The sequence below is a fragment of the Polaribacter pectinis genome, assembly GCF_014352875.1.
Taxonomy (GTDB): domain Bacteria; phylum Bacteroidota; class Bacteroidia; order Flavobacteriales; family Flavobacteriaceae; genus Polaribacter; species Polaribacter pectinis.
In genome coordinates this window covers 115,343-212,500 of sequence record NZ_CP060695.1, presented here as the reverse complement: position 1 = coordinate 212,500, position 97,158 = coordinate 115,343, and the positions used below count along the sequence as shown (strand labels likewise).

General features: G+C 29.7%; 97 protein-coding genes, 2 tRNA genes, 1 rRNA gene and 1 pseudogene (2 of these 101 only partly in view). 47 read left to right on the top strand and 54 right to left on the bottom strand.

The window, feature by feature from the left end:
* Window positions 1-724, bottom strand: a 16S ribosomal RNA gene (locus H9W90_RS01060); it reaches 796 nt to the left of the window's first position.
* A gap of 1,249 nt (window positions 725-1,973) precedes the next feature.
* Here H9W90_RS01060 and thrS point away from each other — a divergent pair.
* From thrS to H9W90_RS01005, 11 genes are all read left to right on the top strand, one after another.
* Window positions 1,974-3,914, top strand: coding sequence for a threonine--tRNA ligase (gene thrS / locus H9W90_RS01055; RefSeq protein WP_187482645.1), 1,941 nt, complete (start codon window positions 1,974-1,976; stop codon window positions 3,912-3,914).
* Between the two features lie 103 nt (window positions 3,915-4,017).
* Window positions 4,018-4,545: a translation initiation factor IF-3 gene (gene infC, locus H9W90_RS01050; RefSeq protein WP_222934231.1), complete on the top strand. Its 528-nt coding sequence runs from the start codon at window positions 4,018-4,020 to the stop codon at window positions 4,543-4,545.
* Window positions 4,546-4,607: 62 nt separating this feature from the next.
* Window positions 4,608-4,805: a 50S ribosomal protein L35 gene (gene rpmI / locus H9W90_RS01045; RefSeq protein WP_187482644.1), complete on the top strand. Its 198-nt coding sequence runs from the start codon at window positions 4,608-4,610 to the stop codon at window positions 4,803-4,805.
* A 96-nt stretch (window positions 4,806-4,901) separates the two neighbouring features.
* Entirely contained in the window at window positions 4,902-5,246 is a 345-nt protein-coding gene (gene rplT, locus H9W90_RS01040) for a 50S ribosomal protein L20 (protein WP_187482643.1), read from the top strand.
* A gap of 97 nt (window positions 5,247-5,343) precedes the next feature.
* A complete protein-coding gene (locus tag H9W90_RS01035; RefSeq protein ID WP_187482642.1) occupies window positions 5,344-5,925 on the top strand; it encodes a hypothetical protein in 582 nt (193 codons plus the stop codon).
* Window positions 5,926-6,136: 211 nt separating this feature from the next.
* Window positions 6,137-7,342 (top strand): glycogen synthase, encoded by a 1,206-nt coding sequence (glgA, locus tag H9W90_RS01030; protein WP_187482641.1) that lies wholly within the window; start codon window positions 6,137-6,139, stop codon window positions 7,340-7,342.
* A 4-nt stretch (window positions 7,343-7,346) separates the two neighbouring features.
* Complete coding sequence (locus H9W90_RS01025; RefSeq protein ID WP_187482640.1) at window positions 7,347-8,612, top strand: glucose-1-phosphate adenylyltransferase; 1,266 nt, start codon at window positions 7,347-7,349, stop codon at window positions 8,610-8,612.
* A gap of 44 nt (window positions 8,613-8,656) precedes the next feature.
* Window positions 8,657-10,594, top strand: a complete 1,938-nt coding sequence (locus H9W90_RS01020) for an alpha-1,4-glucan--maltose-1-phosphate maltosyltransferase (protein ID WP_187482639.1) — start codon at window positions 8,657-8,659, stop codon at window positions 10,592-10,594.
* A 5-nt stretch (window positions 10,595-10,599) separates the two neighbouring features.
* Window positions 10,600-12,225: a trehalose synthase gene (locus H9W90_RS01015; protein ID WP_187482638.1), complete on the top strand. Its 1,626-nt coding sequence runs from the start codon at window positions 10,600-10,602 to the stop codon at window positions 12,223-12,225.
* Window positions 12,226-12,231: 6 nt separating this feature from the next.
* Window positions 12,232-14,139 (top strand): 1,4-alpha-glucan branching protein GlgB, encoded by a 1,908-nt coding sequence (gene glgB / locus H9W90_RS01010; protein WP_187482637.1) that lies wholly within the window; start codon window positions 12,232-12,234, stop codon window positions 14,137-14,139.
* A gap of 266 nt (window positions 14,140-14,405) precedes the next feature.
* Window positions 14,406-16,808 carry a glycoside hydrolase family 31 protein gene (locus H9W90_RS01005; protein ID WP_187482636.1) on the top strand — a complete coding sequence of 801 codons (2,403 nt, stop codon included), beginning with the start codon at window positions 14,406-14,408 and terminating at the stop codon, window positions 16,806-16,808.
* A gap of 268 nt (window positions 16,809-17,076) precedes the next feature.
* On the opposite strand, the gene H9W90_RS01000 is transcribed toward H9W90_RS01005, so the two are convergent.
* Window positions 17,077-17,247, bottom strand: coding sequence for a hypothetical protein (locus H9W90_RS01000; protein WP_187482635.1), 171 nt, complete (start codon window positions 17,245-17,247; stop codon window positions 17,077-17,079).
* A gap of 135 nt (window positions 17,248-17,382) precedes the next feature.
* Entirely contained in the window at window positions 17,383-18,459 is a 1,077-nt protein-coding gene (prfA, locus tag H9W90_RS00995) for a peptide chain release factor 1 (protein WP_187482634.1), read from the bottom strand.
* 95 nt (window positions 18,460-18,554) lie between these two features.
* Between prfA and H9W90_RS00990 the strand changes: the two genes are divergently transcribed.
* A complete protein-coding gene (locus H9W90_RS00990; RefSeq protein WP_187482633.1) occupies window positions 18,555-18,992 on the top strand; it encodes a DUF6265 family protein in 438 nt (145 codons plus the stop codon).
* Window positions 18,992-19,840, top strand: a complete 849-nt coding sequence (locus H9W90_RS00985) for an alpha/beta fold hydrolase (RefSeq protein ID WP_187482632.1) — start codon at window positions 18,992-18,994, stop codon at window positions 19,838-19,840. Before H9W90_RS00990 ends, H9W90_RS00985 begins: the two co-directional genes overlap by 1 nt.
* Before the next feature lie 12 nt (window positions 19,841-19,852).
* On the opposite strand, the gene H9W90_RS00980 is transcribed toward H9W90_RS00985, so the two are convergent.
* From H9W90_RS00980 to H9W90_RS00970, 3 genes are all read right to left on the bottom strand, one after another.
* Window positions 19,853-21,007 (bottom strand): FAD synthase family protein, encoded by a 1,155-nt coding sequence (locus H9W90_RS00980; protein ID WP_187482631.1) that lies wholly within the window; start codon window positions 21,005-21,007, stop codon window positions 19,853-19,855.
* 11 nt (window positions 21,008-21,018) lie between these two features.
* Window positions 21,019-22,197, bottom strand: a complete 1,179-nt coding sequence (locus H9W90_RS00975; protein WP_187482630.1) for an AIR synthase related protein — start codon at window positions 22,195-22,197, stop codon at window positions 21,019-21,021.
* A 316-nt stretch (window positions 22,198-22,513) separates the two neighbouring features.
* Window positions 22,514-24,697, bottom strand: a complete 2,184-nt coding sequence (locus tag H9W90_RS00970) for a glutamine synthetase III family protein (RefSeq protein WP_187482629.1) — start codon at window positions 24,695-24,697, stop codon at window positions 22,514-22,516.
* Window positions 24,698-24,861: 164 nt separating this feature from the next.
* Between H9W90_RS00970 and H9W90_RS00965 the strand changes: the two genes are divergently transcribed.
* Window positions 24,862-25,887: a glutamine synthetase beta-grasp domain-containing protein gene (locus H9W90_RS00965; protein WP_187482628.1), complete on the top strand. Its 1,026-nt coding sequence runs from the start codon at window positions 24,862-24,864 to the stop codon at window positions 25,885-25,887.
* A gap of 82 nt (window positions 25,888-25,969) precedes the next feature.
* On the opposite strand, the gene H9W90_RS00960 is transcribed toward H9W90_RS00965, so the two are convergent.
* A complete protein-coding gene (locus tag H9W90_RS00960; protein WP_187482627.1) occupies window positions 25,970-26,920 on the bottom strand; it encodes a calcium/sodium antiporter in 951 nt (316 codons plus the stop codon).
* 442 nt (window positions 26,921-27,362) lie between these two features.
* Between H9W90_RS00960 and H9W90_RS00955 the strand changes: the two genes are divergently transcribed.
* The 4 genes from H9W90_RS00955 (at window position 27,363) to H9W90_RS00940 (ending at window position 29,313) form a co-directional block, all read left to right on the top strand.
* A complete protein-coding gene (locus tag H9W90_RS00955) occupies window positions 27,363-28,703 on the top strand; it encodes an SPFH domain-containing protein (RefSeq protein ID WP_187482626.1) in 1,341 nt (446 codons plus the stop codon).
* A 79-nt stretch (window positions 28,704-28,782) separates the two neighbouring features.
* Complete coding sequence (locus tag H9W90_RS00950; protein ID WP_187482625.1) at window positions 28,783-28,932, top strand: SsrA-binding protein; 150 nt, start codon at window positions 28,783-28,785, stop codon at window positions 28,930-28,932.
* Between the two features lie 16 nt (window positions 28,933-28,948).
* A complete protein-coding gene (locus H9W90_RS00945) occupies window positions 28,949-29,179 on the top strand; it encodes a putative signal transducing protein (protein WP_187482624.1) in 231 nt (76 codons plus the stop codon).
* Between the two features lie 60 nt (window positions 29,180-29,239).
* Window positions 29,240-29,313, top strand: a tRNA-Arg gene (locus H9W90_RS00940).
* Window positions 29,314-29,346: 33 nt separating this feature from the next.
* Here the strand turns inward: H9W90_RS00940 and H9W90_RS00935 are convergent.
* The 7 genes from H9W90_RS00935 to H9W90_RS00905 all read right to left on the bottom strand — a co-directional run bounded on the left by H9W90_RS00935 (window position 29,347) and on the right by H9W90_RS00905 (window position 33,615).
* Window positions 29,347-30,225: a helix-turn-helix domain-containing protein gene (locus H9W90_RS00935; protein WP_187482623.1), complete on the bottom strand. Its 879-nt coding sequence runs from the start codon at window positions 30,223-30,225 to the stop codon at window positions 29,347-29,349.
* A 233-nt stretch (window positions 30,226-30,458) separates the two neighbouring features.
* Complete coding sequence (locus H9W90_RS00930) at window positions 30,459-30,611, bottom strand: hypothetical protein (RefSeq protein ID WP_254712512.1); 153 nt, start codon at window positions 30,609-30,611, stop codon at window positions 30,459-30,461.
* A gap of 129 nt (window positions 30,612-30,740) precedes the next feature.
* Entirely contained in the window at window positions 30,741-31,013 is a 273-nt protein-coding gene (locus H9W90_RS00925; RefSeq protein ID WP_187482621.1) for a hypothetical protein, read from the bottom strand.
* A gap of 2 nt (window positions 31,014-31,015) precedes the next feature.
* The gene (locus H9W90_RS00920) at window positions 31,016-31,291 is read right to left on the bottom strand and encodes an ATP-dependent Clp protease adaptor ClpS (RefSeq protein WP_187482620.1); all 276 of its coding nucleotides are present in this window, start codon (window positions 31,289-31,291) and stop codon (window positions 31,016-31,018) included.
* Between the two features lie 10 nt (window positions 31,292-31,301).
* Window positions 31,302-32,138 (bottom strand): 50S ribosomal protein L11 methyltransferase, encoded by an 837-nt coding sequence (gene prmA / locus H9W90_RS00915; RefSeq protein ID WP_187482619.1) that lies wholly within the window; start codon window positions 32,136-32,138, stop codon window positions 31,302-31,304.
* 108 nt (window positions 32,139-32,246) lie between these two features.
* A complete protein-coding gene (tpiA, locus tag H9W90_RS00910; protein WP_187482618.1) occupies window positions 32,247-33,005 on the bottom strand; it encodes a triose-phosphate isomerase in 759 nt (252 codons plus the stop codon).
* Window positions 33,006-33,117: 112 nt separating this feature from the next.
* Window positions 33,118-33,615, bottom strand: a complete 498-nt coding sequence (locus H9W90_RS00905; protein ID WP_187482617.1) for a TlpA family protein disulfide reductase — start codon at window positions 33,613-33,615, stop codon at window positions 33,118-33,120.
* Window positions 33,616-33,733: 118 nt separating this feature from the next.
* Here H9W90_RS00905 and pyrF point away from each other — a divergent pair, with 118 nt between their 5' ends.
* Together pyrF and H9W90_RS00895 are read left to right on the top strand one after the other, a co-directional pair.
* Window positions 33,734-34,546 (top strand): orotidine-5'-phosphate decarboxylase, encoded by an 813-nt coding sequence (pyrF, locus tag H9W90_RS00900; protein WP_187482616.1) that lies wholly within the window; start codon window positions 33,734-33,736, stop codon window positions 34,544-34,546.
* A 4-nt stretch (window positions 34,547-34,550) separates the two neighbouring features.
* On the top strand, window positions 34,551-35,333 hold the full coding sequence (locus H9W90_RS00895) for an ABC transporter substrate-binding protein (protein WP_187482615.1): 783 nt from the start codon (window positions 34,551-34,553) through the stop codon (window positions 35,331-35,333).
* On the opposite strand, the gene H9W90_RS00890 is transcribed toward H9W90_RS00895, so the two are convergent.
* From H9W90_RS00890 to hutU, 5 genes are all read right to left on the bottom strand, one after another.
* Window positions 35,316-35,513: a hypothetical protein gene (locus H9W90_RS00890; protein ID WP_187482614.1), complete on the bottom strand. Its 198-nt coding sequence runs from the start codon at window positions 35,511-35,513 to the stop codon at window positions 35,316-35,318. The two genes, H9W90_RS00895 and H9W90_RS00890, sit on opposite strands and share 18 nt — an antisense overlap.
* Before the next feature lie 61 nt (window positions 35,514-35,574).
* Entirely contained in the window at window positions 35,575-36,288 is a 714-nt protein-coding gene (locus tag H9W90_RS00885) for a DUF4197 domain-containing protein (RefSeq protein ID WP_187482613.1), read from the bottom strand.
* Between the two features lie 51 nt (window positions 36,289-36,339).
* Window positions 36,340-36,504: a C1orf53 family protein gene (locus H9W90_RS00880; RefSeq protein ID WP_187482612.1), complete on the bottom strand. Its 165-nt coding sequence runs from the start codon at window positions 36,502-36,504 to the stop codon at window positions 36,340-36,342.
* A 75-nt stretch (window positions 36,505-36,579) separates the two neighbouring features.
* Window positions 36,580-37,116, bottom strand: a complete 537-nt coding sequence (locus H9W90_RS00875; protein WP_187482611.1) for a DUF4136 domain-containing protein — start codon at window positions 37,114-37,116, stop codon at window positions 36,580-36,582.
* A 10-nt stretch (window positions 37,117-37,126) separates the two neighbouring features.
* On the bottom strand, window positions 37,127-39,115 hold the full coding sequence (gene hutU / locus H9W90_RS00870) for a urocanate hydratase (RefSeq protein WP_187482610.1): 1,989 nt from the start codon (window positions 39,113-39,115) through the stop codon (window positions 37,127-37,129).
* A 208-nt stretch (window positions 39,116-39,323) separates the two neighbouring features.
* Between hutU and H9W90_RS00865 the strand changes: the two genes are divergently transcribed.
* The 3 genes from H9W90_RS00865 (at window position 39,324) to H9W90_RS00855 (ending at window position 43,973) form a co-directional block, all read left to right on the top strand.
* On the top strand, window positions 39,324-39,647 hold the full coding sequence (locus H9W90_RS00865) for a hypothetical protein (RefSeq protein WP_187482609.1): 324 nt from the start codon (window positions 39,324-39,326) through the stop codon (window positions 39,645-39,647).
* Window positions 39,623-40,393: a M15 family metallopeptidase gene (locus H9W90_RS00860; RefSeq protein WP_187482608.1), complete on the top strand. Its 771-nt coding sequence runs from the start codon at window positions 39,623-39,625 to the stop codon at window positions 40,391-40,393. Before H9W90_RS00865 ends, H9W90_RS00860 begins: the two co-directional genes overlap by 25 nt.
* Window positions 40,394-40,466: 73 nt before the next feature.
* Window positions 40,467-43,973, top strand: coding sequence for a methylmalonyl-CoA mutase family protein (locus H9W90_RS00855; protein ID WP_187482607.1), 3,507 nt, complete (start codon window positions 40,467-40,469; stop codon window positions 43,971-43,973).
* Between the two features lie 175 nt (window positions 43,974-44,148).
* Here H9W90_RS00855 and H9W90_RS00850 read toward each other — a convergent pair whose 3' ends face one another.
* From H9W90_RS00850 to H9W90_RS00840, 3 genes are read right to left on the bottom strand one after another with little or no spacing between them, the layout of a single operon-like run.
* Window positions 44,149-44,784, bottom strand: coding sequence for a hypothetical protein (locus H9W90_RS00850; protein ID WP_187482606.1), 636 nt, complete (start codon window positions 44,782-44,784; stop codon window positions 44,149-44,151).
* Between the two features lie 44 nt (window positions 44,785-44,828).
* On the bottom strand, window positions 44,829-45,542 hold the full coding sequence (locus tag H9W90_RS00845) for a YqjF family protein (RefSeq protein WP_187482605.1): 714 nt from the start codon (window positions 45,540-45,542) through the stop codon (window positions 44,829-44,831).
* Window positions 45,543-45,548: 6 nt separating this feature from the next.
* Complete coding sequence (locus tag H9W90_RS00840) at window positions 45,549-46,040, bottom strand: pyridoxamine 5'-phosphate oxidase family protein (RefSeq protein WP_187482604.1); 492 nt, start codon at window positions 46,038-46,040, stop codon at window positions 45,549-45,551.
* 164 nt (window positions 46,041-46,204) lie between these two features.
* Between H9W90_RS00840 and H9W90_RS00835 the strand changes: the two genes are divergently transcribed.
* The 6 genes from H9W90_RS00835 to H9W90_RS00815 all read left to right on the top strand — a co-directional run bounded on the left by H9W90_RS00835 (window position 46,205) and on the right by H9W90_RS00815 (window position 50,881).
* On the top strand, window positions 46,205-46,732 hold the full coding sequence (locus tag H9W90_RS00835) for a DUF8685 domain-containing protein (RefSeq protein ID WP_187482603.1): 528 nt from the start codon (window positions 46,205-46,207) through the stop codon (window positions 46,730-46,732).
* An 81-nt stretch (window positions 46,733-46,813) separates the two neighbouring features.
* Window positions 46,814-46,948: a hypothetical protein gene (locus H9W90_RS15475; protein ID WP_302849810.1), complete on the top strand. Its 135-nt coding sequence runs from the start codon at window positions 46,814-46,816 to the stop codon at window positions 46,946-46,948.
* 46 nt (window positions 46,949-46,994) lie between these two features.
* Window positions 46,995-47,540 (top strand): sigma-70 family RNA polymerase sigma factor, encoded by a 546-nt coding sequence (locus H9W90_RS00830; RefSeq protein WP_187482602.1) that lies wholly within the window; start codon window positions 46,995-46,997, stop codon window positions 47,538-47,540.
* Between the two features lie 58 nt (window positions 47,541-47,598).
* Window positions 47,599-48,486 carry a dienelactone hydrolase family protein gene (locus H9W90_RS00825; RefSeq protein WP_187482601.1) on the top strand — a complete coding sequence of 296 codons (888 nt, stop codon included), beginning with the start codon at window positions 47,599-47,601 and terminating at the stop codon, window positions 48,484-48,486.
* An 83-nt stretch (window positions 48,487-48,569) separates the two neighbouring features.
* Window positions 48,570-49,391, top strand: coding sequence for a class I SAM-dependent methyltransferase (locus H9W90_RS00820; protein ID WP_187482600.1), 822 nt, complete (start codon window positions 48,570-48,572; stop codon window positions 49,389-49,391).
* Between the two features lie 35 nt (window positions 49,392-49,426).
* Window positions 49,427-50,881 (top strand): FAD-dependent oxidoreductase, encoded by a 1,455-nt coding sequence (locus H9W90_RS00815; protein WP_187483901.1) that lies wholly within the window; start codon window positions 49,427-49,429, stop codon window positions 50,879-50,881.
* Window positions 50,882-50,951: 70 nt separating this feature from the next.
* Here H9W90_RS00815 and H9W90_RS00810 read toward each other — a convergent pair whose 3' ends face one another.
* Together H9W90_RS00810 and H9W90_RS00805 are read right to left on the bottom strand one after the other, a co-directional pair.
* Window positions 50,952-52,916 carry a YgiQ family radical SAM protein gene (locus H9W90_RS00810; protein WP_187482599.1) on the bottom strand — a complete coding sequence of 655 codons (1,965 nt, stop codon included), beginning with the start codon at window positions 52,914-52,916 and terminating at the stop codon, window positions 50,952-50,954.
* A 215-nt stretch (window positions 52,917-53,131) separates the two neighbouring features.
* Window positions 53,132-53,863, bottom strand: coding sequence for a DJ-1/PfpI family protein (locus tag H9W90_RS00805; RefSeq protein WP_187482598.1), 732 nt, complete (start codon window positions 53,861-53,863; stop codon window positions 53,132-53,134).
* 293 nt (window positions 53,864-54,156) lie between these two features.
* Here H9W90_RS00805 and H9W90_RS00800 point away from each other — a divergent pair, with 293 nt between their 5' ends.
* The 4 genes from H9W90_RS00800 to H9W90_RS00785 are packed head-to-tail and all read left to right on the top strand — an operon-like array spanning window position 54,157 to window position 58,065.
* A complete protein-coding gene (locus tag H9W90_RS00800; protein ID WP_187482597.1) occupies window positions 54,157-56,082 on the top strand; it encodes a CocE/NonD family hydrolase in 1,926 nt (641 codons plus the stop codon).
* A gap of 21 nt (window positions 56,083-56,103) precedes the next feature.
* The gene (locus tag H9W90_RS00795; RefSeq protein ID WP_187482596.1) at window positions 56,104-56,523 is read left to right on the top strand and encodes a DUF4174 domain-containing protein; all 420 of its coding nucleotides are present in this window, start codon (window positions 56,104-56,106) and stop codon (window positions 56,521-56,523) included.
* 11 nt (window positions 56,524-56,534) lie between these two features.
* Window positions 56,535-57,602 carry a VOC family protein gene (locus H9W90_RS00790; protein ID WP_187482595.1) on the top strand — a complete coding sequence of 356 codons (1,068 nt, stop codon included), beginning with the start codon at window positions 56,535-56,537 and terminating at the stop codon, window positions 57,600-57,602.
* A gap of 1 nt (window position 57,603) precedes the next feature.
* Window positions 57,604-58,065, top strand: coding sequence for a DMP19 family protein (locus H9W90_RS00785; protein ID WP_187482594.1), 462 nt, complete (start codon window positions 57,604-57,606; stop codon window positions 58,063-58,065).
* On the opposite strand, the gene H9W90_RS00780 is transcribed toward H9W90_RS00785, so the two are convergent.
* Window positions 58,053-59,270, bottom strand: a complete 1,218-nt coding sequence (locus H9W90_RS00780; protein WP_187482593.1) for an MFS transporter — start codon at window positions 59,268-59,270, stop codon at window positions 58,053-58,055. The genes H9W90_RS00785 and H9W90_RS00780 overlap by 13 nt on opposite strands.
* A 259-nt stretch (window positions 59,271-59,529) precedes the next feature.
* Between H9W90_RS00780 and H9W90_RS00775 the strand changes: the two genes are divergently transcribed.
* Window positions 59,530-60,063, top strand: coding sequence for a DUF4252 domain-containing protein (locus H9W90_RS00775; RefSeq protein ID WP_187482592.1), 534 nt, complete (start codon window positions 59,530-59,532; stop codon window positions 60,061-60,063).
* Between the two features lie 3 nt (window positions 60,064-60,066).
* A complete protein-coding gene (locus H9W90_RS00770; RefSeq protein WP_187482591.1) occupies window positions 60,067-60,681 on the top strand; it encodes a DUF1684 domain-containing protein in 615 nt (204 codons plus the stop codon).
* A 273-nt stretch (window positions 60,682-60,954) separates the two neighbouring features.
* On the opposite strand, the gene H9W90_RS00765 is transcribed toward H9W90_RS00770, so the two are convergent.
* Window positions 60,955-61,656, bottom strand: coding sequence for a crotonase/enoyl-CoA hydratase family protein (locus H9W90_RS00765; protein ID WP_187482590.1), 702 nt, complete (start codon window positions 61,654-61,656; stop codon window positions 60,955-60,957).
* A gap of 105 nt (window positions 61,657-61,761) precedes the next feature.
* Between H9W90_RS00765 and H9W90_RS00760 the strand changes: the two genes are divergently transcribed.
* Window positions 61,762-63,063, top strand: a complete 1,302-nt coding sequence (locus tag H9W90_RS00760; protein WP_187482589.1) for a voltage-gated chloride channel family protein — start codon at window positions 61,762-61,764, stop codon at window positions 63,061-63,063.
* Between the two features lie 28 nt (window positions 63,064-63,091).
* Here H9W90_RS00760 and H9W90_RS00755 read toward each other — a convergent pair whose 3' ends face one another.
* Together H9W90_RS00755 and H9W90_RS00750 are read right to left on the bottom strand one after the other, a co-directional pair.
* A complete protein-coding gene (locus H9W90_RS00755) occupies window positions 63,092-64,054 on the bottom strand; it encodes a BT_3928 family protein (protein ID WP_187482588.1) in 963 nt (320 codons plus the stop codon).
* 29 nt (window positions 64,055-64,083) lie between these two features.
* Window positions 64,084-64,620, bottom strand: a complete 537-nt coding sequence (locus H9W90_RS00750) for a DUF1599 domain-containing protein (RefSeq protein ID WP_187482587.1) — start codon at window positions 64,618-64,620, stop codon at window positions 64,084-64,086.
* Window positions 64,621-64,708: 88 nt separating this feature from the next.
* Between H9W90_RS00750 and H9W90_RS00745 the strand changes: the two genes are divergently transcribed.
* From H9W90_RS00745 to cdaA, 4 genes are all read left to right on the top strand, one after another.
* A complete protein-coding gene (locus tag H9W90_RS00745; protein ID WP_187482586.1) occupies window positions 64,709-65,290 on the top strand; it encodes an LOG family protein in 582 nt (193 codons plus the stop codon).
* Entirely contained in the window at window positions 65,290-66,114 is an 825-nt protein-coding gene (folP, locus tag H9W90_RS00740) for a dihydropteroate synthase (protein ID WP_187482585.1), read from the top strand. The genes H9W90_RS00745 and folP overlap by 1 nt, the downstream gene beginning before the upstream one ends.
* A gap of 236 nt (window positions 66,115-66,350) precedes the next feature.
* Window positions 66,351-66,596 carry an ExbD/TolR family protein gene (locus H9W90_RS15385; RefSeq protein ID WP_254712511.1) on the top strand — a complete coding sequence of 82 codons (246 nt, stop codon included), beginning with the start codon at window positions 66,351-66,353 and terminating at the stop codon, window positions 66,594-66,596.
* A 412-nt stretch (window positions 66,597-67,008) separates the two neighbouring features.
* Complete coding sequence (gene cdaA / locus H9W90_RS00730; RefSeq protein ID WP_187482584.1) at window positions 67,009-67,788, top strand: diadenylate cyclase CdaA; 780 nt, start codon at window positions 67,009-67,011, stop codon at window positions 67,786-67,788.
* 49 nt (window positions 67,789-67,837) lie between these two features.
* Here cdaA and H9W90_RS00725 read toward each other — a convergent pair whose 3' ends face one another.
* The 3 genes from H9W90_RS00725 to truA all read right to left on the bottom strand — a co-directional run bounded on the left by H9W90_RS00725 (window position 67,838) and on the right by truA (window position 70,831).
* Window positions 67,838-68,263 (bottom strand): hypothetical protein, encoded by a 426-nt coding sequence (locus H9W90_RS00725; protein WP_187482583.1) that lies wholly within the window; start codon window positions 68,261-68,263, stop codon window positions 67,838-67,840.
* 72 nt (window positions 68,264-68,335) lie between these two features.
* Window positions 68,336-70,102: an ABC transporter ATP-binding protein gene (locus tag H9W90_RS00720; RefSeq protein WP_187482582.1), complete on the bottom strand. Its 1,767-nt coding sequence runs from the start codon at window positions 70,100-70,102 to the stop codon at window positions 68,336-68,338.
* A gap of 3 nt (window positions 70,103-70,105) precedes the next feature.
* Window positions 70,106-70,831: a tRNA pseudouridine(38-40) synthase TruA gene (gene truA, locus H9W90_RS00715; RefSeq protein ID WP_187482581.1), complete on the bottom strand. Its 726-nt coding sequence runs from the start codon at window positions 70,829-70,831 to the stop codon at window positions 70,106-70,108.
* A gap of 98 nt (window positions 70,832-70,929) precedes the next feature.
* Here truA and H9W90_RS00710 point away from each other — a divergent pair, with 98 nt between their 5' ends.
* Window positions 70,930-71,427: a metallophosphoesterase family protein gene (locus H9W90_RS00710; protein ID WP_187482580.1), complete on the top strand. Its 498-nt coding sequence runs from the start codon at window positions 70,930-70,932 to the stop codon at window positions 71,425-71,427.
* Here the strand turns inward: H9W90_RS00710 and H9W90_RS00705 are convergent.
* The 4 genes from H9W90_RS00705 to H9W90_RS00690 all read right to left on the bottom strand — a co-directional run bounded on the left by H9W90_RS00705 (window position 71,414) and on the right by H9W90_RS00690 (window position 75,455).
* The gene (locus tag H9W90_RS00705) at window positions 71,414-73,213 is read right to left on the bottom strand and encodes a tetratricopeptide repeat-containing sensor histidine kinase (RefSeq protein ID WP_254712510.1); all 1,800 of its coding nucleotides are present in this window, start codon (window positions 73,211-73,213) and stop codon (window positions 71,414-71,416) included. The genes H9W90_RS00710 and H9W90_RS00705 overlap by 14 nt on opposite strands.
* 13 nt (window positions 73,214-73,226) lie before the next feature.
* Entirely contained in the window at window positions 73,227-73,883 is a 657-nt protein-coding gene (locus tag H9W90_RS00700) for a hypothetical protein (RefSeq protein ID WP_187482578.1), read from the bottom strand.
* A 189-nt stretch (window positions 73,884-74,072) separates the two neighbouring features.
* Entirely contained in the window at window positions 74,073-74,738 is a 666-nt protein-coding gene (locus H9W90_RS00695; protein ID WP_187482577.1) for a response regulator, read from the bottom strand.
* Between the two features lie 285 nt (window positions 74,739-75,023).
* Window positions 75,024-75,455: a DUF4293 domain-containing protein gene (locus tag H9W90_RS00690; protein WP_187482576.1), complete on the bottom strand. Its 432-nt coding sequence runs from the start codon at window positions 75,453-75,455 to the stop codon at window positions 75,024-75,026.
* Between the two features lie 196 nt (window positions 75,456-75,651).
* Here H9W90_RS00690 and rho point away from each other — a divergent pair, with 196 nt between their 5' ends.
* Entirely contained in the window at window positions 75,652-77,340 is a 1,689-nt protein-coding gene (gene rho / locus H9W90_RS00685; RefSeq protein ID WP_187482575.1) for a transcription termination factor Rho, read from the top strand.
* A gap of 322 nt (window positions 77,341-77,662) precedes the next feature.
* On the opposite strand, the gene H9W90_RS00680 is transcribed toward rho, so the two are convergent.
* The 7 genes from H9W90_RS00680 to H9W90_RS00650 all read right to left on the bottom strand — a co-directional run bounded on the left by H9W90_RS00680 (window position 77,663) and on the right by H9W90_RS00650 (window position 85,278).
* Complete coding sequence (locus H9W90_RS00680) at window positions 77,663-79,753, bottom strand: peptidylprolyl isomerase (RefSeq protein WP_187482574.1); 2,091 nt, start codon at window positions 79,751-79,753, stop codon at window positions 77,663-77,665.
* A 121-nt stretch (window positions 79,754-79,874) separates the two neighbouring features.
* Window positions 79,875-81,140 carry a hemolysin family protein gene (locus H9W90_RS00675; protein ID WP_187482573.1) on the bottom strand — a complete coding sequence of 422 codons (1,266 nt, stop codon included), beginning with the start codon at window positions 81,138-81,140 and terminating at the stop codon, window positions 79,875-79,877.
* Window positions 81,141-81,155: 15 nt separating this feature from the next.
* Window positions 81,156-81,356 carry a hypothetical protein gene (locus H9W90_RS00670; RefSeq protein ID WP_187482572.1) on the bottom strand — a complete coding sequence of 67 codons (201 nt, stop codon included), beginning with the start codon at window positions 81,354-81,356 and terminating at the stop codon, window positions 81,156-81,158.
* 4 nt (window positions 81,357-81,360) lie between these two features.
* Entirely contained in the window at window positions 81,361-81,927 is a 567-nt protein-coding gene (gene lptC / locus H9W90_RS00665; RefSeq protein WP_187482571.1) for an LPS export ABC transporter periplasmic protein LptC, read from the bottom strand.
* A gap of 4 nt (window positions 81,928-81,931) precedes the next feature.
* Complete coding sequence (locus H9W90_RS00660; RefSeq protein WP_187482570.1) at window positions 81,932-83,251, bottom strand: tetratricopeptide repeat protein; 1,320 nt, start codon at window positions 83,249-83,251, stop codon at window positions 81,932-81,934.
* A 15-nt stretch (window positions 83,252-83,266) separates the two neighbouring features.
* Window positions 83,267-84,553, bottom strand: coding sequence for a BamG family beta-barrel-assembly machinery protein (gene bamG, locus H9W90_RS00655; protein ID WP_187482569.1), 1,287 nt, complete (start codon window positions 84,551-84,553; stop codon window positions 83,267-83,269).
* Complete coding sequence (locus tag H9W90_RS00650) at window positions 84,550-85,278, bottom strand: type III pantothenate kinase (RefSeq protein WP_187482568.1); 729 nt, start codon at window positions 85,276-85,278, stop codon at window positions 84,550-84,552. Before H9W90_RS00650 ends, bamG begins: the two co-directional genes overlap by 4 nt.
* 99 nt (window positions 85,279-85,377) lie before the next feature.
* Between H9W90_RS00650 and H9W90_RS00645 the strand changes: the two genes are divergently transcribed.
* Window positions 85,378-85,450 (top strand) — tRNA-Phe (locus H9W90_RS00645).
* A 48-nt stretch (window positions 85,451-85,498) separates the two neighbouring features.
* Here H9W90_RS00645 and H9W90_RS00640 read toward each other — a convergent pair.
* The 7 genes from H9W90_RS00640 to H9W90_RS00610 are packed head-to-tail and all read right to left on the bottom strand — an operon-like array spanning window position 85,499 to window position 91,699.
* Window positions 85,499-86,353, bottom strand: a complete 855-nt coding sequence (locus H9W90_RS00640) for a pseudouridine synthase (protein WP_187482567.1) — start codon at window positions 86,351-86,353, stop codon at window positions 85,499-85,501.
* Between the two features lie 40 nt (window positions 86,354-86,393).
* Entirely contained in the window at window positions 86,394-87,311 is a 918-nt protein-coding gene (locus tag H9W90_RS00635; protein ID WP_187482566.1) for a geranylgeranylglycerol-phosphate geranylgeranyltransferase, read from the bottom strand.
* Window positions 87,312-87,320: 9 nt separating this feature from the next.
* The gene (locus tag H9W90_RS00630) at window positions 87,321-88,247 is read right to left on the bottom strand and encodes a mevalonate kinase family protein (protein ID WP_187482565.1); all 927 of its coding nucleotides are present in this window, start codon (window positions 88,245-88,247) and stop codon (window positions 87,321-87,323) included.
* 53 nt (window positions 88,248-88,300) lie between these two features.
* Entirely contained in the window at window positions 88,301-88,792 is a 492-nt protein-coding gene (locus H9W90_RS00625) for a toxin-antitoxin system YwqK family antitoxin (RefSeq protein WP_187482564.1), read from the bottom strand.
* Window positions 88,793-88,820: 28 nt separating this feature from the next.
* On the bottom strand, window positions 88,821-89,900 hold the full coding sequence (locus H9W90_RS00620; RefSeq protein ID WP_187482563.1) for a diphosphomevalonate decarboxylase: 1,080 nt from the start codon (window positions 89,898-89,900) through the stop codon (window positions 88,821-88,823).
* A 36-nt stretch (window positions 89,901-89,936) separates the two neighbouring features.
* Window positions 89,937-90,650: a LytR/AlgR family response regulator transcription factor gene (locus tag H9W90_RS00615; protein WP_187482562.1), complete on the bottom strand. Its 714-nt coding sequence runs from the start codon at window positions 90,648-90,650 to the stop codon at window positions 89,937-89,939.
* Entirely contained in the window at window positions 90,647-91,699 is a 1,053-nt protein-coding gene (locus H9W90_RS00610) for a sensor histidine kinase (RefSeq protein WP_187482561.1), read from the bottom strand. The genes H9W90_RS00615 and H9W90_RS00610 overlap by 4 nt, the downstream gene beginning before the upstream one ends.
* Before the next feature lie 204 nt (window positions 91,700-91,903).
* On the opposite strand from H9W90_RS00610, the gene H9W90_RS00605 reads away from it, so the two are divergent.
* The 4 genes from H9W90_RS00605 to H9W90_RS00590 all read left to right on the top strand — a co-directional run bounded on the left by H9W90_RS00605 (window position 91,904) and on the right by H9W90_RS00590 (window position 93,572).
* The gene (locus H9W90_RS00605) at window positions 91,904-92,242 is read left to right on the top strand and encodes a MotA/TolQ/ExbB proton channel family protein (protein ID WP_187482560.1); all 339 of its coding nucleotides are present in this window, start codon (window positions 91,904-91,906) and stop codon (window positions 92,240-92,242) included.
* Between the two features lie 64 nt (window positions 92,243-92,306).
* Window positions 92,307-92,912 carry a thiamine diphosphokinase gene (locus H9W90_RS00600; protein WP_187482559.1) on the top strand — a complete coding sequence of 202 codons (606 nt, stop codon included), beginning with the start codon at window positions 92,307-92,309 and terminating at the stop codon, window positions 92,910-92,912.
* A 9-nt stretch (window positions 92,913-92,921) separates the two neighbouring features.
* Window positions 92,922-93,155 carry a hypothetical protein gene (locus tag H9W90_RS00595; RefSeq protein WP_187482558.1) on the top strand — a complete coding sequence of 78 codons (234 nt, stop codon included), beginning with the start codon at window positions 92,922-92,924 and terminating at the stop codon, window positions 93,153-93,155.
* Window positions 93,156-93,188: 33 nt separating this feature from the next.
* Complete coding sequence (locus tag H9W90_RS00590) at window positions 93,189-93,572, top strand: VOC family protein (RefSeq protein ID WP_187482557.1); 384 nt, start codon at window positions 93,189-93,191, stop codon at window positions 93,570-93,572.
* Window positions 93,573-93,593: 21 nt separating this feature from the next.
* On the opposite strand, the gene H9W90_RS00585 is transcribed toward H9W90_RS00590, so the two are convergent.
* The 5 genes and pseudogenes from H9W90_RS00585 to H9W90_RS00570 form a co-directional block, all read right to left on the bottom strand.
* Window positions 93,594-94,148 (bottom strand): thioredoxin family protein, encoded by a 555-nt coding sequence (locus H9W90_RS00585; protein ID WP_187482556.1) that lies wholly within the window; start codon window positions 94,146-94,148, stop codon window positions 93,594-93,596.
* A 7-nt stretch (window positions 94,149-94,155) separates the two neighbouring features.
* Entirely contained in the window at window positions 94,156-95,367 is a 1,212-nt protein-coding gene (locus H9W90_RS00580) for a BaiN/RdsA family NAD(P)/FAD-dependent oxidoreductase (protein WP_187482555.1), read from the bottom strand.
* Window positions 95,364-96,290, bottom strand: coding sequence for a GYDIA family GHMP kinase (locus tag H9W90_RS00575; protein WP_187482554.1), 927 nt, complete (start codon window positions 96,288-96,290; stop codon window positions 95,364-95,366). Before H9W90_RS00575 ends, H9W90_RS00580 begins: the two co-directional genes overlap by 4 nt.
* Window positions 96,290-96,742, bottom strand: coding sequence for a DUF1569 domain-containing protein (locus H9W90_RS15545; RefSeq protein ID WP_437440072.1), 453 nt, complete (start codon window positions 96,740-96,742; stop codon window positions 96,290-96,292). The genes H9W90_RS00575 and H9W90_RS15545 overlap by 1 nt, the downstream gene beginning before the upstream one ends.
* A gap of 6 nt (window positions 96,743-96,748) precedes the next feature.
* A pseudogene (locus H9W90_RS00570) lies at window positions 96,749-97,158 on the bottom strand (hydroxymethylglutaryl-CoA reductase, degradative); its annotated part runs 859 nt beyond the window's last position; the annotation flags it as partial.

Sequence of the window (97,158 nt, the reverse complement as noted above, 5' to 3'; positions counted from 1 at the left end):
CTTCGCAATCGGTATTCTGTGTAATATCTATGCATTTCACCGCTACACTACACATTCTATCTACTTCCATATGACTCAAGTCAACCAGTATCAAAGGCAGTTCCATAGTTAAGCTATGGGATTTCACCTCTGACTTAATTGACCGCCTGCGGACCCTTTAAACCCAATGATTCCGGATAACGCTCGGACCCTCCGTATTACCGCGGCTGCTGGCACGGAGTTAGCCGGTCCTTATTCTTACAGTACCGTCAAGCTCGTACACGTACGAGTGTTTCTTCCTGTATAAAAGCAGTTTACAACCCATAGGGCCGTCTTCCTGCACGCGGCATGGCTGGGTCAGAGTTGCCTCCATTGCCCAATATTCCTCACTGCTGCCTCCCGTAGGAGTCTGGTCCGTGTCTCAGTACCAGTGTGGGGGATCTCCCTCTCAGGACCCCTACCTATCGATGTCTTGGTAAGCCGTTACCTTACCAACTAACTAATAGGACGCATAGCCATCTTTTACCGATAAATCTTTAATTACATCTCGATGCCGAGTCGCAATACTATGAGGCATTAATCTTCATTTCTAAAGGCTATTCCTCTGTAAAAGGTAGGTTCTATACGCGTTACGCACCCGTGCGCCGGTCGTCAGCGAGTGCAAGCACTCCTGTTACCCCTCGACTTGCATGTGTTAAGCCTGCCGCTAGCGTTCATCCTGAGCCAGGATCAAACTCTTCATTGTATATTTTAAATATGTTAATGAATAAGTTTCAAAAGAATTTACATTATTTTACTAATGTGGTTATTCTACTCTTTGTTTACGCTGTCAATTTCAATATTTTCAATGAACTTTTAGGGTATCGCACTCTTGCTTTCACAATCGTTTTAAATCCTAATTTGTAGAAATGTTAGACTTGAACTAACTAATAATTATCGTAACTATTATTCCAAAATTTCTCTGATCGTATTTGCTGTTTCTGTTAGCGGGTGCAAATCTAAAACTTATTTTTGAATTGACAAGCAAAAAATAAATAAATTTTTTAATTTTTTTTAACCCCTAAAAAACTGAACTTTATTCCCCGATAAATCGGACGGCAAAGATACAATGTTTTTTATTTACCAACCTAATTAAAATTTGATTTTTTTTAATCTTTTTTTATCACTAAAAACGAAACTAAAAACATCCCTCCTAACCCAGTTAATAAAGCTAAAACAACATCTCAATGAACTAAACTAACATACTCATATTTCCGTTAGCGGGTGCAAATATACAACTCATTTCTAATCTCACAACTATTATTTTAAATTCTTTTTAAATTTATTTTTTGACCGAGATAATTCATTGAAAATATGCTGGTTATAATCGAAAGTTTTTTTAACCTTTTTTAATGCTTTTATCATATAGAACTCATAACCGCAAATTATAACCGAATCTAACACCTTTTAACCCTTAAATGAATTCAAAAAATTAAACTTTGTGGACGGATCTGAATCTGCTTATTGTGACGTTTATCAAAAATAAGCCTAGTAAACATTAATTTAGCTTTAAGAAATCTTAATTATTCTCAGAAATTTAAAAGATAAAACGCAAATTAACTGATCTTTCACCTTAACTATTTACTTATATTAGACCTATCTAAAACTTTGTTTTGTTAAAAAAATATCTTTTGAAATTTAAAAATGTGCATTTTAAATCTCATATTATATATAATGTCTATCAAAAATACACCAGGTTTATCTCTAAAATCTTTAATAATAAATAACTCCTCCTCTAACTAAAAGTCAACAAACAAGAACGTGTTAGGGATTGAAGCATTTGTTTGAGCTCTTTTATTTGTTTTTCGGCAAATAAAAAGCGAATGCGAAAAGCCCGACCACGCATTTTCGCGGGGAACACCCTAAAAAAACACTCCTATATAATAAGTACACATATATATTGTGTGAAAAATTGTTTTCTAATATCTTTGCAGTCTCAAAAAATTATAGATTAAATGATTAAAATTACTTTATCAGACGGAAGTATTAAGGAGTTTGCCGAAAATAGCACTCCAATGGATGTTGCAAAAAGCATTAGTGAAGGTTTCGCGAGAAACGTTATATCTGCAAGTTTTAACGGAACAACCGTTGAAACCACTACTCCATTAACCACAGATGGTTCTTTAGTTTTATATACATTTAATGATGATGGTGGTAAGAAAGCATTCTGGCATTCTTCTGCTCACGTTTTAGCGGAAGCTATTTTAAGCTTTCACCCAAAAGCGAAATTAACTATTGGACCTGCAATTGATAATGGATTTTATTATGATGTAGATTTTGGTGATGCTGTTATTTCTGATAAGGATTTTCCTGCTATTGAAAAGAAGTTTCTAGAGATTGCTCGTGGAAAACATGAGTTTTCTATACGATCTGTTTCTAAAGCGGACGCATTGTCATTATATAAAGAAGAAGATAATGAATATAAAGTTGAGTTGATTGAAAACTTAACGGATGGAGATATTACTTTTTGTGATCACAGCAACTTTACAGATTTATGTAGAGGAGGACACATTCCTAATACAGGAATTATAAAAGCGATTAAGATAATGAGTGTCGCTGGTGCTTATTGGCGTGGTGACGAAAAGAATAATCAGTTGACGCGTGTATACGGAATTAGTTTTCCCAAGCAAAAAATGCTAACTGAATATTTAGAGTTATTAGAGGAAGCTAAAAAAAGAGATCATAGAAAATTAGGAAAGGAATTAGAATTGTTTACTTTTTCTCAAAAAGTAGGTGCTGGTTTGCCTTTATGGTTACCTAAAGGCGCTGCTTTACGATCTCGTTTAGAAGATTTCTTAAAAGCTGCACAGAAAAAAGCAGGTTACGAAATGGTAATGACACCTCATATTGGTCAGAAAGAATTATATGTTACTTCTGGACATTATGAAAAATACGGTGAAGACAGTTTCCAGGCAATTAAAACTCCGAAAATGGATGAAGAGTTTTTATTGAAGCCAATGAATTGTCCACACCATTGTGAAGTGTACAATTTTAAACCTTATTCTTATAAAGATTTACCAAAACGTTTCGCAGAATTTGGAACAGTTTATAGATATGAACAGAGTGGAGAATTACACGGTTTAACTCGAGTAAGAGGTTTTACACAAGATGATGCGCATATTTTCTGTACACCAGAACAATTAGATCAAGAATTTAAAGATGTTATTGATTTAGTACTATATGTATTTGGTTCTTTAGGTTTTGAAGATTTTACTGCTCAAGTTTCTATTAGAGATAAAAGTAATCCTGATAAATATATAGGAGATACAGAAACTTGGGAAGTTGCAGAACAAGCAATCATTAATGCAGCAACTGACAAAGGTTTAAATTTTGTGATTGAAGAAGGTGAAGCAGCATTTTACGGGCCAAAATTAGACTTTATGGTGAAAGACGCTTTAGGCAGAAGTTGGCAACTTGGAACGATTCAAGTTGACTATAATTTGCCAAAACGTTTTGATTTAACATATACTGGTTCAGATAATCAATCTCACAGACCAGTTATGATTCATAGAGCGCCTTTTGGTTCTATGGAGCGTTTTATTGCGGTATTGCTGGAACATACAGGTGGAAATTTCCCACTTTGGCTAACTCCAGATCAAGTTATCTTGTTGCCAATCAGTGATAAATATCAAAAATATTCAGAAAAAGTTTTAGAATCGTTAGAAAATTCCGAAATTCGCGCCCTCGTAGATAACCGAAGTGAGAAAACTGGACGTAAAATACGAGATGCAGAAGTTAGTAAAGTTCCATTTATGGTGATTGTTGGTGAGAAGGAAGAACAAGATGGCACAGTTTCTGTAAGAAAACACGGTGAAGGTGATATTGGTACGTTTACCATTGAAGAATTTATTTCTTTAATTAAAGCCGAAGAAAGTAAAACATTGAAGAAATTTTAATTAATTTTGAATTTCAATAAAAATAAAAAAGTTGGTAAAACAACTAAATGTTAATTTAAATATATAAGTCATAGCAATACGTAGAAGTAGGTCGAGAAGACCGTTGAGAGTAATCAAAGAAGATCAGCATAGGATTAATGAAAAAATAAAATATGTTGACGAAGTTCGTCTTGTGGGCGACAATGTGGAAGTTGGTGTATATCCTTTAGATAAAGCTAAAGAATTAGCCAGAGAACAGGAATTGGATTTGGTAGAAATTTCTCCAAAAGCAAAACCACCTGTTTGTAAAATTATTGATTACAAGAAGTTCTTGTATGAGCAAAAGAAACGTGAGAAAGCTTTAAAGTCTAAAGCGACTAAAGTTACTATTAAAGAGATACGTTTTGGACCTCAAACAGATGAGCATGATTATGAATTTAAGAAGAAACATGCTGTTAAATTCTTGCAAGAAGGCGCTAAACTAAAAGCATTTGTATTCTTTAAAGGACGTTCGATTATCTTTAAAGAACAAGGACAAATACTTTTATTAAAGTTAGCCCAAGAATTAGAAGAATATGGTAAAGTTGAGCAATTACCAAAATTAGAAGGTAAACGTATGATTATGTTTATTGCTCCTAAAAAATTAAAATAAAAAAGTGCTGAATATAAATTTAGTATAAACAATCTTATAAGCAAGATAAAAACGAAGGAGAGATGCCTAAAATGAAAACCAAATCTAGCGCCAAAAAACGATTTAAAGTTACTGGTACTGGAAAAATCAAAAGAAAGCACGCGTTTAAAAGTCACATCTTAACAAAGAAGTCTAAAAAACGTAAGCTAGCCTTGACTCACTCTACATTAGTACATAAGTCTGATGAAGCGAATATCAAGCAACAATTAAACTTAAAGTAAGTTTAATTACAGGGAATTTTATTATTAACCATGGAGTTAGGCCAAATTTAAAAAGTATTCTTAATTGAATCGCCTACTACAAAACACATTGAAATTATGCCAAGATCAGTAAATTCAGTAGCCTCAAGAAAAAGAAGAAAAAAAATCTTGAAGGCAGCAAAAGGTTACTTTGGACGTAGAAAAAACGTTTATACAGTAGCAAAAAATGCGGTTGAAAAAGGAATGCTTTATGCATACCGTGACCGTAAAAACAATAAGAGAAACTTCCGTTCTTTATGGATTGTACGTATTAACGCTGCAGCTCGTTTAAATGGAATGTCTTACTCTCAGTTTATGGGAAAAGTGAAAGCTAACAATATCGAATTAAACCGTAAGGTTTTAGCAGATTTAGCTGTAAACAACCCAGACGCTTTTAAGGCAGTTGTAGAAAAAATTAAATAAATATAAATTACTTGCTTATAATAAAAACCCAAACGAATTCGTTTGGGTTTTTTTATTACTTTTATTCTTTTAAAAATCTTCAATTAAAACTAAAAAAATGAGATTACTTATTATAGTATTTACAACAATTTTACTTTCTACAATTTCTTACGCACAAGAAACAACAGAACTAGAAAATACTTTAGAAAATCAATTTGATAAAATATACAGAACATCTACTAGCTATCAAACCTATAAAGTAATCAGTAAAGAGCGTTTTCAACTTTTAAAAAAAAATGTTTTAGACTCTTTAAAAGAATCTAAATCACTTGTTATTGAAAAAGAAAAATCATTAAAAGCTGAGAAAGCGAGTATCCAAGAAACAAAAGAAACCTTAAACAAAACTAAACAAGAACTAGAGATTGCACTAAACAAAGAAAACTCAATTTCTTTATTTGGAATTCAATTAAGTAAAACAACATACAATCTAATTCTTTGGAGTTTAATAGCTGTATTACTTTTTAGCTTATTATATTTCATCTACAAGTTTTCTAAAGGCAATATTATTACACAAAAAGCTGAAAATGGCTTACAAGAAGTTGAACAAGAATTTGAGCAATACAGAAAGAAGTCATTAGAAAGAGAACAAAAATTACGCAGACAACTTCAAGACGAGATTAACAAGCAACGTAATCTGTAATAAATTAAAATTTCTATTAAAGTATTCTTTAACCTTTGTTAATACACATAAAATATCATCACCAAAAAACCCTTTTATTAATGTAATTTTATCAAAGTGATAATATTACTTGAATTTTTAAAAAAAAAGAATAATTATTTTGTAAGTTTAGTACTATTTTATACCTTAAATGACTGAAATAAACAACTAATAAACCTAATTTACAAAATTTATGAAAGCTCTTTTTTATACTAGAGAATTTCCACCATATGTTTATGGTGGTGCTGGCGTTCACGTAGAATATCTTGCTGCTGAATTAACCAAGTTAATGGAAGTAGATGTAAGATGCTTTGGAGATCAAGACGAAACTAGCAATAATTTAACGGTAAAAGGCTTTCCTTACGATAATCCTATTTTCGACAAAACAGATGATAAACTACAAGCTGTTTTAAAGACATTAAGTACAGGCCTACATATGAATGCAGATGCTATAGATGCAGATGTTGTTCATTGCCATACATGGTATGCACATTTTGCTGGTATTGTTGCAAAATTGTGTTACGGAATTCCTTTAGTTATCACTACACATTCTTTAGAACCTTTAAGACCTTGGAAAAGAGAGCAATTAGGACGTGGTTATGATGCTTCTTCTTGGATAGAGAAAACAGCTATTGAAATGGCAGATGCACTTATAGCAGTTTCTGAAGAGACAAAAGAAGATGTTTTAAAATATTTTGATGTTGATGAAAGTAAAATTAAAGTAATTTATAATGGTATTAATTTACAACAATACATTACAACCACAGATAGTTCTACATTAGATGAATATGGTGTTAATAAAAACAAACCTTACGTACTGTTTGTTGGAAGAATTACAAGACAAAAAGGTATTATTCATTTAGTAAATGCTATTAAATATATAGATCCAGATACCCAAATAGTTCTATGTGCTGGTGCACCAGATACTCCAGAAATTGGTCAAGAAATGAAAGATGCGGTTGACCAAGTAAAAAAGATTAGAGATAATGTTATTTGGATTGACAAAATGGTAACCAAAGAAGAAATTATTCAATTGTATTCTCATGCAGATGTTTTTTGTTGCCCATCTATATATGAACCTTTTGGAATTATTAATATTGAGGCAATGGCTTGTGATACTGCAGTTGTTGCAAGTGCAGTTGGTGGTATTAAAGAAGTAGTTGTACATAATGAAACAGGTATTTTAATTCCTGTAGAACAACAAGCTTCAGCACCTTTTGAGCCTATTGACCCAGATAAATTTGCAAGAGATTTAGCAGAAGGTGTTAATAAAGTTATTAGCAATCCAGAATTAAGAAAATCGATGGCAATGAAAGGTAGAAAAAGAGTTGAAGAACATTTCGATTGGATATCCATAGCCAAACAAGTAGAAGAATTATATAAATCACTAAAAAACTAACCAGATGATAAACGACAAAGTATTAGGAATTATTTTAGGTGGAGGACAAGGTTCAAGATTATATCCATTAACAAAAGATAGATCTAAACCAGCTGTACCAATTGCAGGTAAATATAGATTAGTAGATATTCCAATTTCTAATTGTATCAATTCAGATATTAAAAGAATGTACGTTTTAACTCAATTTAATTCTGCTTCGTTAAATAAACATATCAAAAATACATATCATTTTAGTTTTTTTAGTTCTGCTTTTGTTGATGTTTTAGCTGCTGAACAAACCATACACAGTGACAAATGGTTTCAAGGAACTGCAGATGCAGTAAGACAAAGTATGCATCATTTTTTAGCTAATGAGTTTGAATACGCTTTAATATTATCTGGTGATCAATTATATCAAATGGATTTTAATGATATGATTAATAAACACAAAGAAAGTGGTGCAGAAATTTCTATTGCAACATATCCAGTAAATGCGAAAGACGCTACTTCTTTTGGGTTATTAAAGACAAATGATGAGAATATTATTACTTCTTTTATAGAAAAACCAGGTGAAGAGTTATTACCAAATTGGACATCTGATGTTGGTGAAGAAATGAAATCTCAAGGTAGAGATTATTTAGCATCTATGGGTATTTATATTTTTAATAGAGATCTATTAATTAAGTTAATGAGTAATCCTGATACAAATGATTTTGGTAAAGAAATTATACCTCAAGCCATAGACAGTCATAAAACCTATAGCTATCAATATGAAGGATATTGGGAAGATATTGGTAATATAGACTCTTTCTTCGAAGCTAATTTAGGATTAACAGACGATGTTCCAGAGTTTAATTTATATGATAATAAAGGTATTTATACAAGACCTAGAATATTACCAACTTCAAAAATATCTGGAACAATTTTGAACAAAACAGTTATTGGTGATGGATGTATAATTCATGCAGAAAAAATTGATAGAGCTGTTATTGGAATTAGATCTAGAATTGGTAAAAATTCTTTAATATCTAATACCTACATGATGGGTAACGATTTTTACGAAACTTTAGAAGAAGTTGCCAATAATAATATCGAGATTATGATGGGAATTGGTGACAGATGTTACATTCACAATTGTATTGTAGATAAAAACTGTAGAATTGGAGATGACGTTAGAATTAATGGAGGGCCACATATAAAGGATGTTGAAACAGATACTTATATGGTAAAAGAAGGTATTGTAGTTATTAAAAAAGATGCTACAATTCCTAAAGGAACAATCATTGGATAAGACAATTATTTTACTTTTTTATTATCAAAAAAATAACCAAATTAATGCAAAACCAAAGTAGAATTGTAGTAGAAAATATAACTCCACAAGTAAATTCTGGAAAAGTATTTATAAAACGTGTCCTTAATGAAATTGTTAATGTAACAGCAGATGTTTTAGTAGATGGGCATGATGTGCTTCAGGCAAATTTATTATTTAAACATGAAGCTGATAAAAAATGGTCAGAAGTTAGAATGTTACCAACAGCTAATGACCAATATATTGCAAGTTTTCAAACACTAAAACAAGGTTTTTATTCTTATAAAGTTGAAGGTTGGGTAGATTATGCTCTAAACTGGCAACATGGTATAGGAAGAAAGATTGACGATTATCAACATGTAAATTCAGAACTTCTAGAAGGTGCAGAATTATTATTATCAATAACAGATAAGGTTACACCAAAAGAAAAAGAATATTTACTTCATTTAATTTCTATTTTTAAGAATGCAGAAAATTATTCTGAAGCTGTAAAAGAAGCTATATCAGAAAAACTGACATTAATCTTAAAAAAATATCCTGAGAAATTTTTAACAGAAACTTCTCAAGAATTTAAAGTATACGTAGACAGAAAAAAAGCAAGATTTAGTACATGGTACGAATTTTTTCCACGTTCTGCTTCAGAAGAAAAAGGAAAACATGGTACATTTAATGATTGTCATCGTTTGTTACCAAGAATTTCTCAAATGGGGTTTGACACCTTATACTTCCCTCCTGTTCATCCTATAGGAGAAGTAAATAGAAAAGGAAAAAACAACACAACTGTAGCCCAAGAAGGAGACGTTGGTTCTACTTGGGGAATAGGTTCTAAATACGGTGGACACAAAGACCTACATCCAGAATTAGGAAGTTTAGATGACTTTAAAAATCTAATTGCAAAAGCTAAAGAATTAGGTATTGAAATTGCTATGGATTATGCATTGCAAGCTGCACCTGATCATCCTTGGGTTAAAGATCATCCAGATTGGTTTAAATGGAGACCAGATGGAACTGTACAATATGCAGAAAACCCTCCAAAAAAATACCAAGATATTCTTCCTATTTATTGGGAAAGTGCAGATTTTAAAAACCTTTGGAAAGAATGTTTAGACACCTTACTATATTGGATAGATTGTGGAATTAATGTTTTCAGAGTAGATAATCCGCATACAAAACCTTATTATTTTTGGGGTTGGATAATTGCTGAAGTTAAAAAGCAACATCCAGATGTTTTATTTTTAGCAGAAGCATTTACAAGACCAAAAGTTATGCAACAACTTGCAAAACAAGGTTACACACAATCTTACACTTATTTTACCTGGAGAGATTCTAAACATGAATTGATTGAGTATATGAATGATTTGACTCAAACAAATCAAAAAGAATACATGAAACCTAATTTTTGGCCAAATACACCAGATATTAACCCATTTCATTTACAAGGAGCTCCAGAAAGCAAGTATTTACAACGCTACGCTTTAGCTGGTACTTTAAGTTCTAACATTGGTATTTATGGACCCGTTTTTGAACAAATGATAAGCGATCCAATTCCTGGCAAAGAAGAATATTATATGTCAGAGAAGTTTCAACTTTGCCATTACGACTGGTTTAAAGAAAATAAGGTAACCGTTTTAATTTCAAGAATTAACAATATTAGAAAAGAAAACGAATCTTTTCAACAAACAAATAATATTAAATTTTTAGAAACTGGAAATGATCAGTTAATTGCATTCTATAAATGGAATGAAGAAAAAACAAATGAAACAATTACGGTTATTAGTTTAGATGCCTATAATTCTCAATCTGGAAGTGTTCAATTACCACTTCATGATTTAAATATAAATCATGGTCAGAAAATAGAAGTTGAAGATTTAGTAACTAGAAATTGTTACAACTGGTATAATGAATGGAATTATGTTGAATTACACGCAACATTACCTTTCCATATCTTTAAAGTAAATAAATAATATATATGGTAAAAGAACCAAATACAATTTCTGTGCCTTCTATATTCTCATCAAAAAACAGATGGGAAGAAATTATAGAAGACAAAGATTTTGTTAGCGTTTTTTTATCAGATGTTTTAGAAGAATATATTCAAAAACAACGTTGGTTTGGTGGTAAATCTAGCCAACTAAAATACATAGAATTAAGCGAATATTTTAAAATTCAACAAGATGGAGAAATCTATTTTGGTTTGATTTTAGAAGTGAATTTTGTAGAAGCTTTTTACCATCATTATTTTTTGCCTATTGCATTTATTTCAGATAATTCTGCTAAAGAAAGTAGAATTTTACCTTTAAAACTAGAAAACAAAGAAGGTTTTATAGTAGATGCAATGCATGTTGAAGGTTTTAGAAAAGTAGTCTATGAAAGAATAAGCACTGCTTTACCAGTAGATAAAACTCCTGTACAATATCATAAATTAGAAGGATTCAATTTTCCACCCTATAAATCCTCTAAATTTATGGGAGTAGAACAAAGTAATACTTCTGTAGTTTATAATGATGCCTATATTTTAAAGTTTTTTAGAAGGATTTATGCTGATAAAAATCCAGATTATGAAATGAGTCGTTTTTTGTCTCATAAAAAAGATTTTAAAAACACACCTCCTTATTTAGGAAGTGTGAACATTATTGATTCAGAAAACACCAATATTACTATTGGCTTAATGCAAAAATTAGTTCCTAATAATGGTGATGCTTGGGAATATTTTTTAAAAGAAATTCATACAATTTACCAAACAATAGACAGTAAAAATATTCAGTTTCAAAATCTGCCAGATGTAGAAATGTTTGAACGTGTAAAAATAGAAGACATTCCTCCTATTATTATAGATTGGTTAGGTTTAAATATTCTTACTAAAATAAAATTGTTAGCAAAAAGAACTGCAGAAATGCATGTTGCATTAGGTTCAGAATTTGAAGACACTACTTTTACTCCCACTCGTTTTAATGGAGACTACACTGTTTGGTTAAAAAACAGGTTAACTTATCAATTTCAGAATAGATTAAATCTTACTGAAAATAATTTACATCAATTAGACTGCTATGCATTAAAACTAGCCAAAGAGTTTTTAGATAGTAAAAACGATATTAGAAAACAATTGGTAAATTTCGATTGGACAAAGTTAAAAGGAGAAAGAATTAGAATTCATGGAGATTATCATTTAGGGCAAATTTTAGTTCAAGATAATGATTTCTGTATATTAGATTTCGAAGGAGAACCAGAAAGCACAATTAGAGATCGAAAAGTAAAACAACCTCCATTAAAAGATGTTGCAGGTTTATTTAGGTCTTTTAATTATGCTATTTATTCTACAGTATTTAACCATCAAAAAGAATACAAAAAAAGTCAAGAAAAACTTTTTGAATTTGGCGAATTACTATACAAATACATGATTTCTGTTTTTATGGAAACTTATGTAGAAACAACTAAAAATGCAAACCTACATATAGGTTACAGAAACGAAAGAAGATTTTTATTAAAATACTGCTTACTAGAAAAAGCAATTTACGAGTTAGGTTACGAACTCAATTCAAGACCAAAATGGACAATAATTCCATTAAAAGGTATTGCAAACATTTTACACAAATAAAAAAACATGGCACAAACAAAAGTACACAGTCTTTTTACAGAATTTGACATAAATCTATTTAAAGCCGGTAAACACTATCGTTTATACGAGAAGTTTGGTTCTCATATTATTACAGTAGACAAAGAAGAAGGAACATATTTTGCAGTTTGGGCACCAAGTGCTAAAGCAGTTTCTGTTATTGGCGATTTTAACTTTTGGTTAGAAGGCGAACATCATTTAAATGTACGTTGGGACGGAAGTGGAATTTGGGAAGGATTTATTCCGAATGTAAAAAAAGGTGCAATATATAAGTATAAAATAAGAAGTGCCAACAATGATATTGTAACAGAAAAAGCAGATCCTTTTGCAAGAAGATGCGAGCATCCACCAAAAACAGCTTCTGTAGTTTGGGAAGATGATTACAAGTGGAAAGACAAAAAATGGATGAATAACAGAAAAAAGAACAATGCATTAGATGCTCCTTATTCTGTATATGAAGTTCATTTAGGTTCGTGGAAAAAACAAATTGAAGAAAATCGTTTTTTAAGCTATGTCGAATTAGCAGATGAGTTGGTGAAATACGTAAAAGAGATGAACTTTACACATGTAGAGTTTATGCCAATAATGGAATATCCTTATGACCCAAGTTGGGGTTATCAATTAACAGGATATTTTGCTCCAACATCTCGTTTTGGTTATCCAGATGAATTTAAGTTTTTAGTTGATAAATTTCACGAAAGCGGAATTGGTGTTTTATTAGATTGGGTTCCATCTCATTTTCCTTCAGACGATCATGGTTTAGGTTTCTTTGACGGTTCTCATTTATATGAACATCCAGATAGAAGAAAAGGATATCATCAAGATTGGAAAAGTTTAATTTTTAACTACGGTAGAAACGAAATAAAAGCATTTTTAATTAGCAACGCAATTTTTTGGTTAGACCAATATCACGCAGATGGCTTAAGAGTAGATGCTGTAGCTTCAATGTTATTTTTAGATTACTCTAGAGAAGATGGAGAATGGGAACCAAACATGTTTGGCGGAAATGAATATTTAGAAGCCGTAGATTTTATAAAAGAAATGAATGCTGCTGTTTATGAAGCATTCCCAGATGTACAAACCATAGCAGAAGAATCTACTTCTTTTCCTAAAGTTTCTAGACCAATTTACGATGGTGGTTTAGGCTTTGGAATGAAATGGATGATGGGTTGGATGCATGATACTTTAGGTTATTTCCAAAAAGAACCAGTATACAGAAAACATCATCAAAACGAATTAACTTTTGGGTTAAATTATGCATTTTCAGAAAACTTTATGTTGCCACTTTCACATGATGAAGTTGTTTATGGTAAAAAATCTATTGTAGACAAAATGCCTGGTGATGAATGGCAAAAATTTGCGAATTTACGTTTATTATATAGCTTTATGTACACACATCCAGGAACAAAATTATTGTTTCAAGGTGGAGAATTTGGGCAAACTTCTGAATGGAATTTTGAAGGAAGTTTAGACTGGCACTTATTAAATTTTGATGTACATAAAGGAGCCCAAACTTTAGTAAAAGATTTAAATAGTTTTTACAAAAAAGAAAAGGGATTACACCAAAAACAATTCTCACCAGATGGTTTTGAATGGATAGATCATGGAGATCATGAAAACTCTATTATGACATATATGAGAAAAGGAGAAAATGAAAAATACACCATTATTGTTGTCTTAAACTTAACTCCAATTCCAAGAGAAAAATATAGAATTGGTTTACCTCAAAAAGGTTCTTTAAAAGAAGTCTTTAATAGTGATGCCATAAAATACAATGGAACTGGAGATTATTCAAATAAAAAACTTCAGTCAGATGTTAAACATTGGAATGGTAGAGAAAATTCTATCGAACTAGATTTACCACCATTGGCGATGTTAGCATTCAAATATAAATAAAAACAAAAAGCTCTTTTACTGCTATACTTTTAGCAAAAAAAGAGCTTTATTTTTTATACTTCGTAAAAAAATAATCCTTTTTTAAAGTATTTCACATTCTTTACTTAAAAACTTAAAAAGAAACCATTTACACGTAATCTTTAAGCAAATAAGTAATATTTTTGTCCTTATAACGTTCTCAAACGTTATCGTAAAAAAAGCCAAATAAAACACGTTCTCTTACAAAGAATTACGATTTTTACACGTTTAATAAACTAACAAATTATATGATTGTTAATACAGAATTAGAACAGAAAGGGAATTTATTCCCATCAGAAATTATAAATTATAAAAAAGACGTAGACACACTTTCTTTTACAGCAAAAAACAACGTTGTTTTACAGGTTACTGTTGTTAGAGATAGTGTAATTAGATTTAGATATTCTACTACAGGAAAGTTCGAAAATGATTTTTCTTATGGTGTAACAATTCATGCAAGTAGAGGATACAGTTTTTTAGAAATAACTGAAGACGATACACATTATATTATTACAACATCTAAACTAATTTGTAAAGTAGAAAAGCAAAGCTTACAAGTTAGTTTATATGACGCATTAGACTTAAAATTAATTAATCAAGATGAGATAGGTTTTCATTGGGAAGAATGTTATGAACATGGTGGAGATATTGTAAAAATGAGTAAGACTTGCCAAAAAGCAGAAAGCTTTTATGGTTTAGGAGACAAGCCTGTAGATGTAAATCTAAAAGGTAAACGTTTCGAAAACTGGGCTACAGATTCTTATGCATTTGGTAAAGACACAGATCCTATTTATAAAGCTATACCTTTTTACACAGCTATACAAAACAATAAATCTTACGGTATTTTCTTTGATAATACTTTTAAAACTTCTTTCGATTTTGCACATGAAAGAAGAAATGTAACAAGCTTTTGGGCACAAGGTGGTGAAATGAATTATTACTTCATTTACGGACCACAAATGGAAGAAGTTGTTAAAAATTACACAGATTTAACAGGAAAACCTCACGCATTACCACCATTATGGGCTCTTGGGTTTCATCAATGTAAATGGAGTTATTACCCAGAAAGCAACGTAAAAGAAATAACAAAAACATTTAGAGATTTACAAATTCCTTGTGATGCTATCTATTTAGATATCGATTACATGGACGGTTTCCGTTGTTTTACTTGGGATAAAAATTACTTCCCAGACCCAAAAAGAATGGTAAAAGAACTAGAAAATGATGGTTTTAAAACCGTTGTTATTATAGATCCAGGAATTAAAATAGATTTAGAATACGATGTTTTTAAAGAAGCACTAGACAAAGATTATTTTTGTAAACGTGCAGATGGACCATACATGAAAGGTAAAGTTTGGCCAGGAGAATGTTATTTTCCAGACTATACAAAACCAGAAGTTAGAGAATGGTGGGCAGGTTTGTTTAAAGAATTAATTGAAGACATTGGTGTTAAAGGTGTGTGGAATGATATGAACGAGCCAGCTGTTATGGACGTTCCTAACAAATCTTTCCCAGATGATGTTCGTCATGATTATGATGGAAATCCTTGTTCACATAGAAAAGCACATAATATATATGGTACACAAATGGCTCGTGCAACTTATCACGGACTTAAGAAATATGCATATCCAAAAAGACCTTTTGTAATTACTAGATCTGCTTATTCTGGTGCGCAACGTTATACATCTACTTGGATGGGAGATAATGTTGCAACTTGGGAACATTTAGCTATTGCTAATAATCAAGCTCAAAGAATGGCAATGTCTGGTTTTTCTTTTGCAGGATCGGATATTGGTGGATTTGCAGAGCAACCACAAGGAGAATTATTTGCAAGATGGATTCAATTAGGTGTATTTCACGCTTTTTGTAGAGTACATTCTTCTGGAGATCATGGTGCGCAAGAACCTTGGGTTTTTGGTGATGAAATTACCGATATTGTAAGAAAATTTGTTGAATTAAGATATCAATTATTACCATATTTATATACCGCTTTTTGGAAATATATAAATGATGGAACTCCAATTTTAAAATCTTTAGTTTTATATGACCAAGATGATACATCTACTCATTACAGAAGCGATGAATTTATTTACGGAGAACAAATTTTAATTTGCCCAATATTAGAACCAAATGCTAAAGGAAGAAGAATGTATATTCCTAGAGGTTTATGGTATAATTTCTGGACTGATGAAGTTGTAGAAGGTGGAAAAGAAATGTGGGTAGATGCAGATATAGACAGTATGCCAATCTTTATTAAAGAAGGAGCTGTTATACCTAAATACCCAGTACAACAATATGTAGGTGAAAAGAAATTCGAAGAAATTACTTTAGATGTTTACTATAAAGAAGGTAAGGAAGCTTCTAAATTATATGACGATGCTCATGATGGGTATGATTATAAGAAAGGAAGATTTAGTTTACGTACTTTTAAAGTAACAGGTAAAAAGAAAGAATTTATTTTACAACAGCATAAAAGAGGAGACTTTAATGCAGGTTATTCTAAATTTAATATTGTTTTCCATAATTTACCGTTCGAAATTACTTCAGTACAGATAGATAATGTAGAAATAAATTTAAGTAGTGTTCATTTAGAATCTCAATCTATATCTGTAGATAAAGAATTTACTGAACTTCATTTATTCGGAAAGTAAAAAGGTTTCTCACGGTTTTCCGTGAGTTCTCTCACGGAAAACCGTGAGTTGAAAAAAACCCCATAAATGGGTATTGTGAGATTACCAAAACTACTTTAAATTTGTAGTGTTAGTAATTCTTTTCCCCCCATTGTATAATGAAGAATACTTTCATAATATTTGTTTAACACAAAAAGCGATTAACAGTTCCCCTAAAACTTTAATCGCTTTTTTTCTTTTTCTAGAATTTCTTTATTCTTTCTCTACAAACTTTTTCGCTTCTTTTTAGCTACCCTTCTAATTTATTAATATCTAATTCTGCAATACTATCTTTGTCTTTTTCTTTAGTTCTGTTTAGTGCATAAGCTAGTAAAGCTACTTCCACTAATAATATTCCAATTTTCACTTTTTTGCTTTTACTTAAAGCGGCAGTTAATCCTAAAATTTTAGTAGCTATCATAATTAATTCTTTTTCTTACATCAAAAATAATAGAAGAGAGTAAATACAATTATTCCAAATCATTTAAAAAGTAACTCAAATAAAAAACCTCAAGAAATTAATCTTGAGGTTTTGATATTTAAAAAAAGTAAAACTTTATATTCCGTCTCCTAATTCTTTTAATTTTTCTGTATTTTCTGCTAACATTAATTCATCTATAATTTTCTGAATATCTCCATTCATAATGTTCGGCAAATCATATAAAGACAAACCTATTCTGTGGTCTGTAACTCTACCTTGTGCATAATTATACGTTCTAATCTTTGCACTTCTATCTCCAGAAGAAACCATAGAACCACGTTTTAAAGCGTCTTCTGCGTTTTTCTTCGCTAGTTCCATATCATATAAACGAGAACGCAATACTTTAAACGCTTTCTCTTTATTCTTATGTTGCGATTTTTGATCTTGACATTGCGCCACCAAACCAGTTGGAATATGTGTTAAACGAACTGCAGAATACGTTGTATTTACAGACTGACCTCCTGGACCTGAAGAACAGAAGAAATCGATTCTTACTTCCTTTGGATTAATTTCCACATCAAACTCTTCTGCTTCTGGAAAAACCATACAAGTTGCTGCAGAAGTATGCACACGACCTTGAGTTTCTGTTTGTGGAACTCTTTGTACACGATGCACACCAGCTTCAAACTTTAAAATTCCATAAACATCATCTCCATTTACTTCAAACTGAATTTCTTTAAATCCACCATTTGTTCCTTCAGAATAATCTACAGTAGAAACTTTCCAACCTTTACTTTCGCAATATTTAGAATACATTCTAAATAAATCTCCAGCAAAAATACTTGCTTCATCTCCACCAGTTCCTGCACGTAATTCTACAACTGCATTTTTAGAATCTTCTGGGTCTTTTGGTATTAATAAAAACTTAATTTCATCTTCTAATTCAGGAATTCTAGTATTGGCTTCTTCTAATTGCATTTTGGCCATTTCTGTCATTTCTGCATCAGAACCATCGGCAATAATTTCTTTTGCCTCTTCTATATTGTCTGTTAATTCTTGGTACTCATCACCTTTTTTAACAACATCGCCTAAATCTTTATATTCTTTCATTAATTGTGCATAACGTTTTTGATCCGTGATCACATCAGGCTGAATAATTAAATCCGAAACCTCATCATAACGCTGCTTTACAATTCTTATTTTTTCTAACATCTTCTACTCTTTTCTTGGAATGCGAATTTACAATATTTATCGGAAAGTTAAATGTTTCGTTTTGAGTATATTTGAAGAATTCTAATCAATTTATTATGAAACATTTATTATTTGTCTCTTGCTTGTTACTTATATTTTCATGTAAATCTGATAAAGAAAATAATAAAAATCCTTCATTTTTAGTTGGAAACTGGATACGTTTAAATGATAAAGAAGGCAGTAAAACCTATGAAAATTGGAATACTAACTTTACTGGTTTAGGCTATACTTTAAAAGAAAAAGACACCACTTTTAAAGAAATATTGAGTATTGTTTCTATTAATGATACTTTAAATTTAAAGGTTGAAGGCGTAAATGAAACTCCTACACTATTCAAATTTACATCTCAAACTGATACTTCTTTTATTTGCAAAAATTTAAAAAATGAATTCCCAAAAAAGATAAAATACTATTTAGAAAACAAGCAATTAAAAGCTATAGTTTCAAATGACGATTTTAGTATTGATTTTGTTTTTAAGAAAATTAAAAATTAATGACTGAAAAACTCATAAAACTAAATTACGATTCCGATAAATATTTGGCGCTTTGGAAAGTAACCAATACCAAAAGTTCTAAAGACAAAAATATCTTACTAACACATGGAACATTTTCCAACAGAAAAGTTTTAAACGGAATCACCGAATATTTAGTCTCTAAAGGTTTTACTTGTTGGATTTTCGAATGGAGAAATCATGGAAACAGTTCTAAAATTAACCAAAATTTCGATTTTGAAACGATAGGGAAACAAGATTTTAAAATCGTTTCTGATTATTTATTCACTACTCAAAATATTAAAAAATTAGATTGTATTACACATAGTGGTGGTGGAATTTGCTTAACAATTTTCTTAATTACAAACCCTAATTATACATCTAAAATTAATAGTATTACCCTATTTGGTTGCCAAGCTTTTGGTGCTGTAACCTCAACTAAAAATTATCTTAAAATTTTTATTGCGAAATATATTAGTAAGCTTTTAGGTTATATTCCTGCAAACATAACTGGAAGTGAAGAAAATGAAAGCTATTTTATGATGAAACAGTGGTTTAATTGGAATCTAAACAAAAACTTTCTTGGCAAAAATAAGTTTGATTATCAACCCAAAATGAAAGAAATACAAATTCCTATTCTATCTATTACTGGTAAAGGTGATACTTTTATTGCTCCGCCCAAAGGTTGCAAAGAATTTTTAGATGCTTTTAAAAACCCGAAGAATAAATATATATTATGTTCTAAAGAACATGGTTTTTTAGAGGATTATAACCATAGTAGGATTTTACATTCTAAAAATGCGAGTAAGGAAATTTATGCTATTGTTTTAAATTGGATTGAGATTTTTTAAAAAAGTAAAAAATCAAATTAAAGTTTCTTTTCTGCGTACTTTAATATTCATTGTTCCTTTAATAGGTTTATCTGTTACCAAAATTAAATACCCTGCACCACCAGCTCCAGCAAGTTTCCAAGCTAATGCTTTGTCTTTATATTTACTAATTTCTTCTTCAATTTTAGAATTTAGCATTTTAGGAAACATAGTTGTTTGTGCATTAAAAGACTTTAAAAAACCGCTAGCAAAACTTTGTAAATCTTTATTTTTTATGGCCTCCCAAACTTCATCAGATGCTTGTGTTAGCTTTTTTACATTTGGTTTATTAATATGAGTTTCCGTTAATAAATTTAACCCTTTTTCTCTCGGCCATAAAAGCACCATGCACAAATGTTTTTCTAACCAAGAAATAATACTTTCCGAATGTATAGATTCAAATTTCTTTGGCCAATAATCATTATCATAATAATGTCTTACCAAACCTGGCATACAAATTCCGATTGCATCTTGTGCTCCTGAAATAACTTCAGAACCAGGAGTGTTTTCGAACTTAAATAAAATTTCAGCTAATTTTTCGGGTTTTTCAATAGGCAAATAATATGGCCATATCTTTTTCGCTGCATTTCTAGTAGAAGTAGACATTCCACAACGTTCATTATATTCAATAATTGGTTCTAAAGAAAGGGTAATTGCCCAACCTGGGTGATATTTAGAAACATAGGGCTGATCTATCCAAGTTCCAGCTAAATCTATTCTATAAGGTAAAGAACAATTGTCTCCAGAACGGATTTGAGTAGTAGATCTTGCTGGTAAATCTGCATCTGGTTGTCTGCTTAAAACATGTAGTTTAATACCTAGTTTTTTACATAATCTTTCTTTTTCAGGAGAGTAACCATCTTCATTTACAACAAAAAAGTCTGGCTTTAACCTTATTAAATCTTCTTTAAAATCTAAAATTCCAGAACCAGAATTCACAAAAGATTGCTTTACATATTTAATTGCATTAATCATATAAATTCTTTCTCTTTCAGAATTTATAGTTTTCCTTCCCTTTAGCTCATCAACAGTAGCATCTGAACCAATACCAACATATAAATCTCCAAAAGTAGCAGCTTCTTTAAAAAAGGCTAAGTGCCCACTATGTAGCATATCAAAACAGCCAGAAACAAATACTTTTTTCTTCATTTATATATCTATTAATAATTAAACGTACCAAACTCACTTTCTATAGTAAGTTTTTTTGCTGAAGAAGCTTCTACTCTACCCACAATTTGTGCATTTACATTATAAGATTTTGAAATAGCAATTATGTCTTCAGCAATTTCTGGAGAAACATAAATTTCCATTCTGTGTCCACAATTAAAAACTTGGTACATTTCTTTCCAATCGGTTTTCGATTGTTCTTGTATCAATTTAAACAAAGGCGGAATTGGAAACATATTGTCTTTTACAATGTGTAAATTGTCTACAAAATGTAAAATCTTCGTTTGTGCACCACCAGAACAGTGAATCATTCCATGAACTTTATCCGAATTAAATTTCGATAAAATTTCTTTAATAATTGGTGCATAAGTTCTTGTTGGAGACAAGACTAATTTACCAGCATCAATAGGAGAATTTTCTACTTTGTCTGTCAGTTTTGTGTTTCCAGAATAGACTAAATCTTCAGGAACTGCAGCATCGAAACTTTCTGGGTATTTGTCTGCTAAATATTTGTTAAAAACGTCGTGTCTTGCAGACGTTAATCCGTTAGAACCCATTCCTCCATTATATTCTGTTTCGTAAGTTGCTTGCCCAAAAGATTCTAAACCTACAATTACATCGCCAGCTTTTATGTTTGCGTTGTCTATAACATCTGTACGTTTCATTCTTGCAGTTACTGTAGAATCTACAATAATTGTACGAACTAAATCGCCAACATCTGCAGTTTCTCCTCCTGTGGAATGAATGGTTACTCCAAAACCTTTTAAATCTTCTATTAATTCTTCTGTTCCGTTTATAATTGCTGATAAAACTTCTCCAGGAATTTTACTTTTATTTCTTCCAATGGTAGAAGACAACATAATATTGTCTGTTGCTCCAACACATAAAAGATCATCAATATTCATGATTAACGCATCTTGCGCAATGCCTTTCCACACAGAAATATCGCCAGTTTCTTTCCAATACATATAAGCTAAAGAAGATTTTGTACCTGCACCATCTGCATGCATTATTAAACAATAATCGCTATCATTTGTTAAATAATCTGGTACAATTTTACAGAATGCTTTTGGAAATAAACCTTTGTCTATATTCTTAATTGCATTATGTACGTCTTCTTTTGATGCTGAAACACCTCTTTGTGCGTATCTTTTAGAAACTTCTTTACTCATGTTGTGTGTTGTTATGGATGCAAATTTAGTCTTTTGCTTAAAAAAAACAGTGGAAAATTAGTATGAATTTTGTTGTTTAAAATATTGATGATGCTGTGTTTGTTTTTTATTACATAGAATCTTTAGGTAATATAGCATTTTGTAAAAAAACCTCACAGGTTTTAAAATCTGTGAGGTTTGTATTAAGTGATTTTTTGTAACTTCCTTTTCCGGTTTTGCAATACGCGTTAGGGATTGAATGGCATGTTTGAGCTCTTTTTTGTTTTTTAGAAAAAAGCGAGTAATGAAAGCTCGTTAAAACGCCCAAAAAACTATTTTATTTAGTAAATAACAATTCTCTATACTTGGTTAGTGGCCATAAATTGTCATCTACCATAGTTTCTAACTTATCGCAATGAAATCTTATTTCTTCGAAAAAAGGTTTAACGTTTTTGCAATACATATCTGCAGATTTTAAGCCAGTATATTTATTTGCTTTTGCACGTTGTTCTTCCATTTTTATTACGAGAGCATTAATGCCTGTAATATGATTGGAGATTGTCATTATTAATTCTATTTGCTCTTTTGCGATATTTTTATATTCGCCTCCAAAAATTTCTTTTAAATTTTTAGTGTTTTCTAACAATGTATTTTGATAAATTACTGCTGTTGGAACTACGTGATTTTTGGCAATATCACATAAAACACGACCTTCAATTTGTAATCGTTTTGTGTATTCTTGTAGCGCAATTTCATAACGAGCTTCTATTTCTACTTTGCTCATTACGTCCATTTCATTATACAAGTCAATTACTTCTTTAGAAATCTGTATTTGTAATGCTTCTGGAGTTGTTTTATTGTTACTTAAACCTCTCTTTTTAGCTTCTTTTTCCCAAGCTTCTCCATAACCATCTCCATTAAATCTAATTTTTTTAGACTCTTTAATATATTCTCTTAAAACATTAAAAACAGCTTCATCTTTTTTAAGATTCTTTACATCTATTAATTTATCTACTTCTATCTTAAATTCTTTTAACTGTTTTGCAACAATAGTGTTTAAAACTGTCATTGGTGTTGCGCAATTAGATTTAGAACCCACTGCTCTAAACTCGAATTTATTACCTGTAAAAGCAAAGGCAGATGTTCTATTTCTGTCTGTATTATCTAATAAAATTTCTGGAATTTTACCAATAATATTCAGTTTTAAATCTGTTTTTTCTTGTGGAGATAATTTTCCTTTTGTTACATTTTCTAACTCGTCTAAAACTTCTGAAAGTTGGTCTCCAATAAAAACAGATATTATTGAAGAAGGAGCTTCATTTGCGCCTAACCTACAATCGTTACTTGCTGATGCAATTGAGGCTCTTAACAATTCTTCATTCTCATAAACAGCTTTTATTGTGTTTATGAAAAAGGTTAAGAATTGTAAGTTTTTCATAGGTGTTTTCCCAGGACTTAACAGGTTTATTCCATCTGAAGTAGACAAAGACCAATTGTTATGTTTACCAGAACCATTGATTCCTGAAAAAGGTTTTTCATGAAAAAGAACCTTAAATTTATGTCTTCGAGAAACTTTTTCCATCACATCCATTAATAATGAATTATGATCTACTGCTAAATTTGCTTCTTCGAAAATTGGCGCAACTTCAAATTGATTTGGAGCTACTTCATTATGTCTTGTTTTAACAGGGATACCTAATAACATACATTCTTGTTCCAGATCTTGCATAAAAGCCATCGCTCTTGCAGGAATGGTTCCAAAATAATGGTCGTCTAATTGCTGACCTTTTGCAGGTAAGTGACCTAATAATGTTCTACCTGTTAGTAAAATATCTGGTCTTGACAAAGCCAAAGCATCGTCTATTAAAAAGTACTCTTGCTCCCAACCTAAAGTTGCACTAACTTTTCTTGCATTTTTATCAAAATACTTACAAACTGCAGTAGCATGTGTATCTATTGCTTGTAAAGCTCTTAATAATGGCGTTTTATTATCTAAAGCTTCGCCTGTATAAGCAACAAAAATTGTTGGAATACACAGAGTTGTTTCATAAATAAAAGCTGGTGAAGTTGGGTCCCAAGCTGTATAACCTCTTGCTTCAAACGTATTTCTTATTCCTCCATTTGGAAAACTAGATGCATCTGGTTCTTGTTGCACCAATTGTTCTCCGTCAAATTTTTCCATTGCCAAACTACCATTGATAGATTCGAAAAATGCATCGTGTTTTTCTGCTGTTGCCCCAGTTAATGGCTGAAACCAATGTGTATAATGGGTTGCACCTTTAGAGATTGCCCAATCTTTCATACTTACAGCAACTTGGTCTGCTATTTTACGATCTATTTTTGTACCAAGCTCAATTGCATTCATAACACTTTCGTATGCAGCTCTTGTAAGATACTGCTGCATAGCATATTTATTAAATACGTTTTTACCAAATAAAGATGATCTTTTTTCATTTTGAACAACCTTTAAAGGGTTTCTATTCAAAGTTTCTTGTAAAGCATTGAATCTTATCCTTGACATATTATTAATTTTTTAAGCTTTTTTTTGTTTTTATATAAATACCCCCTACAAAAATTAGGGATAAAATTATTCTCGTGCAAAAATAAACATTTAAGCCCTTATTTTTTTGATATGTTTATAAATTATTTCATTTTTGCATGTATATTATCACTTATAAAATTATTATGGCAAAAATTAAATTAGAATACATTTGGTTAGATGGATATTTTCCAACTCAAAACATGAGAAGTAAAACCAAAGTTGAAGAACATGAAAATTTTCAAGGAACTATCGAAGAATTAGGTATGTGGTCTTTTGATGGATCGTCTACAAGACAAGCTTCAGGAGGCGCTTCTGACTGTTTACTAAAACCTGTTGCAATCTATCCAGATCCTGCAAGAATTAATGGTTATTTAGTAATGACAGAAGTTTTAAATGCAGATGGAACTCCACACGTTTCTAACGGTAGAGCAACAATTGAAGATGAAGATGATGATTTCTGGTTTGGTTTTGAGCAAGAGTATTTTATTATGGATAACAAAACACAATTACCTTTAGGTTTCCCTATTGGTGGTTATCCTGCACCACAAGGAATGTATTACTGTTCTGTTGGTGGTAAAAACACTCATGGTAGATTAATTGTTGAAAAACATGCTGATTTATGTATTGATGCTGGATTAAATTTTGAAGGAATTAACCAAGAAGTTGCTTCAGGACAATGGGAATTTCAATTATTTGCAAAAGGCGCTAAAAAAGCTGGTGATGAAATTTGGATTGCACGTTATTTATTAGATAGATTAACTGAACAACATGGTTACTATATAGATTATCACCCTAAACCATTAGGAAAAGATATGGACTGGAATGGTTCTGGTATGCATGCAAACTTCTCTAACACTGTTTTAAGAACTTGTGGTTCTAAAGAAACTTATGAGAAAATTTGTGAAGCTTTTAGACCTGTTGTAAAAGAACATATTGCTGTTTATGGTGAATTTAATGACCAACGTTTAACTGGAGATCACGAAACTGCATCTATCCACGATTTCTCTTATGGAGTTTCAGATAGAGGAGCTTCTATTAGAATTCCTATTATTACTGTAGAGAAAGGTTGGAAAGGTTGGTTAGAAGACAGAAGACCTGCTTCAAATGGAGATCCATATAAAATTGCTGGTAGAATTATTAAGACTGTAAAGTCTGCTAATATTAGCTAAAATATATTATAAAAATTATAAAGCTCGCAAATTAAATTTGCGAGCTTTTTTTATTCTTTTTTTTAAATAGAAAACGAAGTTTTTAAACTGTAGTTTTAAAAATTAGATAAATAAATAATCCATATCCTAAAAACAGAAAAACTCCTTTAAATCTACTTAAAATGAATTTCTTTGGCATAAAAACCAAAGGAAGTAATATTCCTGCAAAACCTAACATCCAAAAGATATCTCTAGATAATATCTGTGCTTCTGTTACTGGAATTTCTTTTATTAAAGCTGTTACCCCTAAAACAGATGCAATATTAAAAATATTAGATCCTATTAAATTCCCTAAAGAAATTGCCTTTTCACCTTTTATAGCTGCAATTACAGATGCAGCTAATTCTGGTACACTTGTACCAATGGCAATCATAGTAATTGAAATTACACCTTCACTAACTCCCATATTTTGCGCAATATCTTTTGCGCCAACCACTAACAAATCCGAACCAAAATACAATGCAGCACCACCAATTAATAACCAAATAAATATTTTCCCATAACCTATTTCAGCTAGAGCATCATCTACTTCATCTAAAGATACCTCTTCTTTTCTTGCTCTTCGAATTAAAACAATCAAAAAAACAGATAAAGCCGCCAAAAGAATAAGGCCTTCCATAAAAGTTAAAACATTATCATTATATAAAAAGTAATAGAGCATTAATGAAAACAACATCATTACAGGCCAATTAAACTTATAAAAGTCTTTATTAACTGCAATGGGACCAATAATCGCAGTAATTCCTAAAACCAATCCAATATTGGCAATATTTGAACCTATAACATTATTTATAGAAATTGCAGGAGAACCATCTAAAGCAGCTTGTAAACTCACCAATAATTCTGGAGCAGAAGTAGCAAAAGAAACCACAGTCATACCAATAACCATTTTAGAAATATTTAGCTTAAATGACAAACCTATTGAAGATCTCACCAAAAACTCACCACCAAGAACTAACAAAACAAGTCCTATAACAACATAAAAAATACTCATAAATTTTATTTTTTACGAAGATACATTTTTATCGACTTTCGAAAAAAGAAATAATGAAAACGTGTAAATATCCATTTTTGAGAATCAGATTTCCTTTGCTTTTCAATTTTAGAAAATAAAAAGCCTTTATTTACTTACAGTAATGAACTTAATTATAGCTTAAGTATACAAATTATAACTTTAGTGAAGCATAAAAGTTATAATTTAAAATAAAAACTATTTTTTTAGTTTTAAATAACAAATCAAATTGAATAATATGTTTTAAATCATTTGGTAGAGTTGTTTGAATCCTCATATATTGAAAAAACAATCCCGGAATTGACCTAAATTACTAACTCAAAAAACACTAACTACTATGATTACTATTGCCTTAAAATTTATTAAAACTATTATCGATTTTATTTTTTACATTTTATTTTAATCAACCTTAAAAACTAACGCTATGCTAATATTTATCGGAATTATATTAATAGTTGCAGGTATTGCAGCTTTCATTTTAAAAATCTTTTTTAAAGATAATAATACTCTTAATTGGTTTGATAAGAAGAGGAGTATTCAAATTATAAGTCTTGGTATTCTAATGACCATTTTAAACGGCATGTTTTTTTATGCAGATGCAGGTACTGCTTATGCAGTACAATATGTAACTGGTGGAGACAAAATGATAACTACACAAGGTTTAAAACTTAAATGGTGGGGAAGAATCATTCCGCTTTCTTATGAAACATCTATAAAAGACATTATTGTAAATGCAAATAATGAGCTTCCTAAAAACAGTCAGGGAACTTACAATAGAAAAGCACAAAAATGGGAATTTAGTGATGCAATTAAAGCTGAAATAAGCACTTCTGTTATTGTTGGTGTAAATATCAATGATGAAGACGTATTCTTAAACATGGCAGACAGAAATAAAAGTGAGTCTAAATTAATTTTTGGTAGAGTTTTACCAAATATAGATGCGGCTATAAAAAACACCTGTAAATTAATGGATGCACAAGATTATATTTCTGGACAAGCATCTGATTTCGATAGATATTTTAGAGATCAATTAGAAAATGGAATGTATCAAGTTGAACAATATTATGAAGCTGAAAATTCTAACGAAATTGTTGGAGACACTACTACTATTAGAAAAATTAATGTGGGAAAATCTAGTAAACAGAAAAAATTCAGAATTAAAAAAGATTCAAATGGAAACATTATTAGAGACAATACAAATTCATTAAAACAATATGGCTTAAAAATATATCAGGCACAAGTTACTGGAATCGATTGGGAGACTTCTTTTGATGAGCGTTTAGATCTTCAAAAAAATGAAGTTGCACAAACTCAACTAGAAAAACAACAAGCAGAAAGAGAATATTATAGAGCAAAAAAAGAAGTTGCAAAAGGAGAATCTGAAAAAGCAAAAGAAAGAGCTCGTTTAGAGAAAATTCAAATTCAACAAACAATTGAAGCAGAAACTGAAGCTAAAGTTGCAGGTTTTAACTTAATTAAAGAGAAAAAACAATATGAAGTTGAACAGTTTAAAGCTAAAAGTAAAAAAGTTGCGGCAGATGCTCAATATTATGAAAACGCAAAACTTGTAAGTGCTGGTTTAACTCCACAAGAAAAAGCTGAATGGGAATACAAAACAGCTGTTGGTGTGGCACAACAAATTAAAGACTTGCAGTTGCCATCTACTTATATAGAAGGCTCTAAAGGAAGTAATGATAACGGAAATTTGTTACAATCTTTAATTGGTGCCGATTTAGCTAAAAATATGATGGAAAAGGAGAAATAGCATCAACTAACCAAAAAACAACTTGCTTTCGAGTAAGTTGTTTATTTTTCATTAAATTTGGTAAACAATCTAACCAACAATGAAAAAACAGTTTTTTAAAATTCTCGCAAAAATTAATAAATTGATTTTGCCCTCTTTTACAAAAAAAGAGTTAGATATTTCTAAAGCTTCTAAATTTCAATTGGCAATAATTGGCTGGAGAGCTTATGTAACAATAAATTCACTTTAATTAAATTTTAAAAATTATGACAACAGAACACGTAAAAATATTTTCGGGATCTTCAATTATTGTAAAAGGCTTACAAAACCTTTTAGATGATGAGAAAATTCATTGTTTAGTTAAGGATAAATTTGAATCTGCAAGGTTAGCAGGTTTTGGAGAACAAATGAATTCTGTAGAGCTATTTGTGCTGAATGTAGATTTAGAAAAAGCAAATCTTATTGTAGATGCATATCAAAAAGAAATAAATTCGTAAAAAAACCATAAATAGGCTTTCTAATTAAGAAAATTGCTATTATATTTGCACCCGCTTAACGGCCATGTGGCGCAACTGAATAGCGCACTTGATTACGGCTCAAGAGGTTGCAGGTTTGAATCCTGCCATGGTCACAAAAAAAAGCTTCCAATAATTTGGAAGCTTTTTTATTTTTTAAGATTTAGTAGAAAATTATTAAAATTTCCTTCAAAAAAACGTGGAGGAAAATCTAGATTTAACTTTTTCTGTAACTCTTTATCTTCCCATACAACCTCTAATCCAATCTCTTTATTAAGGTTATAATTATCATCACGATCTGTATAACCACACATTAAATACTTCTTATTTAAATCTCTAAAGAATCTAAAGAATTTCCCCATAATGTAGAAAATTGTCTCGTTACAATCTCCAGTAATATCATATCTGTAAAAAATAGGTATTTCTTCGGTTTTATAATCTATTAAATCTACAGGTCTCAAATCTTTGTTAGAAATTTCTCTACTTTTAAGTTTAAGATATGTACTTTTTTTCAACGGAAGCACTATACAGTGTCCTGCATAAAATCCTGCTGAACCAGTATATAAATAATTTAACTCTGGCAATAACTTAATACTTTCTTTTATTAAATCGTCATTTACATAAAAATCATCTCTTTTTTGGGTATCTATAAAATTACGAATATGCTTTATATCATATTCAAAATCTATTGTTCTAATATTTTTTGATACTATGTCTATCTGATCTTTATACCAACTTAATTTTGGCAATTCATTATTTTGATAAAACAACGAGTACTTTCTTGTTTTAAAATTATAATAGGTAGGTATTGGAACTGCTGCATTTAAATTATGAATTAACTGATAAGGCATTAAAGTTGCCAGAACGATATCTTCTTCTTTTTCAGATTTTATTAAAGTTAAATTTTTCTCCCAACGTTGTATGGTTCTTAAATCGACATTTAATTGAGTTGCTAGATTAGATTGAGATAAGTTATTATATTCTCTATAATCTAAAATTAACTCTCCAATTGAAGTGTATTTTTTCATGTTTTATTTTGATAAACTAATATATAAAAATTTTAATATAAAGACATATAATGCCGTAAACTAAAGCGAATATATATCTTAATTTTGCACTATAGTATTCTATATTAAAATCCCCCTTCATTCCCTAAATTATGCTCACCTCTTTGAGGTGAGTTTTTTTTTATTTTGTAAAATATAAAAAGGCCTTAAACACATGTTTAAGACCTTTTTGTCTAACCAAACTTAGTATAAAACTAACTACTACTATCTTTAATGATCTTTATAGATCCATATACAATTGCTATTAAAAACAAGACGAGTGTATAACCATCAATTGGTAAACCAGGTGGTGGTGGTGGTGGCATTGGTGGTGGTACCACTTGTGCAGAAATTATCGGGGGAAACAATATAATTACTATTAATAATATGTTTCTGTTATTCATTTTTATTCTTGCTTCTGTTTATATGACACATACGTATTTAATAAGTCACATGGTTTTATAAAAAATAAAAAAAACTCAAGAAAATTCTTGAGTTTAATCTAAATATTGTTTGATTGCAATACGATGTTCTGGTATACTTTTATCGTAATTAACTATCAATAATTCGAGTATTTCTGGAACCTGATGCCCTATTTCATTTTTATTCTTAAATTTGGAAACATATAAATTATAGTTAGTATTATTTTCTTCAAAAATTAAAAAATGTGTATCATTTAATTCAGTATAGCTAATTTCATTTCCAGAAAAAGCACCAGATTCATCTTTAAAAAATGAAGAAAATTCGTAATATTTTAAAACGTTTTCCATAATTAAACCAATTCTGCAGATAAACCTAGTTGTAATAATTTAGAACATCTTGGTTCTAAATCTTTATATTCACCAGATTTTACAGTGCATTTACCCTTATAATGAACCAAAGTTGCACATTGTTCTGCTTGCTCAAAAGTATGCTCGCAAACATCAACTAAAGAGTCTATAACGTGGTCAAAAGTATTTACATCATCATTATGTAAAACTATTTCATGTTGAAATGTTTCTTGCTCTAAAACATCTACTTCTTCTTGGATTTTTTCTTTTGTACTCATAATCACAAAATTACAACTTATTGTATTTTAATGCAACCCAATTATTTCTTTCAATAAAAGTCTCTAATTTTAAATCGTATTTAGAAACTTCTGCGTCTATAATAGGGATGTCTTCTTGATAAAAACCACTTAATAACAAAACTCCGTTTTCATTTAAACAATTGGCATACACTTTCATGTCCATCAACAGAATATTTCTGTTAATATTAGCTATTATTACATCATATTTTTTATTGATTAATAATGATGAATCTCCTTCAAAAACGGAAATATTAGTACAGTTATTGCGAGCAACATTTTCTATAGAGTTTTCATAACACCAATTGTCAATATCTATTGCGTCTAAAGGTTTTGCTCCTTTCATTTCAGCAAAAATCGCTAAAATTCCAGTTCCACAACCCATATCTAAAGTTTTCTTATTTTCTAAATCTAACTGCAATAAATGTTGTACCATCATATGCGTAGTTTCATGATGACCTGTTCCAAAACTCATTTTTGGTTCAATAACAATATCATATTTTAAATTAGGATTCTCATGAAAAGGTGCGCGAATACTAACCAAATCATCAACTTGAATTGGAGAAAAATTCTTTTCCCATTCTGCATTCCAATTAGTTTGCGCTACTTCTTTTTGATTGTATTCAATAGTAAACTCATCAGAATTTAAAACAAAAATATTCTCTAAAATTTCTGAATTCCATTCGTTTTTCTGAATAAAAGCTGTTACTCCATTTTCATTTTCAACAAAGCTTTCAAAACCAACATTTCCTAATTCTGCAATTAAAATTTCTGTTGCAGGTTCTTTGGGTGAAACTGTAAAATTGTATTCAATATAAATATTATCCATAATTATTTTTTCTGAAGATGATGCTCTTAAACAAAAAAGCATCAAGATTTAAAAATCTTGATGCAAATTTATTGGTTTTCTTTTGAAGTATTACAAAATAACTTCTATTTATATTGCTACAATAATTGCTTTAAAATCATCTACGTGTAAGGCAGCACCTCCTATTAAACCTCCATCTACATCTGGTTTAGAAAAAATTTCTTCTGCATTTGCTGGTTTTACACTTCCACCATATAAGATAGAAACTCCATCTGCAACTTCTTTATTGTATTTTTTTTCGATAATACTTCTAATAAAAGCGTGCATTTCTTGAGCTTGTTCTGGGCTTGCAGTTTCTCCTGTACCAATTGCCCAAACTGGTTCGTATGCTAAAATAATACTTTTCCAATCTTTAGCTTCTAAATGAAACAAAGCATTAGATAATTGACTTTCTACCACTGCAAAATGATTATCAGATTTTCTATCTTCTAACAATTCTCCAAAACAAAAAATAGTTTCTAATTTATTTTCTAAAACTGCATCTACTTTTTCAGCTAAAGCTGCATCTGTTTCATTAAAATAAGTTCTTCTTTCAGAATGTCCTAAAATAACTGTTTTAATACCAATTGCTTTTAACATATCTGCAGAAATCTCACCTGTATAAGCTCCATTTTTGGCTTGATGCATGTTTTGTGCAACAACTTCTATCTTCGATTTTTTTGCTTTTTTTACAGCAGAAGATAAGTTTACAAACGTTGGTGCAACAATAACACGTGTATTTTTTAAAGATAAATCTTTAATAGATTTATCTAAACTTTTAATTAATTTTTTAGTTGCATCCTTATCATTATTCATTTTCCAGTTTCCTGCTACTATTTTTGTTCTCATATTTATTATTTTAAAACCTTTTTAAGGCTGTTTATAGACTTATTATTAAGCAGTAAATTTAAGAAATGAAAAATAAAAAACTTTTATTCTGATAAATAGTTACTAAAACGATTTATATAGCTTTATTTAATGCTTCATAAATATCATTATCTGAAGCACTTGTTGCTTTAAAAAGGGTAATTCGTCCGTTTTCATCAACAACCAAATATCTAGGAATCCAACCTAAATTTAAAAAATCGACAAATTCTCCTTTCTTCATTCCTTTAGGTAGATTGTAATGTTCGCCTTTTAAATTGTATTTATTAACAGCATATTTCCAAGAAGTTTGTTTAGTATCTACAGATAAAAATAAAAAAACAACTTCAGGAAATTCTTTCTGTAAATTCTTTACTGCTGGTATTCCTTTAAGACAATCTCTACACCAAGAAGCCCAAACATCTATTAAAATCTTTTTTCCTTTATGTTTATTTAGAACATCTTCTATAGTACTAGAATTATTGTCTAATGCTATAACTTTTTCATTTAATGCTTCTTTAGAAAAAGCAGTTGGTTTCTCTAAATTACAACTAACAAAAACGAGAGAAAGTAAGAGTACTATTTTTTTTATCATAATATTTATTTTGACTAGAATATACCATATTCATGTCTTTTATTAAAGTGAAAACTTACAATTTCAATTATAAATTAACCACAAATTTAAGTACTTTTGTAAAACTTATATTTAATTGATGACAACACAAGAATTAGTAGCGCAAATTAAGAAAAAGAAATCCTTTTTATGTATTGGATTGGATGTGGATTTGAATAAAATTCCAACGCACCTTTTAAAAGAGGAAGATCCTATTTTTGCCTTTAATAAAGCTATTATAGATGCAACTCATCATCTTTGTGTCTCCTATAAACCTAACACTGCTTTTTATGAAGCTTATGGAATTAAAGGTTGGCAGTCTCTTGAAAAAACCATTAATTACTTGAATAAAAATTATCCAGAAATTTACACAATTGCTGATGCAAAACGTGGTGATATTGGTAACACCTCTACAATGTATGCAAAAGCTTTTTTTGAAGATTTAGCATTTGATTCTGTTACTGTTGCTCCATACATGGGTAAAGATTCTGTAGAGCCATTTTTAGCGTTTGACAATAAGCATACCATTATGTTGGCTTTAACTTCTAATGAAGGTGCTTTCGACTTTCAAACTAAAACTGTGGAAGGAAAAGAATTGTATAAACAAGTTTTAGAAACTTCTAAATCTTGGAAAAACTCTAAAAACTTAATGTACGTTGTTGGAGCAACAAAGGCAGAATACTTTACTGAAATTAGAAAAATTGTTCCGAATTCTTTTTTATTAGTTCCTGGTGTTGGTGCCCAAGGTGGAAATTTACAAGATGTTTGTAAATATGGATTATCAAAAAATGTTGGATTATTAATTAATTCTTCTCGTGGAATTATTTATGCTTCTAAAGAGGCTAATTTTGCTGAAGAAGCAGCTAAAAAAGCTTTAGAATTACAAGTACAAATGGCTGAAATTTTAAATTAACCCAATGATATTCAAAGACCTAATAAATAATGTTTTTGAATTGAAAAATACTCCCAAACGAATTATTTCTTTAGTACCAAGTCAAACTGAATTACTTGTTGATTTAGGCTTGGAAGATTCAATAGTTGGTGTTACTAAATTTTGTGTTCATCCAACTCATTTGAAGCAAAATAAAACTATTGTTGGCGGAACAAAAACTATCAACATTGATAAAATTAAAGCTTTAAAACCAGATATTATTCTATGTAATAAAGAAGAAAACACCAAAGAAATTGTTGAAATCTGTCAGAAAATTGCACCAACTCATGTTTCTGATATCTTTACTATTGATGATACAATTGAATTAATAAATCAATATGGTAGCGTTTTTTCAAAAGAAAAAGAAGCAAGAACATTAACTTCAATATTAAAAACAGAATTAGAGGATTTTCAGAATTTTATAAAAGACAAACCTTCATTAAAAGTTGCTTATTTTATATGGAAAAACCCATGGATGGTTGCAGCAAACCATACATTTATTAACCACTTACTAAAATTAAATAAGCATGATAATATCTTTGGTAACTTAAATAGATATCCAGAAATTGAATTAAAAGATTTATCTAATGCAGATTTAATTCTACTTTCTTCTGAACCTTATCCTTTTTCAGAAAAACATGTTATAGAACTTAAAGAATACACTAAATCTTCTAAAATAATTTTAGTTGATGGCGAATATTTTTCTTGGTATGGAAGCAGACTAACAAAAGCTTTTAGTTACTTTAAAACTTTAAGAAACAGTATTTAAAATTTCTCTATCTAAATAACTTACTCTATTAATTTTATCTAAAATTTTCATTGCCTTAAAAGCTGCAGTATCACTTTTAGATTCATCTATAAAGCGATATTCATTAGATTTTTCTAAAAGCCTTAAATATCTATCTTCTAGATGTTTTCTATAAATGATTAATTGCTTAATTCTTGACATATTAGTTAAAATTAGTCATTAAATATAAGCAAAAATTCTATTGAAAAATATCTATATTGAATTACTTATTATCTTGTAATGCAAAAACTTGCTTTAAAAGTGCAGTATTTCTTAAACCAACTTTTTCTCTAATTCCTTTTTCTTCAACTTCAATCATTGTAAAAACTCCTTTTAGAGCTTCTTCTGTAACATACTGTGTTAAATCTGGATTCACTTTACTTACAAAAGGAATCGAATTATATCTAGAAATTAAATTACTCCAAACTTTATCTGCACCAACTTTAGAAAAAGACTTATCAATAACAGGACTAAAGCTTGCAAATAAATTATCTGAAGTTTTACTTTTTAAATAAGAAGTTGCCGCGTTTTGATCTCCTAATAAAATATTTTTAGCATCATTAAAAGAAATTTCTTTTACTGCATTTACAAAAATTGGAGTAGCTGTTTTAACTGCATCTTCAGCAGCTCTATTTAAAACTTTAATTCCTTCATCTGCTAAATTACTCAAACCAATGCTTCGCAAACCTTTATCTACAGCTTGTAATTCTTGTGGTAATAAAATTTTAACCAATTCATTTTTATAAAATCCATTTTGCGATGTCAATTTAGAAACCTGGTTTTTAATTCCGTTATCTAAAGCTTGTCTTAATCCATTACCTATTTGTTCTTGAGATAAAACTCCTCCTCCATCTGGTAAATTATTAACTATCTTTTGTAATTCTGAACATCCTGCAAACTGAATTGCAATTACTAAAACTAAAATTCTCTTTATCATTTTTTATAAATTATCTATTTATTGGAAACTTTTATTCTTTAAAAGTCACTTTTATTTAAAACTATCGGTTTTTTTATCGTATCCATAAGGACAATGTTTACACCCACTTTTACAGCAATGACCTCTTTTTAAATGAAATTTCTCTGTAAAAACTTTGTAACCTTGTTCATTAAAATAAAAATCCCCTTCTTCTAAAGGCACTATTTTATTATACATTCTAATTATGTTGTTATTGCAAAAGTAAAACTTTAATCCATAAAAAAAGCGTTCATAAGAACGCTTTTGTATTTATTATTTTTCTGATTCTGGTGGAAATCTAGAAATTATTTCTTTTACAAATTCTTTAATTCTAATTTCTTTTTTCTCTCTGTTTTGCATTTTTAATGCTCCAGTTCCAACACCTTGCCAAACTAACTCTTTCTTTTCTTTATCTATAAAATCTATAAATAAAGTCCCCTCTGTATATTGAGAAACATTAACATTGTTCATTCCATTTCCCATCCAAGGATTCCATCCCCAACCAAATCCATAACCAAAATTGTTTTGATGCACATTTACTTTCTCTCTAGATTTAGTAAAAATGCTCACTAACATATCTGGATTATCAGATTTAGAGAAACCTTTTGCTAATAATTCTGCTTCTATTGCTCTTAAAATTCGTTTTTTATCCAAATCAGAAATTTCTGCTTTGTCTATTCCAGGTTTATAAAAAGCAAAAGTTTTGTATTGATTAAAATCTACTTTTGTGTCGTAATCTGATGTAACTTTTATAGAGCTACAAGAAGTAAGTATTACTGCACTAACTAATAAAAAAAATATTTTTTTCATATTTAATAATTTAAGTTATTGAATCTATTAAAGCATCATCTACCAAATTAGGAAGTGTAACCTGCAAGTTTTTTTCAGTTTTCATTGCTCTTTTAATAGCAAAAACCGCTTCTTTATTTCTTGCCCAACTTCTTCTCGAAATTCCGTTGTTTACATCCCAAAACAACATCGATTCTAAACGTTTAGATGCTGCTTTAGAACCATCAAGAAGCATGCCAAAACCTCCATTTATAACTTCTCCCCAACCAACTCCACCACCATTATGAATAGAAACCCAAGTTGCACCTCTAAAACTGTCTCCAATTACATTTTGTATAGCCATATCTGCAGTAAATTTAGAACCATCATAAATATTAGATGTTTCTCTGTAAGGTGAATCTGTCCCAGAAACATCATGATGATCTCTTCCTAAAACTACTGCTCCAATTTTTCCTTTTTTTATAGCTTTATTAAATGCTTTCGCAATTTTAATTCTTCCTTCTGCATCTGCATATAAAATTCTTGCTTGGCTACCTACAACCAATTTATTTTCTTGTGCGCCTTTAATCCACTGGATATTATCCGCCATTTGTTGCTGAATTTCTTTTGGAGAATTCTTCTTAATCTTCTCTAAAACTTTACAAGCAATTTTATCAGTTATTGCTAAATCTTCTGGTTCCCCTGATGCACAAACCCATCTAAAAGGTCCAAAACCATAATCGAAACACATAGGTCCCATAATATCTTGAACGTAACTTGGATATTTAAAATCGATATTATTATCAGCCATAATATCTGCTCCTGCTCTACTTGCTTCTAATAAAAAAGCGTTTCCATAATCAAAGAAATAAGTTCCTTTTGCTGTATGTTTATTAATTGCTTTTGCATGTCTTCGTAAAGTTTCTTGTACTTTTTCTTTAAATAATTTCGGGTTTTCTGCCATCATTTTATTGGCATCTTCAAAAGAAATATCTGCAGGATAATACCCTCCAGCCCAAGGATTGTGTAAAGATGTTTGATCTGAACCTAAATCTATATGAATATTTTCTGCATCAAACTTTTCCCAAACATCAACGATATTTCCTAAATAAGCGATTGAAACAACTTCTTTATTTGCTTTTGCTTCTTTTACTCTGGCAACTAATTTATCTAAATCTGTAATTTTTTCATCAATCCAACCTTGGTCTAAACGAACTTGCGTAATTTTAGGATTTACCTCCGCACAAACAGTTACACATCCTGCAATATTTCCTGCTTTTGGTTGCGCGCCAGACATTCCACCTAAACCAGATGTTACAAATAAGTTTCCTTTTGGTTCTTTTTTTATTTTTCTGAATCCGTTTAAAACAGTAATTGTTGTTCCGTGTACAATTCCTTGTGGACCAATGTACATATAACTTCCAGCCGTCATTTGTCCATATTGTGAAACTCCCAAAGCATTCATTTTTTCCCAATCATCTGGTTGCGAATAATTAGGGATTACCATTCCGTTTGTAACTACAACTCTTGGCGCATTTTTATTCGATGGAAATAATCCCATTGGATGTCCAGAATACATTGTTAGCGTTTGTTTATCTGTCATTTCAGATAAATATTGCATTGTTAAAAGATATTGTGCCCAATTTTGAAAAACGGCTCCATTTCCACCATAAGTGATTAGCTCATGTGGATGTTGCGCAACTGCATAATCCAAATTATTCTGAATCATTAACATTATTGCTTTTGCTTGTTCAGATTTTCCTGGATATTCAGCAATATCTCTTGCTTTCATTTCATAATCTGGGCGAAAACGATACATGTAAATTCGTCCGTATTTTTCTAATTCTTCTGCAAATTCTGGTAGTAATTCTGCATGATGTTTTTTATCAAAATAACGTAGTGCGTTTCTTAATGCTAATTTTTTCTCATCTGCAGATAAAATATCTTTTCTTTTTGGGGCATGATTTATTTCTGAATCAAATGCTTTTTTTGAAGGTAAATTATTAGGAATTCCTTGTTTAATTTGTTCTTTGAATGTCATTTTATACATTGTTTATTTCCTTAAAAAGGAAAAATTGAATTGAAATAGATTTAATTCTGTGTAAAAAATAACGAAAACTATGGATAACGAATGTCTGCTCTGTGATATTGAGCTTCAATTCGTTTTTTATATTTTAAGTTGATAAAATCCATTTTGTTGGTTTCTACAAATATATTTAATTTGGACTGATATTTGTTTAGATTTGATTATGATTTTAATTTCAAAATTTATCGTTCCCAAAGGTTTTACAGGAATTACACTTTTTCCATTTATATTTTTGAAGGAAACTGATTTTAAAGATGATAAAATCTTGGTAAATCACGAAAAAATTCATTTAAAACAACAGTTAGAATTATTAATAATCTTCTTCTATATTTTTTATCTATTTGAATGGTTTATCAAACTTATTAAATATAAAAATATTTATATTGCTTATAAAAACATCAGTTTCGAACGTGAAGCTTATCTAAATGAAAAAGATTTTAACTACACTAAAAACAGAAAATTTTGGGCATTTTTAAATTATTTATAAACCTTTCTCTTTGTTTGCTACTTTTCGGAAATTGTAACAAACCTAAGAAACAAAAAACTGCAGAGATTGTATCTATTAAAGTTGATACAATTCCTAAAACACCAAAATATCTCACTAAAAATTATGTTTTAGGAAAGTTCGATTACACTAAAAATGCTGATTTCGTTTTGGTTCCTAAAGAACTTTCCAACAAAAAAATATATTTACGTAAAGAAGTATTAGAAGCATTTTTAGAAATGAAAAAAACTGCAGAAAAAGAAAAAATCACATTTAAAATTATTTCTGGTACTCGAAATTTTAGTCATCAAAAAAGAATTTGGAATTATAAATGGAATACAAAATATAAAACCCTTCCTCCTTTAAAAAGAGCAAAAAAGATTTTAGAATTCAGTTCTATGCCATCAACCTCTAGACATCATTGGGGAACAGATTTGGACATCAACAGTTTAAATAATTCTTATTTTACAAAAGGAACAGGTTTAAAGGAATATAATTGGTTGTTAAAAAATGCTTCAAAATTTGGTTTTTATCAAGTTTACACTTCAAAAGAAAATGGAAGAACAGGTTATTATGAAGAAAAATGGCATTGGACGTTTTTACCACTTTCATCAACCTATTTAAACTATTACAATACACATATTACATTAAATGATATTGGTGATTTTGAGGGTTCTGAATATGCAAAAGAACTAAACATCATCAAAAATTATGTAAATGGTGTTAATTTAGAAATTTTAAAACCTTAAGAATTTCACAAAACAATCGTTATTTTTTGAAAATTCCGTAAATTGCAAGCCTAGAATCAAACATTTATTACGAATGGAGCAAATAAAACCATATAAACCTACACATAAAGTAAGAATTGTAACTGCAGCAGCATTATTTGACGGACATGATGCCGCAATTAATATTATGCGTAGAATTATACAATCTACTGGAGTTGAAGTGATTCATTTAGGTCATGACAGAAGCGTTGAAGAAGTGGTGAATTGCGCCATTCAAGAAGATGCAAATGCGATTGCGATTACTTCTTATCAAGGAGGACATAATGAGTATTTTAAATACATGTTCGATTTATTGCAAGAAAGAGGTGCAACTCATATCAAAATTTTTGGTGGTGGAGGAGGCGTAATTCTTCCTGAAGAAATTAAGGAATTAATGGATTATGGAATTACCAGAATTTATTCTCCAGATGATGGACGTGAGTTAGGTTTACAAGGAATGATAAATGATTTGGTGAAAGCCTCCCTTAATCCCTCCAAAGGAGGGAAACACTCTGCTGGCAAAGTTTGTAATGAAGATGGAGATTGGTTGTTAGAACTGGGAAATGAAAAGGTTTTAGAAAATTTAAAAAATAAAAATGTAAATACAATAGCTCGTCTAATTTCTTTAGCCGAAAATAATCATACAGATTTCGAAAAGATTTTTCAAAAAGATTGGAGTTCTTCCCCTTTGGGGAAGTTAGATGGGGCTTCTTCTTGTCCCGTTCTTGGAATCACAGGAACTGGTGGAGCAGGAAAATCTTCTTTAGTGGATGAATTGGTTAGGCGTTTTTTAATTGATTTCCCAGAAAAAACAATCGGTTTAATTTCTGTAGACCCTTCTAAAAGAAAAACAGGTGGTGCACTTTTAGGAGACAGAATTCGTATGAATGCAATTAATAATAAGCGTGTTTATATGCGTTCTTTGGCAACTCGTCAGTCTAATCTTGCCTTGTCTAAATATGTAAACGAAGCAATTCAGGTTTTAAAAGCTGCAGAATTCGATTTAATAATTTTAGAAACTTCTGGAATTGGACAATCAGACACAGAAATCATAGAACATTCAGATACTTCTTTATATGTAATGACACCAGAATTTGGTGCTGCAACACAATTAGAAAAAATTGATATGTTGGATTTTGCAGATTTAGTGGCAATTAATAAGTTCGACAAGCGTGGTGCTTTAGATGCAGTTAGAGATGTAAAAAAGCAATACATGCGCAACAATAATTTGTGGGATGTTCATATGGACGATATGCCAGTTTATGGCACAATTGCTTCTCAATTTAACGATCCAGGAATGAATACGTTGTACAAACGTATTATGGATAAATTGGTCGAAAAAACAAATGTCGATTTAAAATCTTCGATGGAAATTACCAAAGAAATGTCTGAAAAGATATTTGTAATTCCACCAAGCAGAGTTCGTTATTTGTCTGAAATTGCAGAGAACAACAGAGCATATGACAAGAAGGTAAACGACCAAGTTGTAGTTGCTCAAAAATTATATGGAATTTATCAAACGATAGAATCTATTCTAAATTCTTCTATTGAAATCACTAAAACAGGTTTAAATGAAGATGCTATTTTAGAGAAAACAGCTACTGAAGAAAAAGAATTTATCAAATTATTATTGGCTCAATTTGAGAAAGTAAAACTGAATTTCGATCCACTAAATTGGGAAATCATTTTAAACTGGGCTGAAAAAGTTCAGAAATATAAAGATCCTATTTATACGTTTAAAGTTCGTGATAAAGAGATAAAAATTGAAACACATAGTGAGTCACTTTCTCATTCTCAAATTCCGAAAGTTGCCCTACCAAAATACCAAGCTTGGGGAGATTTATTACGTTGGAATTTACAAGAAAATGTTCCTGGAGAATTCCCATTCACTGCAGGATTGTATCCATTTAAAAGAACAGGAGAAGATCCAACAAGAATGTTTGCTGGTGAAGGAGGCCCAGAAAGAACCAATAGAAGGTTCCATTATGTGAGTTTAGGAATGGACGCAAAACGTCTTTCCACAGCTTTCGACTCTGTAACTTTATATGGAAACGATCCTGGACACAGACCCGATATTTATGGTAAAATTGGAAACGCAGGTGTTTCAATTTGTTGTTTAGATGATGCTAAAAAATTGTATTCTGGTTTTGATTTAAGTCATCATATGACTTCTGTTTCTATGACCATAAATGGCCCAGCACCCATGTTGTTAGGTTTCTTTATGAATGCTGCCATTGATCAGAATTGTGAGAAATACATCATCGAAAATAAATTAGAAAAACAGGTTGAAGCGAAATTTAAAGAAATTTACGAATCTAAAGGTTTAGACAGACCAGTTTATCAAGGAAAATTACCTGAAGGAAATAATGGTTTAGGTTTAAGGCTTTTAGGTTTAACTGGAGATTTGGTTTTACCTTCAGAAGTTTATCAAAAAATAAAAAAAGACACTTTAGCGCAAGTTAGAGGAACAGTACAAGCAGATATTTTAAAGGAAGACCAAGCACAAAATACGTGTATTTTCTCAACAGAATTTGCATTAAGATTGATGGGTGATGTGCAAGAGTATTTCATTGAAAAACAAGTTAGAAACTTTTATTCGGTTTCTATTTCTGGGTATCATATTGCTGAAGCTGGCGCAAATCCAATTACACAATTGGCATTAACATTATCAAACGGATTTACTTACGTAGAATATTATTTAAGTCGTGGAATGGATATTAATAAATTCGGACCTAACTTATCTTTTTTCTTTTCAAACGGAATTGACCCAGAATATTCTGTAATTGGTAGAGTTGCTCGTAAAATTTGGGCAAAAGCGATGAAAAATAAATACGGAGCCAATTCAAGAGCACAAATGTTAAAGTATCATATTCAAACTTCTGGACGTTCTTTACACGCGCAAGAAATTGATTTTAATGATATTAGAACAACGCTTCAAGCTTTGTATGCAATTAACGATAATTGTAATTCCTTACACACAAATGCGTATGATGAAGCAATTACAACACCAACTGAAGAATCTGTAAGAAGAGCGATGGCTATTCAATTAATCATCAATAAAGAATTAGGTTTAACGAAAAACGAAAACCCGATTCAAGGTGCATTTATTATTGAAGAATTAACGGATTTAGTGGAAGAAGCTGTCTTGTTAGAGTTTGATAGAATTACAGAACGTGGTGGTGTTTTAGGAGCGATGGAAACGATGTATCAACGTTCTAAAATTCAGGAAGAAAGTTTGTATTATGAAACATTGAAACATAATGGGAAATTTCCAATTATTGGAGTAAACACATTTTTGAGCTCAAAAGGTTCGCCAACAGTTCAGCCAGCAGAAGTTATACGTGCTACTGAAGAAGAAAAGCAGTTTCAAATTCAGACTAAAGAATTATTGAACAAAGCGAATCCGAATAAAGTTGTGGAACAAATTGCAATTTTACAAGAAGCGGCCATTCAAAATGAAAACTTATTTGACAAATTAATGGAAGCAACCAAAGTTTGTTCTTTAGGGCAAATTACTGAAGCTTTGTTTAAAGTTGGTGGGCAATATAGGAGAAACATGTAAGCAGAGAACCAAAATTCTAATAAGAATTTTGTGTGAATCGCTTATCCCGCTATTTCAGCGGGATCTTATAGTTGTAAAATTCACTTATTTCGATAAAACTAAAGCTTAGACTTTTTAAAATAAAACCAAAATCCGCACAAATTGTGCGGATTTTGGTTTTATTTAGTTTCAAATTTTAATACTTCTTATATTCAGTTTTACCAGATTTCAAGTAATTAATAATATGCTCTACAGCTCTTTCTTTTGCTTTATTTAATGTTTTAGTAAAATCAAACATAAAAACGGATTCTTCACCAATAACTACAAAATCTATAATTTCTTTGTCGTTTTTTGCATCATAAATTTCTACTTTTACATTTATAACACAATACTCAACAGAAGTTGTATTATTCATTCCTACTCCATTCATTCCCATTCCTCCAACATTATTCCACTCTACTCTGTTCGCAATTTCGAAATTTGAAAAATAAATAACATAGTCGGAATTTTCTGTATTTACATTTTCGTATTTAAAACTGTTATTGTCTATTAAAATATTAGAAAAAAGATTATTTGTAAGTCCTTTATTGGAAAACTCTTCCATAAAGTCTAATGTGAAATCACCTTTTTCTGGGAAATTTTTCTCGAATGTTTGTTTAAACTCATTTACTCTTACATTATCTGTTGCAAAAACAATAACTTTCTTGGTTTCTGGTGTTTTAATATCTTCTTTTTTAGAAATATATTGCACATATTGTTTGTTTACTTTACAAGAAGATAAACTAACTACTGCTATTAAAAGGGCGATGATTATAACTAATTTACTTTTCATTTTTATTATTTAAGTGGCGAAACTACACAATTTTGAAAGGTTTACTAACTTTTAAAAACAACTTTGTTTTCTACAGAAACTTCAGAACCTTCTAACAATAGTACTGAACTTGGTTTTTGATTATTCAAAAACCCAAAATCTGTTCCATAATTGGCTTCAAAATCTACTTGAATTTCGTGTTTTGTAACTGGGTAATATTCCCAAGTTGGGTGTTTTACTTCGTATTCTGTAGTTTTATTATCGTTCATTTTGGAATATCCCCAATAATGTTCTGCTATAAATTCTATTTGTGAATTTTCTTCTATTTTTTGAGATTTTGTTTCTGCTTCTACTGAAACTTTTTCCCATTTGTTATTCACTTTCCATTCATAAGAAATATCCATTTTATTAGTATCTATATTCCAAGAATGTTTCATGGGTAAAGTTTGATAATGCTCGTTATAAAATACATTCGCCACAAAAGTAAGCATTCGTTTTGGCACAATTTCTTTAATGAAAACCACACCTCTTTTTACTTCACCTTCTACTTTTCTTTTTACATAAAAACGAAGGTTAACCTCTTCAAAATTTATATGAAATGGGACTTTTATGCCTAACAATCGTGTATTCAAAAACATAAAACCGACTAAACTTACATAGCATTTTCCTTCAAAAGTGTCTATTTCTGTTCCTTTTGGCACATATTTTTGTAATATTTCTGGCTGTACATCATAATTCGCCATGATTAACTTTCTCCATTCTGCTTTTAAAAAACTCATATTCTTTTAATTTTCTTTAGTCATTTTTCCTAAATTTATTTTCTCTGCTTTCGTAAACTTTATTTCTCTTATCTCACACATATCTTGCCATAAATATTTACTTCCTTTTAATCTTTTTGTTTGTCTTACTCTTCTTTGAAAAGCTCGTGCTTCTTTTTCTGTTGCCTCCCTTTTTATGCCTAATTCTCCATAGAGTTTTACTCCTGCATACTCATCAAACTTCATTTTAAATAATGATTTTAACCAAAACCATTTGCTACTATTTACAGCCAATACACAAATGTTTTTATTCGTTTTTTCGTTTGATTTTAGTTTTGTCACAAACTTTTCAAAATAAAAACCAGTCTGATTATCATTTAAAAACAAAGAACCAATTGGTGTTACTGTTGGCTGATTCTTTTCATTTACAGACGCAATAGAAACGTGCATATTTGTTCCAAAAGATTTGCTAAAATGAGTTCTAATTTTTTGCCAGTTTTCTTTTATGTTGATTTCCATGTTATTTATTTTATTGGAAGTAAATCGTTAAAAATATATTATTGAAGAAAAAGTGAGAAATAATTTTATTTATGCTGTAATTTCAAACTTTCAATAATTATTGAAATATAAATAATTTAATTCTTATTGATAGATTTTGTATCTTCATTTAAAATTAAAAATCAATGAAATTATTAGGAATAGGCTCAAGAATTAATCATAACGATTATGGTTTTGGAGTCGTTACAAACGTAGATAGCAAACAATATTGGGTAACTTTTCAGGAAAACGGATTGGAAACAATTCCTTTAAATGACGAATTCGAAACAATCGAAGCTGTTGAAAATGAAGTAGATTCAGTTTCTTTTATGGATGTAGAAAGTAGTCTTAAAAAGATTTTAAGACAATGGTCTGATGTTACTGAAATTGCACCAATTGCAGACAAATGGAAAAAAGGGACACTAATTATGCAACCTGCAGATTCGAGCTTGTCAAACAAAGAAATCCCTATTGACACATTTTTTCATAAAATTGTTATGGTTAGAGATCGAATTCGTGTAATGGAACAAAAAATAAATTCAAGCAAAACTTTAGATGACCAAGATAAAATTGATTTGCAACAATATATCACCAGAATTTATGGAAGTTTAACCACTTTTAATGTCTTGTTTAAGATGAAATCAGATCATTTTACGGGAGTAAAATCAAAATAAATATATTTTTTTGCATCTTTTTCAAAATTTGTTTGTCTACTATATGAACATTAAAATTAAATAAGATGAAAAATTATAAAAATGAATGTACTTGTAACTGTGAAGGTTGCAAAACTGGAGAATGTAAAAATTGTACGTGCACAAACTGTACTTGTAGTAATTGTAATTGTTAATATTTCTGTCATTTCGAGCGGAGTAGAAAAATCTTTACAATAAAAAGACCTTTCGACTGCGCTCAAGGTGACAAAAACAAAAATAAGGAATGACCACAAACCAAGTTTGGACAAAACATCATTTAGATTTACAAAAATTCATCATCAGCAAAGTGAAAAATATCACCATTGCTGATGATCTTTTACAAGACACTTTTTTGAAAATTCACACAAAATTGCACACCTTAAAAGATGATAGTAAATTAAAATCTTGGTGTTTTACTATTGCTCGAAACTCAATATTAGATTACTGGAAATCAACAAACAAAACTTTTGAAATAGCAGATTTAGAAACAGAGACTGAATCTGAAATCAATAAAAACAAACACACAGAACAAGATTGTTTACGTGGTATTTTAAACACACTTCCAAAGAAATATAGAACTCCTTTATTTTTATCTGACATAAAAGGTTTGAAACAACAAGAAGTTGCAGATCAATTAAAACAAACCTTACCTACTACAAAATCTCAAATTCAAAGAGCACGAAAATTAATCGCACAAGGTTTTATGGATTGTTGTGGTTTTGTAATGAATGAAGAAGGGAATTTAGTTGGGGAAATTCAAGATAAAGCAGATTGTAAAGTTTGTAATTAATTTAACAAAGTATTTCTTCATTTTTTATTTATCTTGGTAACATTAAATTACCTAAAAGATGAAAGAACTTAAGAAAGAAGATATTAGTCAAGAAGTATTTGATTTATATGACGATTATGCACACAACAAAATAGATAGAAAACAGTTTCTACAAAAACTATCTTTATTTGCAGTTGGCGCAATTACATTACCTGCTTTATTGAGTTTTATTTCGCCTAATTATATGGATTCTATTTTGGTACAACCAAATGACCCAAGATTAAAATCGGAAACTATTCATTATGAATCGCCAAAAGGCGGAAAAAAGATGAAAGGTTTACTTTCTATTCCTAAAGATACCAAAGGAAAATTACCTGGAATTATTGTTGTTCACGAAAACCGTGGATTGAATCCTTATATTAAAGACGTTGGTAGAAGAGCTGCTTTAGAAGGTTTTATAACACTTGCTCCAGATGCTTTGGCGCCTTTGGGTGGTTATCCAGGAAATGATGATGAAGGAAGAGCAATGCAGAAAAAGAGAGATAGAAATGAAATGTTAGAAGATTTTATTGCTGGTTATAATTATCTTAAAAATCACGAAAATTGTAATGGAAAAATTGGTGTAGTTGGTTTCTGTTTTGGTGGTTGGATTTCTAATATGATGGCTGTAAAAATTCCTGATTTAGCAGCTGCAGTTCCTTACTATGGTAGACAACCAGAAAAGGAAGATGCTGTAAAAATTAAAGCGCCTTTATTATTACAATATGCTGGTTTAGATAAAAGAGTGAATGAAGGTTGGCCAGCTTTTGAGAAAATTTTAAAAGCAAATAATATTGTACATGAAGCGCATTTTTACCCAGACGTAAATCATGGTTTTCATAACAATACAACCCCAAGATATGATGAAGAAGCTGCAGATTTATCATGGGAAAGAACCATCGCATTCTTTAAGAAACATGTAAAATAATATTTCGACTTTGCGAGTAAGAATGACGAAGCAATCCGTTTTTTCACGATAATTTAAGTACTTTTATCCTTTAAATAGGTAAGGTGAAGAATAAACAATTAATCAGCAGAGAATTAGAAAACTTTTACAACAAAGCTTCAGAAGAAACTCGTCTTGAAAAAGGAATGGGAATTTTTGAATTTGAACGTATAAAAGAACTTATAGAACTTCATATTAAAAACAAAAAATCTACCATCATTGATGTTGGTGGAGGAACAGGAAAATACGCTGAATGGCTTTCAAACAAAGGTCATAAAGTTCAATTAATTGAGCCCGTTTTAAAACACATTAAATTAGCTGAAAAAAGAGCAAAAAAACTTCAGAATCCGTTTTCAGTAACAATTGGTGAAGCTACAAAATTGCCTTACAAAGATAATTCTGCGGATTTAGTAATTCTTCATGGACCTTTATATCATTTGCAAAAAAGAGAAGATAGAATTCACGCTATTTTAGAAGCAAAAAGAGTTTTAAAAAAAGGCGGAATTATTTTGGGTTTTGCAATTAATTACACTGCTTCTACTTTGGTTGGTTTAATGAATGGAATGATTCATGCCAACTCTTTTTTTGATATGTGTAAAGAAGAATTAACTACAGGAATTCATAATGCTCCAAAAGATTTCCCTTTTTTGTTGGCTGATGCATATTATCACAAACCACAAGATTTAAAGGAAGAGTTTTTAGAACAAGATTTAGATTTTATCAACTTATTTGCTGTGGAAAGTTTAATTTGGTTAGACAGCGAATATTTTGTAAATATGCTAGATAAAAAGAAATCGAAGACTTTAAAAGAGTTGCAAAAAATCACTCAAAATGATGAGTATTTATTACCTTTTAGTCCTCATATGATGATTGCAGTAAAGAAATAATCGTATAAATTCTAAACTGGATAAAAGAAAATAAGCTGGAAAAAGAGAAAAATAAAAAACAAAATTGGGTTATTTGTTCAGATTGTAAAGGGTTTGGTCAAAAAATTAAAAGCGTTCGTAAAAAAGCGAAATTAAAATACCAAGAAGCTTTAACTCAATTTGAGAAAACAAATTCTGAAGGTAAAGTGCCAAAACTTCCAAAAGCACAAATATCTACTTGTCCAAATTGTAATGGATCTGGTTTAGTTTCCTCTTCTACTCTACCTAAAGCTGACAAAGAAAACCTCCCACATATTGCTATTATTGGTGGTGGAATTGGTGGCGTTGCATTAGCTGTAGCTTGTTTACATCGTAAAATACCTTTTACACTTTATGAAAGAGACAGTAATTTTCAAGAACGTTCTCAAGGTTATGGACTTACTTTACAGCAAGCCAGTAAAGCTATGGCAAGATTAGGGATTGTTTCTTTAGAAAATGGTGTAACCTCTACCAAACATATAGTGCATACAACAGAAGGAGAAGTCATTGGCGAATGGGGAATTAGAAAATGGGGAAGATCTGACGCTAAATCATCTCCTAAAAGAACTAATATTCATATTGCAAGACAAGCTTTACGTTTGGCTTTGTTAGAACAATTAGGTGAAAAAAATGTTGTAAAATGGGGACATCAATTAGTAGATTTTAAAGAGTCTGAAGAAAATATAACTTTAAATTTCAGAGTAAATAACGACATAAAAAGCACAAAAGTAGATCTTGTTGTTGGAGCAGATGGAATTAGAAGTACAGTAAGAAAACTATTAATTGGTGAAGAAAAAACACCTTTGCGTTATCTTGGCTGTATTGTTATTTTAGGTATTTGTCCATTAAATTCTCTAAAAAATATTGAAAGTCCTTTATTAGATTCTGCTACCGTTTTTCAAACAGCAAATGGAAATGAAAGAATTTATATGATGCCTTATTCTTCGGAAGCAATTATGTGGCAGTTAAGTTTCCCTTTGTCAGAAAAAGAAGCAAAAGAATTAAATCTTAGAGGAACAAAAGCACTTAAAGAAGAAGCTTGTAAAAGAACACAATGGCACAAACCAATTCCTCAAATTATTGCAGCTACTCAAGAGAATGAAATTTCTGGTTATCCTGTATATGACAGAGAATTGTTGAAGCCAGAGTTATTAGAAAAAGCTGAAAAAGTTACACTAATTGGTGATGCTGCTCACCCAATGAGTCCGTTTAAAGGACAAGGTGCAAACCAAGCATTGTTAGATGCATTATCATTAGCAAGAATAATTGCAAAAAAATGCAAAGCATCATCTAAATGGAAAGAAATTGGAATTAGAAAAACTGTATTAGCCACTTTTGAAGAAGAAATGATAAAACGTAGTTCTTCTAAAGTAAAAAGTTCTGCTGAAGCTGCACAATTATTACATTCTGAAATTGTACTTTATAAAGGTGATGGCCCAAGAGGAAAACATAGAGAAACAAAAGACCTTTAATTATTTGTTTTGCATGTTTAATTACAAGTTTGGTAAATAAATTTATAATTTTCTTTCCTAAAAATTTAACTTACCTCCTCTTCTTACTTTTAGGCGCTCTACTCACCTTCTTTTTTCTTCTATTAAAAGGCACAGCATCATCAAAAGTATTTTTAGTTTCTTTTGCTTGTTTGTTCTTTTTCCAAGAATTAGTCTCTGGTAATAATTTTTTCAATAAATCTTGTCTACCAACCTTATTTAAGGTGTTACGAATCCAATCTTTGTTTTCTTTTTTATACCAAAAGAAAAATTTATGTTGGTCTTCACGCTCCTTTTTTGTTTTTGGAGTTTTAGTTGGTTTTAAAGTATAAGGATGATATCCTGAATAATAAATAACTGTTGCAACTGTCATTGGAGTTGGCGTAAAACCCTGAACTTGTTCCAATTGAAAACCCATATCTTTCGTTTCAGCTGCCAAATTTGCCATATCTTCTACTTCACTAGCAGGATGACTTGAGATAAAATAAGGAATCAATTGAAGATTCAATTTCTTCTTGATATTTATCTTATCAAAACGCTCTTTAAACATGTGAAAATATTTAAAAGAAGGTTTACGCATCAACTTTAAAACTGGGTCAGAAGTATGTTCTGGTGCTACTTTTAAACGACCAGAAACGTGTTTTGTCATTACTTCTTCTGTGTATGCATCCAACTCTTTTGGGTCTGCATTTTTATTGAATTCTGGCACCAACATATCATGTCGAATTCCACTTCCAATAAAAGATTTTTTAATTTTCGGATGTTTATCAACTGCTTGATACAACTCCGTTAAAGGTTTGTGAGAGGTATCTAAATTAGAACAAATCACTGGCGAAATACAACTTGGTGCAACACATTTGTCACAAATAGATTGTACTTTTCCTTTCATCTGATACATATTTGCAGAAGGTCCACCAATATCAGATAAATACCCTTTAAAGTCTGGCATATTTGCCACTTTATCAATTTCTTTTAAAACCGATTCTTGACTTCTACTCGCAATAAATTTTCCTTGATGCGCAGATATTGTACAAAAACTACAACCACCAAAACATCCTCTGTGAATATTTATCGAGAATTTTATCATTTCAAACGCAGGTATTGGTCCACGTTTGTTATATTTTGGATGTGGTAAACGTGTAAAAGGCAAATCGAAAGAACCATCAATTTCCTTTTCTGTCATTGTTGGAAAAGGCGGATTTATCATTAACGTTTTTCCAGCAACTTCCTGCAAAATTCTTCTTGCTTTTAACTTATTCGATTCTTGTTCAATCGTTTTAAAGTTCGAAGCAAATGTTTTTTTATCTTTCAAACATGCCTCATGAGAGTTGATTGTAACATCATCCCAATCATTTACAACCGGCATTTTTTCTGTTTTTGTATCAATAAAAACAGCGGTTTGTTTTATGTTTTTTAAGCTCGAAAACGGAACACCTTTTTGCAATAATTCTACAATTTCACGCAAAGGTTGTTCGCCCATTCCATAGACTAACATGTCAGCTTTCGACGTTTCTAAAATCGTTGGCAACAACTTATCAGACCAGTAATCGTAATGCGTTACACGTCTTAAAGAAGCTTCAATTCCACCAATTAAAACTGGCACTTCTGGGAATTTTTCTTTTAATATTTTTGAGTAAACCGAAGTTGCATAATCAGGTCTAAAACCCTTATCACCATTAGGTGTGTATGCATCTTTATCTCTACGTTTTTTACTTGCTGTATAATTAGAAACCATTGGATCCATACAACCACCAGTTACTCCAAAAAACAATCTTGGTTTTCCTAATTTTTCGAAATCTTGCAAGTTATCATTCACACTTGGTTGTGGCACAATTGCCACTCTTAAACCGTAACTTTCTAAAATTCTTCCAATTACAGCTGGCCCAAATGACGGATGATCCACATACGCATCTCCACTAAATAAAATCACGTCCAATTCCTCCCAACCACGAATTTTTACTTCCTTGTTTGTTGTTGGCAACCAGTCTGTTAATTGATGTTTATTTGTTTCTTGCATAGTTTGCAAAAATACGAGAATTTTATTTGAAAAAAACGTTTAATTCAGAAAAGTGAATCAGAAATATTAAATTAAGTTTTATATTTTTTTGAAGCTATTTCCAGCTTTCACTACTCGCTTTTTTTATTCAAAAAAGAATAAAAAGAGCTCAAACAAACCGTTCAATCTGGGCTAAACTTGTTTGCTAACTTATAGCAATATTCCCAAATCAGTAATTACTCAACAATCAAATGAGGAACATTCTCTAATTCCCAATCTATAACCAAACCACCAGCCAACGATTTTGTTACTTCTTTACCGTATAAAAACTCACATAAATACAATGCCGCTTCAAACGATTTTGCACCACCAGCTGACGTTATATATTTTCCATCGTGGACAAATAAAACGTCTTTTCTAACATCTAAAGTTGGGAACATTTCTCTCATTTTATCGATGTCAGAAGGAAAAGTTGTGGAAACTTTGTCTTCTAATAACCCTGCTTTTGCCAAAACAAATGCGCCATCGCAATGAGAAGTAACGTAAATTGCTTCTTTATCTACTTTTTGTACAAAGTCAATCATAGCTTTGTCTTCTAAATCGGAATCTAAATGATGCTCTGCAGATGGAACTACTAAAATATCGATTTTTGGTAACGAATCTTTTAAATAATTAAAGTCAGGTAGAATTCGCATTCCTTCGAAAGTAGTAATTGGTTTGTCTGTATTTGCTACAGTAAAAACATTCATCGCTTTAATATTCTTTCTAAAAATAGTATGCTGAAAAATATCAAATGGTGCAGTTAGTTCTGTATTAAAAGTCCCATCCATAATTAGGAAAGCAACATTGTATCTGTCTTTTTCTAATTTCGGAAACGTTTTTTCTACTGTTGTGCTTTTTGTGTCTTCAACTTTGGAAACACAACCAATAAACAGCATTAAACCTATTATGTAAAGGAATTTATTCATCTTCTAAAATGTTTTTCACAAAATTAGTGTTTCCTTTTTTAAATATCTAAAATCATTGAGTTTTAGATATTTTTAGCTTATAAATTCTTTTAAAATACCGTAATTATTCTAATTCTTTAAAGTTTGCAAACAGGTTTAGCCCAGATTGAAGTGGCATCCTTTTTGTTTTTCACAAAAAGATATAACGTAAAGCTGGAAATAGCTTCTAATAAAAATAGAAATCATTTTAACAAAAGAATTTTACACAACTCTTTTTAGTTTCGTAGATTTATGCCAAACTAATTTAACTTAACATGAAAAAAGTTCTCCTTTTAACCATTTTTAGTCTATTTCTTTTCAGTTCTTGTAATCCTACAAAGGAAAAAGAAGATAAAAAAGATACGTATGTTACCGATAATTACACTAAAAAAGAGGTAAATATTACAATGAGAGATGGTACAAAGCTCTACACAACCATTTATTCTCCTAAAGATACTTCTAAAAAATACCCGATTTTAATGCAGAGAACGCCTTATAGTTCTGCGCCTTATGGAGAAGGAAAAATGAAAACCAAAATTGGCCCAAATGTTCATTTAATGAAAGAAGGAAATATTGTTGTGTACCAAGATGTGCGTGGACGTTGGATGAGTGAAGGTGTGTATGATAACATGCGTGCTAATATTCCGAATAAAAAAGAAAACGAATCTGATGAAGTTTCTGATACATATGACACGATTGATTGGTTGGTAAAAAACGTAGAAAACAACAACGGAAATGTTGGAACTTGGGGAATTTCTTATCCTGGACATTATGCAACCGTTTCTACAATAGATGCACATCCTGCATTAAAAGCGGCTTCTCCACAAGCTTGTATTGGCGATTTTTTCTTTGATGATTTTCATCATAATGGAGCATTTTTATTAAGTTATTTTAGAGCGATTTCGCTTTTTGGAACGTATAAAGACACACCAACAGATTCTGCTTGGTACTCTTTTCCGAAGATGAATTCGCAAGATCAATATCAGTTTTTCTTGGATAAAGGCCCTTTAAAAAACTTGAATGAATATTTTCAATATGATAAATTGGATGTAAAAACTGCTGAAAATAAAGATAGAATCGACGATTTTTTCTGGAAAGAAATTACAGAACACCCAAATTACGATTCGGTTTGGAAAAGTAAAGGAATTATACAACATATGGACAAAGTTCCATCTACAGTAGCAACTATGATTGTTGGTGGTTGGTTTGATGCAGAAGATTTATATGGACCTTTAGAAACCTATAAAGGAATTGAAAAAAACGGAAAAGACAATTATAATACACTTGTTTTTGGGCCTTGGGATCATGGAAAATGGGCAAGAAATACTGTGAAAAATTATGTTGGTAATTATTATTTTGGAGATTCAATTTCTTTAAATTTTCAAAAAAATATTGAAACCAAATTCTTTAATCATTTCTTAAAAGGAAATGGAGATAAAAATTCTGGTTTGCCTGAAGCGTATGTTTTTGATTCTGGTAAGAAAGAATGGAAAAGTTACGATGCTTGGCCTCCAGAAAATGTTGAGAAAGAATCATTTTTCTTAAATTCTGACCAAGAATTAAAAAAGACTCATAATGGAAAATTCACTAAAAAAATCGATTTTATTAGTGATGTAAAACGTCCTGTTCCTTATTCTGAAGATATTAAAACGGTTTTTACACCAAGAAAATACATGACAGATGACCAACGTTTTGCGGCAAGAAGACCAGATGTTTTGGTTTTTGAAACGGATATTTTAACGGAAGATTACACATTGGCTGGAGATATTTTGGCAAAACTAAAAGTAGCAACTACAGGAACTGCAGCAGATTGGATTGTGAAGGTGATTGATGTGCATCCTTCAGAAATTGTAACTGATAAAGAAAATGATAAATTACAAGATCATTTAAAAATGAGTAACTATCATTTAATGGTTAGAAGTGAAGTTTTACGTGGACGTTTTAGAAATAGTTTTGAGAATCCTGAACCTTTTATTCCAAATAAAAAAACGGATGTAAATATAAAGTTACAAGATGTTTTTCATACGTTTAAAAAAGGTCATAAACTACAAATTCAAGTACAAAGTACTTGGTTTCCTTTAATCGATTTAAATCCGCAAACGTATGTAGATAATATTTACAAAGCAGACGAAAAAGATTTTAAAACACAGACACATACAGTTTTTACAGATTCTACAATTGAATTTTCTGTATTAAAATAAATTGTCTAGAATTATTATAATATGAAGTTCAAATTATTTTCATTTTTCTTGTTTTTTGGTATGATTGTATTTGGACAAAACATTAAAATCCATCAATGGAAAAATAGAGTTCTATTGGTTTATACTGATAATGTAAATAGTTCTGAATTTAAAAACCAAACCTTAATTATTCAAGAACACAAAAAAGAACTTTTAGACAGAAAACTACTTGTATATCGATTTACTAAAGACGTTTATAACTTCAATTTTAAAGAAAATTGGCACAAATCAAACTCTTTGTATAAAAAATACGTACATAATTTAAAGCCTTTTAAAGTACTTTTAATTGGTTTAGACGGAGATGTAAAATTGGAGCAAGATTCAGTTTTAACATCAGAAAAATTATTTGCAATAATTGATGGAATGCCCATGAGAAAAAAAGAGCTGAAAAATAAAAATTAGGGTATTTATAAATGACAGAAAAACTAATTTACGGAATTCAACAAATAGGAATTGGTGTTGAAAATGCAGACAAAGCTTTTAAATGGTATGCAAAAACTTTAGGTGCAGATGCTTTAATTTTTGATGATAACAACGAAGCTACGTATATGGCAAAATATATGGGTGGAAAATCTCGAAAAAAAAGAGCTTTGTTGGCTTTAAACATGCAAGGTGGTGGTGGTTATGAAATTTGGCAATACACCAATAGAAAACCTTCTAAACCTAAAAACAATTTTAAATTGGGCGATTTAGGAATTCAGTTTCCGATAATTAAAACAAAAAACATTTCTAAAACGTTTGATAGGCTGAAGCAATTAAATGAAAATATTATTTCTAAAATTTCTACAGAACCAGATAATGGTAAGAGTTTTTATTTAAAAGACCCGTTTGATAATATTCTAAAAATTAAAGAATTTAATTCTTTTTACGATAATAAAAAACTTGATGTTGGAGGCATTTATGGAACATCCATTGGAGTTTCTAATATTGATACTTCCCTAAAATTATACAAAGATATTTTAGGTTATGACAAAATTGAGTTTGATAAAACTGGGGTTTTTGAAGATTTAAAAACCCTTAATAATGGTGATAGGAAGTTTAGAAGAATCCTGCTTTCTCATTCAGAAAAAAGAGTTGGTGGTTTTGCAAAATTGTTTGGAGATAGCCAAATTGAATTGATTCAATCTTTAGAAAATACTCCAAATAAAATTTTTGAAGATAGATATTGGGGAGATTTAGGCTACATTCACTTATGTTTTGATATTAGAAAAATGGAAACGCTAAAAAACGAATGTGAACAAAAAGGAGTTCCTTTTCAAGTAATTAGTTCCGAATCTTTTGATATGGGAGAAGCAAATGGACATTGGGGTTATATTGAAGATTTTGATGGAACTTTAATCGAATTTATAGAAACTCATAAAGTACCGTTGATTAAAAAGTTGGGAATAAATATCAACCTAAAAAATAGAAATCCTAAAAAACCATTGCCAAATTGGATGATTAAAGGAATGAATTTAAAACGTGTAAAGAAATTCAACTAAAATGACTTCAACAGAAATTGCTTTACTTTTAAATGACGATTCAGAAAAAATTACTCGAATTGGAGAAATCATTGGGAAGAAAATTCCTGAAAGAGATAATTTCGAAAATCTAAACGAGTTTGAAAAAACCTTTATCTATATCGATATTTTAGAGCAAAATGTAACTGAAGGTGGTTTTATACAGTTCTTTTTTAGTTCTTCAGGGCAATTTACACACGAAATTTTTCAAGCGTATTTAGCTATAAAAGCAGAAAAAACCGTAGATATTTTAACGAAAGCCATTTTCTTATTCCCAGAAATTCCTGTTCCAAAAAACATAAAAATCCGACAAGGAATTCTCATGCAAAAGGAATCTAATATCGATTTATGGGACGATTTAGATCTTCAATTTGAAAAATATGAAGATGATATTGTTCAACTAACAATCGATTATGTTCGAGAAAATATTTCTTATTTCGATTGATTTTCTTTTTCCTTCTTTAAAATCGTAACTAGAAATAACAGAATAAAAACACCAATAAGTGCTAAAACTGTTAATACATTCAAAGTAAATTCAAAACCAAATTTATCTACCATTTGCATTCCAGAATTATGACTAAAAATATGCGATAATGAAAACGCAATCGCATACAAAGCCATATATTCTCCTTGGTTTCCTTTCTTTGCTCTTTCTACTGCAAAAGCGTTAGAAAACGGAAAAGCAATCATTTCTCCTACAGTCATTAACAACATTCCTATTAATAAAATTCCGAACCAAGAAGTTGCATTTAAAATTGTAAAGCTAATTGCGACCAAAAATAATCCAATTGCAACTAATTTAATTTTCGAATTTTTTGGATTTTCTAACCATTTAATTAATGGCATTTCAAAAACAAAAATGAAAAACCCATTGAATCCCATAAGTAAACCTATCTCTAATTCAGACAACATTCTAACGTCTTTATAGTATAAAGGCATTGTAGAGAAATATTGTAAAAAGGTAAATCCGAAAATAAACATCGCTATAAAAAACACCCAAAAAGCTTTGTCTTTGTAAGCAGAAACTGGGTTCTCTACTTTAACCTTATCTAAAATTCTTGCTTTTTTAGGATGCAAAACATTCAATAATAAAATTCCTGCTAAAGCACATGTAATTCCATCTACCCAAAACAAACCTTGGTAACCAATACTTACAATTATAATTCCACCAATTGCAGGTCCAGCAGAAAAACCTAAATTAATTGCCAAACGAATTAAAGTTACAGAACGTGTTTTATTCTCTGGTTTACTGTACGCATTTAAAGCCACAAACATAGCTGGCCTAAAAGCATCTGCCACCAACATTACTATAAAAATACCTAGACAAAATTCATTAAAAGTAGTTGCAAACTGCAATAAAACAAAGAAAATTCCGGTAAGAAATAAACTAAATAACATCACTTTATAATACCCTATTTTATCTGTCAATTTGCCTCCTAACCAAGTTCCGACCAAAGAACCAATTCCAAAAAAAGACATAATCCAACCCACATCAGAAAGTGAAAAATTAAGACTTTTTGTTAGATATAAAGACAAGAACGGAATTACCATTGTTCCTGCTCTGTTAATTAAAGTTATTAACGAAAGCCACCAAACTTCTTTAGAGAGTCCTCTAAAAGTATTAATGTAGTTTTTAAATAAAGTGTTCATGGTTGGTTGGTTTATTAATGCTGAATCGAAATTCAGAATTTATGTAAAAATAAAAAGTCCGACTGTTAAGTCGGACTTTTTATAACTGTTTGATTTTATATAGATATCATCAAAACATATAAACATACCGACTTTTTCGTGAAACACACGATTGCTTGGTAATATATGTAATGACATTTTTCATTTCTGGTTTATTGATGCATCAAATCTACATAAAATAATTGAAAGTTGTATTTTTGGTTTTCAATAATCATTATTTATGAAAAAACATATCATCATAATTTGTATTTCACTTTTTCTTTTTTCTTGTGGCAGTGGAAAATCTTTTCAAAGTTTTTTTAATGACCATAAAAGCGATTTAGGTGTAACTGCATTTCAAGTCCCTAATTTTATGAGAGCCTTATTAACCAATATTTCTCCAGAAATTAATGATTTATTTGGGAATGTTAGAGATTTTAAAGTCATCACTTTTAATGATATTTCTAAAGAAAAACAATCGCAGTTAATTGGTGAAATGAATTTGGTAACAAATTCAAATTTCACAGATATATTAAGAACAAATACAGAAGAAAAAACTAAAATTATTTCAGTAAAAGAAAATGGAGATATCGTTTCACAAGCGATTATTTTTAATTCAACATTAGCAAAAACATCTGTTATTTATCTAAAAGGAAGGTTTGATCCGAATCAATTAAAACAACTTTCAGAAACAAATCAATTTGAAGATTTATCTACTAAACTAATTCATAATTACCAAACAACTCCTAAAACACCAGGGTTCAATCCAAATTAAAAGATGAAAAAACTCGTTCTATTATTTACTTTATTATTAATTATTTCTTGTAATTCTCAAGGTAAAAGAGCTTTGGTTGGTGAAACTGAATATCAACAAGTATTGAATGCTAGTTATAAAGACGCATCTAAATCTCCACTAAAAAAGAAAGATTTAAAGAATTTTAAAGGGTTAGATTTCTTTCCTATAGATTCAACTTTTATTGTCACTGCAAAATTGACTCGAACAGAAAATGCGCCAACTTTTGAAATGGCAACAACCACAGACAGAAAACCTTTGTATAAAGAATATGGCAAACTAAACTTCACTTTAAAAGGTCAAGATTTAGAATTAACTATTTACCAGAGTCAAGATGATTTGCGAGACGAAAAGTATAAAGATTACTTATTTTTACCTTTTACAGACAATACTTCTGGCGAAGATTCTTATGGTGGAGGACGTTATATGGATGTAATGATAACAGATATTTCCGAAGAAAATACGTTTGAATTAAATTTCAACAACACCTACAATCCTTACTGTGCTTATAATGACAAGTATTCCTGTCCACTTACGCCAAGAAAAAATCATTTGGATGTAGAAATAAAAGCCGGAATTAAAGTTTTTGAGAAGCATTAGTTTTTGTAGCTATTTCCTGCTTTCCACTATATCTTTTTTTGAGAAAAACAAAAAAAGGATGTCGTTTCAATCAGGGCTAATCTTGTTTGGTAGCTTTTTTATTTTCCCCAAAGTTAAATTAAATACTAAATGTCATTTCGACTTAATGGAGAAATCTCAAATAAAATTAAGTAAAAAGATTTCTCAACTTCATTGCATTGCATTCGAAATGACAAACAATTAAAAGACACAACTTAATTTTATATATTTTGTTTTGTTTTCAAACTCTATATATTACGAGTTTATAGAAATATCACCTGCTAAATCCAACTCAATCGCTTTTTCTAAATTCTCTAAATGTTGTTTTCTAACTTTTAGTTTTGTTTCAGAATGTGCTTTCTTATTTAGTTTCCCAAACATTCCAGCAACTTTAATTGCAGTTGGTAATAAATGGCTTTCAGGAACCACTAAATCAAAAAAACCAGCATCAACTGCTTGTTTAGGATTGTAAATTTCTGCGTTATTTACGCTTCTATTTAAATAAACTTCAGACAAGCGAGCATTTGCGATTGCAATTCCTGCATTGTGCATTGTCATGCCAATCATTACTTCGTTTAAACCAATTTTAAAATCGCCTTCTACTCCAATTCTATAATCTGAAGAAAGTAATAAAAATGCACCTTTAGCAATTGCATGACCAGAACAAGCTACAATTATAGGTTGAGGAAAAGACAACATTTTTAATGATAATTTAGAACCTTTTGTTACCAATTCTTTGGCAGATTCAGGTGATTTTGTCATCACTTTTAAATCGAAACCAGCAGAAAATATTCCATTTTGTCCAGTAAGAATCACTACTTTATTTTCTTTTTCAGCTTTATTTAAACTTTCGTTTAAACCATCTACAACTTCGTGCGAAATTGCATTTGCTTTTCCGTTTTTGATGGTTATTATTACGTAATTTTCTTCTGATGTATAGGTAACAAATTCGTTCATTTTTTTAATTTTATAACTTGAAAACAAGTTACAACAAAATCTTAAAAAAAGGAATATTTAGCTACTTAATCTCTTTCCTTTTAATTGTTTATTTTTGCTGCATATATGGATAAAATTAAAAGATTCTTTCTTTCCTTTGAGCAAAGCTTTTCTTTGCTTTTTCTATTAAAATGGACTTTTATCTGTTTGCTTATTGGTGCTTTTACAGGAAGTGCATCTGCAGTATTTTTATGGACTTTAGAATGGGCAACAAACTATAGAGAAGCAAATCTTTGGATTATTGCATTGTTGCCAATTGCAGGTTTAGTAATTGGTTTGTCTTATCATTATTATGGAGAAAGTGTTGTAAAAGGAAACAATTTATTGTTGGAAGAATTTCATTCTCCTAAAAAAATAATTCCTTTTAAAATGGCTCCTTTAGTTTTTTTAGGCACCATTCTTACACATTTATTTGGAGGTTCTGCAGGTCGTGAAGGAACTGCTGTACAAATTGGTGGTGCAATTGCAGATCAGTTTACAAAAATATTCAAACTATCTAATTTAGATCGAAAAATTATATTAATTGCTGGTATAAGTGCTGGTTTTGCATCTGTTTTTGGAACACCTTTGGCTGGTGCCATTTTTGCTTTAGAAGTAATGATTATTGGACGCATAAAATTTGATGCGATTATTCCGAGTTTTTTAGCCGCAATTTTTGCCAACTATTTTTGTGATTTTTGGGAAATTTCTCATCATACTCACTATACAATTTCAAGAGTTGCAGATTTAACACCTGCAACTGTTTTATGGTCTTTATTAGCAGGAATTATTTTTGGTTTGGTAAGTATGCTATTTTCTAAATCAACTCATTTTTGGGGTAATTTATTCAAAAGAACGATTAAATATCCTCCACTTCGTCCTGTAATTGGTGGAACAATACTAGCCATTACTTGGTATTTAATAGGAACTACAAAATATATTGGTTTAGGTGTGCCAACAATTGTAGATGCTTTTAATATCGATTTAAATTCTTATGATTTTTTACTGAAATTATTATTTACTTCGTTCACTTTAGGAGCAGGTTTTAAAGGTGGAGAAGTAACACCTTTATTCTTTATTGGAGCAACTTTAGGAAACGTATTAATTTGGTTTATTCCTTTACCAATGCCATTATTAGCAGGAATGGGCTTTGTTGCTGTTTTTGCAGGAGCTACAAATACTCCAATTGCGTGTACAATAATGGGAATAGAATTATTCGGAATTGAATCTGGCGTTTTTATTGCGTTGGCTTGTATAACTTCATATTTATTTTCTGGGCATTCTGGAATTTATTCTGCTCAAATTATTGGAAGCTCTAAACACATATTCTTTAAAAAAGAAAAAGGACTAACACTTACTGAAATAGATAAACTACGTAATAAAAATTAGTCCTTTATAAGTTGATAATAGGAATATTTTACAACTCTAAATCATCTACATCAACCCAATTTTTCTTTTGCGTAACTGTTCCTTTATCTAAAATCATGACTCCAGGATTTGCTCTAATCATTGTTTTTAATGTAGTCTCATCACAAAACAAAAATTCGAAAGGCAAATTATATTCTTTTTGTGCTAATAATAAATCGTCGGTAAACGAAGCAGATGCTCCATACACTGTATATCCTTTTTTAATTGCTTTATCTGCAATTTGTTTAATTGCTGGAAACCCGTTTTTATCTGCTTTGGATAAATTGTAAACAATTACCAACATTACTTTTTCTTTTTCTAACAAGACTGGTGCTAAATCTGCTTGAGAATCTTCCAACATAAAATCATGAACTGGAGGAATACTACCATCTTCTGGATATTTCATTCCTTCTTTTAAATCTTTACCAATTGCATACGCTCTGAAATCGATAATTGGCAAATGTGTTAAAACATGTTGTACAATAAATAAGAAAACACCTAATGATAAAAACGTGATTATTTTGGGTATTTTACCTTTAAAAATTGGCTTTATAAACTCAACTTTTATCAATAATAAAAGGATTAGAACAATTAGAATTACGTTCTTATAAAAGGTTTCCCAAGGTGTTAATTTTATGGCATCTCCAAAGCAACCACAATCTGTCACTTTATTGTAAAAAGCTGAATACCAAGTTAAAAACAAAAATATTAAAGTAATAATTAACAAACTCCAAACTGTTAATTTTGGTTTGTAGCCAATTAAAATCATGACTCCTAAAAGAATTTCTGCTACAATTAGCAACACTGCAAAAGGTAATGCATAAGGAATTAAAAATTCCATATTTAAAACGCTTTCAGAAAAATATTCTTGAAACTTGTATTGAGAACCAATTGGATCTACCAATTTTACAAAGCCTGAAAATATAAATAAGGCTCCTACTAATATTCTAGAAATTTGGACTAATATTTTCATAATCAAAATTATATTATTTTAAACTAAACTTAAGCACCCAAATGAATCATCGCAAAAACGGCGTAATTTATCATATCTTGATAATTAGCATCAATTCCTTCAGAAACCAACGTTTTTCCTTTATTATCTTCAATTTGTTTGACGCGTAATAATTTTTGTAAAATTAAATCGGTTAAACTCGAAACACGCATTTCACGCCAAGCTTCACCATAATCATGATTTTTATTCAACATTAAATCTTTGGTAATTTTACTGTGTTTATCATATAAAACAGTTGCTTGTTCAGTATTCAAATCCGGATTTTCAACAACGCCATTTTCTAACTGAATCAACGCCATTATAGAATAATTTATAATTCCTATAAATTCAGATTTCTCTCCTTCATCAACTTTACGTACCTCATTTTCTTGTAATTGACGAATTCTTTGTGCTTTTATAAAAATTTGGTCCGTTAAAGAAGGTAAACGTAAAATTCGCCAAGCAGAACCGTAATCGCTCATTTTTTTGATGAACAAACTTCTACATTCATCTATTACAGCATCGTATTGTTTTGAAGTATCTTGCATTTTCTCTTGTTAAAAAGTATTTGCTCAAAAATACTAAATCCTATATGCTTTTCATTTATTTTTACAAAAGAATTTTAAAAACATAAAATTGAATAAAGTTGTTGTTTTTTGTGGCTCAAGTTTAGGTTTCAATCCTATTTATAAAGAAGCAGCTATCGAATTAGGAAATTATTTTGCCGATAATAATATTGGGTTGGTTTATGGTGGAGGAAAAATAGGAATGATGGGAACTATTTCTGATACAATTCTCGCTAAAAATGGAGAAGTTATTGGTGTAATTCCCAAGTTATTAGAAAAAGAAGAAGTAGTTCATGCAGGCGTAGAAGAAATGATTGTTTGCAAAACCATGAGCGAACGCAAAGTAATTATGAGTAAAATAGTCGATGGCTACATTACACTTCCTGGAGGTTTTGGAACGTTAGATGAACTTTTCGAAGCACTAACTTTAAGTCAATTACAAATTGAGCAAAAACCTGTTGGTTTGCTAAATGTAAACGGTTTTTTTGACGCTATTTTACTACAATTAGATAAAATGGTTGAAGAAGGATATCTTAAACCCGCAAACAGAAATATGTTGTTAGTTGGCACTTCTGTAACTGAATTAATGCAGAAAATGTCTAATTACAAAGCACCAGAAATAGTACATATTATTAATAAAGTAGTAAATTAATGACCATAAATTGCAAGGGAACTTTAGTCCATTTATCATCACCAAAAGTGATGGGAATTTTAAATATTACACCAGATTCTTTTTTTGATGGAGGTAAATATAAAAATGAAGTCGAAATTCTAAATCAAACAGAAAAAATGCTTTTGGAAGGTGCAACTTTTATTGATGTTGGTGCCTACTCTTCCAGGCCTGGAGCCACTCATATTTCCGAAGAACAAGAATTGCAAAGAATTGTTCCTGTAATTAATTTATTGGTTAAGAATTTTCCTGAAATTGTTATTTCTGTAGATACTTTTAGAAGTAAAATTGCCAAAGAAGCTGTAGAAAATGGTGTTGCAATTGTAAACGATATTTCTGGTGGAAAAATGGATGATAAAATGTTTGAAACTGTAGCAAAACTTCAGGTTCCATATATTTTAATGCACATGTTGGGTACTCCTCAAAACATGCAACAAAACCCAGTTTATAAAGATGTAACCCAAGAAATTATTTCTTTTTTTGCAGAACAAATTCATAAATTACACCAACTAAAACTGAACGATATTATTATAGATGTTGGTTTTGGTTTTGGGAAAACTGTTGCTCATAATTTTGAAATTTTGAAGAATTTAGACCTTTTTAAAAGTTTAGATGCACCAATTTTAGCCGGAATTTCACGTAAATCTATGTTGTATAAAACATTAGATATTTCTGCACAAGAAGCTCTAAATGCCACCACTTCTGCAAATACAATTGCACTTTTAAATGGCGCAAATATTTTACGTGTTCATGATGTTAAAGAAGCTGTTGAAGCTGTAAAAATTGTAAATCAGATTTCTTTTTAGGAGCTATTTCCAGCTTTCACTACTCGCTTTTTTTATTCAAAAAAGAATAAAAAAGAGCTCAAACAATCCGTTCAATCTGGGCTAAACTTGTTTGCCAGCTTTCTGCAATCTAAATTTTATGGCATCAATTTTGTTAAATAAATGTTAACGCCAAAAATCTACCTAATTAAGCTTTAATAATCCTTTTCGAAATAGTTCGAAAAGAAATCTAATTATTAACTTTTAAAACGAACATTATGAGTAGAAAACAATCTCCAGAAATTAACGCTGGTTCAATGGCAGACATCGCATTTTTTTTACTAATCTTTTTCTTGGTTACCACAACTATGAATGTAGATGCAGGAATTTCAAGAAAAATTCCTCCAAAAGAAGAAATTCCTTCAGATATTCTTGTAAACGAACGAAACATTTTAGAAGTAAACATCAACAAAAACAACAAAATTTTTGCAGATGGAAGAACAATTCAACTCAAGGAACTATAACAAATTGCCATCGATTTTATAGACAATGGTGGTGGTTTAGACATCAACAAAAAAAGTTGTGATTGGTGTGAAGGTTTTAAAATAAAAACATCTTCAGATCATCCAACAAAAGCAATTATTTCAATAAAAACAGACAGAACAACAAATTATGAAACTTATATTTCTACTTTAGATATTTTGAATTCTGCGTATTCGCATTTAAGAAATAAATTATCGGTAAAACTCTATAATCGAAATTATGATAGTTTAATAGAAGATTTTAAGAAATCAAATAACAACGATAAAAATCTTCAAGATAAAATTAAAATTATTCGTGAAAAATATCCTTTATTATTATCTGATGCAGAAATAAATAATTGATTCTCTTATCAATAAATTTATTAGTATTTTAGCCTAAAATCAGTCTGTTTTTATGTTCGATTTTATTGAATTTTCTTTGTTAGATATTTTAGATATTCTGTTGGTTGCAACACTACTTTATTATATTTACAAACTTTTAAAAGGAACTGTTGCCATTAACATTGTTATTGGAATTGCATTTATTTTTCTAATCTGGAAAATTACACAAGCCCTTAAAATGGAAATGTTAAGTGGCATTTTAGGCTATTTACTTTCTGGTGGAGTTATTGCGTTAATCATTGTTTTTCAGCAAGAAATACGAAAATTCTTATTGATGATCGGTACTACAAACTTTACTAACAAACGAAGTTTTTTAAAACAGCTTAAATTTTTGCAATCAGAAATTGGTTCTGACATGGATACAGAAATAGTTTTAGAAGCATGTAAAAAAATGTCTAAAACTAAAACAGGAGCTTTAATTGTTATTGAGAGAACAAACAGTTTAGATTTTTTAATAAATACTGGCGATAAAATGAATGCTCAACTTAATGAGGCCATTTTACAAAGTATTTTTTATAAAAATAGCCCTTTACATGATGGCGCTTTAATTATTAGAGATAATAATATTGTAGCAACTAGAGTTGTTTTGCCTATTTCTGATAGTACAAGAATACCTGCCAGGTTTGGCTTAAGACACAGAGCAGCTATTGGTGTTTCAGAAAAAACTGATGCAGTTTGCATATTAGTTTCTGAAGAAACTGGCGAAATATCTTATATTAAAGATGGTGGTTTTGAGCTATATTCAGATTATAAAGAGCTCAATGAAAAAATAAAACAAGATTTAATGCAATAAAAAAAGGTTCTCTTATTGAGAACCTTTTTTTATTATAAAACAGCAATAATTATTTTGCTGGAGCCATTTTAGACTGAATAGCATTCATAACACTTTTAAATTGTGCAGCAGCTTTTTCGTCTAAATTAGATACAATTTCTTTACTTTTATTAGCAAATGCTACACCTTCTTTTGCCAATTTAGAGTTTTTTATAACATCTCCTTTATTGTCAATATACGTTTTAGCATAATCTGCATATTCAGTTAAAAATTCTGTAACTTTTTCGTCTTCGAATTTAGGTATTTTTACTCCTTCAATAGCAGAATCTACCATATTAGAAACTTCTTCTTTAGTTTCTTCCATTTTAGTTTCTACATCTTTTTTCATTTCTGTTGTAGTTTCATTTAAAGTGTCTTTCATTTCTTTTTTATCATTTTTACATGATGTTGAAACTAAAGCACCTACAACTAACATTGATAATAAAATTTTTTTCATTTTGTTTTGTTTTTAGATTGAGATACAAATTTAATCTAATAAATAGATTAACCTAAAAATTCACTGAATTTTCTATGAAGCTTTGTCTAAACTAAATTGTTTGTCGTATAAATTCTTATAATACCCATCTTCTTTTTCTAATAATTCTTGATGCGTTCCTTCTTCAACAATTAAACCTTTATCCATTACAATTATTTTATCAGCATTTTTAATAGTTGCCAATCTATGAGCAATTACTATAGAAGTTCTACCTTTTGTAATTGTTTCTGTTGCAAACTGAATCATTTGTTCTGCATTTGCATCTACAGATGATGTGGCTTCATCTAAAATTAAAATACTTGGTTTGCTAACATATGCTCTTAAAAAGGCTATAAGCTGTCTTTGGCCTGAAGACAACATGGCTCCACGTTCTTTAACATTGTATTGATAACCGCCTGGAAGTGTCATTATAAAATCGTGAATACCGATTTGTTTTGCAGCTTCCTCTACTTCTTTTTGTGAAATATCTGTAGATTTTAAAGTAATATTATTTAAAATAGAATCTGAAAACAAAAATACATCTTGCAAAACAATTGCTATTTGATCTCTTAAACTTTCTAATGTATAATCATTTATAGAAATATTGTCTACACAAATTTCCCCACTATCAATTTCGTAAAAACGGTTTATTAAATTGATAATAGTAGATTTCCCTGCTCCTGTTGCACCAACAATAGCAATAGTTTGACCGCTTTTTACTTCTAAAGAAACTCCTTTTAAAACCTCTTCATCTTTAACGTAGCTAAACTTTACATTTTTAAAATTAATGTCTCCTTTTAAATTTTCTGCTTTTATTGTACCGTTTTTGGCAATAGAACTTTGTGTGTCTATCACTTTAAAGACTCTTTCTCCAGATACAATTCCCATTTGTAATTGATTGAATTTATCTGCAATTTGACGTAAAGGTCTAAATAACATTTGCGCCATTTGTACAAAAGCAATTACGGTTCCTGGACCTGGAACTTCGCCAGAAATAATTTGTTTGCTACCAAACCAAACTATTAAACCAATTCCTATAGATGATAATATTTCTGCAATTGGAAAGAAAATGGAGAAATACCAAATTGTTTTTATGTATGCTTTTTTATGTTTGTTATTAATTTCCATAAAATTAACATACTCGATTTTTTCTCTATTAAAAAGTTGCACAATTTTCATTCCAGTTACTCTTTCCTGTACAAAACCGTTTAAATTAGCTACTTGATTTCTAACTTCTTGAAACGTAGCTTTAATAGCTTTTTTAAAGACTGCTGTAGCGTAAATTAGAATTGGTAACACTGCTAATGCAATAAATGCTAATTTCCAATTTAGGAAAAACATTAACACAATTACAGCAAACATTTGTAAGATATCACTAACAATTGTAAAGACACCATTACTAAAAAAAGCAGCAATGGTTTCTATATCAGACACTACTCTTGTTACCAATTTACCAACAGAATTAGTATCAAAATAAGACATTTTAAATTGAAGAATGTGTCTGAAAATTTTGGCTCTAATATCTCTAATAATATGCTGACCAACCCAATTTGCATAAAAAATGAATGTAAAACGTAAGATAACTTCTAACATTAATACTGCTAGCATAAGCAGTATACAATTAATTAAACCATCTGTATCTTTTTCTACAATGTAAGAATCTACTGTTGTAGATAAAATATAAGGTGTTAACATAGATGAAAATGCCAACAAAATGGTAGAAGCAGATGCTATAAAAAATTTAAGCTTATAGCGTTTTGCAAAACTCATAAGTCTTGAAAAAATTTGCATATCGAAAGCTTTTCCTGTTTTATCTGCCAAAATTTAATATTTAATTTTTGTTAAAAATAATCCTTTTGCAGGAACTGACAATCCTGCTTTACCTCTGTTTTTACTTTCTATAATCTCTCTAAAACCTTTTACAGAAATTTTTCCTAAACCAACATCTACCAAAGTTCCAACAATAGCTCTTACCATATTTCTTAAAAAACGATTTGCTGAAATATGGAAAGTCAATAAATTTCCTTGTTGTATCCAAACCGCTTCAGTTACATCGCAATTAAAAGTATAAACTTCTGTTTTCACTTTAGAAAAAGCTTGGAAATTTTCAAATTCTAATAATAGTTTTGCTGCTTCATTCATCTTTTTTATATCTAAATCTTGTGAATGAATTTGCCATGAAAAGTCTAATAAAAAAGGGTTTCTACCCAACCAAATTCTGTATTCATAACTTCTACTTAAAGCATCGAATCTTGCGTGTTTATCATTTTCTACTAATGAAACGTTATAAATTGTAATATCATGAGGTAAAATTGAGTTTAGTTTAAAAACAACATCGCCTTTTAATTCTTTTTCAATATCGAAATGTGCAAACATTTGTGAAGCATGAACACCAGTATCTGTTCTTCCTGCCCCAACTACAGCTATTTCATTTTGAAAAATTATACTTAATGCTTTATTTAATTTTTCTTGTACAGAAATTGCATCCGGTTGAATTTGCCAACCATGATACTTTTTTCCATTGTAAGAAAGTTCTATAAAATATCTCAAGAAAGTCTATTTTTGAAGTCACCAAAATTACGGAATTTATTTTGTTATCATTACTTTTGAGTCTTTAAGAGACGTTAAACTTTTCTTACAAATTTTTAATGAAGAAAATACTATTACTTTCTGATACACATAGTTTTATTGATAACCAAATTTTAAAGTTTGTAAAACAAGCAGATGAAGTTTGGCATGTAGGTGATATTGGTGATTTAAATGTTACTGATAGCATTAAAAAACTAAAACCTTTACGTGCTGTTTTGGGAAATATTGATGGGACTGATGCTAGAGCCGAGTTTCCTTTAGATGCCAAATTTATTGTAGAAAATGTTTCTGTTTGGATGACACATATTGGTGGTTATCCCAATAATTATTACAGAAGAATTAAAGATGATATAAGGAAAAATCCTCCTAAAATATTTATTTCAGGACATTCTCATATATTAAAGGTTCAATATGATAAAAAATTAAACTTATTACATTTAAATCCTGGAGCAGCAGGAAACCATGGGTTTCATAAAGTTAGAACAATGTTGCGCTTTTCATTAGAAAGCGGTGAAATAAAAGACATGGAAATTATTGAACTAGCTAAACGTGGTTAGGTTTTTCTAAAATTGGCAATTCAACTTCTATGGTTGTTCCATTATTTACGGAAGAATTTATATGAAATCTTCCATTCATCACTTGTATTCTAGCATCAATTTGGTTAAGTCCAAGACCATCTTTATCTGATATTTTACTTTTATCAAAACCTACTCCATCATCAGAAATTACAAAAATTAACTTACTATTTTCTTCATTTAACTTAATAGTAGCATTTTCTGCTTTACTGTGTTTTAATATATTATTTAAGAATTCTTGAATAATATTGTAAACTTTTATCTCAAAACTTTGGTGATATCTTCTAACTTTACCTACTTCTGTTTCAAATTTTAATTGGGAATTAGAATACTTATCTGCCATATCTTTAACGGCATATTTTAATCCGAATTTTAATAAAACCGATGAAACTAATGTATGTGATAGATCTCTAATTTTTTGAGAAGCTTCTGTAATAATTTCTTGAGTTTTATCTATTTCTATTGGATGATCTCCTTTAAACTGGCTTCTGGTAGCTTGTAAATGAAGGTTTGCTGAAGATAGTAATGCACTTACACTGTCATGCAAAGTTTCCGCAATATCTTTTCTTTCGGACTCTTTACCATCAATTGTAGCGTTTAATATTCTTACTTGAGATTCTGATTTTATTTTCTCTATATTTTGATTAAGAATTAACTGATTTTGAGAAAGCTGTAAACCTAAATTCTTTTGACGAAGCTTATATAAGTTTAGCCAGTATAATAAAGACAAAATAATGATAAAACCACCAATACCAATAACCCAAAATGTTCTTTGAGCTTTTAATCTTTTGTTTTCTTCTTCTTTAAGTAGTAATTTTTTTGCAGATTTAAAATCATATTGAGCATCTAGCTCTTCTATAATGCCCCTAACCTCTTGCTCTCTTAAACTATCTTTAATATTGTAAGATAATTCTTGGTAAAAATAGGCTTGATAATCTTTAAGTTTATATAAATTGTAAGCAAGATTAAAATATATTTTTTCTCGCACAATTAATGCTTTACTGGATTTTTCGTTTCTAATTAAATCTAAAGCTTCATAATAAGTTTCTTTTGCTTTTTTAAAATTATTCTCTGATAAATAAATATTTGACAAATTAACCAAAGCACCTGCTTCATTTACCTTGTTATTTTGATTTCTATGAATTTGAATTGCTTTCATAGCATAATCTCTAGCCTTATCAAATAAAGTATCATTAAGATAAATAACAGAAGAGTTTGAATACGCTCTAGATTTAACTTCCAAAACATTATTCTTAGAACTAAAAAAATCATCTACTTTATCATAGAAAAACAATGCACTATCTTTATGCTTTTGTAGATAATCTTTGTTGTAAAGTTGATAATAACTATTTCCAAAATTTAAATAAGCCTCAGCTTTAATAAAATCTTTATCAAAATTTATTTCTGCTTCAGATTTAAACTCAACATCTTTTAATTGCTGCACTAAATCTAAAGTTTTTTTATAATATTTTATAGCATTATCATAGCTTTTAGTTGAATAAAAGATATTAGCTATTAAATAGTTTGTTAAAACTAATTCTTCTGAACTATAGGAAGAACCAACTTCAACAATTTTTTGAGCCTCTCTTAAGGCATTAGCATAATCTTCTTTTTCAAAAAAAACTTTTGCTGATTTATAATTTTGTGAAAGTGAATCATTTTGTAAAACAAAAGAAGAAGTTGTATTAAATACAACTTCTTTGCTTTTGGGGTAAAAGGTGTTATTACAAAAAAAAACTATAATTGAAACTAGTAGTTTTATCCTCAAAATATTTTTCAAATTATAAAATAACTCCCTGTGGCTTTCTTATTAAAGATAATAAACCTTTAGCTTCTGTGTTATCTAAATGATTAACAAAATCAAACTTTAAAGGCTGTCCATCTGCTTTTTCTAAAACTCTAGAAAAACTTGTTTCGTTAGATTTACCTTCTTCTAAATGAATTTCGTAAGTATTGATCTCTTCATTATATACAAAATCTACTCTTACTTTATTATTTACAGAAAAATCTAAATTGTAAGTTCCATCTTGGTTACTTGTTATACTGTACTCTTTTAATTTCTTATTAGAATTTTTAGCTAATGCTAAATTATCATCAGTAATTGTTATTTGTGGTAATTTGTCTGAACTAGTATCTACAAAACCTACTTTTAATTCTGTACCATCTATTACTAAATCTTGCGTAGCTCTCCTACTTGTTTGACTGTCTGACGAATATAAATAAAATTGATTTATATTATTATCTACTACCTTTTCTGTTTTTGCATTTCCATTTAAGTTATAATCTAAAGAGTAGGCTCCATTTGCATCTCTTTTAATAGAATAAGATTTTAATAAGTCTACAGATTGTTCTTCTGGTAAAAGATTTTCATTGGTTGAACATGAAGAAAATACTAAAGTAATTGAAGCTACTAATGCGAATAAGTTGAAAGTTTTCATAATGGGAATGTTTAATAATGTTTGTTTAGATTAATATAATAGGGGGTGGGACTATTTTTATTTTCTAAAAAAAAGTAAGGTTAGGAATGTACGCAACAATTGTACTTGGGGTAAACTATAAAGCTTTTTAGGGGACGATTTTTATAAAAAAAAATCAAAGCTTGTGGATAGTTTTGTTGGGGATAAGTATTATACTATATTGTTTTTTACTGCATACATTGCCAATCCTACTGCATTTTTTACATTTAATTTTCTTAATAAATTTTTTCTATATGTTTCTACTGTGTTTACACTTAAATTCATAGAATCTGCCATTTCACTAGTACTATATTCTTTAGTAACAAGCTTCAAAACATCTAATTCTCTTTCTGTTAAGCTGTTTAATAAATATTTATCTGGCATATCTCCTTTAGGAACCATTTGACCTGATAAGGTTTGTAATAAGCTACTTTGAATATCTGTGCTAAAGTATTGTTCTCCTCTTGCAACAGCTTTAATAGCATTTACTATATGTTCTCCTGCGCTATTTTTTGAAATATATCCTTTGCAACCAAGATTTAAAACCTCTTGTACAATTTTAACATCATCATAACTTGATAAAATAATAACTTTTTGATCTATTCTTTTTTTCTTAAAATGTTTTAATACTTGAAAACCATCTAAAACAGGCATAGTAATGTCTAAAATTAAAACATCTGCTTTGTTTTCTTTAAGGCTAAACCAATCTATTACTTCTTGGCCAGTAAGAGAATATCCTTTAATTTCAATCTCTTTGTCAGTATTTATTACAGCGATGATACCTTCAATTAATATTTTGTGATCATCAGCTACGTGAACGTATATTTTATCTTTCATTTTTACCTTACAAATTTATGTTACAAATTAAGAATGTACAACCCCCATTTTCAGTGAAATTTTCTTCTCACGGTTTTCCGTGAGTTCTCTCACGGAAAACCGTGAGAAGAAAAAAATAAACAACTGAAAAACAATTGATTAAAAACAATACTGAAATTGTATTTTAACAGTTAAAGTTACAAATAAAATTCTTTTTATTTTTTTTATTCTAATAATGTCTAAAAATAAAAAACCGAGAAATAAATTCTCGGTTTTCTTCGCACTAATATAACTAAGATGTTAGTTTTATCGTAATCTATCTACAGATTTTACAAGATCTTCATCCTTTTTAATAGCTTTATTTGCCAAAACAATAAGCAATACAGCCAAAATTGGTAAGAACATCCCAATACCTTTCTCCGAAACAGTAGCTTCTCCAGGTAAAGTTAGAGATACATAAATCAATAATCCTAATAAAAAAAGATTGATCAAAATAACAATACGCCCTACTACAAATTGTAACTTTCTATTGTTAAATAAAAAAATGGTTACAAATGATATAATAGCAGAAAGTAAGAACAATATAGGAATTAATTTTAAAAGAGCAGACTCTCTCAAAAATAAATCCAAAGCAAATACATTTCCTTTAAGATTATCCCAAAGATCAAAAACAAAAATCATACCTCCAGAAACAACTGAAGCTAATAATAAGTATATGGTTTGTATTCTTTGAATCATCAATTAAAATATATGGTTACAAAAGTAAAACTTTCTTTTTTAAAAAGAAAACTTGAAACTTAAAAAAAAAGTATATATTTGTTATATAATTAACCGCACAAAAGTTATTGTATAGCACTATATACAATTATATCAATCAAAACAAATTATAAAATCTTAATATAAAAGATTTACATTTTAACTTAACATATAAATAATGTTCGAAATCTCTGAACTAAAAGCAAAAACCCTTGCTGATTTACAGGTAATTGCAAAATCTATTGGTCTTTCTAAAACTAGCCAACTTAAAAAATTAGATTTAGTTTATCAAATACTAGATACACAAGCTGCAAACCCAAGTAAAGCAGCTGTTGCAACTTCAACTACTGAAGAAAAACCAAAAACAGTAGATAAACCAAAAAGAAAACGTGTTTCTAAAACTCCACAAGCTACAGTAACTGCTAATGAAGAAAAAGAAACTCCAGAAGAAAAAACAGTAGAAAGACCAAAAAAAACTGCTCCAAATCATCCTAAACCAACTCAAAAAAAACCTATTCCAAGAAAAGTGGTAAACAAAGAGAGTAAAGATGATGTAAAGACTGAAGCTACTCCTTCTATTAAGAATGATAAGCAAGAACAAAAACCTGCAAATCAACAAAACAAGCCACAGCATAAAAACCCTAATCAACAAAATACTAAATCGAAAAACAATAATCAAAACAGAGATAAAAAACCTACTGTAAGCAGAGGTAATAAATCTAACAATAGGTACAGAGATCCTGATTTTGAGTTCGATGGAATTATAGAGAGCGAAGGAGTTTTAGAAATGATGCCAGATGGTTATGGGTTCTTAAGATCATCAGATTACAACTATTTATCTTCGCCAGATGATATTTATGTTTCTCAATCTCAAATAAAATTATTTGGTTTAAAAACTGGAGATACAGTTAGAGGAAATGTTCGTCCGCCAAAAGAAGGTGAAAAATATTTTCCATTAATTAGAGTATCAAAAATAAACGGATTAAATCCTAACATTGTTAGAGATAGGGTTTCTTTCGAACATTTAACACCTTTATTTCCACAAGAAAAATTCAATTTAGCAGAAAAAGGAAGTTCTTTATCAACAAGAATTATCGATTTATTTTCTCCTATTGGAAAAGGACAACGTGGTATGATTGTAGCACAGCCTAAAACTGGTAAAACCATGTTATTAAAGGATGTTGCAAAGGCAATTGCCACCAATCATCCAGAAGTTTATCAAATAGTATTATTAATTGATGAACGTCCTGAAGAAGTTACAGACATGCAAAGAAGTGTTCGTGGAGAAGTTGTAGCATCTACTTTTGATGAACCAGCAGATAAACACGTAAGAGTTGCCAACATTGTTTTAGAAAAAGCAAAACGTTTGGTAGAATGTGGACACGATGTTGTTATTCTTTTAGATTCAATTACACGTTTGGCAAGAGCATATAATACAGTTGCACCAGCATCTGGTAAAATACTTTCTGGTGGTATAGATGCAAATGCATTACACAAACCAAAACGTTTCTTTGGTGCAGCTAGAAACATAGAAAATGGAGGTTCTTTAACCATTATCGCAACTGCACTTACAGAAACAGGTTCTAAAATGGACGAAGTTATTTTCGAAGAATTTAAAGGAACTGGTAACATGGAACTTCAATTAGATAGAAATATTTCTAACAGAAGAATTTATCCTGCAATCGATTTAATTAAATCTTCTACAAGACGTGATGATTTATTATTAGACGAGAAAACTGTGCAAAGAATGTGGATTCTACGTAAGTATTTAGCAGACATGAACCCTATTGAAGCTATGGAGTTCATTAATGATAGAATTAAATTCTCTAAAAATAATGAAGAGTTTTTAATCTCCATGAAAGGATAAATAAATTATCACTTTATACAATATATTAAACCTTTTTGAGAAATCAAGAAGGTTTTTTATTTGTAGCTATTTCCTGCTTTTCGCTATATCTTTTTATGCTGAATATAAAATAGCAATTCTAATATTAAAAAGTTGTTTCCTATTAGTAACTAATTCAATGTAAAGTTTAGCATAAAAAGGATGCCACTTCAATCAGGGCTATACTTGTTTGTAATTTTAGTGAATCAAAAAAAAAAAGACAATCATTATCAAAAAAAATAATTCAAAAAAAATCCGTTCAGAAAGTTCTGAACGGATTTTTATATAAATAATGTAAGTTATACTAGTTACCTACATACATATTTGCTCTATTGTCTTCAATGTCAGAAGCTTTCTTAATAGCTTCATACATTTTAAAAGTTAATCTCTTTCTACCTTCAGAAATCGTTTTTCTTTTAGTTTCATAGTTTGGTAATGCTGTTGGCAAAACTTTGTTAGTTAAAGTAAAAGCATAAACTCCTCTACTGCCTTCTATATTCGTGTAAACTTTATTAGGTTCTGCATTGTACATTGCTCCAACAACTTTAGGTTCAGATCCTGCACCAGCCAAAGTTGGGCTTTTTAAAGTAACTCCATTTGCAGTTCTAACCGTTGTATTGTTTGCCTTTGCAATATCTTCTAAAGAACTTCCTTTAAGTTTATCTGCTAATAATTTAGCTTTCTTTTCATTTACTAAAACAGGTCTTACTCTACTTGTTGCTTTTTCAGCAGACATTAAACCTTTTTCTGTACTTCCTGTTAAGAATGCAACTACATGGCTTCCTTCTAAATCGAAACGTTTAAAACTTCCTATTTCTGTATCATTATTAAAAGCCCAAGTTACAATGTTTCTTTGGTTTCCTAAACCAGGAACATTTTCATCTAAAACCTTTAAACCAATAGCAGGTTTAGTAGCATAATTATTTTCTTTAGCTACATCACTAAAATTCTTATTTTTAGAAAGTGCTAAAGCAAATTGTTCTGATTTTTGAAAAACAGCGTTTTCAGTTGCTTCAGATGGTACTATTTTTCTACCATAAGTTGCTAACTTTACTACTGTTTGGTTATTTTTTTGGTCATCAATTTTTACAATATGGAATCCAAAAGGTGTTTTAACAACATCTATATCTCCTTTTTTACTAGTAAAAGAAAAATCTCTAAAAGCAGGTGTCATTCTATTGTAATTAAACCAATCTAACTCACCACCTTTATCTGAATTAGATTTATCTGATGAAAATTCTTTTGCTAAATCTGCAAATTTTCTATTGCTTCTTTTTACAACATTTAAAATACTATCTGCTAATTTTTTAGCTTGGTCTTCTGTTCTTGTAATGTCTGGTGTTGCTCTTTGAGAACCAACAAAAGGAATTAAAATATGACTAGCTTTTACAGAGTCTGGCATTTTTGCAACTTCTACAACTTTAGAAATTTTAAAATATCCTTGGTCTTTATATGGCCCAAAAACATCACCTTTAGATCCTTCAAAGATTTCAGATGAAACTTGGTTATTTACTGAATTCTTATATTTAAAACCTAAATCTAAATTGATATCAGAATCATTTTCGTTTAAGAATTCGTTATCATTTGTAGCTGATTTAAAATCTTCTATTAAAGTAGCAACATCATTTTTAATTGCTGTTTCATCTTCTGGAGTTGCAACAATATCAAACTTTACATAAGAGATATCTCTAGATTCATCAACCTTAAAAGTAGTTGGGTTTGCTTTTACATAAGCTTCAACTTCAGATTTAGAAATAGTAACTAAACTATCTGCAATTGTAGAATATGGTACAAATACAAATTGAGAATTTAATTTTGTGTTCTCTACAAAATATTCTGCTTCTCCTTCTTTTAAAGAAGCTCCTAAACCTGCAGTTACTAAATTATTATATGTATTTCTTTCTGCATTGTCTCTAATTTGGTTCATGTAATTAGACCAAGCAGACCACATTTGCTCATTGTTTTCTTTAGTATCTGCTAAAAATTGCTTGAATTTTGTTTCATCAAATAAACCAGCTTCATTTAAAAACTGTGGATTACTTTTTACTGAAGGAGCGTTTATAACTTCATTCCAAACATCTGCTTCACCAACAGTAATTCCAGCTTCAGACAACTGATTTTGATATATTTTTTTTCTTACAATATTATCCCAAACAGTTTTTGTTGCTTGCATATCTGAAACATTGCTACCAGCTTGTTGCTTGTAAGCATCTACAGCAGTTGCAAATTCTTGTCTAGAAACTGTTTCTCCATTAATTTCTCCTATTTCGTTTACTTTATTAGAGTTAAAAAAGTCTCCTAAAGTAGAAGGATCTAATACAAAAGCAAAAAGTGCTAAACCAATTATGATGATTAAGAACATTGAACGTTCTCTAATTTTCGATAAAATTGCCATAAGTTTTTATTTAATTTCAGTTGGCGAATATACGATTTGGGTTTTAATACTGCAACCCATTTTTTACTTATTAGTAGTAAGTTCTTTAGTATTTTAATAGAAGTAAATGAATCGCTTAATTTTAGTCTTCTTTATCTGTTATTTTAAAAGAAACCTCATCTATTTTAGCGCTACTCATTTTTAAGATTCTTATTTCAAAATCTTCAATCTCTACAACATCTTCTTGTGTTGGTATGTTTTCTGTGTGATCTATTATAAAACCTCCTAAAGTTTCATAAGCTTCAGATTTAGGAATGTTTAAATCGTATTCTTCATTCAAATAATCGATTTCTAATCTTGCAGAAAAGTTGAACTTAGTTTCGCTAACTTTTTCTTCTAAAAACTCTTGAGAATCATGTTCATCTTCTATTTCACCAAACAATTCTTCAACAATATCTTCTACAGTTATCATTCCAGAAGTTCCTCCATATTCATCTACAACAACAGCTACACTTTTTCTTTTTTTCATTAAACCGTTTAAAATGTAATTAACCATCATAGATTCAGGTACAATTTCTACAGGTAATAAAATAGATTTTATGGTTTTTGGTTTTTTAAAGAGTTCAAAAGCATTTACATAACCAATTACATCGTCTAAAGAAGATTTATAGACTAAAATTTTAGACAAACCAGTTTCTATAAATATATTTTTTAAGTTTGATACTTTTTCATGAATTTCTACTGCTACAATTTCAGTTCTTGGTACCATAACTTCTCTTGCTTTTACGTTATGGAACTGCAAAGCATTCTGAAAAATCTGAATTTCGGAATCCAATTCATCATCATCATTACCTGTTTCTAATTGTTCTGTTATGTAGTTTCCTAATTCTTCTTTACTAAATTCGGTTTGTTGCTCATCTGCATTTGTTTTAAAAAATACACGTAAAAAGAAATCTGATATAAGCGTAATAAAATCGGATACAAAATGGAATAAAACATAAAAGAAATAGGCAGGTAATGCAAATATTTTTAAAACTTCATTAGCGTAAATTCTAAAAATTGCTTTTGGTAAAAACTCTGCTGTTATTAAAATAACAATGGTAGAAATAATTGTTTGAATTAATAAGATAGAGAAGTCATTATAACTATCTAATGGCAGAATTCTTGTAAGAAAACCACCCATATAATAACTATAAACCACCAAAGATATATTATTACCAACTAACATTGTGGTAATAAATTTTGATGATTTTTGAGTAATTTTGTTAAGAATCCTTGGAATAAAACCTTCTCTTTTTTTCTCTAATTCTATGTGAAGTTTATTTGCCGATACAAAAGCAATTTCCATTCCCGAAAAAAAAGCGGAAATCAAAATGGATATTATGATAATTATGAGTTCAATTTCCATTAAGAAATTTATATACTATTTGTTTTGATTGTTTCTTTGTTCTACTTTTTTTCTAAAATGTCTTTTAAAGAAAAACACTAAAGTAATAAAAATAGCAAAGCCAAGAAACAAATAAGATCTAGACCTATCTGTATTCCAACGAATTATTCCTTCTATTAAGCAAATAAATGCTACCATTAAATACCCGTATTGAAAAAATTTCCAAATTTTATTCATAATATTAATCTTCTGTTGTTTCTAATTTTCCTGTTGTTTTTCTGGCTAAATGTTTGCTTAAGTCTTCTTTACACTCAAAACCAATTCCGTAAATAGTGTCTTTTCTTGTAGTGAGTGTAAACTCTTTTTCTGAAAAGAAATACTTGGTATTTTGATCCCAAAATAATTGCTCTGTTAACAGTTTAGATTGCTCTGTATGATTTGTAACTACTACATTACCTCTTATTTCTGCCACTTTAGTCTTATCATAAGACAGAGAGTAATCTCCAGAAATAGTTACAGAATCTATTCCGTTTTTATCAAAATTAATAATTTTTATTCCTTTTGGAAACTCACTATAAGGATGTTGATCTCTGTTACTAAAATCTAATCTTAAAGGTGTAATTAATTTAGAGGTTATTCTACCTGAATCTTTATAAACATGATAGGCATTTTTTGCCGTACCAATTGGCAAATTTTTTGACGCTAAAAAATCTCTAACTTGTTGCGTATTGTTAGAGCAAGAAAAAAGCATTACTGTTACCAATGTAACAGTAATGCTTTTTAAAAATATTTGTGTCTTGTTTTTCACTAAATTATTTAGATGGCACTCTAACAGTTTCTCCAATCCAACATTTAATAGTATAACTACTTCCTGGATTAATACCAGCTGTAAAAATTACTTTTTGGCTAGGCACATTTGCTCTATAACTTGCAGAATAGCTACGTGCAGTTGCAGAAATACTTGGATCTACAGAAGCTGCTCTATTAGCCTGATTTAATGCTGCAACATAAACCATTCTCTTTTCAAACTCACTGTTTCCACAAGAGTTTGCACTCACTGCATATAAATTTGCAATAAATAAATATGCTCTTCCATAATTAGGATTAAATCTTAAAGCTTCTCTTGCCAAGCTTCTAGCAGAACTGTATTGACCTCTGTCTTTGGCTGCTTGTGCAAACTTCATTTTTATTTTTGCTTTCTTTAAAGGATCAGTTTCTAAATTAAAAGATTTCTCTCTCATTGCTGTCGCGCCAGATGCGTCTCCATTATCTTCTAAAACATTTGCTAAAAAGGCATATGCTTCTGGTGATGGTGAAGCTTCTGCATAAGCTCTAACTAATTTTGCATATAAAGGATCTGCTTGACAACCTTTATTAAACATTCTAGATACTGCTCTTTTTAACCAAACTGCATTTCCTTTATTTGCTTCAAAACTACCTTTGTACAAAGGAATTAATCTTTCACAAGTTGCAATTTCTGTAATGATAGCATCTAAACCACCTTCTACAGTACCTAATGCTGTAGAGTTTACAGTATAAGCATGTATTAATTTTTTATTAGCTATCGTATCTTTTGTTAATTCTTTTAATTTAACAGCATATCCTTCTAACTTTAAGTTTACATTTTCTAATACATCATCATAAGTATCAAAAACTTTTTGAGGATTTGTGTCTTTTTGTCTATCAGTTACACCTTGAAAATAAGAATACAAATTCTTAACACCCATTTTTGTTGGGTCAATTGCATATCCTTTTTCTAATATTGTAAAAATAACATCATCCGAAGCTAATTTATTATCAGCTAAATACGTAGCATAATCACTATGTACTTTTGCAGGATTTTTAGTAGGATAATATTGTAACCTTTGTTCATAAACTCTTTTTGCTAAAACTGGATCTTTTCTTACATCTTCTGCAAGAGTTGAACCATATTTGTAGATGTTTACAGACAAATCTTTACAATTATCCATAAGATATATCCAATTTGTGTAAGCATCATCATACTTTTTCGATTGAAAATCTCCTTTAAATAAATTGTACTTAATAGTACATTCTCTGTTTGCGTCCTGAGCATTTGTTTTTGCTGATGCTAATAATAACACTGTAGCCAATAAAAACGTAAATTTCTTCATTTTGTTAGTTTTTTATTAATCAATTTTCCTTTTTTGAAACCAATTTGTATCTGTCAAAGATAAACTTAATCTAAAATTAAAATAATTTTCTTGAATTAAATTATTAGCAGTGGTCCCTCTTTTACCAAACTCAAATCCCATATTAACATTAGATAATTGTTTCAGTGGTAAACCTAATCCAAAAGATATGCCAAAGTCGTTTATTTGATTGAAATTTGTATTATTTGTTGATCCGTTAACTAACAAACCAGTATTTTCAAAACGAATACCCGCTCTATAAGTAACTCTTTCCCAGTAACTTGATATTGAATTTATTTTTGGAAGATAAAAACCTCCAAGAGAAAACCTATTTGATTTTTCATAAGCAAATGCGGTATTTGTCTTATTCAAGAATCCAGAATTCTCAATTGCCGCTTGATTTTCATACTCCAAGCCTAAATACCATTTATCAAACTTTCCTAAACCAGCTCCAATAGTAGTTTTCAACGGGAGTTTGTATTCTCCTTTAATAGCTATATTTGGTCTGTAATCTCTAGGTATCTCACCTCCAGTTCCTGAATAGCTTAAGGTATATTCAGATTCTGTACCAGTTACAGTTAAATCATTTCCAAATTTAAAAGCTGCTCCAGAATTAAAAATAAGTTTGTTTTTTAATGTTTTTTGATATTGAGCCCCCAAAGTAACAGAACCTCCTCTTACATTTGTTGTCTCGCTGTTTTTTGTAGCTAAAGTTGCATCTACATTTCCCTCTATTACACTATTATCTATGTTTCCAAATTTATAATCAGCCTCTAAACCTATAGACAATTCTTTAGTAAGTTTAATTCCAAAACTTCCATAAACTCTATTAACACCTCCATCACCTGTAAAAAGGGTATTAATCGTGTTTCCCTTGTCATCTAACAATGAACTAGACAAGGAATAACCTACTGAAGAAACAGGTTGTAGACCTACTGAAAAACCTGCTTTATTTCCAATAGGGAAAGCTACTGCAAAGTAACTTAAACTTGTAGAGTTTGCGTTTTGTTTTACATCTCCATTTCTTATAGTTAAATCATTATTTAACAATCCAAAGGCATAAGTTGTATATCTTAAATCTGCATAAGCAGCCGGATTTGTAAAATTTAGATATTTATAATGGTTAAAAGCAACTCCAATGCCTCCCATACTACTTTGCTCTACTGTTCTTGGGCTAAACTCGTCTCCAAAACCAAAAAAAGAATATGGTGATGAACTTGTTCTTTGTGCAGTTGTTGCAAAAGAAGTTATTAGTAATAGAGCTACTAGAATCTTTCTAATCATTTTTCTTCGTTAAATATCAATAATTCATTTAATCCTTGAAGGAGAAAATTTTGATTGGCAAATATGCTACTTTTTAATTGTTTTGACAAGAAATTTGTATCTCCTCCTGTTAAAACAATTGTTAAATCTCCAAATTTCTCTTTATAATCTAAAATTACGCCTTCTAACTCCTTTGTAACACCATTTACAACTCCAGAATGTATACTTTCATTTGTAGATTTTCCAATGAAACTTTTAACTTCTTTTTTTTCAAGAAAAGGTAATTTAGCTGTAAAATTATTTAATGCCTTATATCTCATGTTTATTCCTGGTGAAATAGCTCCTCCTAAATATTCTGATTTATCATTAACAAAATCAAAAGTGATACAAGTACCTGCATCTATAACCAATACATTTTTGTTTGGATATTTCTTTACTGCACCAGTAACCAACGCAATTCTATCTAAACCTAAAGTTTTTGGTGTTTCATACAAATTGACAAATGGCACTTCTGTTGAAGAAGAAACAAGCGTTAATTTGATTAATTTCTGGAGCTTTTCTACCTTTTTCTCTGAAATTGATGCCACGCTAGACATGATTCCACAAGAAATATTATATTTTTTAATTATTTTCTTCAATTCTGATAAAATTATTTTCTTGTCAAAAGAAACAGAAAAAACGATTGTATCTTGCTTAAAAACAGCAGCCTTAACACTAGTATTACCTATATCTATAATTAAATTCATATGTCTAAATTAGAAAAAAGTTAAAAATAAATGACATTTTTTTTAAATTTGTTTAGCAGATGTAAAAAAACATTTTATATTTGCAACCGCTAAGGCGATGGTACCTTAGCTCAGTTGGTAGAGCAAAGGACTGAAAATCCTTGTGTCCCTGGTTCGATTCCTGGAGGTACCACAAAAAAATCCGAACATTTGTTCGGATTTTTTGTTTTATAAAACTTATCTATTTCATCATTGATAAGTTATTTAATTCTTGATTTGTAAGCTCTCTCCATCTTCCTCTTGGAAGGTTTTTCTTTGTAAGCTCTGCAAAAATAACTCTATCTAATTTGTTTACTTTATAGCCAACATGTTCAAAAATCTTACGTACTATTCTATTTCTACCAGAATGAATTTCGATACCAATTTCTGATTTCGGTTGTCCATCTACATAAGAAACAGCATCAATAAATACTTTTCTTCCCTCAATTATTACATCTCCACGTAGTTTCTCTAAATCTTTTAAATCTAATTTTCTATCTAAAGAAGCATGATACAACTTGCGTACATTGTGTTTTGGATGCGTTAATTTTTTTGCTAAATCTCCATCATTTGTAAACAACAACAAACCTGTAGTGTTTCTATCTAATCTTCCAACCGGATAAATACGCTCTTTAGAAGCGTTTGCAACTAATTCCATTACAGTTTTTCTACCACGATCATCGTCCATGGTTGTAATGTAGTTTTTTGGTTTATTTAATAAAATATACTTTTTTTGCTCTGGTGTAATAGATGTTCCATCGAATTTCACAACATCTGTTGGCTGAACTTTGTAGCCCATTTCTGTCATTAACTTCCCATTTACTTCTACACTACCATGCTCAATGTACGTATCTGCTTCTCTTCTAGAACAGATACCGGAATTGGCAATATATTTGTTTAAACGGATTCCTGATGATTCATCAGATTTTGGAGTTTCTTTGATTTTCTTGTACTCTTTCTTTGGGCTTTTTCTGCTTAAAGGAGTACTTTTTCTACTAAGAGGAGTGCTTTTTTTGCCTTCTTGTCGTCCTCGCGACGAGTTTTTATTTGAATTCATTTTAAAAAAATTTTATGCAAAGGTACTCAAATAGAAGATTTTAATTCAAACTATCTATTACTTTTTCAACGATTAGAGAAGTATCAATAAAAACAAGACAAAAAACACCTATTAAGAGTAACAATTTTAAAATATTATGCAAAATTCTATATTGATTTTTAGTTTTTGCATTCCATAGATAAGAACCTACAAATATCAAAATAACCATCGCAAAATAGAAGTAATAACGCATATAACTTAATGACGGGTATCTAAATAATACAGAAACAGGAAACAAAGTTAAAATTAATAAAAAAATTGATAATTTTTTAGTCTTTAATTCTCCATATGCTACTGAAAAAGTGGTATAATTATTTGCTAACGCTCCTTTAATATTTTCTAAATCTTTTATTAATTCTCTCACCATAATTACTAAAAACAGAAAAACTGCATGGACAAAAATTATTTTTGAGAAGTTACCAAAATACACAAAAACTGCAAAAAAAGGTAATATAGTAAGTACAGTAGCAGATATTAACCCAGTTAATGGATGTTTTTTTAGTTTATGAGAATAAAACCAGATTGCAAAAATATATACTGAAAAAAACAAAGCCGCTCTCCATGAAATTAATGTACCAAAAATAAAACCTAAAAAATTAAGAATAAAGTAAAGCTTTAATCTTGTAGACTGTTTTACATAGGTATCTAAACCTGTTTTAAGAGGTCTATTAATCCTATCAACTTTAATGTCATAAAAATTATTAATAATATAACCTGCAGCAACAACACAAATTGAAGCTAAAACAATATAAAGCAAATGCCAATCGAAAATAACATGTCTTATAGACTTTTCTGGAGAGAAAATAAATATAGAAGCTAAATATTGTGCAGCAATTAAAACAAGAATATTATACCCTCTAATAACTGATAAAAGACTTAATATTTTGTAGGTAATTCTTTTTACTTTAAAGGAAGTCATAAAGATTTTTTAGAATCTGTAAACCAATTCTAATTTATAATCTTTTAAGCTTTGTTGCGCTTTTTGATAATCTTCTGTAAAACCTAAAATGTAACCACCGCCACCAGAACCGCAAAGTTTTAAGTAGTAATCATTTGTTTTAATTCCTTTTTCCCAAACTTTATGAAAAGCAACAGGAATCATTGGTTTAAAGTTTTTTAGAACTATTTTAGAGAGATTTTTTACATTACCAAATAAAGATTTTACATCACCTTGTAAAAAATTATCTATACAAATATCTGTAGTCGTAGCAAATTCTTCACTAATCATTTTTCTAAAACCTTCGCTTTTCATCTTATTCATAAAGATGTTTACCATAGGTTCAGTTTCACCAATTTGTTCTGAATCTAATAAAAAAACAGCACCTTTTCCTTCTTTTTGTGATGGAATTCCTGCTGGCTCTATATCTATTTTAGAATTGATTAAAATTGGTAAACTTAAGTAACTATTTAAAGGATCTAAACCAGAACTTTTTCCATGAAAAAAAGATTCCATCAAAGAAAATACTTCTTTTAGCTTTAGTAATTTTTCTCTTGTTAAATTTTCTAAAACAGTAATTTTATCGGCAGCATATTCATCATAAATAGACGCAACAAGTGCACCAGAACTTCCAACTCCATAACCTTGTGGTATTGAAGAATCGAAATACATTCCGTTAACAATATCTTTCTGTAACTTTTTTAAATTAAAAGTAACTAAATCTGTTTCTAAATTTGCTAAATAGTCATAAAAACGCTGTAAGTTTTCATTAGATTTTTTAGCATTATCAACAAGATTAGAAGATGTTTTTAATGCACCTCTGTATGCGTTAAACGGAATTGCTAAACCTTTAGAATCTTTAATAATTCCGTATTCTCCAAAAAGAAGAATTTTAGCATAAAATAGTGGTCCTTTCATTTTTCTTTAAATAGTGGTACAAAAATACAAATTTTTATGTTAAGAGAATCTTATCAAATATTTTTGTAAAAAGTTTTCCAAATTCCTACTTTTTCACCTTTATTATATTTTCCTTTTTCCTGAATTTTTCCGTTCTTGTAGTACACCTTCCAACTTCCTTCTCTTAATCCAGCTTCGTACTTACCTATTCTTTTCATTTCTCCAGTATCATAATACTCGTAGAATTTACCTTCAGGTTTCCCATCAACATAATTCACTTTCTGAAAATTTGCTCCATTTTCATGAAAATAGTTTACAGCTCCAACATAAACTTCTTTGTTAGGTTTATTAGTTTTACTTAAACCCTCCATTTGTTTTTTTCCAGAAACGTAATAATCAACAATCCAATAACCATTGTCTACTTTCTTGGGAGCAGGTCTATAGTAAGCAGCTTTTTCCTTTGTAGAAAGGTTCCAATTAGAATCGAAATAAACAGTTTCTTGGGCTGATAATGATGATGTTAAAAACCCAACAACAATTAAAATAAGTACAGTTGTAGTTTTCATAAGAACGTGTTTTTAATTGCTGAAGATGTTACAGCTTTTTTGCTCCAAAACCGACAGTATCACAAATATAGTGATTTTTCTGACAGTATTTAGATAATTGATTATCAATAAATTGATTCACTTTTTCCTTTTCCTTTTCTGGATACAACACATGTACATTTGCACCTGCATCTAAAGTAAAACAAATATTACTATTGTTTTCTTCACGATATTCCCAAATTTTGTTGATAATTTCTAACGTATTGGGTTTCATTAAAATAAAATAGGGATTGCTTGTCATCATCATTGCATGCAATGTTAACGCTTCACTTTCTACTAAATTTACAAAAGCTTTTATATCTCCATTTTGAAGAATTTTTGAAAGCTTTGCAAGATTGTCATTCGCTTGTACAAATCTATTTTCTGCGTACGGATGATTCTGCATTAAGTTATGCCCAACAGTACTAGAAACTTGCTTTTCTCCTTTATCTACCAACAAAATTGCATCTTGGTAATTCTCGAAAACCGAATGCACTTTGTAAGGAAACTGAACTCCAAATAAATCTGAACTTCCTTCAATTTTCGGATGATTTCCCCAAACAACCAGAGGACCTTCTACACTTCTACTTGCACTTCCAGAACCTAAACGTGCTAAAAAAGATGCTTTTTTACTAATAAATTCTTGCGTTAAATCTGAATTTAGTACATTTTCTAAACTCATTAAACACATTGCAATAGCACTTAAACCACTTGCAGAAGAGGCAATTCCGCTTGAGTGTGGAAAAGAATTTTCTGAATGAATTGTCATTCTATAATCGAAAATATAAGGGCAATATTCTGCTACTCTTTTAAAAAATTCTGCAATTTTAGGTTTGAACTCTTCTTTCTTTTTTCCTTCAAAAAATAAATCAAACTCTACATCTGTTGAAGTTTCTTTTTTAGAAAACTCGATAGTAGTAATTGTATGACAATTTTTTAAAGTAAAGCTAATAGAAGCATTTTTTGGAATTTGAGGATTACTTTTTCCCCAATATTTTACCAATGCAATATTGCTTGGTGTTTGCCATTTAAAACTTACTTTTTCTACTGAATTTGTATTTTTTTTCGGAATGAATTGTGCTGCACTCAAATTTTAGAATTTTCAACAAAGATAAAACTATTTAGCCTAATTTTCTTCTAACTTTTTAAGTACATTTTCTTTATAAGTTCTACTAATAGGAATTGCATTTTTTGCTATTTCCACAAACTCATTTGTGTAAGATTCTATTTTATTAAAATTGATAATATAAGATCTATGAATTCTTAAAAAAGTGCGTTTTGGCAACTTGGTTTCTATGTTACTAATTGTTTCTCTTGTAACTATAATTTTATCTACTAAATGAATTTTAATATAATCGGAAAGACTTTCTATATAAAGAATTTCGTCAAAAATAATCTTTACCATTTTACGGTCTGAACGCACAAAAACAGCATCATTTTCAGTTGTATCTTCTTTACTTTTAACTGAATCTTCAGCACTTATTTTGGTCTCAAAAAACTTATTAATTGCTTGTAGAAAACGGTCAAAAGAAATTGGTTTTAACAAATAATCTACCGCCTGTAGATCGAAACCATCTACAGCATATTCTCTGTAAGCTGTTGTAAAAATAATTTTAGAATTTTTGTTGATGGATTTTGCCAAAGACAAACCAGAAATATCTGGCATATTAATATCTAGAAAAAACAAATCAATTTTTTGATGATTCATGATTTCAAAAGCTTCCATGGCATTTTTACAGCTTTTAATTAAGTTTAAATTAGGAACTTTGTCTACAAAAGAAGTAATTATTTCTCTTGCAACTGGCTCGTCATCAACAATAACACAATTTATTTTACTCATTTCTTTTTTAAATCGATTCTTAAAGTTACTCTAAATATAGATTTTTCTTCAAGTATTTCTAATTGATATTTATTAGGAAACAACATTTCTAATCGCTTTTTTATGTTCTCTAACCCGATACCAGATATTGATTTTGCTGTTTCTTTTGACGTGTTTTCAACTTTAAAAAACAGCGAATTATCATCAGTTTTTAAATTGATATCTACTTTTAAAACTTCTTGTACAATTGCACCATGTTTAAAACTATTTTCTAAAAACGGAATTAATAACATTGGTGGAATTTGCAATAATTTATTTGTATTTTCTTTTTTAAAATTGACTTCTAACGTGTCATGAAAACGCATTTTTTCCAAAGAAATATAATCTTCTAAATGATTTATTTCTTCATCTAAAACAACAGTTGGTTTATCTACTTGATATAAAATATAATCTAATAAATTAGAAAGTTTTAAGATCATATCTGGAGTTTCATCTGCTTTTTTTATTGCAAAACCATAAATTGTATTTAAAGAATTAAACAAAAAATGTGGGTGAATCTGCATCTTCAAAAACTTTAATTCTTGTTCTTTTAATTGCAATTGTGTTTGTAAAAATCTTGTTTCTAAATGTTTTTTTTCTTCCAGTGATTTATAATTGTGTTTTAAAATTTTTAAACTACTTGCCAAGGCAACTATTAACAAAACACAGACTAAAATTACAGATGCGCTTTTTGTTAACATTGGCATTTGCTGAAATTCTAAATTAAAGAAAAACACGAATCCAAAAGCCATAGTCATTAAAACTGCTGTGGTTACAAAAACTGATGCATAAAAAGAATACAATGCAAACTGCTTGTGTTTTTTTTCTAATAGATAATTTGGAATTAAATCATACACAAAAACATACGAAGCAACTATTGAAATAACACTGAGAATGGTAGAAAACCAAAATAAAAATTCTTTATTAGAAGTACCAACGCTAAAAAAAACATAAAAGAAAAACCATATCAAAAACCAAAAAAGGAAATGAAGTCCAACTTTTCTAACAGAAAAAAATATGTTTTTTTGCATGTTGCAAAATAAAAAAAACAAGTTGTTTTATTAAGAAATAGAGATGAAATACAGATTTTAATCTCGAAAAAGCAAAAAATGCTTCTTTTTAATAAAAACAAACGTCCTTTTGTAGAAAACAAAAACATACTGGTTATTCATCGCAATTAAAATTAAATAACTTAAATTAAAAATATATTTGAAACGAATTTAAAAACTAATATTATGAACTTAATTAACGAAGGCGGACCATTATTTATGGTTTCATTGCTAATTTTACTAATTGTTACTATTTTTTTAGTAGCTAAAGGACTTAAAAACAACACTTCAAAAAACCTAGAACTTATTAAAGCTGTAAGTTTATTTGCTTTAGTTTTTGGTTTTTTTGGTTTTATTTTGGGCTTAATTAATGCATTGGATATGATTTCTGATACTTCTGAAATTGCTCCAGGTATTTTAGCTGGCGGAATAAAAAGAGGAATCTTACCTCCTACTTTAGGAACTTTTATATTTCTTATAGGTCGATTAGGAGTTATTGTTATTACTTGGATGAAAAAGGAATAGTTTTAAATTAATTACTATTAAAAATACCCATTTCATTATTTTTGAAATGGGTATTTTTGTAACTATGAAAAACAAAAAAGTTTTTTTATTATTAAATGGTGAAGCTCCCATAAAAACACCAGACCTTTCTAATTATGATATCATTTGTGCAACAGATGGTGCTTATCAATATTTAAAAGAAAATAATATAAAACCTAATTTTATTAGTGGCGATTTCGATTCTCTAAATGAAATACCCAATACTATTGAAATAATAAAAACTCCAAATCAAGATTATACAGATTTTGATAAAATTTTACAAATCTTGTTTGATAAAGGCTTTAAAACCATTGATGTTTTTGGTGCAAGTGGAAAAGAACAAGATCATTTTTTAGGAAATTTACACACCGCAATTCAATGGAAAGAAAAATTAAACCTTACTTTTTTTGATAATCATAGTTATTATTTTTTGGCTGACAAATCAACTCAAATACCAAACTGTAAAAACAATATTATTTCTTTAATTCCATTTCCGAAAGCAACAAATATCAACACAAAAGGGTTACAATATTCTTTAAATAATGAAGATTTAATTTTTGGGGAAAGAATTGGTACAAGAAACAAAGCTATTAATAACCTAATATCTATTACTTTTGAAGTTGGAGAATTGTTTATTTTCGTCAATCAATAAAACAAAAAAATGTCTAGAAAAATAAAATTATTGTGGGATTTTAGAGGTCCAGATGCCAAAGAAACTGCAAAACACCATACTATTCATTTAAAAGAATTTACAACTATAGAAAACCTTGAATTTATAGAAATTGATATTCAAGAGAAAAATCCTATGCTTTTTTCTGCTTTTATAACTGTAAATGAAAATGATATGAAAACCTTTAGAGATGCTTTAAAACCTCATCGTGGGGAAATTGCATAATTCTATATATTTCTAAAATGAAACCTTTATTCAATGCACACTTTCACATTCAATCATATAGCACTTTCAGTTAAAAATGTAGATAAATCTGTTGCTTTTTATCAAAAAGTACTTCAACTAAAAGAGATTAAAAATACTGCTTCTGAATCAAAAACTAGATGGTTGTCTTTAAACGATAGTTTACAACTTCACTTAATTCCTCGTCCAGATTCTGAAATAAAAACAAATAAAGCTGTTCATTTTGCTTTATCAACTGCAGATTTGGATTCATTTGTAAATTATCTAAAAGATTTAAAAATTGATTATTCTGATTGGCTTGGCACAATAAACAAAGACTACATAAGAAAAGATGGAATAAAACAAATTTACTTTCAAGACCCAAATGGATATTGGATTGAAATAAATGACGATGTTTAATATATTAAACAATTAACAAAATTATTTCCACTTTATACCACAACCCATACTTGGTTTTTGGTTTTCTAAAGCAGGTTTATTTTCTAGTAAATTATTTAAAGATGTTCGTAAATCATTTCCAGTAACTGGTTTTCCGTTTCCAGGTCTAGAATTATCTAATTGTCCGTGATAGATGGCTTTTAAATCCGTATCAAAAGCATAAAAATCTGGTGTACAAGCTGCATCATAAGCTTTTGCAACATCTTGTGTTTCATCAAATAAATACGGAAAAGGATAGTTTTCTTTTATTGCTAATTCCTTCATTAATTCGGGTGAATCTTGCGGAAAATTGTCAACATCATTAGAACTAATTGCTATAAAATTAACACCTTTTTGCTGGTATTCATTGGCTATTTTAACCAGCTCATTATTTACATGAATTACAAACGGACAGTGATTACAAATAAACATAATTACGGTTCCTTTCTTCCCTTTTAAATCATTTAGAGAATAAAACTTATTGTCAACTGTATTTATTAATTTAAAATCTGGAGCTGTTTTTCCATTTTTAAATTCATTAGATTCTGTTCTTGCCATAATATTTTTAATTTTCTGCTAAAGCTTTTGCACAAATAAAACCTCCAGTCCACGCATTTTGGAAATTAAAACCTCCAGTAACTGCGTCAATATTTAAAACTTCACCTACAAAAAATAGGTTGTTGTATTTTTTACTTTCGAAACGTTTAAAATTAATTTCTTTTAAATCTACACCACCTGCAGTTACAAATTCATCTTTAAAAGTAGTTCTACCATTTGCATTGTAAACCCCTTTTGTTAATTGGTTTGCTAATTTTTCTAATTGAGAATTATTTAAATCTGCCCAATTTTGAGATTTAGAAATATCGGAAAACAAGACAAAACGTTCCCATAATCTTTTTGAGATTTCTGAAAAAGGAGATTTTAAAATCACAGTTTTGCGTGGTTCTTTCTTTTTTAAATTTAATAAAACATTTAACACTTTATCTGTTGGTCTAGACAACCAATTTACCTCAACATTATATTGATAATTTTTATCAGCTAAAATTCTTGCTCCAAAGGCAGAGAGTTTTAAAACTGCTGGTCCACTCATTCCCCAATGTGTAATTAACAAAGGGCCTGAAGCTTCTAGTTTTGTACCAACAATGCTTACTGTTGCTTCTGGAACTGAAGTTCCTAATAAATCTACCAACCTTTTGTCATTTATATTAAATGTAAATAAAGATGGAACAGGCTCAATAATTGTATGATCTAATGTTTTACACAATTCCCATACTTTTTTAGAACTTCCAGCAGCAATTACTACTTTATCTGCTTCAAAAACTTGTTCTTTTGTGTTAACAATCCATTTATTTTCTTGTTGATAAACTGAATTTACACCACAGTTTGTTAACACTTTAATATTCAACTTATCAACAGCTTTTTGAAAACAATCTATAATTGCTTGGCTTGTATTTGCTTCTGGAAAAACACGATTATCGTCTTCTATTTTTAAAGGAACTCCTCTATCATCAAACCATTCAAAAGTATCTCCCGTCATAAATTGATGAAAAGGCCCCAATAACTCTTTTTCTCCTCTTGGATAAAATTTAACCAATTCTTTTGGTTCAAAACAAGCATGCGTTACATTACATCTTCCACCTCCAGAAATTTTTACTTTTTGTAAAACATCTTTCCCTTTTTCAAGAATTATAATGTCTAATTCAGGATTATTTTCTTTCGCATTTATTGCTGTAAAATATCCTGCTGCTCCTCCTCCAATAATTACTACTTTACTCATAAAATCATTTCTGAATACGAAAGAATTGTTTCAAATCCTTTATTTTTAAAATAAGTTGGCGTTGTTGAGTTTCCTGTAACTAATACAAAATCTCCACCCCAAGCTCCTAAACTTTTTATTTCTCCAAAATAATCTGGAAATAATTTTTCTTTAACTGGTTTCAATTTAATTATTGAACTGATAATTTGCTCGTGTTCAACAATTAATTTATTAAAATCTATAATTGATTTTACTGTTAAAAATTCATCAGAAATAGCAGAAATTCTTTCTATTTCTTTCTGAAAAATTTCTCCACTTTCTCTAAATTTTGCGATTCCTTCTTTAGAATCTTGCTTCTGATTTAAGTGAACAAAAAACAAGTTTTCTTTAAAACTAGGGTTGAATTCTACTTTTTCAATTATAGGTTTCTTATTTTCAATTTGATAAAAAATTGGTGTGCTATTTTGCGCACAAGCAATATCATAACCACTTCCTTTAAAAGAATTCCATAATAGTTGAAAAGCATCTACTTTTGCCCAACTTGCAATAGAATTTATTAATGTAGATGAGCTTCCTAAACCCCAATCTCTAGGAAAAGTCAATTCCGTTTTTACAACAAATCCGTTTTCTGTTTCTAAAAAATCTGGATTCATTCTTTTTGCTTCTTTTAAAATATCCAATAAAGTCTCTGCAATTATATCTGCATTTCCTTCTTTATCAGAATTAAAAGTCGCTGACATTAAACGTAGTTTTTTTAAATCGAAAATTGCTTCAAACCAACATTCTCCTTCGCTTGTAAAACTACCCCAAATAATCTCTTGCTCTAGTATTTTTTCAACAATTAAATCTTGCCCAAATTTTGTTGGAACTGCTAAAGATTTTGCGCCATCTAAAACAAGGTATTCTCCCGTTAATAAAAGTTTTCCGTTGGAATAAAAGTTCATTATAACAAGTTGAATTGTTTAAAATGATGTGTAAAATGTTTTACATGAAATTTTTGCCAATATTCATAATCTAATTCACCAAAAAACGGATGATTTTCTATTTTTGCAGTTTTAAAATGATTTTTAAAATTTTCTGTTTGTAAAATTAGATCATCTATAGATTCTTGAATTGTAGCAAACTTCACATCATAAGGTTCTTCAGACAACATTGATGCTTTAAAACCAACTTGCAACTCTCCTTCTGTATTTAAAAATGCTTTCCTTCTTGCAGATTTTTCATCTTCAATAAAATAATCTGCATTAACTTCTCCATTAGAAATTTTCATTAAAAAACTTAAATGTTCAATCATTTGTTGACCATTCATTTTTCCAAAAACTGGTTTTGCATCTGCTTTTAAAGTTGATAATTTCGAGCGAACTTCATCACAATTTAAAAAAGAAACCCAATTAATTTTTGGCTTTCTTAACTCATTAAATTTAGTTACAACTGCTGAATGAGAAACTGTTCTTTTATCAAAATAAGTAGTAATTTCTTTTTTTTCAGCTTCTGTTGCGCCTAACTGATTTAGAATATTTTGCAAGTGCATTTTCATATGCCCATGCTGAATTCCTTTAGTTGTTAAAGCTCTTAAAGCTGCAAAATTTTGTGCCAAACCTGCTGCTGCCATAATTTGCATTAAAGTTCTTGCTGATGGTTTTTGCAACATTTCTAATGACAATTTTGCCATTGGATGCAAAGCAGTTAACCCACCAACAGTTCCTAAAGCTAGTGGAATTTCTATCCAAAATTTAAAAATACCATCATCAATAGAACAATGAGATAAACTTGCATATTGCCCAGAACGAGCTGCGTAAGAATGTGCACCAG

What these genes read in the sequence shown, in the direction of transcription:
- H9W90_RS01025 (WP_187482640.1), top strand. Translation starts at nt 7,347, where the DNA reads ATGATAAACGACAAAGTATTAGGAATTATTTTAGGTGGAGGACAAGGT.
- tpiA (WP_187482618.1), bottom strand. Translation starts at nt 33,005, where the DNA reads ATGAGAACAAAAATAGTAGCAGGAAACTGGAAAATGAATAATGATAAG.
- H9W90_RS00700 (WP_187482578.1), bottom strand. Translation starts at nt 73,883, where the DNA reads ATGAAAACTTTCAACTTATTCGCATTAGTAGCTTCAATTACTTTAGTA.
- cdaA (WP_187482584.1), top strand. Translation starts at nt 67,009, where the DNA reads ATGTTCGATTTTATTGAATTTTCTTTGTTAGATATTTTAGATATTCTG.
- H9W90_RS00635 (WP_187482566.1), bottom strand. Translation starts at nt 87,311, where the DNA reads ATGACTTCCTTTAAAGTAAAAAGAATTACCTACAAAATATTAAGTCTT.
- H9W90_RS00690 (WP_187482576.1), bottom strand. Translation starts at nt 75,455, where the DNA reads ATGATTCAAAGAATACAAACCATATACTTATTATTAGCTTCAGTTGTT.
- H9W90_RS00630 (WP_187482565.1), bottom strand. Translation starts at nt 88,247, where the DNA reads ATGAAAGGACCACTATTTTATGCTAAAATTCTTCTTTTTGGAGAATAC.
- H9W90_RS00770 (WP_187482591.1), top strand. Translation starts at nt 60,067, where the DNA reads ATGAAAAAACTCGTTCTATTATTTACTTTATTATTAATTATTTCTTGT.
- H9W90_RS00945 (WP_187482624.1), top strand. Translation starts at nt 28,949, where the DNA reads ATGACAACAGAACACGTAAAAATATTTTCGGGATCTTCAATTATTGTA.
- H9W90_RS00985 (WP_187482632.1), top strand. Translation starts at nt 18,992, where the DNA reads ATGACTGAAAAACTCATAAAACTAAATTACGATTCCGATAAATATTTG.
- glgB (WP_187482637.1), top strand. Translation starts at nt 12,232, where the DNA reads ATGGCACAAACAAAAGTACACAGTCTTTTTACAGAATTTGACATAAAT.
- H9W90_RS00925 (WP_187482621.1), bottom strand. Translation starts at nt 31,013, where the DNA reads ATGGAAAACGTTTTAAAATATTACGAATTTTCTTCATTTTTTAAAGAT.
- H9W90_RS00970 (WP_187482629.1), bottom strand. Translation starts at nt 24,697, where the DNA reads ATGTCAAGGATAAGATTCAATGCTTTACAAGAAACTTTGAATAGAAAC.
- H9W90_RS00810 (WP_187482599.1), bottom strand. Translation starts at nt 52,916, where the DNA reads ATGCAAGAAACAAATAAACATCAATTAACAGACTGGTTGCCAACAACA.
- H9W90_RS00775 (WP_187482592.1), top strand. Translation starts at nt 59,530, where the DNA reads ATGAAAAAACATATCATCATAATTTGTATTTCACTTTTTCTTTTTTCT.
- H9W90_RS00835 (WP_187482603.1), top strand. Translation starts at nt 46,205, where the DNA reads ATGAAATTATTAGGAATAGGCTCAAGAATTAATCATAACGATTATGGT.
- H9W90_RS00640 (WP_187482567.1), bottom strand. Translation starts at nt 86,353, where the DNA reads ATGAATTCAAATAAAAACTCGTCGCGAGGACGACAAGAAGGCAAAAAA.
- H9W90_RS00885 (WP_187482613.1), bottom strand. Translation starts at nt 36,288, where the DNA reads ATGATAAAGAGAATTTTAGTTTTAGTAATTGCAATTCAGTTTGCAGGA.
- H9W90_RS00580 (WP_187482555.1), bottom strand. Translation starts at nt 95,367, where the DNA reads ATGAGTAAAGTAGTAATTATTGGAGGAGGAGCAGCAGGATATTTTACA.
- H9W90_RS01015 (WP_187482638.1), top strand. Translation starts at nt 10,600, where the DNA reads ATGGTAAAAGAACCAAATACAATTTCTGTGCCTTCTATATTCTCATCA.
- H9W90_RS00805 (WP_187482598.1), bottom strand. Translation starts at nt 53,863, where the DNA reads ATGAATAAATTCCTTTACATAATAGGTTTAATGCTGTTTATTGGTTGT.
- H9W90_RS00785 (WP_187482594.1), top strand. Translation starts at nt 57,604, where the DNA reads ATGACTTCAACAGAAATTGCTTTACTTTTAAATGACGATTCAGAAAAA.
- H9W90_RS00600 (WP_187482559.1), top strand. Translation starts at nt 92,307, where the DNA reads ATGAAAAACAAAAAAGTTTTTTTATTATTAAATGGTGAAGCTCCCATA.
- H9W90_RS00610 (WP_187482561.1), bottom strand. Translation starts at nt 91,699, where the DNA reads ATGCAAAAAAACATATTTTTTTCTGTTAGAAAAGTTGGACTTCATTTC.
- folP (WP_187482585.1), top strand. Translation starts at nt 65,290, where the DNA reads ATGACCATAAATTGCAAGGGAACTTTAGTCCATTTATCATCACCAAAA.
- H9W90_RS00725 (WP_187482583.1), bottom strand. Translation starts at nt 68,263, where the DNA reads ATGAAAAAAATTTTATTATCAATGTTAGTTGTAGGTGCTTTAGTTTCA.
- H9W90_RS00980 (WP_187482631.1), bottom strand. Translation starts at nt 21,007, where the DNA reads ATGAAGAAAAAAGTATTTGTTTCTGGCTGTTTTGATATGCTACATAGT.
- H9W90_RS00855 (WP_187482607.1), top strand. Translation starts at nt 40,467, where the DNA reads ATGGAGCAAATAAAACCATATAAACCTACACATAAAGTAAGAATTGTA.
- glgA (WP_187482641.1), top strand. Translation starts at nt 6,137, where the DNA reads ATGAAAGCTCTTTTTTATACTAGAGAATTTCCACCATATGTTTATGGT.
- H9W90_RS00680 (WP_187482574.1), bottom strand. Translation starts at nt 79,753, where the DNA reads ATGGCAATTTTATCGAAAATTAGAGAACGTTCAATGTTCTTAATCATC.
- H9W90_RS00615 (WP_187482562.1), bottom strand. Translation starts at nt 90,650, where the DNA reads ATGAGTAAAATAAATTGTGTTATTGTTGATGACGAGCCAGTTGCAAGA.
- H9W90_RS15475 (WP_302849810.1), top strand. Translation starts at nt 46,814, where the DNA reads ATGAATGTACTTGTAACTGTGAAGGTTGCAAAACTGGAGAATGTAAAA.
- H9W90_RS00850 (WP_187482606.1), bottom strand. Translation starts at nt 44,784, where the DNA reads ATGAAAAGTAAATTAGTTATAATCATCGCCCTTTTAATAGCAGTAGTT.
- prfA (WP_187482634.1), bottom strand. Translation starts at nt 18,459, where the DNA reads ATGTTAGAAAAAATAAGAATTGTAAAGCAGCGTTATGATGAGGTTTCG.
- H9W90_RS00795 (WP_187482596.1), top strand. Translation starts at nt 56,104, where the DNA reads ATGAAGTTCAAATTATTTTCATTTTTCTTGTTTTTTGGTATGATTGTA.
- H9W90_RS00695 (WP_187482577.1), bottom strand. Translation starts at nt 74,738, where the DNA reads ATGAAAGATAAAATATACGTTCACGTAGCTGATGATCACAAAATATTA.
- H9W90_RS00760 (WP_187482589.1), top strand. Translation starts at nt 61,762, where the DNA reads ATGGATAAAATTAAAAGATTCTTTCTTTCCTTTGAGCAAAGCTTTTCT.
- rplT (WP_187482643.1), top strand. Translation starts at nt 4,902, where the DNA reads ATGCCAAGATCAGTAAATTCAGTAGCCTCAAGAAAAAGAAGAAAAAAA.
- H9W90_RS00905 (WP_187482617.1), bottom strand. Translation starts at nt 33,615, where the DNA reads ATGATAAAAAAAATAGTACTCTTACTTTCTCTCGTTTTTGTTAGTTGT.
- H9W90_RS00830 (WP_187482602.1), top strand. Translation starts at nt 46,995, where the DNA reads ATGACCACAAACCAAGTTTGGACAAAACATCATTTAGATTTACAAAAA.
- rpmI (WP_187482644.1), top strand. Translation starts at nt 4,608, where the DNA reads ATGCCTAAAATGAAAACCAAATCTAGCGCCAAAAAACGATTTAAAGTT.
- H9W90_RS00585 (WP_187482556.1), bottom strand. Translation starts at nt 94,148, where the DNA reads ATGGCAAGAACAGAATCTAATGAATTTAAAAATGGAAAAACAGCTCCA.
- H9W90_RS00950 (WP_187482625.1), top strand. Translation starts at nt 28,783, where the DNA reads ATGAAAAAACAGTTTTTTAAAATTCTCGCAAAAATTAATAAATTGATT.
- H9W90_RS00960 (WP_187482627.1), bottom strand. Translation starts at nt 26,920, where the DNA reads ATGAGTATTTTTTATGTTGTTATAGGACTTGTTTTGTTAGTTCTTGGT.
- pyrF (WP_187482616.1), top strand. Translation starts at nt 33,734, where the DNA reads ATGACAACACAAGAATTAGTAGCGCAAATTAAGAAAAAGAAATCCTTT.
- H9W90_RS15385 (WP_254712511.1), top strand. Translation starts at nt 66,351, where the DNA reads ATGAGTAGAAAACAATCTCCAGAAATTAACGCTGGTTCAATGGCAGAC.
- H9W90_RS00890 (WP_187482614.1), bottom strand. Translation starts at nt 35,513, where the DNA reads ATGTCAAGAATTAAGCAATTAATCATTTATAGAAAACATCTAGAAGAT.
- H9W90_RS00750 (WP_187482587.1), bottom strand. Translation starts at nt 64,620, where the DNA reads ATGCAAGATACTTCAAAACAATACGATGCTGTAATAGATGAATGTAGA.
- hutU (WP_187482610.1), bottom strand. Translation starts at nt 39,115, where the DNA reads ATGACATTCAAAGAACAAATTAAACAAGGAATTCCTAATAATTTACCT.
- H9W90_RS00895 (WP_187482615.1), top strand. Translation starts at nt 34,551, where the DNA reads ATGATATTCAAAGACCTAATAAATAATGTTTTTGAATTGAAAAATACT.
- rho (WP_187482575.1), top strand. Translation starts at nt 75,652, where the DNA reads ATGTTCGAAATCTCTGAACTAAAAGCAAAAACCCTTGCTGATTTACAG.
- thrS (WP_187482645.1), top strand. Translation starts at nt 1,974, where the DNA reads ATGATTAAAATTACTTTATCAGACGGAAGTATTAAGGAGTTTGCCGAA.
- H9W90_RS00875 (WP_187482611.1), bottom strand. Translation starts at nt 37,116, where the DNA reads ATGAAAAAAATATTTTTTTTATTAGTTAGTGCAGTAATACTTACTTCT.
- prmA (WP_187482619.1), bottom strand. Translation starts at nt 32,138, where the DNA reads ATGGATAATATTTATATTGAATACAATTTTACAGTTTCACCCAAAGAA.
- H9W90_RS01005 (WP_187482636.1), top strand. Translation starts at nt 14,406, where the DNA reads ATGATTGTTAATACAGAATTAGAACAGAAAGGGAATTTATTCCCATCA.
- H9W90_RS01000 (WP_187482635.1), bottom strand. Translation starts at nt 17,247, where the DNA reads ATGATAGCTACTAAAATTTTAGGATTAACTGCCGCTTTAAGTAAAAGC.
- bamG (WP_187482569.1), bottom strand. Translation starts at nt 84,553, where the DNA reads ATGATTAGAAAGATTCTAGTAGCTCTATTACTAATAACTTCTTTTGCA.
- H9W90_RS00660 (WP_187482570.1), bottom strand. Translation starts at nt 83,251, where the DNA reads ATGAAGAAATTTACGTTTTTATTGGCTACAGTGTTATTATTAGCATCA.
- H9W90_RS00865 (WP_187482609.1), top strand. Translation starts at nt 39,324, where the DNA reads ATGATTTTAATTTCAAAATTTATCGTTCCCAAAGGTTTTACAGGAATT.
- H9W90_RS00935 (WP_187482623.1), bottom strand. Translation starts at nt 30,225, where the DNA reads ATGAAAAAATACACTTCAATTGGAGAGTTAATTTTAGATTATAGAGAA.
- H9W90_RS00840 (WP_187482604.1), bottom strand. Translation starts at nt 46,040, where the DNA reads ATGGAAATCAACATAAAAGAAAACTGGCAAAAAATTAGAACTCATTTT.
- H9W90_RS00755 (WP_187482588.1), bottom strand. Translation starts at nt 64,054, where the DNA reads ATGAAAATATTAGTCCAAATTTCTAGAATATTAGTAGGAGCCTTATTT.
- H9W90_RS00650 (WP_187482568.1), bottom strand. Translation starts at nt 85,278, where the DNA reads ATGAATTTAATTATAGATATAGGTAATACTAGTGTTAAGGCTGCTGTT.
- H9W90_RS00675 (WP_187482573.1), bottom strand. Translation starts at nt 81,140, where the DNA reads ATGGAAATTGAACTCATAATTATCATAATATCCATTTTGATTTCCGCT.
- H9W90_RS00790 (WP_187482595.1), top strand. Translation starts at nt 56,535, where the DNA reads ATGACAGAAAAACTAATTTACGGAATTCAACAAATAGGAATTGGTGTT.
- H9W90_RS00800 (WP_187482597.1), top strand. Translation starts at nt 54,157, where the DNA reads ATGAAAAAAGTTCTCCTTTTAACCATTTTTAGTCTATTTCTTTTCAGT.
- H9W90_RS01020 (WP_187482639.1), top strand. Translation starts at nt 8,657, where the DNA reads ATGCAAAACCAAAGTAGAATTGTAGTAGAAAATATAACTCCACAAGTA.
- H9W90_RS00845 (WP_187482605.1), bottom strand. Translation starts at nt 45,542, where the DNA reads ATGAGTTTTTTAAAAGCAGAATGGAGAAAGTTAATCATGGCGAATTAT.
- H9W90_RS00765 (WP_187482590.1), bottom strand. Translation starts at nt 61,656, where the DNA reads ATGAACGAATTTGTTACCTATACATCAGAAGAAAATTACGTAATAATA.
- H9W90_RS00975 (WP_187482630.1), bottom strand. Translation starts at nt 22,197, where the DNA reads ATGAGTAAAGAAGTTTCTAAAAGATACGCACAAAGAGGTGTTTCAGCA.
- H9W90_RS00920 (WP_187482620.1), bottom strand. Translation starts at nt 31,291, where the DNA reads ATGAGTACAAAAGAAAAAATCCAAGAAGAAGTAGATGTTTTAGAGCAA.
- H9W90_RS00965 (WP_187482628.1), top strand. Translation starts at nt 24,862, where the DNA reads ATGGCAAAAATTAAATTAGAATACATTTGGTTAGATGGATATTTTCCA.
- H9W90_RS00605 (WP_187482560.1), top strand. Translation starts at nt 91,904, where the DNA reads ATGAACTTAATTAACGAAGGCGGACCATTATTTATGGTTTCATTGCTA.
- H9W90_RS00575 (WP_187482554.1), bottom strand. Translation starts at nt 96,290, where the DNA reads ATGAACTTTTATTCCAACGGAAAACTTTTATTAACGGGAGAATACCTT.
- H9W90_RS00825 (WP_187482601.1), top strand. Translation starts at nt 47,599, where the DNA reads ATGAAAGAACTTAAGAAAGAAGATATTAGTCAAGAAGTATTTGATTTA.
- H9W90_RS00990 (WP_187482633.1), top strand. Translation starts at nt 18,555, where the DNA reads ATGAAACATTTATTATTTGTCTCTTGCTTGTTACTTATATTTTCATGT.
- H9W90_RS00595 (WP_187482558.1), top strand. Translation starts at nt 92,922, where the DNA reads ATGTCTAGAAAAATAAAATTATTGTGGGATTTTAGAGGTCCAGATGCC.
- H9W90_RS00590 (WP_187482557.1), top strand. Translation starts at nt 93,189, where the DNA reads ATGCACACTTTCACATTCAATCATATAGCACTTTCAGTTAAAAATGTA.
- H9W90_RS00625 (WP_187482564.1), bottom strand. Translation starts at nt 88,792, where the DNA reads ATGAAAACTACAACTGTACTTATTTTAATTGTTGTTGGGTTTTTAACA.
- H9W90_RS00880 (WP_187482612.1), bottom strand. Translation starts at nt 36,504, where the DNA reads ATGTATAATAAAATAGTGCCTTTAGAAGAAGGGGATTTTTATTTTAAT.
- H9W90_RS00955 (WP_187482626.1), top strand. Translation starts at nt 27,363, where the DNA reads ATGCTAATATTTATCGGAATTATATTAATAGTTGCAGGTATTGCAGCT.
- H9W90_RS00670 (WP_187482572.1), bottom strand. Translation starts at nt 81,356, where the DNA reads ATGAATAAAATTTGGAAATTTTTTCAATACGGGTATTTAATGGTAGCA.
- H9W90_RS00780 (WP_187482593.1), bottom strand. Translation starts at nt 59,270, where the DNA reads ATGAACACTTTATTTAAAAACTACATTAATACTTTTAGAGGACTCTCT.
- H9W90_RS01035 (WP_187482642.1), top strand. Translation starts at nt 5,344, where the DNA reads ATGAGATTACTTATTATAGTATTTACAACAATTTTACTTTCTACAATT.
- H9W90_RS00710 (WP_187482580.1), top strand. Translation starts at nt 70,930, where the DNA reads ATGAAGAAAATACTATTACTTTCTGATACACATAGTTTTATTGATAAC.